This is a genomic window from Paraburkholderia bengalensis (assembly GCF_037126505.1).
In the GTDB taxonomy this organism is placed as follows: Bacteria; Pseudomonadota; Gammaproteobacteria; order Burkholderiales; family Burkholderiaceae; genus Paraburkholderia; species Paraburkholderia bengalensis.
In genome coordinates, this window is record NZ_JACFYJ010000004.1 from 115,344 (window position 1) to 212,485 (window position 97,142).

The following is a 97,142-nucleotide window of genomic DNA, read 5'->3' on the forward strand; positions in this document are numbered from 1 at the left end:
ATTGGCGCTCGTGACGCAGACCATCGTCGAAAGGCAGTTCGAGCGCGGCCTGCACCGCATCGACGATCTTGAGCGGCGAGAACAGACCGCGCGCGTTCTTCGATGTTTCGGCGCGCGCGGCTTCGATGGCGGCCCGGCTGGCCATGCGGTCCGCGAGTCCGTCCGCCTCGCGAGTGCGGCGCACGGGCGCCTTCGCATCGAGCAATGCCTGGACGCAGGCAAGGCCCTCGTTCAGCACGTCATCCGTTTCGCCCACTCGATCGACGAGGCCGAGCGCTAGCGCCTCCCGCGCTCCCACGTGACGGCCGCTCAACATCAGGTCGAGCGCTGCCTTTGCGCCGATGAGACGCGGCGCGCGCTGTGTGCCGCCTGCCCCCGGCAGCAAGCCGAGCGTGACTTCCGGCAAGCCGAGCTTCGCGTTGGCGACAGCGACGCGATAGTGCGCGGCCAGTGCGATCTCGAGCCCGCCGCCCAGCGCCGCGCCATGAATGGCCGTCACAACCGGCTTGCGACACGCTTCAATCCTGTTGCAGACGGCGGGCAGCGACGGCGGCAACGGCGGCTTGCCGAACTCCTTGATATCCGCGCCGCCGATGAAGTTGCGTCCGGCGCCGATCAGCAACACCGCGTCGACGGAAGCGTCCTGTTCGGCGGCTTCGATAGCGTCGCTCAGTGCGCATCGCACCGCTACGCCCAGCGCGTTGACGGGAGGATTGTCGACAGTGACGACAAGAATGCGATTGTGCAGCTCACGCCTGACCGCGTGGCCTGTCGGGCCGGAAGTCATATCCCGCGTCTCCATGTACTTTGTGTTGACTGATTGTTAAATGCGCAGCACGCATTGACAATCCAACTGACAGTTGACGAACTGTTAACTGAAAATTGACACTGGACGCGAGGTATGACGGGGCGGGATGAACCGCCTGTCGATGCGAATGCCGGTCTAGCTCCAGGTTTGGGCGAGCGACAGGATTTCCGCCCGCAGATAGTCGATCAGCGCCTGCGTCGCGGGCGACGGATAGCGATTGGGCAGCGTCACGATATATAGGGTGTTCTGCATCCCCGCCACACGGAATTGCGGCAGGACTCGCTGCAGTTCGCAGCTGGTCGGCGCATGCGGCACATAGGCCGGCAACAGTCCGATGCCCATGCCCCGGCACACGGCTTCCGTCAGAAACGGATAGTCCGATGACTGCAGCGCAGGCTGCATCGTGACCACGTGGACGTCCGTCTCGTCCTCACGGTGCGTGAGCGTCATCGTGACGCGACGGCCAGGATAGGCCGACGCGACCAGCGTCTGCTTTTCGAGGTCGCTCGGGCATTCAATCGGACCGTGCGTGTCGACATAGTCAGCTGACGCGACCAGGTTCCAGTCGATCGTGCAGATATTGCGCGCCACGTAATCGAGCGGGGGCGTCGCCGTGATCCGGATAGCGACGTCGACTTCGGCTGCGATCAGGTCTTCGATCCGGTTGTTGAACGTCACCGTGAGCGTGATGCCGGGATGCGTGCGCGCGAACTCCAGCAGCTTGCCGCCGAGAAACATCCTGCCGAAGCCCGTAGGCACGCTGATGCGAACGCGGCCGCTCAAGGTCTGCCCGAGGCTGTCGATCGAGGCCTGCGCCGTGCTCAGGTCTTCGAGCATGCGCTGCCCGCATTCGTACAGCGTGTGGCCGGCTTGCGTCAGTTCGAAACTGCGCGTCGAGCGGCGCAGCAGTTGCGCACCGGTTTCGCGTTCCAGCGCCTTGAGCCGCTGACTGATATTCGCGCGCGTCATGCCGAGTTTGCGCGCGGCGGCACTGAGGCTACGCGACTCGACAATTTCGACAAACAGGACGATCAGGTTCAGGTCCATGATTTGATGGTGCGATTGATTGCCTGTCGATCAGGTGCGGCCGCTTGCGCCTTTTCGGCACGCGGCACCAGTTTAAGGCAGCGTTCGGCTAGCCAGACCCTCATGTGCTCGTCCAGACGGTTGCAAGAGACTTGTCCGTTCGCTGATCAGAATCAGTGTCAGGGATTGGCCGTGCCTGTGTGAAAGCGCACTCATTGCTCAAACTGAGTCGACGCATTGAGGCCGCGTGACTCATGGTCCGTGGACTTGATGCCCGGCCCCAACGGGTCGCCTCGGCCGAAGCTCTACCGCAGTCTAAACCGGCGTGCTCGCGGCTTATCGGCTCAACGCAGCCTGAGCCCGTTGCAGCCACTCGCTATTGTGTTCGCGAGCATGGCGCGGCCAATGCTTCGCGTCGTGCACGATCTCAGCATAGAGTTCGCGCGCACGCTGGCGGTCGGCGTCGTCGGGCTGCGCCGCGAGCCAGTCAGCGTATAGGCAACGGGGGGCGGCGTCGCTTGCGCTTGCGAGCGCCACCTCGAACGCGGCGCGTGTACCTGTCGCACCGATCGCCGACAGGACGCGCGCATTGAGCAAGGACGGCTCCGGCCGCTGGCGGGCGAGAGGATCGACCGCGAACAGTTTTTCCAGCGTGTCCCGCGAAGCCGCAGCATCACCGTTGGCAAACTGCGCACGCGCCAAGCCTTGAAGTAAAGCGGGATCGGATGAGAACGGCCCGCTGGCTGCCGCCTGGTAGTGCTCGAGGGCTTCGGAAGCACTTCCCGCATCGAGCAGCGCTGCGCCTAGCCGCATGCGATGCGCGACGGTCGGCGCACGATCGAAATCTGTCCGTGCCTCGCGCACCGCCCGGTTAGGATCGACAAGCTGCGAGATGGCTTTCGTCGCCGCCATCGCGCCACGCGACTGCCGCAGGGCGGGCAAGTAAACAACGAAGAAGTACACCAGACTGCCCAAGCCTGGGAACAGAAACAGGATCAGCAGCCAGTACATGTTCTGCTGGTTTCGCACGGCATGCACCGCGAAGAACACGGCGATGATGACGTAAAGGCTGATTCCGAATATGCGCATTTACGAGGAGGTCAGTTGAGGTGCGTCGCCAGCGGCACGTGAGCGAAGCGACAGAACGCTATTGTGGCAGAAACGCCGCGCCGCACCTGTTGGCCAACTGGAACCCGCATGCCGGAGCATATAGCCCCCGCACCGTCCTCGTTCCAAACCATCGCACCATCTTCGGGCAAGGAAATTCCCCAATTGCGCGCGCAATTTTTTTCCACTTGCGCCGCATTTTTTTGATTGTGCATTATGCGTTGTGCACAGCACAAACGCAGATCACGTACCGATGGGGATGTCCATGAGTCTCTCTGCCTTTGCCACTGCGCCAGCAGCAGGCGCAAAAGATACGACGCTCGCGTCGGGTATGGACCGCCTGAAGGTCCAGCAGCTTAGCCATGCATTTCGGACTGCAGATGGTGTCGACGTGCCGATCTTCGAGCGCCTCGACTTCAGCGTGAAAAGCGGTGAGATCGTGTCGATCGTCGGTCGCAGCGGCGCCGGCAAGAGCACTCTCTTCAATCTCGTTTCAGGGTTGATCCAGCCGCAATCGGGCCATGTCAGCGTGGGCGCGCGCGAGGATGGCAGCGCGGGCCGCATCGCCTACATGCTGCAAAAGGATCTGCTGATGCCGTGGCGCACGGTGTTGCAAAACGCGGTACTCGGCATCGAACTGTATCGCAAGGTCAAAGCGGCTGATTACGAACGCGCGCGTCAGATGCTGTCGCGTTACGGTCTGGGCGCCGTGGCCGACGCTTACCCGCATTCGCTTTCCGGCGGCATGCGCCAGCGCGTGGCGCTGACGCGCACGCTGCTCGTCGACCCCACCCTGGTGCTGCTGGACGAGCCGTTTTCAGCGCTCGACTATGAAACCCGGCTGGCACTCGAAGACGATGTGATGGCACTGCGTGAGCAAAGCGGCACGAGCGTCGTGCTGGTCACGCACGATATCGAAGAAGCCATCGCCGTAAGCGACCGCGTGATCCTTCTCGGCGGCCGCCCCGCGCGCATCGAAGACGACATCGACGTGCGCCTCACCACGCACGGACCGCGCACCGCGGTATCGGCGCGCGAAGCGCCTGAATTCCGCACCTTCCATTCGCGCGTCTGGAACGGACTGCGCAGCCATACCATCCAGCACTCGGGAGCCACGGCATGAGCGACGTCGCAATGTCATCCGAAGCACCCGTGCGCCGGCGCACGAAGCAACGCCAGGCGGCGAAGCTCGGCACCACGGGCGCTGTTGCGCTCATCGTCGTTGCGCTCATCGCGCTGTGGCAGGTAGCCGTCTCCGCTGGCTGGATCAACGGCAAGCTGCTGGGCTCACCAGCGGGCATCTGGCTCGCAGCGCAGCAAGGTCTGAACGGCGGCACGCTGATGAGCGACACGCTCGTCACGCTCTACGAAACCGTACTCGGTCTCGTGGTAGGCAGCGGACTCGGCATCGCGCTAGGTTTGCTGCTGTGGTTCGTACCGCGCGTCTCGGGTGTCGCCGAGGGCCTGTCGGTCATTCTGAACAGTATCCCGAAGATCGCGCTCGGACCGCTCATCGTCATCTGGTTCGGCTCCGACATGACGTCGAAAGTCTGGCTCGCCGGCATTTCCACGTTTGCGGTGGCGATGATCTCTTCGTGCGCCGCCGCGCGCGAAGTCGACAAGGACCTGCTCAACCTGTTCCGCTCATTCAACGCGAAGCCTTCGATGATCTTCACCAAGCTCATCCTGCCAGGCGCCATGCCGTGGGTGTTTTCCACGCTGCGCGTGAACATCGGCTTCGCGCTGATCGGCGCGGTGGTGGGCGAGTACATCGCTTCGCAGGCGGGGTTGGGACACGAAGTGTTCGTCGCGGGGTCGCTGTTCGATCTGAACACCGTGTGGCTCGGCATCATCGTGCTCACGCTAATGGCGACGCTCTTGAGCTGGATCGTTCAATTCACGGAAGCAAAGGTCATTTCATGGAAGGCAAAACGATGAAACGGATGAACGCACGTATGGGCGCGATCGCGGCGGCTGCCGTGATTACGGGGTTCGCGGCGCAGTTGCCCGCGCAAGCGGCCGAGCCGGTGACCGTGTATCAGGCATTCCAGTCGATTCAGTATCTGCCCCTCTACGTGGCTATCGACAAGGGTATCTTCGCGAAGAACGGGCTCGACGTGACGAAGGTCACGGCGGGCAGCGGTGCGGCGGGCGTGGCGGCCGTGATCGGCGGCCATGCGGACTTCTCGCTGCAAGATCCGATGACGGCCGTGCTCGCGAACCTGAAGGGCGCGAGCGTCATCAGCGTGGCAAATGTGGTGGCGGGCGTGCCCGTATGGGTGATCGCGCCGCCGGATGCGGGCGTGCACCAGCCCGGCGACATGTCGAGCAAGAGCGTGGCGGTCGCGCTGCCGCCGTCCACCAGCACGTATCTGCTGCAACGCCTCATCAAGGACCAGAAGATCGAGAAGGTGTCGCTCAACACCGTGCAGCTCGGCACGGAACTCGCACCCGTCACCGCGGGACGCAGCCAGGCGGCGGCCGTCTACGAGCCGCAGGCCGATACGGCTATCGCGCAGGGCTACAAGATCGTCTATGGCTTTCCGAAAGCCTATCCGGGCGGCTACGCATTCTCGACCATCGACACGCTCGCATCGACCATCAAGGACAAGCCGAAGATGGTGGCCGCATTCGTGAAGTCGATCGGCGAGGCCGAGGCGCTCATTCACCAGTCGCCGCAGACGGCCAAGGACGTCGCCAAGAGCGAATTCCCGTCGCTCGACCCGAAAATCGTGGAAGCGGCCGTTGGACGCCTGATCGACCAGAACATCTACGCGCCGACGCCCGATATCTCCGAGCAGGCTTTCCGCAACGCGCTGGATCTGCAGGAGTCGATCGGCAATATCAAGCCGGGTGCGGTCACTTATGCAGGGTCGGTCGACAATTCGTTCGCGGCTACGCTGGCAAAATAAGGCACTTGCAGTCATAGCCGGCAATCGACTCACGCGTTCGTGCGCGAACGCTTCCAATGGAACTTCAACATGACCGAAGCCTCGACGTCGTTCGTGACGGAACTGATCGCGCAACGCGGCAATGTCGCTGCGAGCCGCGCCCGCCTGGACGCGGCCATCGCGCGTGCCGACGTGCTCGAACCCACGCTGCGCGCCTTCACGTACCGCCCCGAATCGTACGTCGAGCCGGATGCGTGCGCGCCGCTCGCGGGCCTGCCCGTTGGTGTGAAGGATCTGATCGACACCGTCGATATGCCGACCGCGTACGGCTCGCCGATCTATCGCGACCATCGCCCGCAGGCGGATGCCGCCATCGTGACGAAGCTGCGCGAATATGGCGCGCTCGTATTCGGCAAGACCGTCACGACGGAATTCGCGTGGCGCCAGCCCGGCCCGACCGTCAATCCGTGGCGCCACACGCACACCCCTGGCGGCTCGTCGAGCGGCTCTGCGGCGGCCGTGGGCGCCGGCATCGTGCCGCTCGCGCTCGGCACGCAAACGGTCGGGTCTGTGATCCGTCCGGCCGCCTATTGCGGCGCGGTCGGCTACAAGCCGAGCTACGGCAGCATTGCGCGCGACGGCGTGCATCCCCTCGCCGCATCGCTCGACCATATCGGCTTTTTCGCGCAGTCGGTGGAAACGGCCGCGCTCGCGCACGCGCTGTTCGTCGCCGGGCGTCCTGACACGATCGAAAGCGCCGCTAACTGGCAAGCATGGTTCGCGCCGCTCGCCGCGCCGCCCCGTCTGGGTATCGTGCGCACGCCCTTCGATGCGCGCCTGCAGGACGCGCAGCACGCTAACTTCGAAGCAGCACTTGCGCAGTTGCGCGCAGCAGGCGCTGAGGCGGTCGAAATCGGATTCGGCGCGGATCTCGCGCAGATCGTCGATGCGCTGCAGGTGGTCCTGCGCGTGGAGGCGTGGCACGCAATCGGCCCGGTGTCGGAGTATCACCGCGCGCAACTCAGCCATCACATGCAGGCGCTGATCGATGAAGGCGCGGCAATATCCGAAGCGCGCTACCGCGATGCGCTGGAGTTGCAGTCCGCATTGCGTGCGCAGTCGGCGCGCTGCTCGCGCTGCTCGCGCTCGTCGCGTGCCGGCGACGGGCGCGGCACCCGAAGGTCTCGACGACACGGGCGACCCGGTCTTTTGCGCGCCGTGGAGCCTGCTCGGCGTGCCTGCGGTGACGGTGCCGTCGGGCTGGACCGCACAGGGCTTGCCGCTCGGGTTCCAGATCGTCGGCGCATACGGCGACGATCTCGCGACGCTGCGCACGGCGGCGTGGGTGGAAGGCGCGATCGGCGCGCGGCGCGACCTCGCGCCTGACGCACGCGGCGAATCGGCCGCCTGATCGGTTCGCACAGACGCGCAACAACGGGCACCGACAGACCAGATCAATAGCAGGAGACGCCATGGGCAAGCCGTATCGCACGATTCAGGAGTATGTATTGGGCACGCTGCGCGCGGAGATCCTGCAAGGTGTTTATGCGGCGGGCACGCGGCTGCGCCAGGAGGAAGTCGCGAAGCGGCTCGGTGTGAGCACGACGCCCGTGCGCGAGGCATTTCGCGATCTGCGCGCGGAAGGGCTCGTCGCGATCGATCCCAACAAGGGCGTCGAAGTGCGCGGCCTGACCGCAGACGACGTCAGTGAGATCTACGAATTACGCATGATGCTGGAACCGATGCTTGCGGAGCGCGCGTGTCTGAACGCGAGCGTCGAGCAACTCGACGCCGCGAATGCGTGCCACGCGGCGATGAGCGCGGCCGCGCCTACTTCGGAACATTGGACGCTGCTCAACGAAGAGTTCCACCAGGCGCTCATGCAAAGCGAAGCCAGCACGCGGCTGTTCGAGGTCGTGCGCGGATTGTCGCTGCTCGCAAGGCCCTATGTCTCGCTGTCCATGTACGTGAAGCCAGATATCATGGCGAGCAACAACGAAGAGCATGCGCAGTTGCTGGGGGCGTGGCGCGCTCGCGACACGGTCGCAGTGCGCGAGCAGACGCGCGTGCATCTGCTCAATACGCGCGATGCAATCGTCGCATGCGTCGACCAGTCGGCGCGCGCGCTGGCCGCATGATCCGCGGCCTTTCACTGCGTGAGCGCTACATCCCGATACGCCAATCACGACCCGAATGTCAGACTCCCTGCTGGAACTGTCCGCCGTCGAGGCGCGACGCCTGATCGGCGCGGGCGAGCTGTCGCCAGTCGACCTGCTCGACGCGTGTCTGGCACGCATCGAAGCCATCGAGCCGTCCGTCAACGCACTTGCCGCCACCGCGTTCGAAAGGGCGCGCGACGAGGCGCGGCGCGCGCAGGAGGCCGTCGCGCGCCGTGAACCGCTCGGCCTGCTGCACGGCTTGCCCATCGGTGTGAAGGATCTCGAAGAGACGGCCGGCCTGTTGACCACCTATGGCTCGCCGCTCTATCGGGACCATGTGCCCGCCGCGGACAACACGTTCGTCGCTCGTCTGCGTACGGCAGGCGCGATCGTCACGGCGAAAACGAACACCCCGGAAATGGGCGCGGGCGCCAACACGCGCAACGTGGTGTGGGGCGCGACGGGCAACCCGTTCGAGCCGCGTCTGAATGCAGGCGGTTCGTCGGGCGGCTCGGCGGTGGCACTCGCCACGGGCATGCTTCCGCTCGCGACGGGTTCGGACCTCGGCGGTTCGCTGCGAATTCCCGCCGCGCTTTGCGGCGTAGTGGGCTTTCGGGCGTCGCCCGGTCTGGTGCCATCGGCGCATCGGCTGCTGGGCTGGGCGCCGAACTGGGTCAGCGGGCCGATGGGACGCAGTGTCGCCGACGTGCGCCTGCAACTGGCCGCCGTCGCGGGACACTCGCCAGACGATCCGCTCGGCTATCCCTCCACGCTGGAACCGCACGCCGCTGCGCGCCTCGATCACAACATTCTCCGTATCGGCTATACAGAAGATTTTGGTGTCTGCGCGGTCGATGCGTCGATTCGCGCAACGTTTCGCGCGAAGCTCGCGCGCATCGCGACGCAGGTGCGCGTGTGCGAACCCATCGATCCCGCCGAACTCGACATGGGCGATGCGCACCGCGTGTTCGACGTGGTGCGCGCACAGGAATTCGTCGCAAGTCTGCGTGAGACTTATGAGCGCGATCCGTCTCTGCTTGGGCCGAACACGCGCACGAATTACGAGATGGGCAGTGCACTCAAGCTCGCCGACGTCGCACGCGCCGACACACAGCGTACCGCGCTATACCGGCGCTTCCAGAGGCTGTTCGCACGCTACGACGTGATCGTTTCGCCCGTTTCGCCCGTCACGCCGTTCGCATGGACCACGCCGCACTGCGCGCAGATCGATGGCGTTGAGCTGGAGAACTACTACCGCTGGGTCGCACTCACTTATGTTGTCACGCTGCTCACTAATCCGTCGCTGTCGTTGCCATGCGGCATCGATCACATGGGCATGCCGTTCGGTTTGCAGATGATCGGTCCGATGCGTGGAGAAGCGCGCCTTCTCGATGTCGCGCAAACGCTCGAAGCCGCGTTCGCACGCGACGACGCGCTCGCGCGGCCCGTACCCGATCTGCAGAAGCTGCGCGACGCGCGTGAGGACGTGCAGGCGGACCTGCGCGCCATCGTCACGCATCCGCCGGGTTGGCGGATCGACGGTTGATTCTCGCGGTTACTGTCTTCGTTTTCCTATAACAAGGTCAATGGCTGGTCATCCACGGCCGGCCGCGACCGTTGCTCTGCCCCGGACGGCCTGCCGGGGCCGACACGCCGTAGCCCTCACGCGCCGAGACACGCGCCGTACCGCGTTCCGATCTCGACCAGCTTTGAGACGTCGGGCGGCATCGCGGTAACTTCACGATCGATCGTTGTGAACAGGTTCGCCGCCTGGCTGGTGTGACTGGTAATGGACAGCATCTCGACACCGCCGGGGCCGCAGCGGAAGCTGTGAATCGTGCCGGCCGGGACATGAACGAACGACCCGGCGGTCGCGATGGAGCGGGTGCCGTCGTAAGTCATTTCGACGCTGCCGTTGATCACGTAGAAAGATTCGTCCCAGTCATGGCTGTGGGGTGGCGGGCCGCTGCCTTCCGGGCCGCGTTGCAGGAAGACCTCGTAGCCTTGCGTAGCGGCATGGCTGGCGAGGACCGTGATTTTCTCGCCGAGAACGTTCAGCGCACGCGCGTAGGTTTCTGGCGTCACGAACAAGGGCCGGGGGTTCATGTCGGTCTCCTCGATGATCATCGAAAACTGTGGGGCTCGCGGCCGGCCGCGAGGCTAAGGAGGGCGGCTGGCGCAGCAGCCACCGAAAATTGGCGATCATTCCGCCGGTGCCGGCGTTCGGTCGAATTCCAATACCCAGTGTAGTGGATCGGCATTGTGCGAGGCGCCTGATTGGCTACATCTCGTGCATTGCCTCGCGGTGAGGCGGGAAGTGTCTGCCTCACAGCCGATCGTCTGGCGCTTGCCGTCTGACGGACATAGCCAACGAGAGAATAAGGCGTCGCGCATTGGATGGCCGCTCGTGTTGAAACATAGCGATCAAGCGTTCGATTGTCCCTGACCGACCCTCAACCGCCAGATGAATACGCGAGGCCTTCGACCGTCTTGGTTCAGACAGCGGCCGTTTAAAGCGCGCAATCGTACTCAGTCGCCGGCCCCAGCACGCGTTGCCAAATACTCCACCATGCGCTGAGCCGCCGGCTGTAGAGACTCGAAGTCCTTGTAGCAGACGATAAAACGACGTTGCGCCCACTCATCTGTCAATGGTATGACCCGCACACCCAGCACTGAGCTGTAGGTTGTTGATACTTCAATGGGAACGACGCTTATCCCGAGCCCCGCCGCGACGACTCGGAACGTCGCGTCGAAACTCGACACGATCACACGATAGGAAAGGGTCCGACCGGCCGCAGCCGCTGCGCGTTTGAGCATCGTATGAACAGCGGTGGCGGGCGGCAGTCCGACGTGTTTGTAGTCGAGTGTCTGATCGAACCTCACACTCTCGAACCGGGCTAGTGGATGATCGCGATGGACAGCCAGCCCCAGTTGATCGTTGCGATATGAGCGCGTCTCCAGCCCTTGCACATCGATGTTGTCCCAACAGACGCCGACCATCGCCGCGCCTTCCCGCAGTTGCCGGACAAGGTCGGCGGACAGGCGCTCTTCGACGTCGACGTTGATGTTCGCGTTTGCCGGTTCGCGCATGAAGGACGCAATATCGTCCAACAGCGCCTCCGCAATGGCCGAAGCCGACGCACAGATGCTGACACGCCCTTTGAGGCCGGCGCCAAACGATGTCACGTCGTTTGCAATGCGATCCATCGTGAACAGCACGTTCCGGGCGTGTTCGAGAAGGGCAATCCCGGCCGGCGTCGGTTCGACGCCGCGACGAGAACGCGAAAGCACGGGAACGCCCAGATCCGACTCCAGTTGCGCGATTCGCTTGCTGATGGCGGACGGCTCAATGTGCGCCTCTTGCGCAGCTCGCGCGATATTACGCTGATCGCAAACGGCGACGAACAGCCGCAGCGTCTTTATGTCGATCTCGCGCACCGCGGTCACCTCCCTTCCCGTATTCGTGGACCCGTGACAGCAACACGGGAACGCCTTCAGAGACATTCCGTTTCGGAACGATTTCGCTTCCAAACGATCGCTTTACGAATTTTCGGGAATCTCTAAAGTATTGTCAAAGACCGGCGAGCACATCCGTTTGCAGGGTATGAAGGCATGCTTCGCGGGCGACCGCTTTTGCTGCGGCGACTTCCATGACACGCGCGGTCTCGCGCTCGCCAATGTCCATGCCGCGCTCGAAACCGGCGTCGCGCGTTTCGATGCAACGCTCGCCGGCATCGGCGGCTGTCCGCATGCGCCCGGCGCAAGCGGCAATGCATCCAGCGAAGACCTGGCCTTCATGCTCGCCGACATGGGCATCGAGACCGACATCGACATTCCCGCCTTGCTGACACTGCGCGCAAAGGTCGCGCGATGGCTCGCCGGCGAAACCCTTCACGGCGCGTTGTGGCTCGCCGGACTGCCCAAAACCTTCGCGGCTTGCGCTGCGCTCAACACCTGAGGCCACACCGTGAACACTATGAGTACCCACGCAAGACTCCCGCTCGACGGCATTCGCGTCATCGAGTTCACGCACATGGTCATGGGACCGACGTGCGGCATGATCCTCGCCGATCTTGGCGCGGAGGTCATCAAGATCGAGCCGCCGGGCGGCGACAAGACCCGCAAGCTGCCGGGTCTCGGCATAGGCTTTTTCCGTTCGTTCAATCGGAACAAGAAGAGCGTCGTGCTCGACATCAATACGCCCGAAGGCAAGGAAGCCGCGATCGAACTGATCGGTACCTGCGACGTGTTGCTCGAAAACTTCCGCCCAGGGCTGATGAATAAGCTCGGTCTCGATTACGACACGCTCTCGAAGCGCCATCCGGCGCTCGTCTATGTTTCGCACAAGGGCTTCCTGCCGGGGCCATACGAGAAGCGCCTCGCGCTCGACGAAGTCGTGCAGATGATGGGCGGTCTCTCGTACATGACGGGACCGGTCGGCCGGCCGCTGCGCGCGGGGACGTCGGTGAACGACATCATGGGCGGCATGTTCGGCGCAATCGGCGTGCTTGCGGCCCTGCGTGAGCGCGACAACACCGGCCTTGGTCAGGAAGTGCAGAGCGCCCTCTTCGAGAACTGCGTGTTTCTCTCTGCGCAGCACATGCAGCAGTACTCGATGACCGGCGAAGCGCCGCCGCCAATGCCCGCGCGCATGTCGGCGTGGAGCGTATACGACGTCTTCACGCTGGCCGAAGGCGAACAGTTGTTTATCGGGGCGGTCAGCGACAAGCAGTTCATCACCCTGTGCGACCTGCTTGAACGTCCCGACCTCGCGGCCGAACCAAAGTTCGCCAACAACGCATTGCGCGTGGCTGTGCGTCCCGAACTGCTCGAACGGCTGGGCGAGATCCTCAAGGAGCATCGCGCCGACGAACTTGCGCCGAAGCTGGAGGCGGCCGGCATTCCCTACGCGCCGATCGTGCGTCCCGAGCAACTGCTCGACGATCCGCATCTGAGGGCGAGCGGCGGTCTCGTGCAGATGGAGACGGATGATGGCGGCACGACCGACGTCGTGCTGCTGCCGATCACGATGGGCGGACGCCGCCCGGGCGTGCGCCAGGCGCTGGCGCGCGTCGGCGAGCACACGCAGGAAGTGCTCTCGCGTCTGAAGAGCCGGGTGAGCGCATGAGTCTTTTCAGCATCAGTGGCGAGAAGCCGCATCTGGCCGAATCCGCGTGGGTCGCGCCGCAGGCGATCGTGGTCGGCCGCGCAAAGCTTGCTGAGCGCGCGAGCGTGTGCTTCAACCCAGTCATTCGGGCGGGCAACGCACCCGTGGCGATCGGTGAGGGCAGCAACGTGCAGGAAGCGCGCGGGACCCTGCATGAAGCGGCAAAGGCACGCACGACGACCCACGATATTCGGCGGCACGGCAACATGGTGCCCGCCTCGTGTGCAGCAGAAAGTCGCGCGCAAGACCATCCGCGTTCGCACAACATCGATTTTCCCCGCGCACAACAGCCGCACATCTCACGATGGGCCGCGTCAGGTGTTGCGCGGCCCGCGGTCGATCACGCGAAGCGGCCTTCGAGTTCGCCCAGTTTTGCTTCGAGTTCCTCGACGCTCGCGTATCCCGAATGAAAGCCGAAGTACTGGCCTTGCGCTTCGAGCAGCATGGTCGGAAACGATGCAACGCCAAGCGCGCGGGCACGCGCGAAATCTCGTTGCGTCTCTTCCTTCGTTTCCGCCGCCGACCACGTGCGGTAGAACTCGTCGGCGCTCACCTGAACGCCGTTCGCGCCGAGCGCTTGCACAGCGATGTCCGCGAGAACGCGACCATCGGTCGTATCGCGGCCTTCCGCGTAGAAGCCGTGCTGGAGCGCGCGGAACACGGCAAGCAAGCCGTCGTCGCCGGCGATGCGGCGCGCCGCGACTACCGCGCGACACACCGGCTCGGTGTCGTAGACGAAACCTTCGCGCGCGAGGAAGGCTTCGCGGTCGAACGGCAACCCGCTCAGCGCCTCGACGCGTTGCCAGTGCGGCAGCCGGAAACGCTTGCCTGCTGCGTCGAGTACATCGGTCGCGCCAGCGCGGATCCCGCCGACGACGATCTCCAGTTTCAGATCCGGTACGCGCGCCGTGAGTGCCGACAGCTCCTTGCCAAATCCATAGCACCACGAGCACATCGGATCGCCAACATAAATCAGTTTCATTTTCGCCCAGCCTAACGTGAGATTGGTTCGGGTTGCATCAGTGCCGCATGGCGTCAAACCATGTAGCGGCTCGCAGCCAGCACGGCGACTATACGGTCCGCGCTCGGCTCGATAAATGCATCGGCCAGAACTTGTTTTGTTACATGGAGGAAAAACGGATCTCATTCAAGCGGCACCAGCCCACTCAGACGATATCGGAGGCCGCCTGACGCGCCGTGTCAGAAACCGCACCTGCCGCTGATTTTGCAACTGCGGACAGAAGTCATGTTCACCCCGTATACACGCGCACGCGATCCATCACGTCCGTGGGTACATCCACTTCGTGCACCTTGATGTGGCTGCCGGGAATACGCACACCAGCCTGTTCGAGACGTACAAGTGGGCCGATACGCGAATCGCGAATCGGTGCAGCAGCCGTTGGGCCTGAACACGAGAACAAAGAATCTGCCACCGGGACTGTGGCTCTCTTGCGCGTACTGCGGCGCATCGATCGACCCGTTGCCGCCCGTCATGCCCGCAGCAAGGACTCCATGAACTCGCTGGAATCGCCCCAAAGGGCGAGCGCCACAAGCCCGAATCTCAAAGGGCGTAAAGCGCGCGTCAGGCCGGCCTCACGTGGCGTGCGGTGCTCGCTGTGATTACCTCGCTGTTTGGCGCGCTTTACTCTGTGCGCATTGTCAAGCTGATGTACTTCGATTCACCGGCGGATACAGCGACGCTCGCGTCCGGCACGTTTAATCGTGCGCTGCTCGCGTTGAATGGCGTGGTCGTGCTGGTGCTCGGCATCGTGCCGGGTCCGCTGATGCGGGCCTGCCCGCAGGCGATCTCTCACACGCTGCCGCTCTGATGCCGGGAACAAGCTTTTTGATCGGTTGATCTGAGGCCGGCCGCACCGGTGTACCGTTACTGGACGCACTCGTTGCAAGTGACGACCAGGCGGGCGACGCGGCGTCAGCTATCCGCACGGGCCTGGCTCAATACGGTGGTGGTCGTCTGCCCGGAGATTCAGCGCCGTGAGCTACCCATAAATCGGAAGCAGCAGGAATAGCTTGATGACGATCGCGTTTGCGATATCGATAAAAAAGGCACCCACCATTGGTACGACCAGAAAGGCCAGATGGGATGGGCCAAATCGCTCCGTGATGGCCTGCATGTTGGCAATCGCCGTCGGCGTTGCGCCGAGGCCGAAACCGCAATGGCCAGCGGCCAGGACCGCTGCGTCATAGTTGCGGCCCATAACCCTGAAGGTCACGAACATCGCGTAGCCAGCCATCGCAATCGCCTGTATGGCGAGGATCACGAGCAACGGCAGCGCGAGCGAAGCCAGATCCCATAAGCGCAGGCTCATCAACGCGATCGCAAGAAAGAGGCTGAGGCTGACGTTACCCAGCATCGACACGGCCAGTTCTGAAACCGTGTACCAGCCGCGTATGGCGAGCGCGTTGCGCAACACGACCCCGACGAACAGTACCCACACGAAAGCGGGCAACTCGAACACCGTGCCGTTCGACCGGGAAGCAAGTGCAGAGCCGACCGCGAGGCAAACCGCAATCAGCGCGACGGTTTCGATGACGGCGTCTGCCGTGACCGTCCGGACCGCTTTGGGCTGCTCGAAACCGGTTGCGCCTGCCGCGATATCGGGCTCCGGTTTGGGGGCGAGGTGATGGCGTGTGATCAGAAACCGCGCGACCGGGCCGCCGATCAATCCGCCGAGTATCAGGCCGAAGGTCGCGCAAGCGATGGCGATTTCCGTCGCCGCCGCGAGCCCGTGCCGTTCTGCGAACACCTTGGCCCACGCTGCACCCGTGCCATGGCCGCCCGAGAGCGTCACCGATGCCCCGAGCAGGCCGAGAATGCGCTCCTGGCCCAACGCCCAGGCGAGGGCAATTCCGAGCGCATCCTGCATGACGAGCAAGCCGGCCACGACGCCGAGAAACACGACCAACGCCCGACCGCCGGATCTCAGAGCCGCCAGGTCGGCGTTCAGACCTATGGTCGCGAAGAAAGCGAACATCAGCGGGGCCTGCAGGGCGGTATCGAAGCGCACCTCGATGTGAAACAGGCTGCGTAACGCAAAGGCTAGCAACGCCACAAGCAAACCGCCTGCAACCGGCTCGGGGATGCTGTAGGTGCGCAGTACACGTACTCGCGCAAGGATCTGCCGTCCGAGCAGCAGTACGAGGGACGCGGCCATCAGCGTTTCCAGCACGTCGAGGCTCATGTTGTTGTTTCTCCGGCTTACGGTTCGACGATTGGGCTATGGCGCGAGGCGGGAGCGGAATGACCAGGGGCGAACCTGAGCAGCAGATACCCCGTGATGCCCGATAGCAACGAGCCAGCAATCACGCCCAGGCGGATCGGCGTGAAATATTCCGGTCCTTCGAACGCAAGGGAGCCGATGAACAGGCTCATGGTGAAACCAACGCCACACAACGCCGCAACACCCGCCATCTGCGCCCAGTTCGCGCCCGCAGGAAGTTTGGCCAGCCCGAGGCCGATCAGCACGGCACTCGCCCCGCACACGCCGATGCACTTCCCTGCAAAAAGGCCAGCGGCGATACCGAGCGGCAGCGGCTCTGCGAGAGCCGCGAGCGTTATGCCGGCGAACGAGACGCCTGCATTCGCGAAAGCAAAGATCGGCAGGACCCCGAACGCCACCCACGGATGGAGACCGTGTTCAAGCCGGTGCAGCGGTGCATGCCCTTCAGCATCCGTTGTCTTGAGCGGCACTGCAAAAGCGGTGGCAACACCTGCAAGCGTCGCGTGGACGCCGGACTTCAGTACGAACACCCACAGGATCACGCCGATAATCATGTAGGGTGCGATTCGCGTGACCTTGAAGAGATTCAGGCCGACCAGTAGCGCAATGGCAATGGCCGCGAAAATCAGCATCGAAAGCGAGAGGTCGGCCGTATAAAACAGCGCAATGATGACGATTGCGCCCAGATCGTCAGCAATCGCGACCGCGGTCAGGAATATCTTGAGCGACGCCGGAACCCGCTCCCCGAGCAACGACAGAACACCCAACGCAAATGCGATGTCGGTGGCCGTGGGAATGGCCCAGCCGTTCAACGCCACGCCGCTATCGCGGTTAATGATGAAAAAGACGAGTGCGGGCACTAGCATCCCGCCTGCTCCCGCAACGACAGGCAGCACAACTTGCGCGGGCGTGGAGAGCTCGCCTTCGACCACTTCCCGCTTGACCTCCAGGCCGACGACAAGAAAGAAGATCGCCATCAGGCCGTCGTTGATCCACAGCACAAGCGGCTTCGCGAGGGCGAACGATCCGAAGCGAATCTCCACGGGAATCCTCAACAGTTCGTCGTAAGCGACGCGAAGCGGTGTATTGCTGAAAATCAACGCGAGCGCGGCCGTTGCCGCAAGCAGCAGGCCACCCGCCGATTCCAGCCTGAGGAAGTCCGAAATGCTATCGGTGGTCTTACGAATCGCGTTGCCGATCATAATGCCCACTCCGCTGATGGCGCATGCGCTCACGAAGAACCCGCGAATCCACTGGGCAGCGTGCGGAGGTTCTCCCGTGGATCGCAGTCGTTGAATCACACTGTCAAAGTCGGCATCTGACGAGAGTGCAATGCCAGGCCGAAAACCCGACACGACGTTTTCATGCGGCCGGGCAGGAGCAATAAGGCCCTGTTCCTACGCTTCATTCAGGCGAACGCTGCCTGATACCGAAAAGTGCCCATTCACTCAGGCCGAAATCTAACAACTGTGAGTTCTAAAATAGATAATCAGCTGCACGATCCGGAACGAGAAGAACAGGTAACCGATGCTTAGTGCGGCTTGCAGCGCGTAGTGCCATCGCAATCTCGCCAGCTTGCGCAGCCCGTCCAGGAAGTTGAGCGCCACCAGCAAGCATCCCGTTCCCGCCACGACATAGCCTGCGATCAGAGGATTTGATAAGCCAGGCATGTCGATGGTATCGAAGCGTTTCACCGTTTCGAAGCCTGCCGCAACGAGGATGGTGGCAATCACGAGATTTCTGACGTGTTCGAACGCCACCTTCAAGCCGCCGCGGTCGAACAGTGGCTGCATGACAAAAGTCGATACGATTCGCATCGAATCACTCCTATGCCTGTGGGTCGCCAACCCGCTTGCGCGGATAAACGACCGCTGGACTTCGAAATCGCCCTCCCCGTCTGGACTGGTAGTGAGACCGTTTGAGTCGGTTTGCGCCGGCTCCCGTGCCAGCGCTCAAGCCGTTTGCGTTGTTCAACGCGGAGATCTTGTCCGCGCGCATGCTGCTCAATGAAGGGGAAGCGGGTCGCTCAGTGAACACAGGACACATAGCGCCTATTCACATCGTGGTCGATGCTTACACGTCCGGTTCCCATATCGATCACCCTATGGCGCCCATTGCCGGCAAACGTATGTGACCAATACTTGCTGCCGCCGCCCCAGCCATGCAGACCTCCGGGAAACCGGGAATCGTTGCTCGACGCAACGATCGCGTAGGCGGGCCCGTTAGCCGCGCCGTTACGACGATTTGCGTAGGCAAAAAGCGCGCTCAACTCCGCAATTGTCGGTAGCCGCATGTCGCGCTTCGAACAGTGATACAGGGCATCGTGGTAATCGTACTGCACTATCCGGGCTCCGTTGAAAGGATCGGCTTTCCTTGCGCGCAAGGACTTTTTTTCCCACGGATATGGGTTGGTAACAGGCTGGCTAAAGCATCTGTCGTTGGCGAACAGGGTTTCGCCTCCGCCGCCCGTCGGGTATTTACCTTTGGGGACGCAAATCTCCCCTGCTGTGCCTCGAAGGTCCGCTCGCGTCGTGGCTGAATTGGGATTCGCTCCCACCGCCGATAGGACAGGTAGCAATGCCCAAAGAGCCACAATTCCCTTGGACCAATGCGCGCTGGCGTAAGTCATGGCAGTTTATCGATCGTGAATGCGGCCTGGCTCATTGCAAGTCCCTCCCCGCCGGATGAGTCGGGCGTGAGGCGCGACCAGCGGCTCGTACCTCCGGTCAGTCGCCATCACGACCGTCGGCGAAATTCAGCAACCGATGGAGATAGCCATGGGATTGGAACGTGCGCCGGAATCGCCGATGATCGAGCGAAGGCGCCTGGCAACCCGAGAGTGAGATGAGTTCTTACTGCGTGCTCGTGCCGCTATGGGCGGCTGCAATCGCAGCGTCGCGCCTCTTCTTGGCTTCTGCCTTTTTGTGGTCAAAGACCTTCTTTGCAGCCGCGACCTCCCGGTTGTATTCGCGATTCGCTGCGGCCACTTGCTGGTGCATTCTGACGATCTCATCAGGGTGTTCAGACGCAGGCGCCGGGTTCGCTCCGGCATTTCCTTGGGCCCAAACCGCGGACGGAGACAACAGGGCGAAGGAAATGGCGATTACGGCGGCAATGGTGCATTTCATGGCGCAACCTCCATGGTATGTGTGGGTTGGTTTGCCGGTGGAGAATTTTTAGCCTATACACGTTGAGCGGAATCTTGTAGTGGACTTTGGTCCAATGACTGCACGCGTGGGTAACGGATCGTCTGAGCTTTGAACAGGCTCAGTTGGTGCGCGCAGGCGTTTCAGCGAACCCGATTCGTTTCGACTCTCGAAACAAACACGCGGTTTTGTCGCGAGATATCGAGTACCATGCGCGTCGTCTCGCTCGTCTGCAGTTCATCGATCACCGAAACGGAGACAACGGCGGGCTTGGAAGCACCAAGTGCGGAAGCGGAATGAAAGGTGTCGTCATCGACCAGAAATTTAAACGCCTCATGCATCGCTAAAAGCTTCGCCTTCGCAATACAGGACGTCGTCCACGACGCCCCCGCAGCACCCGCGGCACCCGCCGGCATTAAGCGACGGCGCCGAGGCAGATAACATCCGACGCGCGATAGTCCGCCTTCTCGCGAACCGCAAGGATTCGAAAGTGCGACTTGGCGCGCCAGGTCGAACTGCCGATTACTCTTTTCGGGCGGCGCTCGATCGGGCAGGTCATCGACTATGTGATTCCCGGGATCGTCCTCTCGCACTGTATTACTTGGCTCAGATATCAATGAGCGTGATCGGGTGTTGCAACGGACCACGTCGGGCAACGCTGGTGTGAACAACACGATCATGCACGTCGCTAAGGACGACCTTCCGTCCGGCGGTATCGGTCTGAGCCGAATGGGCGCCTGTCATGGAATCGAGGAATTCCGCGCAATGAGCCACGCCAAAGGCGTGTTCATTAGGGGCGCTGGAACATGGCGCGGTTGCTCCATGCGCCGTTCGGAAAGCTGGCCGCCTTCGCGCTCACGCTGACACTGGGAAGGCCGGGTTTTCTTTGGTGGCGGAAAGCGGAGTGAGGGACTCGAGCGCCGGATTGTCAAAAGCCGATGAGAAAGCAGAGACGTTGCACTATCAACGAAACTCGTATCGGTCTGGCGCACGCAAATGAGCGCTTACAAAAGAGCAGCTGGTCTGCGTTTCAGATGGAAAAGCTAAAGGCCACTGACAGACAAGTACGTGAGCGCGCTGTTCAGGGGCGCTTGTAAAATCCAATCCCATCGCATTCAGTTCGCGTCGATATCAGCCTGCATAGTCACTGAGCAGATAGCGCTTCACGTTCGTACTGGCATGCGCTCAGTGCGCCGCCGCGCGCACGCGCGCAGACGTCGACGCGAGATCGCGCCACGCAGGCTGTCCCGGCGCATCACGCGCGCGGATATAGCCCGCCAGTTCGGCAAGCTGCTGATCGTCGAAACTATGCTTGAAGCAAGGCATGTAGCCCAGCCCTTCCCTGGCGTGCTGGTCGATGCCGTGCATCATCACGCGCGGCAGGTTCTCAGGGCTGGCCTGGCTCACGCTGGTATTCCGGCCCATCAGCGGCCGCACGCCGAAATGGCCCACGCCGCCGGATTCGCCGTGACAGACCGCACAGGCAGCTTCGAACATGCGCTGACCGTTCCTGGAACCGGCCGACGTCAACGCATCGGCGTTCGATGCCGCGCGATTCCATGTTGATCGGCTGTTCGCTCGCGCTGTCCTATCCAAAGCTCCTAGTCAATCGTTGACCGGATGGCATTTCCGCAGACGCGTCGTCATTGGCCCGGTGGGAGAACCGCCCCGAGTTGTATCATCAGTCCGAGCATGTCCATGATGATGCGGGTTTCCTTAATCCTGCCGTCCTGAATGCGGTCGATGACCATGCCCCACACCCTTACCAACTGCCCCGTAGCAGGCACACCGAGGAACGCTCCCCGGTGAGTGCCCGTCCACTCGAAGCGGGTCAGCACGCGATCACCCTCGGTGAGCTGTTCCTCGATGTGCCAGTGCATATCCGGGAACGCGGCCCGCATTCCCCTGACGACATTCTTGAGACCTTGCAGACCGGGGCCTTGGCCGGGGAACGGGACGTGCTCGACCATGTCATCCCAGACAAGCCGGTCGGCGGCATCGATCCGCCCCTGGTTCAGGACCTCCTCAACGAACTCGCGAACATCGCCGCTGATCTCGTGCATGGAATGATGACCTCCTGCCTGTCGATGGGATAAACGGACCGAGCCTGGCCGGTCCCGGTGGGCTGCAGTGTTGAGGCCTCTGAATACGGCGTACCTGCGGCGAATCCAATTTTAGTGGGCTCGACTGGAAGCCGCGCGGGATAGCACGTCGAACTGCGCGCGCATGCGGTTCTCGGACGCGGGTATTCGCGCCAGGAATCCGGCCAGTCTATCGCTTACGGTCCGCAACCGGGCCAACGCGACGCTATTCGTTTGCAGGTTCGTGATCTCATTGAGCCGCGGTCCAGCTAATTCCGTTTCTCCGCAGATGGTGCAGGAAACAGCATTAGCTGGATAGGAGCCCGTTAGCTGGGCAGATAATTAAACGCACACATCAAAGCGGCTTTCTTCACATCCGATAGGGTCGTTCGGCGTCTTCGCCGAAAAGAAATAGACGGGTAAAGTCTCTCGTCCGACGCAATCGGGCGTCGCCCAATGCAACGCACGCCAGACGACTCTCATTTCGTCGAGAAATCGCACTATCATCCGTTGTTGACGTGCCGGACAGCCCGATGCCCGCGACACGCTGATGCCATGGGTAATTTGTTTTCGGTGAGCAAGCTTTCGCAAAGCGCAGGGAGGATTCGGCCATGGTCCGCCTCGTGATGATATTGCTCGGTGTCGACTATCTCCGCACACGTTGGCGCGAACTGCTGGCGATAGGGTTGCTTAGCATCGCGCTGGGTGTGACGATCTTCTGCGATGCGCTCGACGGCGCGCTCTGGTTTCCCATCATTCCGTTTGCAGCGCTGCTGATGCTCGAAGGCCTCGCCACGCTCGCCGTCGCATGGACGGGCATGGGCGGCCAACGTACGCTGCGATATGTGAAGGGCGTGACCTTCATTGTGTCCGCTGGGCTCGTACTGATGGGGGGCGAGCACGGCAATTTCATCCTGTCGATGATATTCGGCACACTGTTTCTTGCGGACGGCATGCTCCAGTCGATTGCCGCAGGACTCGTGCGCTACCGAACGTGGAAGATTGCTATCGGAGGCGGCGCACTGGAGATCGCCATTGCAATCTTTTTCTATCAGCCCTACCCCGATCACTACGCGGGAACCATCGCATACTGTGTCGCATTCGGATTGCTGTTCGGCGGCTGGAACATGACCCTGCTCGCGGTGCGCGTGCGGCGCATGGCGACTAACCCCGCGGTAGCCGACGAAAAGCGGACCAAACACAAGGTCGAGACGGAGACGACTGTCGCGACGGCGACGACAAAAGAGACCACGCCAGACCGACTGAGCCTGCCAACGTCGAATTCATTCGACGGCCCCCCGGGACCGCTCGAACACGCTTTGACAATACACGTGTGGACCCCGGTCGGTTCAGCGAAAACACAGGCGCGGCGACAGCCTATCATTGACCGTTATATTGCCGCAGTCGACAAAAACGGCGCCATCTCAACGGGCCATGCCGCGCTCGAATCGAGCGAGGGCATTTATATCAGCCTGTACCCTGCCGTTGAAATCGAGCGGTCACCCGAGGAGTTCTCGCGCATTCTGCGTGCAACGCGCGACAACGACGTGCCCGGCTTGTTCCAGCCGGACTACGCGACGGAATCGAAAGCATGGTGTCCGTCCACGCGGCAAGTGCGCATACGCAACTATGATCCCGAGCGCCTGGAACGCTTTTGGGCCGAATACCGCCGCACCACCACCTATAACCTGACGTACCGCAATTGCTCGAGCACCGTCGCGAAGGCACTCGAGGCCGCGATCGAGGGAGCATCAACTCGCGCCTGGGGGACGAAGGGAGGCTGGAAGCCGTTGCTGCGCATCGCCGCGACCCCCGAACTGTGGGTGGCGGCACAAGTAAGAAAGCGCGCGGCGACGATGGCATGGACGCCTGGGCTGACGCTGGACTATGCGCGTGCGCTTAGCATGCTGGCGGACCCGCGGCCTTCCGGATGGATAAAGATGGCGCGTAGTGCGTTGAGCACCATGCACGAGTCGCGCAAGCGCTGGCGTGCCGAGAAAGCGGTTGCGCGCAACATCGACGACAAAGGCGCGATGCCGGTTCAGGCAACGGAGTGTGCAGATAGTGGCGCGCCGCATCAATCAACCATTGTTCCGCGGCAGCCTTCCCGGTCTCCTTCAACGCAAGGGAAGAATGATTGCGCGCCTCGCGCCTGACTGTGCACTCAATCTCGAGCGAAGTAGAAGCGCGCCGCGCCCGGCACCAACCTGCCTGCGCTGCATGGCTACTGGCCACGCAGAAGCGCCGCATTTTCTCGGCCTGGTCAACGCCCGCACGCAACCCTTTCACCAAGCAGAACGGAACAGGCCAAGTGCATTGACATAACCGCTGTTAAACCGAATGAGGACTCTGAAACTGAGCGTGGGAGGTCGACTAAAAACGCTGCTGCATGCCAACCATCACGCCCACCTGACTCTTACCCATCCCGACGGTACCTCCCGCCGATACCGGGACCGCCGACAACGGACTATTGATCATGTAACCTGCAGATGAATAGACTGTGGTTCGCTTCGAAAGGAGATAGCTCACGCGTCCAACGAAGAGTGTCGCGTCCGAACGCGTGCGCAATATATACCGGACCGCTTGCGCATCAACTGCGAATGCGGGTGTCAGAAAATAGGTACCCCCCGCGAAGAAGAGGTCTGATTGGCTATGAGTCGTGCTGGATGTATTTCTCCTGATCCATCCTGCTCCCAACTTCAGGTTTCCAAATTTTGCGTAGCCGTCCAGAATCGTCCGCGTGTCCGTGTCAGCACTGTTTGATAACGGCGCTGATGCGCCCTTACCTCCGCGCATGACATCATAGGACGCCGTGACACCGAATGCCTCGGACGCGTAGGCGAGCATAACTGTGTACTGCCGACACGCGACGAAATCACCGGGAACCTGGCCCGCACAATTAGTCGCAGATGGGCCGGCCGGCCCGGCGGCGTCTCGACCGAAACTGTATGTCGCCCCGACAGTGATGCCTCGCCATTTCCCCATATATCCCACTGCGTTGTCACTACGCGCATTTGGCAGATAGGTGTCAAAGACCGCCAGGGAGTGATTCGATGGTCCGATGACGTCGGCGTCCGCAAGCGCGTACAACGTCATGTTCATCTGTCTGCCCAATGTCAAGCTTCCGAACGGGCTATCAATTCCCACGTTTGCGGCTCGCCCAAATATCCTTCCGCCATACCCAAGCGCGCCGTTATTCACCGCAAACCCATTTTCGAGGACGAAGAACGCTTTATAGCCGCCGCCCAGATCTTCCACACCGCGCAATCCAAAGCGGGACGGTAGTTTCCCTGACAGGCTCGGCATCCCGATGACTGATCCACCCGCAGCTGTGGCGTTGTTGTAGTACTGCACGCCCGTATCGACTATTCCGTACAACGTCACATTACTTTGGGCACACGCATTGCCGGCAACCATCGCAGATAGCGACATCAAACCCAAAGTCCATCTGGTCTTCATCGAAAAAGTCTCCTATTTGTACAGATGTACTAATTAATAGTTATTTTTTTGAATCCGAGACGAACCCGTCTTACTGAGCGTCTTCTGCCATTTTCGTCTTGTCGCGTGGCCGTTGTTGGCTCGGAATTCCCATCACGATATCGGCCGCCCCATCCCCCTGGCCATCACAGCCGCGTTTGTGTTCGCACTGTGATGCGCGGCATCGCTGAAGCGTCGAAGACTGCCTCATCGACTGACGCTCGCGCACAATGCTGGGAACCGAGTTACCTCGAAATGTTTCGTCTCCGATTTTATTTTTCATGCTTGCGCTATGCCCTCGCGAGCATGGTTGCTTACTACAGATCCAGTACGAGCAACCCGGATCTGGAACGTGAGATGCAAACTGCCATGCAGTCGCCTCTTGCCTGTTCCTGAGAGGTAAGGAAACAATCGTGATGCTCGGGCGTCCCATCAAGTACCCTGGCGACACAGGTCCCGCACACACCCTGTTCGCACGAGGTCTCGACCTCGACTCCTTCTTCCCGCAGCACATCCACGATTGTTTTGTTCGCCGGAATCGTGACAGTTTTTCCAGAACGGGCGAGCTTCAACTCAAAGGACGTTTGCTCGCCTTGACCAACTGGCTCCGCGCCCGCGAAATACTCAAGGTGAACAGCTTCGTCTGGCCACCCGCAACGGGCCGCGACAGCGCGGACAGTGTCCATGAAGGGCTTTGGACCGCACAGATACAAGTGACTGCCGTCGTACCGATCGTCAAGTGCGCTTTCGAGGGCCTCTTCGACGTCATCGCGCTCCAACCCGCACAGGAGCTTGCAGGAATCCCCAAATGGGCCACCTTCAATTTCTTCCCTGAACGCAGCGTGATGCTTTGATCGTGTGAAATACAGCAGCTCGAATTGTTGCCGCTTCCCGGCGAGTTCTCGCGCCATACTTATAATTGGCGTGATTCCGATACCGCCAGCTACGAGGAGGGTATGACCAGCATCCGCCTTCATTTCAAAGTGATTGCGCGGCGGAGATATACGAAGTTCACTGCCGACTTCGAGCGCTTCATGAACGTACTTTGAACCGCCGCGTGACTGTGGCTCCAGCTTGACCGCAATCTGGTACGCGGATCTGTCGCCCTGAGGACCGCACAACGAATATTGCCTCGTGATCCCCTGCCCGAGGTGCAGATCGATGTGTGATCCAGGCTTCCAGCCAGGCAGACTAGATCCGTCGTTGGCTTCCAGCTTCAACAACCGGATGTCTTGAGCAATGGTATCGGCAACTGCAACGCGAACAGGGATAGTATTCATGGCCAAAAAGAAACCTCGGTAAATCGAAACGACAAGATCGGCGTCAAAAGCTCTATAGCAAGTCGGCACCGTGTTGAAGCAGAAGAATCCAATTCGAATCTCGTTCCGTGCAACAAGCGGAGCCGACCTGCTCGTAAGTCCATCTGACGCAACTACATTGGCTTTAGCGCGCACCGCATCGTCGCTATTGCGGACGGAATAGATCCGGACTTTGCGTGAAGCGAGCGCAATAGGCTTCCTTCGAGTCGCCGTTTTCGATTTGACCCGTTACAACGACCATATCGCGGAAGTCATTGTCGGCATCTGTACGAACCACGCCGCGCGGATCACCGCCTTCCGCAACAACCCGCGCGGCTTCGTCAAGCATCCGGCGCGCACGGACGATCGCGATATCCGAAGACGACAAGTGTTCGTCCGTCTGCTGATGAATCGTGCCTTGCGACTGGGTGATAGCAATGTCGTGTACAGAGAAGCACTCGCCCAGCCCCAGATACGCCTTTCCCTTCATCGAGTCGCGATCCTGGGAGTAAAGGTCCTCCCATTTGCGCCGCATCCGGTCGCCCTCTTCCTTTTCCGACTGATACTGGGCTTCGAGCGACGCCTTGTTCAGCTTTCCGCTTCGATGAAAGATAAATTCCCACCGCCAGTGATGCTGGTCGTCGATCGGGACATCCCACAGCATCGTCAGCCCGCCCTCGCCCAGGTATCCTTCAAACCCTCCGACTGCGCACGCGTTGGGCATGACAAAGTTCGTGATTCGAATGGATGAGCGTTCCGTTCCGTCAATCTTGCGCAACGTGTACAGTCGGACACCGAATCGGGTGTCCTCGACAGCCAGTTCAGGGCGGGACTGATTCGAGAACACGCCCCAACGCGCTTTCATGTCCTCGTTCGACAGTTCGAGCTGGTGGAGGTAGGACGTGTGAACCGGATCGATGTTGCCCTCGCTCGCCTGCAACCAGTTGCAGTCACCGAACCATCGCGTCGTGTAGCAATGCTCTGCGCCGCCTGCAAGCGCGGGGTAATTCGGAAAAAGCGGTGGCTCGCCCGGACCCATATATGCCCAGAACGCGCCCGCTGCCTCATGAAGCGGATACGACTTCACGCGCACCCGGTCCTTCGCGGTTGCAGAAGCTTCGGCAGGCTGACTGAGGCAACGACCCTCGACGTCGAAGAGCCATCCGTGATACGGGCAACGGATTCCACCGTCCTCGACACGCCCGAGCGCCAGATCAGTACATCGATGCGCGCACTTTCGGTCGATAAGACCGACCCGATCCTTGTCATCGCGAAACAGCACAAGGTCTTCGCCCAGAATCCGGATCGGCTGCGGCGCAGCCCCCGGCGGCAACGAGTCAATAAGCGCGACGGGTTGCCAGTAACGTCGCATCAGTTCGCCCGTGGGCGTTCCCGCGTCAGTCTGAGTCAGGTATTGATAGCGGTCGGCACCGCGCGAGTTCGGCTTGAACACCACGGGCTGCGTGGGAGCGTTCATGAAGTCTCCTGTGATTAAATTTCGCTACGCATCACCCTCGCTTTCAGACTGCGGGCAGTGACACGCACCTAATCCGGGGGGTGGGAAGTCACTCGGTGTTGAGTCGACCAGGACGCTCCCCTTTAAGAGTTACTTTATGCTAATATCTTCATGTGAGAAATATCCGTTAATGCATATCTGATATGCAGTTGGTGGGAGTTCTGAGCTATGGAAATCAAACAGTTGCAGCATTTCTCGCGGATCGCTGAGATCGGCAATCTGACCCGCGCTGCGAGCGTGCTGGGCGTGACACAGGCGGCCCTTAGCCGGCAGGTGGCTCAACTCGAGGCTGAACTTGGAACTGAGTTGTTCCGAAGGAACGGTCGTGGGCTTGTATTAACTGATGCAGGCAGGCGTCTGCTCGACCAGGTACCAATGGTCCTCCGCCAGATTGCGATTGCCGAACGGGCCGTGAAGGGCACAAGCGGCCCCGTTCAAGGCACGTTCGTTCTCGGATTGGCACCGTCTCTTGCGAGAACCGTTGTCGTTCCATTGATCCAGGCGTTTCGTGAACAGCTACCCGAAGTGACGCTACGAACGGTGGACGGTACGTCAGCAAATCTTGGAGAGCTGGTGGGTGCTGGAAAACTCGATTGCGCGGTGATCTACAACCCGATTGCGAGTGACACGGTTGATTTACGCCCGCTCACAAGTGAGAACCTCTATCTTGTCTCGGGGCCGCAAGCCGCCCGGGAAGGTCGTGTACCGCCCAGCTCAGTGCGTCTTGAGGCAATCCCGGAACTTCCACTGGTCATTGCTGGAAAGACTAACGTCGTACATGGTGCGCTGGCTGCCGCCCTCGCCGAACGTGGGTTGACCGCTCAGGTGGTACACGAAATCGAGAACCTAACAGCAATTCTGGATCTGATCCGCCACGGGTACGGCTACTCTGTTATACCGCTCAGCGGCGTGCAACCATGCATCGGAGACCCCGAGCTGCGGTTGCATCGCATCAGCAGTCCATCCATCGAGGTTCGCCTTTCAATAGCCACACCCATTCGTACGGGCAACGATACGCTGATTTCAGAAAGTACCTCGCTGTTGCGAGAAGTCGTACTCAAGGAACTGCAGAGGTATCAGGTCGAAGTAGAAGCGTCGATAGATGAACGATCTGCTGCCTCGACGGGTTCCCGGAAAACAGCAAAAACGGGACGAGGTGTGCGCCGGTAGACTCGTCGATGATAACGTCCGGCCGGATGGTCGCGCCCGAAAAAGGCGACACTGTCGACTCGCCTTTTTCTCGTGGTCAGATCAACTGGCTCTCAAGTTCATGGAGTAGCCCATAGCACGGCATCACGCTCGCCAGGCTCGCATTCGGTTCGCGCAGTTCCCGGATAGCTGCAATAAACTCCTGGTCTTGCGCAGCGATTCCACTCAGCAGATCATCATCGAGTTCAATTCTGGCACCGCACCCGTCGACCAGGCTATCGTAGCGCGCCACGTACGTTTCCCCGTCTCCAATGTAACGGAAAGTCGATCCGAACGGACCTTGATTATTGAAGCTGAGGGACAGCGTGCACAGCGCCCCTGACGCGGTCCTCATCTGTATTGACATATCGAGCGCGACACCCAGTTCGGAGTGGACAGGTCCTTGTAGTGCATGAGCGACCTGTACTTTTTCGCCAGTCTGATATTGAAACAAGTCAACGGTATGTGCCGCGTGATGCCACAGAAGATGGTCCGTCCAACTGCGTTGTTGGCCCAGTGCGTTCGTATTGCTACGTCGCAAGAAGTGCGTTTGTACGTCCAGTTGACGCAACACGAACGCACCTCGACCAATCCTCTCGTGCAGCCATCTATGCCCTGAATTGAATCGTCGTGTGTGTGCACACATCGCTACCTTTCCAGAGCGCTGCTGACTTCGTACGACCGCTTCCGCCCCCAACAGCGAATCAGCGAGCGGAATCTCTACCAGAACATGCCTTCCAGATTCGAGACACAGCACCGCTTGGTCCGAATGCAGAGGGGTGGGCGTACAGAGAATGACTGCTTCGAGTTGCCGGAGCGACAGCATTTCCGGGAGATCCGAACAAACGTGTCCGATACCATAACGATTCGCCAGATCCTCGACCCGGGAAGCTTCCTTTCCCGCAATCGAAATCACTTCGACGTTCTCCAGCATGGATAGCGCCTCCAGATGCTGGATACCTATCGCACCGGCACCCATGAGCCCAATTCGCAATGGCGTAGTCACGCATTCTCCATTACCAGCATGCCGTATGCGGTGTTGGACGCTGGCACATGATAGAAGCGATGAATACGACGGACCGACGAATCCAGCGCCCCACGCATGATCAGCCACATAATAATTTCCAACCCTTCCGAGCCCGCCTCGCGCAATAGCTCCATGTGACTGATCCTCGAAAGTGATTGCGGATCGCTTTCCATTTTGTCGAGCCACATCTTGTCGTAATCTGCATTAATCAGACCCGCCCTCTCTCCTTGCAATTGATGTGACATCCCCCCCTGTTCCGAAGATGGCGACCTTCAGATCGGGCTCGTACGCATCAATGGCTCGCCGCAAGGCCTGCCCAAGACGAAGACATCGCAGCGCTGTGGGCTGAGGATACTGAATCACGTTGACGCACAATGGAATGATTCTGCATGGCCAAGCCTCGGGTTGACCAAACAGAAGCGAGAGAGGTACGGTTAGCCCGTGATCCACCGTCATCTCACTGACCATCGCAATATCAAACTCATCCTTCAACACAAGCGATTCGGCAAGATGCCACGCGAGTGCCGGATCGCCCTGGCAGACTGGCACCGGCCGTGGCCCATATCCCTCGTCATGCGGGCTGAACCGCTCACCCATGCCGATCGCGAAAGTCGGGGTCATGTCCGGAGCGAACCTCGATGCATGGTCGTTGTACACGACGATCGCAACATCCGGCTTCATCTTTTCGATCCATTTACGAGCTGGCTGCACTCCTTCGAAGAGCGGGCGCCAGTAGGGATCGTCGACCTTGCCGTGATCAATCGCAGCGCCGATGGACGGCACATGTGACGTCCCGACGCCGCCGATTATCCTAGCCATTACATTGCTCCTTTACGCTCCGGTTACCGGAAATTGGCCGACCGCCCGACACCATCATCGTGCGGAATTCGTCCACACTCATCGGTTTGGCAGACATGGCAGCGCCAACGTGCTGCATCGTCAGACCATCAAATATGGCCAGCTTGAATGTGTAGTAGATGTTGCCTCCGAGTCTCAACATCTCCAGCCAATCGCGAGCAGCAACGGCATTGCGTTGCTCCACGCTCAAATCGAAACCGCAGAGGTACGCATCAGGGTTTTGACGAAAGGACTCGCGGTTGGCGGCAAGGTCCAATGACTTGCAAAACATGTTTAGTGCAAAACCCTTCTGGCACCGCTCCCCATCAAACACGTAGGTGCCAGGAATATCGTCGTAATCGCGCTCGCGAATCGATTGCATCAGTCGCTCCAATAGAGGCGCATGGGGTTGTCGACGAGCAACTTGCGCTGAAGCTCGCTTGTCGGTGCGATCTGGGAAATGAAGTCGACCAGCACGCCGTCGTCCGGCATGTGATCCTTAAGGTTAGGATGTGGCCAGTCCGTCCCCCACAACACGCGATCGGGGAATGTTTCAACAAGACGTTTCGCGAACGGCACGACGTCCCGATACGGATTCGCCTGCCCTTTGACAGCCCGGGGCCCGGAAACGCTCAAGCGCTCCGGACAGCTCACCTTAGACCAGACGTTCTCGTGCTCACGCATGAACCGAACAAACAGTTCGAACTCTTTTCCATCGACGGGTTTCGTGACATCCGGGCGTCCCATGTGGTCGACCACTACAGTCGTCGGCAGACCGCTAAAGAAGCTCCATAGCTCGGGAAGATCGACGGACTCAAAGTACACAACGATATGCCAGCCTAACCCGGCCACTCGCCGGGCGATTTCCTGTAGTTCGTCTTTAGGCGTGAAATCAACAAGTCGCCGGACGAAATTGAATCTCACCCCGCGTATGCCGGCAGCATGCAGATCCTGCAACTCGTCATCCGAGATGCTCCGTCGCACTGATGCGACTCCGCGTGCGCGTCCCTTCGAACTCAGGCAGGCATCAACCAAGGCGCGATTGTCCGTTCCGTGACACGTAGCCTGGACGATGATGGTCCGCGCGAAACCTAGCCGGTCACGCAGCGCGAACAACTGCTCCTTGCTTGCGTCACAGGGCGTGTACTTGCGCTCGGGCGCATAAGGAAACGTGTCACCGGGTCCAAAGACATGGCAGTGAGCATCGATCGCGCCATCAGGGAGCTGGAAGACGGGCACGGAAGGCTCCGGGCACCAGTCCAGCCAACCCGGACTCTTCTGGTATTCCATTTATGTATTCTCCGAATTGCGACTTCACGGGAATGAACCCTCGTACCGCAGTGGTCTCGTTTCGAGACAAACCGTCAATCGTCAACGTAAGTCAGGCCGGCTTCAGCTAAGGCTTCGCGCATGTTGTACATGTCCAACCCCAACATGCCGGAGGCAAGCTTTCTTCGCTTCTCCTCCTCATTCGCCACCCGTGCCGCTGCTCGGTCGGCCGTCTCGTGGACCACGCTTGCGGGCACTACCACCACGCCGTCATCGTCCCCAAGCACGACATCACCCGGATTGACCAACGCTCCCGCACAGACGATTGGTACGTTCACGGAACCCACGGTCGCCTTGATGGTGCCTTTGGCGCTAACAGCGCGAGAAAATACGGGGAACTTCATCGCCGTCAGATCGAAAATATCTCGACAACCACCTTCGATAACCAGACCAACCGCGCCTCGTGCTCTGAAGCTGGTGGCGAGCAGATCGCCGAAGAAGCCATCTGTACAGTCCGCCGTTACAGTCGCGACCACGATGTCGCCCGGGCGAATCTGTTCTGCCGCAACGTGCAACATCCAGTTGTCGCCAGGATGCAGCAGCACCGTGACCGCTGTTCCGCAGACGTGCGCGCCGTCATAGATCGGACGCATGTAATTTTTCATCAGGCCGGTTCGACCCATGGCCTCATGCACAGTGGCCACACCGAATTCAGACAGACGCCGAACAGCGGATTCCTCGGCGCGAGCAATGTTTCGTTTAACCACGCCGATCTGACCTACTACCGGGTTGGTGCTCATAAGTTCAACTCCCTTTTCGCTTCAGTGCAGCGTCAAGCCTGGGATAAACGCGCCGCGCGTTGCGCTCGTAAATCTTGGTGCGGTCTTCGTTCGACAGCGTCTCTGCCGCGTCGATGTAACGACGCGTATCGTCAAAGTGAAAGCCCGTTTCCGGATCTACACCTCGAACAGCACCAATCATTTCGCTTGCGAACAGGATGTTCTCAACGGGAATGACGTCGGTCAGGAGGTTGATTCCAGGTTGGTGATAGACACACGTATCAAAGAAAATATTGTTAAGCAGATGATCCTTAAGCGGAGGGAGCTTCAGCGCTTGCGCCAAACCGCGAAACCTGCCCCAGTGGTACGGCACGGCACCTCCACCGTGCGGAATGACAAACCGCAATGTCGGAAAGTCCTGAAACAACTTTGAAGTGAGGCATTGCATGAATGCCGTTGTGTCTGCATTCAGGTAGTGAGCACCCGTTGTATGGAAACAGGCATTACAACTGGTAGAGACATGCACCATTGCCGGTATGTCGTACTCAACCATTTTTTCGTACAACGGGTACCAGTGACGATCCGACAAAGGAGGAGACGTCCAATGTCCCCCGGAAGGATCAGGATTCAGATTGACTGCGACAAATCCATAGTCGCTTACACACCGCTCCAGTTCCGGAATACATGTCGCTGGGTCGACACCGGGCGATTGCGGGAGCATTGCTGCGCCGATGAAGTTGTCGGGAAACAACTGCGACACGCGATAACACAACTCGTTACAGATCGACGCCCACGTCGAACTGGTCTCGACGTTGCCAATGTGATGCGCCATGAAACTCGCACGCGGGGAGAAGATCGTTAAGTCGATTCCGCGCTCCAGCATCTTCTTCAACTGGTTTCCGGAAATCGACTCGCGCAACTCATCGTCACTGATTTTCAGCTCATTGACGTGCGGGGCCTGAGCGGGGTCAGTCAGACCCGCGATTTGCCGCCCCCTCCACAACTCCAGGGCTTTCGGTGCGGTCGTATAGTGTCCGTGGCAGTCAATAATCATCGCGCCCCCGCTAGTTCGAATGCTTTTTCCTTGACCATCACCTCGCCACGCATGATCAGTCGCGCCGTCCTCAGTAACGCAGCACGTTTAACGACGTGTGGATTTGTGGCATCGACTTCCAGTTCAACACTGAACTCCCCGGATGGATGTTCGATCGATACCCGCTTGACAACGCCACTTGATGTAGAGGCAAGGTCGTGCGCGACACTGCCATCAAGTACACAGGCAGTAGCGACAGTAACGGCCGCTAGCACACCGATAGCGTCATGGCAGACATGAGGAATAAAGCAGCGCGTCGATAATGCTCCGCCTGCGACAGGTCGCGAAACGAGGCAGATCTTTGGGTAGTTCTTTGACGATGTGTCGCCAAGACCCATTGCTTCACTGCACCTACGTCGTAACGCTTCGAGCTCAGCCTTAAGCTCGATATCGGCATTGAGATCTGCAACCGACTCACGCCCGGTTCGGCCCAGCGCCTCTGCCGGCACCAGCACCATCGGCATTCCGTTATCGATGCAGGTCACGTCGAGCGTGCGTCCGTCGCCTAGATCAATGCGATCCCGGACCCGACCCGTGGGCAACATCGCCGAGCAGACGGAGCCGGCCGTATCGAGGAAATTGATAGTCACCGGCGCCGCAGTTCCAGGGACACCGTCGATTCGCGCAGAACCGTCGTATTCAGGCCGTCCGTCCGGCGTGTCAACGGTGATGTCACAGGACATTCCAGTGTTCAGCGTCAGAACGCGCGCGGTCGTCTGCCTTCCTCGAGGTGCGAGCAATCCCACCTCAAGGGCAAACGGAACGACTGCGGCAAGCATGTTCCCGCAATTCGGGGTTGTATCGACCGTGTCCGCGTCTGGCTGCAACTGTGCGAATAGAAACTCAAGATCGATATCGGGGCGAGATCCCCGCCGGACGATGCCGACCTTGCTGGTCAACGGATGAGCGCCGCCGAGTCCATCGATTTGCCTCGGGTCGGGCGATCCCATGATGTCGAGCAGCACGCGGTCCCGAGTGGATAGGTCGGTTGGCAGATCCTCCGCCCGGAAAAAGGGGCCTCGTGAGGTACCGCCGCGCATAAACAGGCAGGGAATGGGGCGTTGCATGTGTCTCCCGGGGGGTCGTGTCATCTTCGATACCCGTATTCTTTTACACTATCTGATAGTAGACAATGTCATTTCGTGTATATTAGATATGTCGACATTGCATTTCAGGAGGCGGCCGTGGAACTGCGTCAACTTGAATATTTCGTCCACGTTGCCGAACTGGGCAGCTTCACGAGGGCAGCAAACCTTCTCTCGATTGCGCAACCCGTCTTGAGCCGGCAGGTGCGTGCGCTTGAGTTGGAGTTTCGGCAGGTGCTTTTAGAGAGGAATGGCCGCGGAGTCACGCTTACTGAACCTGGAAGGCGGCTGCTTGAACATAGCCGGAGCATCCTTTCGCAGGTCCAGCGCGTTCATTCAGATATGGAGGACGAACGCGGAGAAGCGACGGGGAGGCTCGTGGTCGCCTTGCCGCCGAGCGTAAGTTCGGTAATGACTGCGCCTTTAGTTCGACGATTTCGCGAACGTTTTCCGAAAGCGACGCTTTGCATCCTCGAGGGCCTCTCGGCCTACGCGTTGGAATGGTTGACCATGGGGCGCGCGGACTGCGCTATTGTCTACACAAATTCGACTTCCCCGAGCGTCGAGCTGTCCCCGGTATTGAGTGAGCAGTTGTACCTGGTCTCGTCCCGCTCGGCGCCTCTCTCATCAGAAGATTTGCTGGCGGGGAAACCCGTCAGCCTTGCGGAAGTGGCTCAAAAGCAGCTTGTCATGCCGAGCCGTCCACATTCGATTCGACTTCTGCTGGAGGCTGCAATGGCTCAGGCATCGTTAAAGCCCTGCATTGCGTTGGAGATCGAAAGCATTCCCGCCATTCTCAATCTCGTGCATGACGAAGAGCTTCATGCAGTGCTTTCGCTGAAGGCCGTGCACTCAGATGGGCAACAACAAGAGTTCCTTGTGCGCCCTATCGAAGATCCTCCGCTTCACACAACGCTATGGATTGCGACGTCAGCGCAGCGCCCGCGAGGGCCGCTGCTGGAACTGGCCATACCGGTTTTTCGTCAGCTGTTATGTGACCTGTGGCAGACACCGCTTTGACGTCGGTCGACGTCTGGAGGTTCTGGCGAGCACGCCGCCTGGAACACCACCGCCACCTGCCAGTGGTCGACAGGATAGGTCGCAACATACCCGCTTGTTTCGCAATCCGGAGGTCCCGCAAACCCGCAGGCGAGATATGTGAGACCGGGAGGAACCTCGTGTTTGAGCATGTGTTTAACATACTCCAGGAGAGGTTTGAGCTCCTTTCCGTACGAGTAAGTGAGGTGGAAATAGATGTCACAGACACCGGAGGACAACAGCTTGTCGAAATGCTTCTTGATATTAGTCCGGTCAAGCCCGGGGCAGACGAGCGCCTCATAGATGGCTATTTACTGACCAGATACCCGGATAACGGCGCCCCGACCGCCGGGATTGCCGTTTGCAGTTGCTCCACCGAGCGCCTGGTCAGCCACATCCCACTTGGCCACTGCGAGCGAAGCTCCCAGCACCTATCGCACAGGAGTGCGCCGCGGCACAAGCAATGCTCATCAACGGAAACTTGCTAATGAAGGAGGCACCGATGCCGACACGCTGTCTCATACCCGAATTGCGCGACGTGCGCGCACCCGCCGAAGCAAAGCGGCCGATGCGGGCGCGCCTTTATGTCGCCTTGAAGGCAGTCACCTGTTTGCTACTGATAGCAGGCGCAACCACGGCGCACGCCGACGATGTGAAGGACCCCAGCGATTTCCTTGGTTCTGCCATTGAGGATGGCCGCGCCGAAATCCAGTCGTGCCAGCTCGCGCTGCGCAAATCGTCGGACGCATCGGTGCAGGCGTTTGCCAAACGCATGATTGCCGACCATCAGTCACTCGATGCCCAGATCGAAAGCCTCGCAAAGCGCAAGGGCTACACCTTGCCTAGCGGGATTTCAATAAGTCAAGAGGCAACTCAGGCTGCGCTCGAGCCGCTGACCGGGCACGCGTTTGACAAGGTTTTTATGGAGCATAACGTCTCGGACCACAAGGATGACGTCAAGCAGTTCAGCGATGAGGCCCAACATGCAAGCGACCCTGATGTACGGGCACTGGCCGCCGGTGCGAGGCCCGTACTACAAGAGCATTTGAAGTTAGCAGAAGAGACGCGGGCGAAGATTAACAGGTAGGGAGCGCTATTCGACGCGACGCCGCGTCGAAATTGCCGACGCCGTGGAAATCACCAGATCGGCGAAGCGCCGCTCGTCGCGGTCGGCATGCCATCGTGATCTGGCCACAGCGATATTCACCGCGCCTATCCCTCGCCCGTGCGCATTGGTGATCGCCGCCGCCGTCGAAATATCGCTGACGAAGTACTCGTCTTCAGTATGCGCGTACCCCTGCTTTCGGATCTGCGCGATGCGGTCTTTGATCTTGCGCGGCTGATACACGGTCGACGACGTATAAGGCACGAGATTCGTACGCGACAGGATGTCGTCGACTTCTCCGTCCGGTAGCGTCGCCAGGATTGCGAGCCCCGGTGCAGTGCAGTATGCGGGCAGACGCGATCCGGTAATCACATGGGCGTTGAAAACATTGCGGCTCACGATTCGCAGCACGAACACGATGTCCGTGTCGTCGAGCACGGTAAGATTGGTGGCCTCCTCCGTCTCCGAGCCGAGTTGCTGAAGATAAGGCGTCGCACGACTCACGAGCTCGTTGGACGTCAGGTAGTGGTAAGTAAAGTCCAGCAACTTGGGCGACAGTTCGTACTTGCGGCTGTCGGCATCCTTGAAAAGATAGCCGAGCGCCGCGAGCGTGAACGTGAAGCGCTGCGTCGCGCTCAGGTCGAAACCCGTGAGCGACGCGATCTCGGACAGCGACAACTGACGCTTGCTGCCGTCGAAGGCGGTGAGCACCTTCATCGCCTTTTCGACGGACTGCACGTACAGCGCAGAGGCAGTCGGATCCGCCGCCTCGGCCTGCGGCTTCGTCGCTGGGTTCTTGCGCTTGCGCGGAACTTTCGGCGCGTCGGTCATCACATGTTCATCTTCGCTATTGTTGGCGAATTATCGCATGACCATAAAGCAGTATCGGATTGCGATATCACGCCCGAGCTTTGTTCATCCGATCCCAGGCGTCGTCCACGTTGCGCGGCAGCAAATGCTTCTTGATGCGCTCGCTCGCCGTCAGCTCAAAGCTTTTCACCGCACGGTAATAGCGCGGCAACTGAAAACTGGCGAGCCGCTCGCGCGCCCACGCGTGCATGGTTTCCCAGTCCACCGGGGCGTCCTTGAATTGCACGTTGAGCAGAATATCCTGCTCGCCGATCGCCGATGCCACACCGATGGCCGCGCTGGCATGAATCGCCGGATGCTCCGCGAAAATGCGCTCGATCTCCCACGCCGATACGTTTTCGCCACGCACCCGCATGCTGTCCGTCTGCCGGCCGATAAAGAAGAAATCGCCGTCGGCATCGCGTCGCGCGCGGTCGCCCGTGTGCAGCCTGCCGTTGCGCAACGCGGCTCGGGTCGCGTCCGGATTCTTCAGGTAGGCCGGCAAGAACGTGCCCTCCACCTTGCTCGACAACACGATCTCGCCCGCCTCGCCGTCCTTCACGGGCTCGCCTTCCTCGTCGAGCAGTTCGATCTCGATCCACGGCAGCGCGCGGCCGATTGACCCTGGCTTCCCCGTCGCATTCGCGGTCGCGAAGCTCGAACACTCGGTCATGCCATAGCATTCCCGCAGGCTCACGTTGAGCCGCCCCTGCACTGCCGTCCACGCAGACGCGCTCACGCCCGCGCCCCACGCGACGCGCAGCGTGTGCGTTTCAGGCTGCGCGTCGGGCGGCAGTTGCATCAGGATATCGAGCACTCCGCCCAGGTAATGCAGCTGCGTCGCGCGGGCGCGCTGGATCTGCGGCCAGAACTGCGAGGCCGAGAAGCGCGGCACTGCGTGCAAGGTCACAGCTTCGAGGAACGGAAGCAGCAGCATCTGCGCACCGCCGATATGACACAGCGGCTCCCACAGAAACAGCCTGTCGCCTTCGTGCACATCGGCCACGCACAGCGCGGCTTCGCCCGCGATGCGCATCATCCGGTGCGTGAAGACAACACCTTTCGGCGCGCCCGTCGTGCCCGACGTATAGATGATGCACAGCGGATCATGCACGCCGATATCCGGGCTCGTGAATGACGCATGCGGTTCCTGCGCATCGAGCGCGGGGATGCGCACGCGCCGCGTCGCAGCGCAGTCGATCGTCGCGATCACGGCCTCGAATTCGTCATCGATGATGAGCAGCTTCGGCTCCGAGTGCAGCAGCAGATACTCGAGGCCCGCTGCGCGCAGTTTCGTGTTCACCGGCACCCAGACAAGCCCGCTCAGCATGAGCGCGTAGATCAGATGAACGTGCTCTGCGCTGTTGCCGAGCATCACGGCGACACGGTCGCCCCGCACGAGCCCTTCCTCTGCGAACCACCGCTGCAACTGCGCGACGCGCCGCGCGATGTCATGGCAGGTGATCCTCTCATCGTCAAAGTGCGCGATGGTGCGCGACGGTGCACGACGCAATCCCGCCGCGAGCAGTGGCACGCAGTCCAGATCGTCGTCTGCGTGGCGGTGAGCGAAGTATTCCGGATAAAGATGCATACCTGTATCGATTGAAAAGCCCAGGATTCAGCGCGCGCGGCGCTTGAGCCAGGAAGACACCGCCACGACGAGCGCGATCAGAATGATCAGCGTGGTCGACACGGCGGCGAGGGTCGGCGTGATCGCGAGCTGGATGTCGTCCCACATCTGCTTCGGCAGCGTCGAATTGATGCCGCCACTCACGAAGATCGCGATCGTCAGATCGTCGAAAGAAACGAGAAACGCGAACAGGAACGCCGCCGTGACGCTTGGCATGAGCAGCGGCAGCACGACCGACGTAATGCGCCGCAACGCAGACGCGCCCATCACGCGGGCCGCATCGTCCAGACGCCAGTCGAAGCGCTGAAAGCCTGCCGCGAGCGTAACGACCACATAAGGAATCGCCAGCACCGTATGCCCGAAGATAAGGCCAAGATTCGTGCCCGTGAGTCCCAGACGGCCGAGCAGATATAGCAGACCCACTGCGACGACGATGCGCGGCACGATCAACGGCGCAACCAGCAGCGCGAAAACCGGCTTGCTCGTACGGCGCGGCATGCGAGTCATCGCGAGCGTCGCGCCGAAGCCGAGCAGCAGCGACAGCAGCGCCGTGCCCAGACCGACTTCGAACGAGCGAATGATCGCGCTACGCCATACGGGCGAGTCCATGAAGGTGCCGAACCAGCGCGTGCTGATGAACTTCGGCGGAAACGCGATGTAGTCGCTCGACGTGAACGCATACGGAATCACCGACAGCACCGGCACCACGAGCAGCGCCATGACGACGCACGTATAGAGTCCGAGCGGGCTCGCGGCGCGAGCCGCCGTGTCTGCAAGCGCGTTGCGGCGCATCATGAACGGCGCGAAGACGCGGCCCGCCGTCATCAGCAGTGCGAGCCTGAATCCCTGCGAGCGCGAGCCGCGCGACCGCTCCGTCACTTCGCCCGTCAGCGACGTGAGTCCGACCATGCGGTCATAGACGAAGAAGATGATAATCGAGCAGACCAGCAGGACTGTGGACAGCGCGCCGGCGAACCGCATGTCGAAGAGTTCGAGGACGGACGAGATCACGAGCTGCGCGATCATGGTTTCCTTCGGCGAGCCGAGAAGCGCCGGCACGATGAAGAAGCCGAGGCTCGAAATGAACACGAGCAGCCCCGCCGCCGCCACGCCCGGCGAAGAGAGCGGCAGAAACACCGTGAAGAAGCTCATGCTGCGTTGTGCGCCGAGCGTCTCAGCCACCTGCGCGAGCTGGTCGTCGATACCGCGCATCACGGGAAGCATCGTCATGACGGCGAGCGGCAGCATCGAATGCACCATGCCGATCAGCACCCCCGTCAGCGACGGTATCGTACCGCTCGTCTCGTGCACGAAACCGAGCGAGAGCGCGATCGTGGAGAGCACGCCCGTCTTGGAGAGCAGCAGCATCCACGCGTACGTCTTGACGAGATAGCTGGTCCAGAACGGCAACATGATCCACAGCAGCCGGCGCTCGCGCACACGCTCCGACAGCCGGCTCAGCATGTATGCAACGGGATAGCCCAGCAGGATGGACAGTGCCGCCGTCAGGAACGAGATGGCGAAGGTGATCCACAGCACCTTCGCATAAACAGGTGTGCGCGCGATGCGCTCAAACTGCGCGAAGCCAATCTGACCGTCGGCGCTGACGAGACCGCCTTGCAGTATCTCGCCGACGGGCACGACGAAAAACACCAGCAGAAACAGCAACGTCGGCACGATCGGCAGAAACCACATGCAGCGCGCGAGCATGACAGACCAGCCGCGCCGCGACGCCTCATTTTCGCGCAACGCATGAAGAGCGATGGTCATGGCGGCTCCTCAGGCGTGCAGCAACGTCGTTCGGTGCGGATCCCAGGTGAGCCCCACCTTGTCGCCGATGCGCGGTGCCACGCTGCGCTCGCAGCGTACGGTCAGCTCGCTGCCGTCGCTCATCGAAAGCGACACGCGCGTATCGCTGCCAAAGAACACGACATCCGCGATGATGCCAGCCACGAAACCGCTGTGCGGTTCGACGAGACGCGGCGCTTCGGGACGCAGAAGCAGCGTGTGACGCGTGGCGGGCGCGCCCGATGCGCCGAGCGGCAAAGGAATGCGGCCGCCGGCGGCGAGCAGGACCGGCACGCCGGCGGCGCCGCGCGCAGCATCAAGTTCGCCTTCGAGCAGATTCGAATGACCGATGAAGCCCGCCGCAAAGCGGGTGGCGGGACGATCGTATAGATCCGCGGGCGTGCCCACCTGCTCGATGCGCGCCTGGTTCATCAGGCAGATACGGTCCGAAAGCGTGAGCGCTTCGTCCTTCGTGCGTCACGTAGACGAACGTCGCGCCGAGTTCCTTGTGCAGGCATCGAATCTCGGTCTGCATGTGTTCGCGCAGTTTCTTGTCGAGCGCGCCGAGCGGCTCGTCGAGCAGAATCACGGAAGGCCGGTACGCGAAGCAGCGCGCGAGCGCGATGCGCTGCTGCTGCCCGCCCGACAACTCCTTCGGAAAGCGCTTTGCGAACTCGGTCATGCGCACCATCGCGAGCGCGTCGTCCACCGCGGCACGCACTTCGTCGCGCGATTTGCGGCGCATGCGCAGGCCGTATGCGACGTTGTCCCACACGCTCATGTGCGGAAAGAGCGCATAGCTCTGAAAGACCATGCCGATGCCGCGCTTGCCCGGTTCGACATGCGTGACGTCGCGCCCGTCGATCTCGATGCGCCCCGCGCTCGGCGCGACGAGGCCGGAAATCATCTGCAACAGGGTCGTCTTGCCCGAACCCGAGGGACCGAGCAGCGTCAGGAATTCGCCCGCTTGCACGGCGAGGTCCGTCGGTTCCAGCGCAACCGAAGCGCCATAGCGCTTCGCGACGCCGATCGCCTCGAGTTTCGAACTCATCGTCCGCTCCTTACGAAATGATCCACGAATTGAACCGCTCGGTGACCTTCTGGCGGTTCTCTTCCCACCATTGCGGGCTCGGCAGCTTCATGTCCTTGATGTTGTCCGGGGCGGTTGGCAGGAGCGTCGCGCGCTCCTTGCTGATCGTTTCGAAGGACTTCTTGTTGGTCGGGCCGTAGGCGAGCGTGCGTGTGAGCGAAGCCTGACGCTTCGCGTCGGCGCAAAAGCGCACGAACTGCCTCGCGGCATCGGCGTGCGGCGTGCCTTTCGGAATGCCCCAGCCTTCGATCGAATACAGGCCCTGACTCCACACGATCGTCACCGGCGCGCCGCTGTCCTTTGCGGCCTGCGCGCGGCCGTTCCAGGTCGAGATCATGTCGACGTCGCCGCTCTGGATCGCCTGCATCGCCTGCGCGCCAGAGGACCACCAGATGTTGATGTACGGCTTGATCCTGTCGAGACTCCTGAATGCGCGGTCCACGTCGAGCGGATAGAGCTTGTCGAGCGGAACGCCGTCGGCGAGCAGCGCCTGTTCCAGCGTGTCGAGCGGACTGCGGCGCAGGCAGCGGCGGCCGGGGAATTTCTTCACGTCCCAGAAGTCCGCCCACGACTTTGGGCCGTTGTCCTTGAACTTGTCCGCGCGATACGCGAGCACGGTCGAATACACGTCGACACCAAGCCAGTTGGGCGTGATCGCCTCGGGCATGATGTCCGGATAGTCGCTCGCTTTCAGGCCGATGGGCTCGAGCAGGCCTTTCGCTTCGAGATACGGAATATCCGCTGATAGCGTCAGCGTGGTGACATCCCACACATAGTTCTTCGTTTGCACCATCGCCGCGAATTGGGCGACCGGCTGCGATTCGCGCGCGACGCTGACGACCTTGATGCCCGTCGCTTTCTCGAACGGGTCATAGAAGGCTTCGCGATACGCGGTCGTGTACGGGCCGCCCGGGTCCGAGACGACGATCTGCCTGGTTTGAGCGCGTGCGGCGAGCGGCATCATGCCAGCCACGGCGAGCGCGCTCGCGCCGTGCAGAATGCGGCGGCGCGTCGGATTGAAGTCTTCTGTCATGGTTCAGGTCTCTCGCACTAGGGTTGAGAAGGAACTGCCCGGCTTGCGCCCGCTTTATTTGGCGCGTTTTTTGAAAAACTCTTCCATCATGCGAGCGGGCTCGCCCGAGTCGTACGCCTCGCGCTGGATACGCTCCCCCGCCTCGATACAGTCGACGAAACCCGGTTCGGTCATCTCGCGGAAACGCTGTTTGTCGAGACGCATCGCGACGGGCGGCTTGGCGGAGAGCTCCGTTGCAATTTCGAGCGCTTTCTCGAAGACCTTGCCTTCGTCGACGATGTGATGAATCAGCCCGATGCGATAGCACTCGTCGGCGTCCATCAGACGGCCGGTGAGCGTGAGCTCGATGGTGCGCGACATGCCGAGCATCGAATTCATGATCCACGGCCCGGTCGTGCTCGCGATGCCCGCATTGATCTCCGGCTGGCCCATGCGCACGCCCGGGTGGCCCACGCGGATATCGCCGAGCAAGGCGACCTGAAACGCCGAACCTGCAGCGGTACCGTTGAGCGCCATCACCAGCGGCTTGGACAGGCCGCGCAGCGCCGCGTAATAGCGCTGCCACTCCTTGACCCACGCTACGGCGCGTTCGCCGTCGAAGTTGTGCGCCTCGGCCAGATCCTGCCCCGCCGAGAACGCGCGATTGCCCGCGCCCGTCATGATGATCGCGGCGACATCGTCGTCGGCATTGAAGCCCTCGAGCGCCGCAATGATCGATTCGCGCATCGGCGTAGTCCAGGCGTTCAGCCGTTCGGGACGATTCAGCGTGATGACCGCGACGCGGCCGTGTTTCAAAAACAGAACGTCGTCACTCATTGTCTATCGCATCGTAATAGTTGGTGGTGAATCGCAATATAGAATCATCAAAAATGAGGCGCAAGCGGGTTTACGCGGAATGAGGGTGACTCGGCGAAAAAAAGCGCGCGCGAGGCGTAGGTGGCGCGCACTCGAGGAAATATCGAAGGCTTCGCGTAGTTTTAGCGCTGGGTTTCCCTGGCCGCCGGTGATTGGTACCGGAGACTGCATCGCGAGCGACGGACGGTAGGGTCGCGGCGCACTTGACGGTTAGTTGCACACTAATGTAGTGAACACGGCCGGGAGCCCGTGTATGAGCCGCGGGTCTTTGGGGACCCTTGTCCGCAGTTCTTCAAGCGGTCGGCTGACGGCCACAATCGATGTGCAGGACTTGTCGGACGCGCCGTCCATTTTCGGTCCGGCCCATCGATTAACGGATCTCCCAATCGACTGTGCGACACGCTCGCCCCACAGCTCAGGGTCGGTCAACCGCGATAGCGTCCGCGTCTAGCGGTTCAATAACCGCGTGAACGATCGACGATGTTCCACAGCGGTTCGCCGCGCAGCAATCGCGCGAAATTTGCAAACCAGAGTTCGAGGACCCGCAGGTTGTAATCGGGCGAATCGCACGAAATGTGCGGCGTGACGACGAGTCTCGGCACGTCCCACGCCACGTGGTCCGCCGGCAACGGTTCAGGATCGAATACGTCGAGCAGCGCGCCACCGCACTCTCCTGAACGCAATCGCTCGAACAACGCGGCATGGTCGATCAGCGCTGCGCGCGAAAGATTGACAACACCCGCACCCAGCCGCATGCGGGCGAGGCGCGCGGCGGAAAGCAGATGGCGTGTCTCGGCCGTGAGCGGCGCCGTGATAACGACGAAGTCAGCCTGAGGCAGCCAGTCGTCGAGTGCGGCGATCGTTGCGAGTACATCGACTGTTTCCACCGCCTGCGCCGGCGCCGCGCCGCTCCGGTTCAATGCGACTACTCGCAAGCCGAGCGCACGTGCCGCGCGGCTCGCCGCCATGCCCAGATCGCCGAAACCGATTATCAGCGCCGTCTTGCCGCGAATCGGCGTGGTGAGCCGCGCGTCCCAACGATGTTCCCGCTGTGCCTGTGCCATGGCCGGCATTTGCGCATTCAGCATCAGCAACACCATATGCGTGTATTCGGCCGCCTTGTCGCTATGAATGCCGCTACTGTTCGTCAGGATCAGGTCGGGGCGCAGACGATCGAGCGGCATCAACTGATCGACGCCGGCACCTGTCGTGTGAATCCAGCGCAGACCTGGCGCGTCGTTCACCACCTCATGCGGAAATCTCGATGCCAGCAGGAAGTCGACGTCGTCGAGCGGACGCGCGAACCGCTCTCCGTCCCAGCCGAACGTCACGTCGATGTGCCGTGCCAGATCGGGATGCCGCGCGCTGGCGACCTGCCATACGGCTTCGTGAAGATGAAAGGCCGGCGACTGTTGCCGCCGGCTTTCGAGGTGCAGCCGGTATCGGCGGGCAGGTTCGGTCATCCGGGGCGACATCCTTACAGGGGGAGCGCAACTAGCGTGTCGTAGCGGCACGAATCCGTGACGACCGTGCGCTCACGCAGCAACGCGCGGCCGCCTTCGACGACGATCTGATCGATATAACGTCCGACGCTGAACACAACCATGCCGCCTTCATAGCCCGTTCGCACGACCATATAGCTGGTTTCGCAGCCGATCAGCCCGTCTTCGATGCTGACGACTTCCGTCGGTCCAAGTACATGACGGTAGACATGCGGTTCGAACACGTTAACTGACTGGATCGAACTGACGCGATCCAGCAGCATGCCGCGCGTGTTGCAGAACCAGATGCCGAAGTCGCGACCCGCTTCGAAATCGGTGCGAGTGAGAATGCGGTAAGTGCCATCTTCGGTGAAGAACTCCGGCCAGCGGTCCAAGTCGCCATTGTCGATTGAACTGCAATAGCGGGCCATCAGGCGCGCGATACTCGCGCCCGTCTGGGTGCTGACCTCCAGGTCAGGGTATCGCGTCGTGCTAGACATCCATCAGTTCTCTATAGAATTTCCAGAAGCCGCGCACCGAGGTTTCGGTTGCGCGGGTCGCCATCGGGCCGATGCCCTTGCCACCCATCTCGATCACGGCGACGTCGTCAAGATCCCCGCGAATCCCCTTTTCGACGAACGCGCCTATCGTGCCGTCTTCCATCGACACAAAACCCGCCGGCCCGACGAGATTGCTCTGCTTGCGCCGGATGAGCGTCTGCTCCGGTGTGTCTTGCTCGAAGCCGAGCACGGTCCAGATCAGTTCACATCGATCCACACCGAGCGGCACCACCTGCCGAACGCCGATGGAGTTCATGATCTGATGCAGCACGAAACCCGGAAAAATGCTCTGGATCGCATTGGTGATCTGATCGGGATACTCCATCCACTGATCGATCAGCGAAGGATCCTTCAGGCCGAAATCGTCCCGCATTGCGCGAATCACCCCGGAGTCGTATGCCTGATCGCCAATGTCGGTGTAGCGCTTCGTAAAGGTGATGTGATGCCGGCTGTCTTCATCCTGCAACGTACCGCCTTCCGCCGACAGCCGGTTGATCTTGAACGTCGAGAAAAACGCATGTAGCAGGCTCGGGTGATAATTGTCCCGGCTATTCTCGACGTAAAGCTTCCAGTTGTTGTGCATCACCTGACTATAGCGGCCAAGTATCTTTACCTGTCCATATAGCGTGCGCTCCATGTGCCGCACCATTGTCGGTCCGAGATAGTCCCTCAGTGCCGGGGCTTCTTCGGAAAACGACCCGAACACGAGGCCGCGGATGGTCTCCACGCGCAGCTTCGTCAGACGGAACTTCGATTTATCGAAATCATCCGGCATGCCGCCTTTGCCCTGCACGCCCTTCTCGAATGCGACGCTCGTCAGTTCGCCGTCGAAGTTATAGACCCAGTTGTGATAAGGGCAAACGAAGTTCGGACGCTTGCGGTGCCCCTGCGCTTCGTAGCAAAGCACCGAGCCCTTGTGCACGCACTTGTTCACGAGCGCACCAATGGCGCCGTCCTGCTGACGCACGACAATTACCGACGTATGCCCGACCTTGGTCGTGATGTAATCACCCGGGTTTGGAATCTCGATGTCGAGGCAGAGGAAACTCCATGTGCGCCCGCGAAACACGGCATGCTGCTCGCGCTCGTAGGTGGCGGCATCGGAGAACACACGTAGCGGAACACGTGTAATGCCCTCTTCCGGCCAGCGGATCCGGCTAGTGGGAAATCCAATAGTCGCGACCGCACCCCCGAATTTTTCCGTCATATTGCTGCTCCGTTGCTGAAGGCCCGTACTCCACGGCGGCGGCTGTGGCCACTGGCCAATCCACGATATCCGCTCATTTGACTGCTTCCGAGTCGAGATAGGGTTTCTGATAGAAGAGATCCGCAGGAAGTTCGCCCTTCAGCGTTCCGGCGGCCCTGAAGACTTCGAATGTGCGCTTCAGTGTGTCGATGTCGCCCGATTTGAACGAGACCGTATTCATGGTCGTCCAGTGGTCGCCGTAGAAACGCGCGCCCTCGTCGCTCATGTTGCCGGCCTTCTTGAGTATCGCCACGACAGCGTCGGGATTGGCCGCGCCGAAGGCCAGCGCCTGGCGCATCGCCGCGAGCACCTTCACCGCATCGGCGGGGTTGTCCTTAAGCCACTCGCTGCGCATCACGGCGACACCGATATAGGGCGGTGTGCTCGCTTTCGTCATCTGTTTCCATTGATCGGACAAAGTCGTGATGACGCGGACTTTCTGCGCACTGTCCGGCACTTGCGCCACCGTGGTGGGACGCATCACGGCTGCGTCGACGTTCTTCTGGACGAGGAACTGCGCAAGACGCGGTTCGTCGCCGGCAACCAGGCGATAGTCGGCAAGCTTGAGCCCGTAATTTCCGTCCAGCACGGCAGTGCCGACGCCAGTGGTCGCACTGCCGATTGGCGACATGCCGACTTTCTTGCCGCGCAGTTCACCCGCGGAATGGATCGGCGAATCCGCGAGCACGACGATTTCCGCATCGACAATCTGGGTAGCAGCCACCATCCTGACCGGCACACCCTGCTGGCTCAGGCTGAATGCTCCCGCGAGGCTGGTGCCGAATGCCAGATCGATTGCGTTCGATGCCAGCGCGGTAGTCGGTCCGTTCACGTCAGGAAAGTGGAGAAACTGCACCTGCAGACCCTGTTTCTCAAAGAACTTCTGCGCTTCGAGCACGGCACCGAAACCGAGACTGGTGCCACTGGTCCAGTAGCCCACGCGCAGCGGCGCCGCATACGCACTGGTAAGGCACGCGCCAGCTATTGCGAATGCGCATGCTGCCTTTAGAACGGAACGAAATGATTTCATGGTGCTTTGCCCGAAGTAGCGACGTCGCCGGTCTTCCCAGCATCATCTTTGAAGGATTACTAAATGTCCTATCAAAACATAAAGCACGGTGCAACCATTTATCGAGAGATCCGCCTGAAGCAAAGGCGGAATCTCCGTCTTACTTGCCTATCGCAACCAGCGGTGCGCGCTCGAAGTCCTGCTTCATGCTGCGCAGCACACGCTCCATTGTCATGTCGCGAAACTTCTCGATGTGCCGGCGCGCAATGCGCGCGCCCGACTTGCCGTCCCCTGCCGACAGCACCTCGACCAGCTGGCGGTGATCGTCGGCGATTTCCGGGCTGTCGTCTTCGTCGCTGAAACCGAGCGCCACCAGCCGTGCCATTTCGTCGAACAGCACCGAGATGCTCCGCACCAGACGGTCATTGCCCGATGCCATTGCGATCACCAGATGAAACTCCCGGTTCGCATCGAGGAAAAACCCGATCCGGTTGCCGTGATTCTTCGACGCGGTATTGCCGCGCGCGGCGCGATCGATCCGCATCAGCGCCTTTGCGTCCACCTTGCCGGCCGCGAGCCGCGCGGCCTCGGGTTCGAGAATGAGCCGCAGCGCGAACACCTCCTCGACATCCTTCAGCGTGACCGGCACCACGACGTAGCCGTGTCGCGGCACCGAACGCACCAGCCCTTCATGCGTGAGACGCGCAAGCGCCAGCCGGCAGGTCGACTTGCCGACGCCATATTGCTCCATCAGCGCAGCCTCGGTCAGCATGCTGCCTGGTTTCAGCGAGCAGGACAGTATCGCCTGCCGCATGGCCAGATAAGTCGACTCTCCCAGCAACTTGCCCTCGGCCGTGGCTTTGCCCCCAGAAACTACTTTTCCTACCATATTGCCCCCGTGCGCTCTATCCATAAATGGCCTGTGTATTATGCTTACATCATTCTGTAGGCACCTCACCAACCTCAAATCATTCTAGGAGATGCATATCTGGAAGTAAACTGAACACAAAATAAGCACGCCGTGTCGCACTGTTTATCAGCCAGCAGTGCCGCTCCATCGGCGTACGGTGCGTGAGTCGATATCGAACAGATCAAGCACGCGCCCGAGCGTATGGTCGACCATCTGCTCGAGCGTTTCCGGCAGCGCATAGAACGCTGGCACTGGCGGATACACGATCGCACCGGCGTCCGTGGCAGCCGCGAGACTGCGTATATGACCCGCATGCAACGGTGTCTCGCGCACCATCAGCACGAGACGGCGACGCTCTTTGAGCATCACGTCCGCCGCTCGCGACAGCAGCGAGCTGGTGCAACCGGTGGCCACTTCCGATAGCGTCTTGATCGAACACGGCGCAACGATCATGCCGTCGACCGGAAACGAGCCGCTCGAGATTGCCGCACCGATATCGGTGTTCGGATAGTTGACGTCCGCGAGCGCCTGCAGATCGGCAAGCCGCATCTGCAACTCCTGCGCAAGCGTCACCTGCGCCGAACGGCTGACCACCAGGTGCGACTCCACCTCCAGCTCGCGTAACAGACGGAGCAAACGCACCCCGTAGATCGCGCCCGAAGCGCCGCTGATACCGACCACGATGCGGCGCCGTGCTGCGGATTGGGCTCTCATGCAACATCTCCTTTATCCACCAGATGCGGCCATTGCCCGCGCAAACGCGTCTTCATGGCTTTTGACCCGCTATGATCTTCTTTGCCGTTTCGTACGGCCCCGTGGCGAATACATCGGGCGGAAGCGCGCCTTTGATCGAGCCGCTCGCAGCGAAGATCTGCTGCTCGCGCTTGAGCGTGTCGATATCGACCGGTTCGAAGGAAATGCTGTTCAGCTCGGCCCAATGCGCGGCATAGATCTGCGCGTCGCTTGCGGGCAGATTCGCAACTTTCTGCAGGATCGCCGCGACCTGATCCGGGTGCGCGTTGCCCCAGGCGATTGCGTTGTGAATCGCGACGATCAGCTTCGCGACCGATTGCGGATCGCGCTGAATCAATTCCGTGCGTGCCGCAGCCACGCCCAGATAGGGCATCGCATCGGATTTCGTCAGCTTGTGCCATTCTTCCACCAGCGTACCGAGACGCCGCGTCTTCACCTCCGTCAATTGTGCGACCGTGACGGAGCGCAACGCCGCGGCGTCGACCTGATGCTGCACGAGAAACTGCGCGAGGCGCGCCTCGTTGCCCGGCACCAGCGAATAATCGCGGGCGTTCAAGCCGTAATTCGCATTGAGTACCGCGGCCGTCATCAATGCGACCGAGCTTCCCGACGGCGACATGCCGATCTTCTTGCCGCGCAGTTGCGCGATCGACTGGATCTGCGAATCGGCGGGCGTGACAAATGTGACATCGGCCGGTGCCGTTGCTCCGAAGATCTTGATCGGCACGCCCGTCGCCGCGATGCTGAACGCACTCGCGCCCGCCACACTGAAACTCACGTCGATCACGTTGGCGGCAAGTCCGCTCGCCGGTGCGTTGACCTCGGCGAAGTGCACGAAACGCGCGTCGTCGATACCGGCTTTCTTCAGGAAATCGCCGGTTTCCAGCACGGCGCCGAGGCCGAGGCTCACGCCGCTCGTCCAGTAGCCGATGCGCAGCGGCGCGGCCTGCGCGGAGAGTGCGAGCAGGAACATCACGGCGGCAAACAGCACACGCCTTGCAAGCAGATAAGGTTGCATCAGGTCAGCTCATTGATGGGTGGGTGGAGCGCTGCCGGCCCGCGCAGCGCACTGAACGACATTGCGGCAATCAGCGCCGCGTCGGCGGTACGGCGTCGAAGCGCGAACCGCGCACACACAGCTTGCCTTCCGCGGTTTTCCACAACTGCTTGCGTTCATGCAGTTCGCCGAGCGCGCGAGCCAGCGTGCGGAAGTCGTATTTCGACAGCCGTTCGGCGAGTTCCGTGTAGTAAAGCGGTGTTTCGCCGATGAGCGCGAGCGCTTCGGCTGCGGCCACCTCCACCTGTTCCGGCTCCGACACGTGCACCCTATCCGCCTTCCCGCCGATGTAGTCCGCGATCTTCGCTGTGTCCGCGTACGCGTACGAGATGCGCTCGTAGCGCTCGTGCGGAATGCCTTCCGAGATCGTTGCGTCCACACCGACCTTGGCGCCCGTCGGCACCATGCCAGGCGGCATCACGGGCAGGCTCGGGTCGAGCGGTTTCGCGCGCGCGCCGGGAATCACGATCAGGTCACGGTCACCCTGCACGCGCGTCGCGATCGCCCATTCCACCTGCTCGCCATTGAACACGTCGATGTCGTCATCGACCACCACCACGTGCTTCAGATCCATCACCGACAGCGCCGCCAGCAGCGCGTTCTTGCCTTCGCCCGCCTGTTTCCTGATCGAAATGACCGCATGCCAGAACGCGCGGCCGCCCAACGTCACGTTGATGTCTTTCACCTGCACGCCGGCCGTGCGCAGCGCGCTGCGGATCGCCTGATAGCGCGTCGGTGCCGCGAGCCACGTGTTTTCCCACGGCATGTGCAGTGAGTAATACATCGCGTCCCGCCGATGCATGATCGCCTTGATGCGCACATCCGGATTCCAGTGCAGCCCGCCCATCAACGCCGTGAATTCGCCGAAACGGCCTTCCGGTTGCGTCCAGCCCGTCGGCAGGATTTCCGCTTCGATCACGATTTCCGAGTCGGCGATATAGGGCAGATCGACAGTCTCGCAAGGCGCCAGTTCGACCGGCACGCCTCGAATGCCACCCGCGATCGCCATTTCATCTACGCCGATCGGTGCGCGATAGCCGGCGCCCATGATTTCCATCGGGTGGTTGCCAATCGAAATGGAGATGGGGCACGGACGTCCCTGTTCGTAGGCACGCTGCGCGAACATGCGCATATTGTTCGGCGTTACGATGTCGATGCCGCTCAGCGCCTTTTCCTTGACCATGAAGCGGTAGATGCCGCTGTTCAACCCGTACTCCGGATCGCGCGAGATCACGATACCTGCGGTGATCATCGGGCCGCCGTCAAAAATCGAAGACATCGGAATGGGCAGGCGGAACAGATCGACATCGTCGCCTTTGTAGATCACTTCTTTCGTCGCCGACGTGGCGACATATTTAGGCGGAATCGGGTTCTGGATGCCATGCGCCAGCATCTTTTCGATTTCGGAGTAGCTGTCGCAACCCATTGCCATCATCGCGCGCTGCTGCGTGCGGATGATGCCCGACAGCAGCGGCATATCGTAGCCGATCACGTTATGAAACAGGAGCGCCTTGTCGCTCTGGTCGACGAGCGTTCCCACGTGGCGAATATCGACGGGCTGCCGGATATCGACCAGTTGCTGTGCCCCGCGCAGGCGTTCCAGGAACTCGCGAAAGTTCTCGTTCATACTGAACTCCAAGGTGTTGAATGTCGTATCGGTTTCACTTACGCGGTCTCGCTATCCTGCAGCGACGCACGCGCTATGGCTTTCAATGCGGCGCGATCGATCTTGTTCGTGGACGCAAGCGGCAATGCATCGACGAACCACACGCGCCGCGGGTGCTGGTATGCGGGCGCATGCGTCAGCGCGTATTGTTTGGCTTCCTCTTCCGTTAGCGACGCGCCTGCGCGCCGCACCACGAACGCCACCGGCTTGGTTCCCTTGATGTCGTCGGCGACCGGAATCACGCAAGCCTGGACGATGTCCGGGTGCGTCTCCAGCATTTGCTCGACTTCACCGGGAAAGATGTTTTCGCCGCCCGACACGAACATGTCGTCCGCACGGCCGACGAATGTATAGAAGCCCTGCTCGTCGCGGTGAAATACGTCACCCGTTATGTAGAAGCCGTCTCCTGTCACCGGAAGCGGCAGGTCGGGCCGGTTGTGGTATCCGAGCATGACGGCCGGGCTTTTAACGGCCAACACGCCGGTTGCAACACCCGTCGGCGGTGCGTCGAGCAACTTGACGCTGACTTCCTGATGGGGAAATCCGACCGACAGTAACGGCGGTTCGATCCGTTGCGGATGTGGTCCGAACACGATCGGCCCGCCCTCGGTCGTGCCATAGACGTTAGTGAGCTTCGCATTCGGCAATACCTCGCCGATCTGCGCAAGCAGACTCTCGCCAACGGGCGCCGAGCCCATCCGGATGAAGCGCACCGATGAAAGATCCGTGCGCGCAAGCAACTCCCTTTCGCGCAACATCATCGCGATCATTGGCGGGACAGAGGTGAGCCACGTGACCCGATAACGCTCGATTGCCGTGATGTACATGCGCGCGGTAAATTGCGGAAGCAGTACGACGGTACCGTGCCCGTACAACGACATCAGCACGAGCGTCAGCGCGTTCATGTGATACATCGGCGCGGCCACCAGAAAGCGATGCGCCGCAGGCGGCTGCGCGCGCGCTCGCGTACGCGCCACCCACAGATGGCTGCCGTGCGAGAGCATCACGCCCTTCGGCTTGCCGGTCGAGCCGGACGTATAGAGAAACATCGCCGGCATATCCCGGGTCGGCACGAAAGTCTCGAACGGGCCAGGTTCGACAAACGAAGCGAAACTCGCCTCGCCTGTCGAATCGAAGACGACTGTTGGCAGATCGTCCGGGCAATCGGCAAGTCGCGCGGCATCGCAAAACACGAGACGTGCACCGCTATCTCGGATCACAAAAGTGGAGAGCGCGGGCGGGAACCTGAAGTTGACGGGCACGGCGACCATTCCCGCGCGCATGATGCCGAGCAGCGCCGCGATATATTCGGCGCGATTCGCCGCAAGAATGGCGACGCGCTCGCCAACTTTCAGACCGCGCCGTACCAGTGCACGCGCGACGCCGTCAGCCAGCGCGTCCAGTTCCCCGTAGGTCATGCGCATGTCGTGCCAGGCGCAACCTGTTTCATCCGGTTCCCCAAGCGCGATCACCGCAAGCTTGCACGGATCGCCGTCGGCGTCGATCAGATCGCCGAGATTCTCAGGCGTGGGCATGTTCAACTGCTCCGATAAATTCAATGACAGTATTGAGTTCGCCTAACAGCACGACGACGGACGACGCGCCGCTCTGCGCATGAGCCGGCGCCATCAGCCGCACGACGCTCTCGTCGGTGCGGGACGAGAGCGCCTCCAGACGCGCGCGCATCGCCGCAAGATCGCTTACCTCGACGACGACGGCACCAAAATAGCTGTCGCGCCCTGCTGCGTGACATACGAGGTCCCCATAGCGCGCGCGATACGCCGCGCCATCGATGAAGTCCAGATCGACATCACCCAACGCAATGCGCGAATGCCGGGCGGACGGCGATGTGAAATCCGACACGCCAGCAATCAGCGCATAGCGGCGCGCTTCGAGCTGCGGATCGTCGCTCACGATCACACATTCCTTCAGGCGTTGCGCGCCGTTCGGATGCTTCGCCCATTCGGCACGGAAGACCCATTCCGGCGTGAGGTGCTCACAGAAATAGACGCGCCCGGCGGACAGTTCTTCGGCTGCAAGCCGGGTTGTCCGGAAACGGGCGATTTGCTCGACACCCTCAATGTCCACGGGCCGCGTGAACGAGTGCGGTTCACCGGCACGCACGCCGGCGTCGATCAACCGCGCATAGGTTTCCTGCGCGTCGTCCGTCTTCAACACGAGACCGTCCATACCCAGACGGCTTTCGAGAATCTCGCGCCGCAACGTGGTAGCGCCGGGGGGCAGGCCGACCAGTTCGAGATAATGTCCATCGAACATCATCAGGTGATTGACTGAGCCAAGCGAGTGATAGCCGCGCGGGGTCAGCGTGAAACCGAGCGCTTCGAAACACGACGCCGCAGCGTCGGTTTCGAACATCGCATTCACGACGACATGGTCGAGCGTCGATGTCGCCGTGTTCATCATGCCTTCGGCGCGGGTGCGGGCGCGGTCGAATAGACGCCCCGGCCGCTTGCGAGCAACGCGCCGGACTGGTCGTAGATGTGTGCCTCCGCAACCGAAATCGCGCTGCCGGACTTCACGACCTTGCCGCGCGCGATGAGGTCGCCGGGCATCGCCGCGCGGTGATAGTCGACGCGCAGATCGATCGTCGGTACGCCGCGGCCGGTTTTCGATACCAGCGCCCAGTCGGCCGTGAGGTCGACCAGCGCGGCAAGAATGCCGCCGTGCGTATAGCCGCGTTCCGGGTTTACGACCCACTCTTCGCGCCATGTCGCAGCAATTTCGATCGAGTCTTCGCCGACTTCGAGCACACGCAGACCGAGCCACTGATGGTAAGGACCGCGCATGAGCATCGCCTGGACCTGCTCGGCGGTAAGTTGCTGGTTATCAGCCATTCGGGTCTCCGTACATTTATGGGGTAACGACAATCTTGCCGAGCACTTCCCGATCGCGAATCATGCGCAAGCCCTCCGCGGCCTGTTCGAGCGGCAGCACCTTGTCGATCTGCACCGCGATCTTCCTGGTACGGATCAATTCCATCAGTGCGGAGAGGTTGTCGTCATAGAAACTGTTGGAGCCGATCACGCGAATCTCGAAGCTCCAGATGTAGCGCAGATCTTCCTTCGGATCGTGGCCCGCCGTGGCACCACAGACGAGCAGACTGCCGCCGCGTTTGATGCACTTGAGCGACGGCACCCACGTATCGCCGCCGGTGAAATTGATCACGACGTCCGCACCGCCTTCATAGCTGCGGCGTTGCGGCTTGCCGTACTTCTCGATGACCCACTTCGAGAAATCGGTGTCGCGGTAGTTGATGACGTGATCGGCGCCCATCGCCTTGAGCCGTTCCGCCTTGTCCTCGCTGCCGGCGGCCGCGATCACTTCGGCGCCGAGCATTTTGGCAAGCGTCACGCAGCCGGTTCCGACACCACCGCTCGCACCGAGAATGACTACCCGATCGCCCGGCTTGATGGTGTTGTGCGTGACGAGCATCCGGTGCGCTGTACCGTAGGCGACCGGCAGCGACGCCGCTTCTTCGAACGTCACACCTTCGGGCATTGCGATCAACTGGTCAGCGTTGACGAGGCAGTATTGCGCCATGCCGCCGTCGAGCATTTCGCCCATCAGACCTTTCGTCTTGTTGAGCGGATTGACGAGCACGCGTGCGCCAACCGTCCAGCTTTCGACGTTGTCTCCTATCTCCGTGATCTCGCCCGCCATATCCAGACCGATGACCACAGGCAGCGGCACCTTGATGCCCGGCATACCCTTCACCGTAAAGACGTCGTGATAGTTGAAAGACGACGCGCGCACGCGGATGACCACGTGACCCGGCACGGCCTTCGGCATCGGCATCTCGCGGACATGGAGTTTGTCGACATCACCATGCTCGGAGAGAATCAAAGCCTTCATCGTACTACTCATATGTACTCCTATTTATAGAAAGCAAACGCTATATTCTTCGTGAATGTTCGACTATTTCAGCCACTTCGGATCGCGGCACGGCAGTAGCGCGCCGCGATCCCATTCTCTATGCCCGCTTCTTCCAGCGGAATACGTGGTTTTCAAGCGGCTTTAGAATGCCGTACTCGAGCACCACCATCAGCACGACCATGGTGAGTGTCCATGCGAACACCTGATCGGTCTGAACAAGATCTGCCGCCTGACGCAGCCGGTAGCCGACGCCGTTCGACGATCCGATCGTCTCCGCCACCAGCGACACCCGCCAGCCGAAACCGAACGCGAGGCGCGCACCGGAGAAGAAATACGGCAGCACGGTGGGCAGATAGATCTTGGTCATCACCTTGCTGCGCGACATCTGGAAGCTGCGGGCAAGCTCCACGTATTCGGCATTGACGCTTTGCGCGCCCTGCCACACGTTAGTGAGAATCAGCGGCATTGCTTCCATGAACACGACGAAGATGGTCGTGCCGTTCGAGATGCCGAACCAGATCAACGCAAAGATGGCCCAGATCGCGGCGGACACCGTATTGACCACTGACAGTACTGGCTCACAGAAACTGCCGAGCCGGCGGTTCGCGCCGAGCAGGATGCCGAGCGGCGTGCCGACCAGCGCGGCCAGCAGGAATCCCGCGACGACGCGGTACAGCGTAATGCCGAGATCTTCGGTAAAGGTACCGGTGGCGACCAGGTCAAGCAGCGCGTTCCACGTTTTCCCCGGACCGGGCAGGATGAAGGCCGGCACGCGTTGGGCCGCCACCCACCACAGGATCAGGAAGACAGCGAGCAGTGAAAGACGCTGACCGGCGACTCTCGCGAAACGCGTCAATCGGCCAAACCGTGCGGGAAAAACAGAGCTGGCGGTCGAAACAGAAGACATCGCTACGTCCTTAAATGAGGGCGCGCACGCGCCGCACCGTTTCCGCCACTTCGGCGGCGAGCGGATCGCGAGGTCGCGGCAAGTCGATCATCAGCGCATCGCGCACGCGGCCCGGCCGCGGACGCAGCACCACCACCTTATCTGCGAGCACGATGGCTTCTTCCACGTCGTGCGTGACGAATACGACGGTCATCTTCAACTGCGCGCGGATTCGCAGCAGTTCCGCGTGCATCTGCGAGCGCATCTGCGGATCGAGCTTGGAAAACGGTTCGTCCATCAACAGGATGTACGGCTTCACGACGAGGCTGCGCGCGAGCGCCACCCGGCTGCGCATGCCGCCCGAGAGTTCGTGCGGGTAAGCGTGCTCGAATCCTTCGAGGCCGGTCATCTTCAGCGCGGCCAGCGCGCGTTCGCGCCGCCGTTCGGCATTGAGCGAACCCGCTTCGAGACCGAACTCCGCGTTCGCCACGATCGTGCGCCAAGGTAGCAGACGGTCTTCCTGAAACATGTAGCTGACCACGCGGGTATCGTGCGTCGGCTCGCCGGCCACTCCGTCGATCCGCACGTCGCCGCGATCCGCCCGCACCAACCCTGCGATGATGTTGAGTAACGTGCTCTTGCCACATCCGGACGCACCGACGATCGCCAGCACCGAACCCGAAGGCGCTGTCAGACTGATGTCCTCGAGCACCGCCTGCTTACCGAAGTGCTTCGAAACGTGCGCCACCTCCACCGCGTTGCGTGTCGTGGCTGCCTTCTCGAACATGGCCTGGGTAGTCACTGCGTTCATCGTGCGCCTCGCAGCGGAGCGATCGGTGCGCCTGCATGCGTGTCGCGCAGGCTCGCCATGACCTTTTCCATCGTCATGTCGCGGAACGTCGCCACATGGCGGTGCGCGATCTGCTCAGCGCGCTTGCCGTCGCCGCTCGCGAGCGCGCTGATCATCGCGGTGTGGTCATGGCGGATCTCCGGCTTCGTGTTCTGCACACCGAAGCCGAGCGACACGAGACGCGCCATATCGTTGAGCAGGCCGCCCAGCATGCGAACCAGCCGGCCGTTGCCCGAACATTCGGCGATCGCCATGTGGAAAGCGGCATTCGCGTCCATGAAGATGCCTATCCGGCTGCCAATGCCAAGCGACGTATCGTCGTTGCGGCACGCACGCTCCAGCCGGTTCAACAGCTCGATGTCCGCCTTGCCCGCAGCGAGGCGCGCCGATAGCGGCTCAAGCTCAAGGCGAAGCGCAAACACTTCTTCGACGTCCTTCAACGTAATCGGCGTCACGACATAACCCTGACGCGGCACGATTCGCACAAAACCTTCCTGCGCGAGACGCTGCAGCGCCACCCTGCAGGTCGCCTTACCGATGCCGTAGCGAGCGGTCAGCGCGCTTTCCGTCAGCGTGGCGGCCGGTTCGATTACGCAGGACAGAATGTCCTGACGGATCGCCGAACACGCCCGCTCACTGAGCAGTTTTGCTTCGTTCGAACAGTCGATCAATTCCACCGTCGGAGCTGCAGGATCTTTCACGACACCTCTCCTTCGTCTCGTAGGCTGCTCACGGGTACGCATGTGGGCAGGTGCTGAGTTAACTTAGAACAGCCATTAAAAAAAATGCACGTAAAAAAAACGCGACTCCTGAGCTGTTCAGCGATATGTCATGCCGCTCCCTGACTTCTCTCTCATGACCTATCCGCATGCCGCTCACTGCGCCATCGCGCCGTCAGAACGAATGCAGTATCCCGAGCTGCGCGCCCGTCACGCCTTCACCGCGCGTCGGCGTGTTCGGTGTGATGGGCCCATTGGCGATCAGCGCATAGGTCGCGCCGTGGCGGTTCACGAGCCGTTCAAACGTTCCATAGACCAGCGTCCGCTTGCTTAAACTGTAGAACGCACCAACGCTCACTTCTCCGGCATTGTTATCCTGGCCTGAGCTATCCTGCGCGTAGCCGACGCCGGCAGCGAGCCGTAGCGCCGGTGTGACGTTATAGGCCGTCGACAGCGAATAGACGCTGTGATATTTGCCTTGCACATTGGTTGAGATATTCGAGCCGAGGTTGTTGCCGCGGTAATAGCCGAAGTAGCCGGTCACGCTGCCGAACTGATAACTGCCGCCGGCGAACGTCGTCTTCGTATTGACTTTTCCGTTCGCGCCGTTCTGCTCCGCGTGGCTGACGCCGAGGTACAGCGGGCCGCGCTGATAATCGATCGAGCCGACGTACGCATTCAGCGCGTCATGCGGTGACGTCTGACCGCCCAGGCTCGCACCCGCGGAGAACGTGAACCCGGCGATGTTCGGCGACCAGTACGTGATCATGTTGTCGTAGCGGAACACGAACGTCGAAGCGTTGTGAAGAAACGAGCCGTAGGTACCGCCGGAGAACGCGTCAAACTTGCTGTGCATCAGCAGCAGGACGGAGTTCTGACGACCGAAACGGAACTCGCCATACGGCGTGCCGAGACCGACCCACGCACTGCGGCTGAAGGCGAGCGTCGAATCCGTTGCTGCGCCCGAGTTCGTGAGGATGCCGTTCTCGAGATCGAAGGTCGCACGCAAGCCGCCGCCGAGATCTTCGCTTCCTCTGATCCCTACACGGCTTGCCGCCAGACCGCCACTCTGCATCGCGGTCTGCGCGCCCTTGCCGCCTGCGTTCGTATAACCCAGATACGTATCGAGAATGCCGTACAGCGTGACCTCGCCCCGGGCTGGCGTCACTGTCACGGTGCCGAGTGCAACGAGTGCTGCAGAACAAGCCAAAGCCATCTTGCGCATTTCAGATTCCCGTCTCGTCAAATGGTTAATGTCGGATTACTAAGCATCTCAGTGTGAACCGCTCTCTCGATTCGTGTCCCGAACGACATGTGCATGAAAAACGCGATCGTGAGATGCTCACGAATGATCGGTAAGCGATCGACAATCGACTTTAGGACGACAAAAAAGAGATGCACAAGAAATATTTCTGGACATCTCAAGCGTGAGGTACTTACGGTGCGCGATTTTATGGGCGGGACGGCAGAAGCACGTCAACTGGAAAAATGATTGTCAAACGCAGGATTTGCATCGCTCTGGCACAACTGCCGCGTTCGCCTCGCGCAATCTCCATTGTTTCAGCGGGCGCATGTAGAGAGTCAGCCGTGGTGAGAGTTTCAGATTGAAGGCTTTGAACCGCAAATTGCTGACCACATTGGTCGGCGGCCACGTCCACACGCCGTGCGGGTATCGCGCCCCGCCGCAAAGCCGATCGAGGCGTTCCTCGCTACCTATCCAAATCTCACGAATCGGGCCGGTGCGCTTGTCGCCAGTCAGCCTCCCACGCTGCACACGTGAGACGGTGCGGCGGACATTGTCCTCGTACCGTAGGAGCGTAAGCATGTTCCACCCGACATCGACGGCAACGCCAGGACTTTCCGCACGCCGCGCATCGCGTGCCCAGTCGACGCGAACAGCGCTACGAGGCTGTGCGCGTCGCTGTGGCTGCATGAGGCCAACAACACCGCCCGCCTGACTGGCGCGGGACTGCATCCAATCAGGGGTCCCATGTTTAGTTCGATTGAGACTTGGTCAGCGGCCGACATGTTGACTTTTCGAACGCCCCCGTGAATCACCCGACACCGTCTCCCACTTAAATTAGCGGGTAAGGTGCGACATGAAGGATGAGGCTCGAAGGACTGAGCGCAGTGCATGCTCGTTTCGCCATTGTCCGACGGCGCGATAGCGTTGCGCGGTAGCGGACCAGCCGTGCGACCGGCGGTAGCCTAGGAACGCGTGAATTGCTGGCACTGTTTACCGGGGGCCGCTCAATGTATGAGACTGTAAATTGCTGTGAATAGATAATCGGAAATTTCAATTCCGCTTCACATGCACACGGATAGCAGCACAAAATTTGCCGCTATCTTCCGGGGGCTGTGCGAACCGGCCCGCTTTGGGGCTCTCGAAAGCGCATTGCATCGACAGCCGGATGCACGCGCGGTGTTCAACCTGCTGACGCAACGGTGAGACAGCACCAGCAGGCCTTTGTCAAACCCGATCGTTCAGAACAGGTGACGGAATGACACGAGAACGGCAGTCTGGTTCATGCTGGACGAGGGGGCGTCGGTCCCGACCAGGACGGCCTGACCGAGGGGAGCAGCGAAATCCGGTGTGTGCGATGCTCGCTGATAGGCCACCTGCATATAGACATCGGTACGTTTGGTCAAATTGTAGTCGACCATTCCGCCGAAATTGCCCCAGTGTGGCCGGGCCTGTCCCGCGTTGCTGTCATATTTGGCCATCGTGTACGTGTACATCAGGCCACCGTAGAACGAGGGAGTGAACTGGTACTTGGCGTTCACCTCAAAGTTATTAAAGTGCAGCGAATTGGCGGCGTTGGCAAGATTACCGAAGTACTCGCTTCCTGTTGTATTCGTTAGATTCGTATGCGTATAGACAAACCCGACAGTCGCCGCAGACGTCAATGCATAGTTAATGCCACCGCCGAAGATCTGGTTTCGCTCAGCCAAAAAGTCGGTGTCGGCAGCCGATACGGCACCACCGGCATTGGTCGTTGCGTTTCCGTTGACCTGTAGGTATGCGCCTGCAACCGTAACAGCGCCGTTCACGTACTGCCCTGCAAAACCGTAAAGACGATTATTTGCAAATGCACCGGCAGCATTGCTGAAGGCGTACATACCTTCCAATGTAAAGCCCGCATATTTGTTACTTACAAACTTGACCGCGTTGCTGACACGGATCGAATTGTCGGTATTGTCATTGTCGTACACGTGGGAGAGCAAGCTGCCAGCCCAGTTTCCGTTTGCAGTCAGAGGGCCGAGCATGTCCACCAGCGGGTCATACTGACGACCGAACGTCAAGGTGCCGAAACTATCAGATTGGAGACCGATGTACGCCTGACGCCCAAAGATCCGGCCACCATTGTTCAGGTTACCGGAATTTAGATTAAATCCATTTTCGATCTGGAAGATGGTCTTCAGACCGCCGCCAAGATCCTCGACTCCTTTCAATCCCCATCGATCGCCAGAGTCCTGCCCCGAAGTCGTCTGAATGTTGCTTTTGCCCTTAACGTTGCTCGTATACTGCAAGCCCTCGTCAATCGCGCCATAGAGCGTCACCGTATTTTGAGCAAATGCGTGTAACGGGGCAGCGACCACACCAGTGGCTGCCAACAAAACCAACATACTTTTTGTCTTCAACTTCATTATTCAAATTTCCCTTTTAAGAGTTTGACTTGGATGAGGTCTCCCCGGGGTTACCGTCGACACCGGAGACATCGAGAGACTAAGTTGGACGAAATAACAGACCGGTGAAAAACAGTTTTTACACAAATGCGTTGCTTCTCACCCACACCCCGACTATTCAAAATTCGTCAGCCAAGAAAGATACATTCTGTATTACTAATTATTCTAAACAAACCGTAGATCCCTCTACGGTTTGATCGATCAGGCGCTGGCGATCAGCCCGCCGTCCACCCGCACCACTGATCCCGTAACATAGGAAGCGGCTTCGCTTGCCAGAAAGGCCGCTGCCTGAGCATATTCCTCCGGCCGACCGTAGCGGCCAAGGGGGATGGAGCCGGTGCTTTCAGCCGAGACCTCTTCAACTGTTCGCCCTTCCCGTTTGGCCTTCGCTTCGTCAAGAAAGCGGATACGATCAGTGCCGATTCGACCCGGTACGATGATGTTCGCTGTGATGCCGTCACGACCGATTTCTCTAGCCAGCGACTTCGACCAACCAACCAGAGACATGCGCAGTGCGTTCGAAATCGCGAGCCCCGGGATTGGTGCGACTACACCCGACGATGCGCTCGTCACTATACGCCCCCATTTCTTTGCCTTCATACCGGGTAGCACACGGTCTGTGATACCGATGACCGACAAGACCATTGAGTGAAAGTGCTTTCCCCAAAGCTCCGCGGGTTGGCCTGACGCCGGCGTCGGCGGCGGACCGCCCGTGTTGTTAACGAGTATGTCCACGCTGCCGAACCGCGCCTCGATCGCATCCACGCGGGCATCGATGACGGAAAGATCACCGAGGTCCCATTCGAGGGACAGTTCTTCTCCACCTTTTGAACGGACGCCATCCGCAACGGCCTTTAGCGCTGTAGCATTGATATCCGCAAGGACGACTTTCGCGCCCTCGCGCGCAAGCGCGAGGGCAATGGCGCCACCAAGGCCGCCGCCTGCACCAGTGACAAGCGCAACCTTGCCTGCAATTCCCAAATCCATGTCGTATCCATCCTGTCCGGCAATACTGCCGGCTTGGTTTGATGTTCGGCCGACGGCCGGTCGTGTAAAAACAAGATATTTCCAATTATTTGACGCGCGCCAGCAATTTCACGAAGCGCCAATGGTCACGGTGCCTGCGTGAGTTCCGGAGACTATGTTTAGCGGTAGGTTTTCCCGCTGGTGGATGTCGCCTCTATAGTGCGTGACAGAAAAATCAATGAATCGACGCACTCGCGGGGTCATGTATCGATGACCTGAGTACAACATCCAGACCGTACGTGTGCCGTTTTCAAGTTCGAAATCTTCAAGAAGCGGCACAAGCGTGCCGTCACGAAGCTCTGTCGAGACAAGTGAAGCCGGCAGTCGGGCAATGCCGAGACCGGCTTTCACCGCACGGATCACAGTCAACTGATCGGACGAACTAAACACTCGACGCAAGAGTATGCGTTGGATGCCGTAATCGTCACTGAAATCCCATGTGCGCAAGGATGGCTCAGAGGCTGTGAGAACGTCATGATCGGTGAGATCTGACGGCTGGGAAGGTGTCTGTTTCTGACCAAGATAGATGGGTGACGCCACGATCACGTCCCGTACCACGGTCAATGGACGACACACCAGCGAAGAATCTCGTAATCTGCGTTCCGCGACGAAGCATAAGTCGTAGGTACCCACCACCAGATCCTGCGTCGACGCGAAAACCGTAATCTCAAAGTCAACACGAGGCTCGCTCTTCCGAAACTCAGCAATCAGCCCGCAAAGATCAGCAGCCGCGAACGATTCATGCGCCGCAATCCTTAGAGAGCCGCCTGCATCACGTGCAGAGGAGCATACATTCGCTTCCAGGGTATCCAGGTGCCGCAACAGTTCCCGGCAGCCCTGCCAATACTCTTGTCCGGCCTCGGTAAGGGCAACGCTGCGCGTGGTCCGATTGAGCAGCCGCAGATTTAGATGTGTCTCCAGCGTTGCGACACCGCGAGTCACCATCGCGGTTGAGACTCGCAACTCTTTTGCGGCAACGGTGAAGCTCAGCGACTCGGCTACCTTGGCGAACATCCGCATGGCGGAGAGTTGGTTCATATCCTTGCGACCTAAGAAGAGCGGCTAACTAACCAGCCATCCAGCCACCATCGACCATCAGATTGATACCTGTCACAAAACTGGCGAGAGGGCTCGCAAGAAACAGCGCCGCCCCGGCGACGTCCTCCGGTCTCCCAAGACGAGGCCATGGCGTGCGCTGATGAGAATATTCAAGGGCGCGAGGATCGTTTGCCGCACCGGGCTTACCGGTGATTATTTTCCCGGGCGCAACCGCATTGCAGACGATCAGATCGGGTGCATGATCGACAGCCACCTGCCGGGTGAGCTGCACCGTTCCACCCTTGGTGACGCCATACGGGAAATCACCCGGAGAAGCCACCATGCCATGTTGCGAGGAGATGTTAACGATGCGGCCGCGAACTTCATCGACGGGCTCCTGGCCAAGCATCTGCTGAACAGCGCGCTTGCAACCGTGAAACATGCCGGTGAGATTCACACGTAGCACCTGGTCCCATTGCGACTCGCTCGTCTGAACCAGGTTGGTGCTCGTATACGTTGCGGCGTTATTCACCATCACGTCGAGTCGCCCGAACCGCTCAACAGCGCCTACGATCAGCCGGTCGACCTGTTCCCAGCTGGATACATCGGTAGCAACACTCATGGCAGTTCCACCGAAGGTTTCAATCACTACCTGAGTTGTTTCGCCCCCTTCTATCGGCTCATCCCGCAAATCCGCAAGGACAACGCGAGCGCCCTCCTGGGCGTATCGAACAGCTATTGCGCGACCCAGCCCAGAACTCGCACCGGTAACAACGGCGACTTTTCCTTCAAGCAAACTCATGATCGAATGCCCCTAAAATTGTCCCTGTCGGTGCAACCGATGCCAGGCGACCGTCCTCGTAAATTGGCTGGCCTCGCAGAAACACCGCAGTGAGTTTCCCCGGCACCCGCATGCCGTCGAAGGGCGTATACCCCGCCTTCGATAGCTGGTCGCCATGTCTGATGCATGTATCAAGATTTGGGTTAACTACCAGAATGTCAGCGTCTTTTCCGGGAGAAAGCGCGCCCTTGCGGTCCCCAATCCGGAACCGCTGCGCGGGATTGGTCGAACACATGCGGACCAGCGCGGGCAGGTCGATGTCGCCCGTACCGACGAAGTGCAACATCGAGGCCAACAAGGTCTGCACGCCAGGCATGCCACCCGGTATCGCCGCAAACGTGCCGTACTCGGCAGTCTTTTCTTCCCGGGAATGAGGGGCGTGATCCGTCGCGACAATGTCAATCAGCCCCTCGCGCAAGGCCTCACGCAGCACGTCACGGTCTTCGACCGATCGCATCGGAGGTGACGCCTTGATATCAGCACCGAGTTGGTAATAGTCCTGTGCGCTGAACAGAAGGCATTGCGGCGTCGTCTCGATGCTGACATCGGCAAGGTCGCGCATGCGGCGATACGTTGCTATTCCGAGCGCTGAGTTGGTCTGTCGGATATGGATACGGGTCATCGCCTCCGCTGCCGAAAGAATGGCCTTGGCAATTCCACTGGCTTCGGCCAGGGGCGGCCGACTAGCCGCGAACTCGTCTACTCCGCCCTGAACAACGGACTCCAACAACGATTGATCACCCGGTGACACACACGCAAGAATGTCCAACGGCTTTATCCGCTTTAGTGCATGCAACAGCGAAGACTGCGTGTCATGCAAATAGGCCGCTGGCACGTCAGCGGTAAACACCTCTACGGATACCGGGTTCAGCGATCGAAGGGCATGCAACTGATCGGTATCGCGACGCAATGCAACCTGAAGTCCGACATCGACGTATAACCGTCCCTTCGCCAAGCTTTGCTTCTCTGTGTACGAATCGACAGTGTCGGTCCACGGCTCATCGGTAGGCATATCGAGCAACGTAGTCACGCCGCCCGCCGCAGCCGCACGCGTACCAGATTCAAAGTCTTCCTTGTGGGTTAGCCCGGGTTCGCGCAAATGCACATGTGCGTCGACGAGACCAGGCAGTAGATAACAGCCGTCGACTCGCCATTCTGCTTTTGCGCCTACTGGAGTCTGCGGACTCAACAGCGCAGCTACCCGGCCACCACTTACGCACAGATCCGCACGCAAGAAACCGTTTGCCCCTACGATCGTGCCGCCTCGCAGTACCAGATCAAACACCATGCGCCTCCGTCAGGTGACTCATCACACCGAGTCCGGGCAGACGCCCTTCTTCGTGGGTCACCACCTCAAGCAACGCCGCCCTACCGTCGCGAACAGTAGCGACACAACGCTGCAACGCCTCTCGCAGGTGCTCGGGGTCAATCACGCATTCACCATGGCCCCCAAGCGCTTTCGCGATCGGTGCATATTCGCCGGATACACGATTTGCCTGATACTTCCTGGTCGCTATGGGCATACTCGCGGCATAGCCACCAAGCACGTGATTACGCAACACAATGACGAGGACCGGTAGCTGACAGCGAACGGCTGTCTCAAAGTCAATGCCAACCATACCGAACGCTGACTCCCCCATCACAGTCGCGACGACCGCGTCAGGGCGGGCGAGCTTGGCACCCATTGCGAAGCCAAGACTGCTGCCGAGCTGAGTCGTCTTGCCCCAGCCGAGATATCCATGAGGCTCGGTCACGTCGTAGAACGGAATAAACTGGTCGCGCGGATTGCCGGCATCGTGGGTCACGATGGCTTTTTCCCGGTCCAGCACTTCCATAATCTCTCGCACAACGCGGTAGGGTGAGATTGGACTACCATCCGCTTTCATGAACGGCATCCATCGGTCCATAAATACACGCCGACAGTCAGCGATCTCCTGTGCGAGTTCAACAGCACGTCCGGCACGTCGTGCCATCGCGGTTGCATCGTCACGAACACGGGCGAGCATCTGGCGCAATACAGACCGGCAGTCGCCGACCACACCAAGCGCAACCGGATAATCTTTCCCCAGGTCGTTTGGATCTATGCTGACCTGCAGAACGCGCTTACCTACAGGCACCGGACGGATGTAGTACGAACGCGTAAGGCTGCTACCTAACGCCAGGATGACGTCTGCCCGTTCGATAAAGCGATCTACGGTTGCCGGACGCGCGCGCCCCGCCGTGCCGAGTGCCAAGGGATGTCTCTCTGACATCGCACTCTTGGCATTCGGGGTGGTCATTACAGGCACGTTGACAAGTTCCGCGAACTCGACCAGTTCCTTGGTTGCCCGCGCGCTTAGAACACCTTGTCCAGCAAGGATCACCGGGTTCCGCGCTCCAAGCAAAGCTTCTACGATCTCATCGATTTCCGCCGCATCGGCCTGTGGACGCGCACGACGGGCCTGATGGAAGCTTGGAAACTCCAGATCGCACGGTTGCTCGAGCAAGTCCACAGGCAACTCAAGCAACACCGGCGCGGGCGGACCATTACGCACACGGGAGATTGCGCTGTACAAGAGTTGCGGCAGATCCTCAATGCGGCTTACCGATTCGCACCATTTTGTGATGTGTCTGAAATTCCGACAGGCCTCGAAGTTGGGAGCGACGGCTTCCGAACCACGCGGATAGCCGGTCGGCAAGAAAAGAACCGGCGCCCGGTCATTCCATGCCTGAGCCACGCCGGCAAACGCGCTTTCCGCCCCGGGACCATACTGAACGGTCACGACAGAAAGGTCGTCGCTCAGCGTGGTACGCGCGTGCCCTTCCGCGATATTGACCGCAACTCGCGGCGTGCGGGCAATCACCGGTGGGATGTCCAGTTCCGCTGCCGCATCAAACAACCCGCTGCTCGGGAAGCCGATGATGTGCTTCATCCCTTGCTGCTTAAGGATCGTCGCAACGATTTTCGCACCCGTCATTGCTCACCCCGTCGCGTCGACCAGAATACTGACGAAGTCACAATCAGGCTCCCTTCTTGAACTGCTTGTGATTGGCGAGCCAATGGCGCGCGATGTCCTCCCGTCGCATGAAAGCAGCCTTCCCATTCGAGCGGCTGACGTGCTCGATCACTTCGCGCAAACCAGAGGCGCGGTTTGGCTGTCCACTCCAGCGTGCATGCGCTGCGATGGTCAGCATCTTGCCGCCCGTCTCGTCCGCTTCATCAATCAGATAGTCAATGGCTGAGCGACAGTCTTCCGCGAAATCTCGCGGGTTGCCATAGCCTGGCGCGATGAGGTAGCGGCTATCGTTCAAAGTCTTCGAGTAAGGGACAACGAGCAGGTCGCCGCCGTCGTGCTTGACGAAGTAGGGAATGTCGTCATTACAAGGATCGGAGTAGTAGAGGAACCCCCCCCGACTCGATGATAAGTTCACGCGTATTCACACTCGGAAACGAACGGCAATTCCAACCCGCCGGGTGCACGCCCAGAACTTCCCGATACAAGTCGATTGCCTCTTGCAATTGCCTGCGTTCCTCCTCACGGCTCATGCCAGGGTAGTCCGTCCAACGCAATCCGTGGCCGAGTAGATCGTGCCCACGGTCCTTCATCCAGGCAGCCACGTCAGGGTTCTTCTGCAGTGCTACAGCGCAGGCCGAAACAGTGACCGGAACGTTATAGCGGTCGAACAGCCTGGCGAGTCTCCACACCCCTGCGCGGCTCCCATACTCAAAATGGGTCTCGGTGCCGAGGTCTCGCAAATCGGGACTTGTAGCGAGGTTATATTCGCCCCAGTTGTCGTTGCGACCATCTTCAAGCCACGAGTATTCAGATCCTTCCTCGTATATCAGCACGAGGTTGATTGCAACTTTCGCCCCGCCAGGCCAGATAACGTACGGCGGAGTCCGGCCATAGCCAATGAAATCCCTTGCTGGGCCTTGCGTCTGAATGTCAGTCATAGTGATAGGTTTCGCGTTCAGGAACGACTGGCGACTAGCCAATCCATGTAGTCGTGGAAGGCTTCCCGACCGTCTCGTGGCCGCCAGCCCGTATCGCGTTCGAGTCGCGAAATGTCATAGGCGCCCCACATCCCGGTGGCCAGGGCTGGGTCCTGGATGACATTTGCACTTGTCTCGTGCGTAACCTCGAAGCGAAGGTCGGGAACTCGCTGTAGGGCCCAGCCAATGATGTCGCCGATACTCGTTGTCTCGCCGCTAGCCACGTTGTAGTGCCGATAGCGCAGCTTGTCCGCTTCCGTGAGGGCAAGAATCGCCTTCGCCGCGTCCACAGAATGCAGATAGTCACCGACCGGTTTCAAGCTGTTAGGTCGAATGACCTCACCATCCAGCGCCATCTGGGCTACCCTGTTTGGCACGTGGCGGAAGTTTCTACTCTCAGTGGCACGATCCATCGGGCCGTAAATCGACGACAACCGCACAGACGCGGCCGAGAGTCCGAAGAGCTCCGCGTAGCGGTTTACGATCATCTCCGAGGCGAACTTTGAAATACCATAGAGCGTGAGAGGTGCGACGTATCCGTCCTCTGGGAGCGGTTCCGGTGCCCAGTCGGGCCCATGGTGCCGGTAGACCGAACCCGAGCTGATGTAGATGAAGCGTCTGATAGCCGGGTTTTGCCGTGCCCATTCCAGCAACTGCACGGTGCCCATAAGGTTGACGTCCACGATCTTGACGGGCGTTAGCGCCTCAGGCGGCACCCGCGCAGCCTCTTCCGCGCTGCCCCGGGAGATCGGCGTCACTGTAGCGCCATGCACAATGGCCGATATCTCATGACGCTTAAGTTCGGCAGCCCAACCGGACGGAGCGCGTACATCGCCCTCCACAACGGTAAGTCGCTCCCGCACAGGCGCAAACCAGGCTTGCGCCGTCGCGTCCAGCCCCGCACGATCAAGAATCACGGCTCGTCGATCAGGGTGTCGCTCAAGCCACTCGCGAGCCACCACGCTCATGACGAAGCCGGTCCCCCCTGTTATCAATAAGTTCATCTAAATTCCTGAAAAATTGAGTTACATCACCGACACCTGGTTCTGAGCTAGCGCGCCGTATACCCGCCGTCTACCAGTAAATCTGTGGCGGTGATGAAGGACGCATCCTCACTGAGTAAAAATGCAGCGCTGGCTCCAATCTCTTCCGGTTGACCAATTCGCCCGAGGATGTGAGCTGGACCGAGCATCGCGTCCGCCTCATCGAGAGAAGACCACGATTGCAACAGACGCCCGGTCCGCACCGCGCCTGGAGAAAGACTATTTACACGGATACCGTCAGATGCATGGTCGACAGCCATCAGGCGCGCGAGATGAATCAACCCCGCCTTCGCCGCGCAATAGGCGACTGATCGTGCCGCCGCGACGTGTCCCAACTGGGAAGCAACCAGGACGATAGAACCACCACCCGTTTCGCGCATGAGGGGAACGACAAATCGACTCATAAGGAAAGCACCGGTAAGGGAGACGTCGACTTCCTGATGCCAATGCGCAGGGTCAAGATCCTCCACTGATCCGTCATGCCAGGGTGCGGCCGCATTGTGAACGTAACCGTCGAGCCGACCGAACTGCGAACGCGCCCGTTCAACAGCGGCACGCGCTGACTCCAGGCTGGTTACGTCGCACTGCACGGCAAGCGCGGCAGAACCGAGCTGCCTTGCCGTACTGCTTGCGGCGTCTAAATCGATATCCGTGCATAAGACGAAGGCCCCATCAGCGATACATCGCGTTGCTATCGCAACGCCAATATCGCTTGCAGCCCCGCTAATCATCACTACCTTGCCTTCTAGGCGCTTACCGGGTGTTGTCATGATTCAAGCACGGACGGCAACGAGGTCTGACGCGCGAAAGGACGTTCTGCAGCGATGAAACGGCCCCGTCCCGGTTTCGATGTCACCTCACCTTCATTCCAGATGACATCGCCGCGCGAAATAGTGGTCACGGGCCAGCCATGCACAATCATGTCTTCATAAGGTGTGTGGTCGGTGGCGTGATGCAGGATGCTATTCCTGATAGTGACCTCGCGCTTGGGGTCCCAGATTGCAAAATCTGCATCGGAGCCGATCGCAATAATCCCCTTCTTTGGAAACAGGCCGTATAGCCTCGCCGGGGTCGTTGCCGTCACTTCCGCGAATTGCGTGAGCGACATACGTCCGCCGTTCACCCCCGCTGAGAACAGTAGCGGCAGGCGTGTTTCGATACCCGGCACACCGTTGGGAATGCGCGTGTACGGAGTATCCGGTCCACCAGCAATCTTGTCCCGGTAATGCCAAGGGGAGTGGTCGGACGAGAACACTTCAAGCGTGCCGTCAAGGAGGCCACGCCAGATTTCAGCCTGGTTTTCCCGTGGCCTTGGAGGCGGGGTACATACGCACATCGCACCAGACAGATCGGGGGTGTCAATATCTTCGGCAGCAAGAAAGAGGTATTGCGGACAGGTTTCTGCGTAGACCGGCAGGCCGCGCGCCTTGGCACGCCGGATCTCCTCCGCTGCGCTGGCGGCTGACACGTGACAGATAAGGATCGGTGTCTCGATTACCTCGGCCAGACTGATCGCACGGAAGGTTGCTTCACGGTCACCTATTGTCGGATGTGATACCACGTGATAACGCAGATGGGTCTTGCGTGCTTTCAGGAAGTGGTCCGTCAGCCAACGGATACATGCGTCATTCTCCGCATGCACCATCGCCATAGCCCCTTCCCGTCTTGCAACGTTCAATACCTCGAGGACTTCGTAATCGTCAAGCTTAAGCCCCTCGTAGGTCAGGTAAATCTTCACCGAAGTGCACCCCTCGGCGATCAACCTTGGGATCTCTTCCTCGAGCGTTCGCTGCGTCGGATCTCCGACAATCAGATGGAACGTGTAATCGATGTGCGCCTTCGGAAGTGCACGTTGATGGTAGTCCGCGACAACCTCAGACAACGATTGTCCACGCATCTGCATGGCAAACGGAATAATTGTCGTTGTTCCACCGCATAACGCGGACAGCGTGCCGCTCTGGAAATCATCAGCAGTGGACTTTCCCTCCCATGGCTGCTGATCCATGTGACAGTGAGCATCTACCCCGCCAGGCAGCACAATACGCCCGGCGGCAGAGATCTCGTCGCGCCCTGCAGGCAAATTGGCGCCAAGCGCGGCAATCCGTTCGTCGCGCACGCCGATGTCAATCTGAGATGGGCCCTCAGGCAAAACGACCGTACCGCCACGAATAACGAGGTCAAAGGGGCGATTTTCGTCGCTCATCCGAGCGCACCTCCCGAGTTGCTTTGCTGGAAAACCGGGCGCATCGTCCGGAGTTCCTCAAGACTGATATGACAGGCAATTTCATGTGTCGCAGAAGCCTGACGGACCGGTGGGGAAACGGTGTCGCAAATTTCACCAATCTTGCGATGACAACGCGAGGAGAAACGGCAACCCTGTGGCACGTTTATCGGACTGGGCGTCTCACCGCTCAGCCGGATCCGTTCCTGCTGCTTCACCGAAGCATCTGGACTGTGCACAGCTGAAAGGAGTGCCTCGGTGTAAGGGTGATACGGAGGAGCAAAGATTTCTTCAGCAAGCCCTTTCTCCATGATGCGACCGAGGTACATCACGACGATGCGGTCCGCAATGTGACGCACCAGCGCCAGATCGTGACTGATAAAGACCAGCGTGTTTTCCTGCTCTTTCTGGATTGATAGCAGCAGTGTGATCACGGCAGCCTGCACAGACACGTCCAGGGCCGAGACGGGTTCGTCTGCGACGATAAGCGACGGATTGGTCGCGAACGCACGAGCGATGGCGATACGCTGCTTTTGTCCACCGGATAGCTGCGAAGGACGACGCTGCGCCAGTTCGGCTGGTAGTCGTACGAGCTTGAGCAACTCTTGCAGGCGCTGCTCAATCGCCGCCTTGTCTTTGTAACCGCCGAATTTGCGCAATGCACGACGGATTGGTGTGGCGACAGAATGTGATGGATTGAGCGTGCTATCAGGATTCTGGAACACCATCTGAATCGACTTCAGCATGTCGTGAGCGCGTTTCTTCGCAGGTACTTGCGCCAGCTCGACGCCTGAGTACTGAATTGAGCCCGGCGTAGCGCCTTCCAGGCCAACAAGCATGCGCGCGAGACTGGACTTGCCGCATCCCGATTCCCCAACCAGACCAAGTATCTCGCCCTTGCCTACCTCAAACGATACAGATTCGTTAGCCTGGACAGTCCGACGTCCACCATTCAGGAGGTACTGCTTGGACACATCCTTCACTGTCAACGCCGTGGCATGTTCGATAGAGTCAGTTGCCCCGGCATTCAAGGCCACAGTTTCGCGCGTCAGCTCTTTCCATCGGATGCATCTGACCAGATGCTCACCAGCTTCGGCAGCGACAAGCTTGATTGGGTCCACGCCGCAGGTTTCCTGCTTGAAATGACTGCAACGCGGTCCAAACCAGCAACCCTGAGGACGTTCCTTCGGAGACGGCAGATGGCCCGGAATCGGCGATAGCGCTCGCGCGCCTTTTGCGCTCCCTATACCAGGGATACAGCCGAGAAGACCTTGCGAGTAAGGATGGCGAGGTTCGCGAAACAGCGTCTGCGTGCCCGCCTCTTCAATCATCTCGCCCGAATACATGATTCCAACCCGATCGCATGCGCTGGCGATGAGCCCGAGATTGTGAGAGATGTAGAGAAGGCTCGTCCCGTACTGCTTTCGAAGGTCTGCAATCAGGTCAAGAATCGCAGCCTCCACGGTCACGTCCAGACCGGTCGTGGGCTCGTCAAGCAGTAACAGCGCAGGACGGGCAAGCAAGGCCATCGCAATAACGATGCGTTGCTGTTGGCCACCTGACAGTTGATGAGGGAAACGCTTGAGCATCGCCAGCGGGTCCGGTAGACGCACATCCTCAAGCATGCTCGCGCACATGTCACGTGCTTCAGCGCGACTGGCGCCAAGATGGCGAATTGGAACTTCCGCCAGCTGGGCTCCGATCGTCTTGACCGGATTAAGCGCGCTCATCGGCTCCTGATACACCATCGCTACGCGACGGCCACGAATCGTGCGCAATTTTTCCGGGCTCGCGCCAACGATTTCTTCTCCCTCGAAACGGATGCTCCCGCCTGTCACCCGCCCGTTAGCACCCAGATATCCCACGACTGCCATGGCAGTGGTTGTCTTGCCGCAGCCTGATTCGCCCACCAGCCCGTAGCTCTCGCCTGGGGCGATGGTCAGCGACACATTGGGTACGGCAACGACTGATTCATACCGCCCACGGTATTCGATGCGGAGATCACGAATCTCCAGCAGAGCCTTATTAGCAGACGGCGACACATTGCGATTTCCGCGCAGGCCGGCATCAATGATTGCATTCATGGCTTCCATGCCTCCCGCAACCCGTCGGCCAACAAGTTGAATCCAAGGACGAGACTAACGATCGCGACCGACGGCGCAATCGACATCAGCGGCCAGACGTTAATCACCGTCGTCGTTTCCCGGACCATACCTCCCCAGTCCGGATTCGGTGGCGGAAGACCCAGCCCCAGAAATCCAAGTACACCAATCGTGATAATTGTGTAACCAATACGTAGGCACGCATCGACGAATAATGGACCACGACAGTTGGGAAGCAGCTCGCAAACGATGATATAAAAAGTACTTTCTGCACGTAGACGCGCCGCCGCCACGTATTCCTGCTGCTTGAGATCGAGCACGAGGCCGCGCACGATGCGCCCGATACCAGGTGCCGAAGCGATGGTTGTGGCAATAACAATATTGCTTATTGACGCCCCAACATTCGCAATCAGAATCACATAGAGAATGAGCACCGGAAATGCGAGCACCAGGTCCGAGAACCGGTCAACAATCGTTTCAATCCAACCGCCGAAGTAGCCGGCGAGCATGCCAAGGATGATGCCGGCAACCATGGCAACCGCCACAGACAGCGGGGCTACGAGCAGGACGGTCCTTGCACCAAATATCAGGCGCGAAAGAATGTCTCGTCCGAGAATATCCGTTCCCAGCCAGTGGGCTGCTGACGGCGTTGGGTCCGCCATAGCCATAGCGTCCTGCGCAGTAGGTGACGGCAACGATAAGACAGGTGCGAGCACGGCCAGGACCACCCAGAAAACGATCAGAAACAGTCCGATTACGGCCGTGGGAGAACTGAAGATACGTGTCCACGCCCGCCTCGGAGCACGCGCCGTTCGCACCGCCAGGGGCACAACACCGGGATCAATGGAAGACATGTAATTACCTCACACGAATGCGTGGATTAAGCAGCATGTAGCCAAGGTCGCCAAGAAACTGCGTGAGCACTGCGACGAATACAGTTACAAGAGTGGCAGCCTCAAGCGTTGCAATGTCACCAAACATGCTTGCATCCAGCAGCATCCGGCCAAAGCCTGGATAGGCAAAGACCATCTCTGTCACCACCACGCCGCCGATCAGAAAGTTGATTTGCAGCAACAGCACGGTGAACGGCGCGATCATCGCGTTCCTCAACGCGTGTCCAAGGATTACCTGCCTCGGGCTCAATCCTTTGAGGATTGCAGTACGGATGTACGGCTTCTCCATGACGCCGATCATTGAAACGCGAATCATCCGGGCCACATAGCCGAAGTCGTACAGCACGAGCACGGCGACCGGCAACACCAGTTGTGACGCGACAGACCAATGCCCTCCTTCACTTCCATCGAGCGGACTTGTTCCGGGGAGGACCGGCCAGAGAATCACGAACAGCGTCACAAGGAACACGCCAGAGGCAAACTCCGGAATCGAAGTAAACGTGATGCAGATAACCGAGAGAACCCGATCCAGCGCGCCCCCCTCCTTCAGTCCGGAAAGAATCCCGAACAACATGGAGAGCGGCACAATCAATGCAAAGGCAATTCCGGCCAATACCGCCGTGTGTCCGAGGCGCTTCCACATCACATCGTTGACCGGCACCTTGTAGAGGGTCGAGTATCCGAAGTTCCCAAAATATTGCGAGCCTCGCGGATCACTAAATCCAAGCCCATTACCCGGATCTTCGAGCGGGTCTGGTTTGGCACCAACGAGCACGCCAAGCCAGTTTCCATAGCGAACCATCAGAGGCTCGTCGGCATGCATCCGCTTTGACAGCAAGTCCACCTGCTGCTGTGTCGCATAGGGCCCGAGGGTTCGGCGTGCGACACTTCCCGGCGTGAACTCCGAGACCGCGAATACGACGAAAGACGCGCATAACATCGTAAGTATCATCAACGTAATGCGCTTGGCGAGAAATGAAGCCATCGGAACAAGACTCTCTGTTAGACCTTGCAGCAGCACCCGGTACACCGCGCCCCGGAAGGCGCCCCTTAAACTCACGCGCTTACTGCATACTGATTGGCAAAGATGTACTGCGACGGATGAACCGAGAAGCCTTTGACCTTCTTGTCCATGACTGTCGAGAAAGCACGCCAGAACGGTTGCACAATCGGGCCGTCTTCCTGCATGATTTTTTCGATCTTTTCCATCACGAGACTACGTTTCTTCGGGTCCAGGATGCCGTCTGCCTGATCGAGCAATGCATCGAACTCCGGGTTTGAGTAGCCTGACTCGTTCCATGCAGCATTTGATCGATACGCGAGAGCAAGCGTCATCACTCCTAGCGGGCGGTGGCCCCAACCAGTCAGACTGAACGGCACCTTCGTCCACACCTCCCAGTACTGCGCGCTCGGCAATGGCTTGATATTCACTCTTACGCCGATGTCCTTGAACTGTTCCGCCAAGGCCTGAACGGTATTCAGCTCCCAGATGGGATCAGGACGCGTCACCATGTCGATTTCGAAGCCGTTCGGGTAACCGGCTTCGGCCAGCAGTTTCTTTGCCTGTGCAACGTCGCGCCCATACTTGGGCAACGGGAAGTATTCGGGATGCACTGGGGCGACGTGATGGTCTTCGGCGGACGTACCTGCGCCGAGCAGTGAAGTCGCAATGATTTTCTGATGATCAATCGCAAGCTTCATTGCCTTGCGCACTCGTTTGTCTCCGAGGATCTTGTGATCGACGCGCATCCGGGCGACGCCAGTCTGCGACGTCAGTACGCTATAGGGCTGCACGTGCGGTAGCCGCTTCATTGCGTTTACCTGGACTGCGTCAGCCTCGGACAGCCCATCAACCTGACGCGATGCCATCGCCGAGATCCCCGCGCCAGCGCTATCGCCCAAATCGACAAACTCAAACGTATCGAGGTAGGGCCCTGTGCCCCAGTAATCCTTGCGCGCTTTGTACATCGCGCCCTTGCCTACCGTGTACGATGTGAGTTCGAACGGTCCCGTGCCGTTAAACCCGGCGCCAAACATTCCCTTGTCCGCCGGATCCGTGATGAACATCGCGTAATGGAACAGATGTTCCGGGACGGCGATCTGCGGCGCAAAGCAATTCAGCCTGACCGTCAGGTCGTCTACCTTTTCAATCGCATGATCTGACCAGAGGCGGCTGGCCTTCTTCGGCTTTCCGTTCGCGTCTTTCTGACCGGAGTCATATTCCTGGACAAGATACCCCGTGAACAATCCAAGCTGCGACGAACCAACCGCTGGATCACAGACACGCTTCAGATTCCATACGACATCGTCTGCGTTCAGTGCTCGACCGTTGTGCCATTTCACACCCTTGCGGATGTGCAACGTCCAGGTCTTCAGATCGTCGCTGGCCTCCCATTTTTCGAGCAGATAAGGGTGGGTGATATTTGCGCCATCAGTAAATGTAAGGAACTCGCAAACCTGCCGAATCACGTTTGATTTTTCAGCAAAGTCAGCTTGATGCGGGCTCTTGATCTCCATGCATCGCATGCCGATACGCAGGTGTCCGCCTTTTGGCAACGCATCTGCGGCCTTCGCCTCGTCAATGAAAGGGTTTTTTTCACCGCTGAGCTTATACGCCGTGACTGCCGACAATCCGAGCAGTGTGGCCGTGCGTAGAAAATGACGGCGCGAAATGGTCCCGCGTTTCAGGTCTTCGACGAGAACAGGAATATATGGGTGCTGAGCGGGCTTGGAATCCTTGGACACTGCGTTTTCTCCGGGAATGGGGGCGGCGGGCAATGAACAACTGACGCAAGGTTACGGCGATTCGATTCGTTGCAAAAAACACAATGCGACATTTCAGGTACAAAACGCGACATGCGCGATTTTGCACAGCGGCTGTCAAGAACCGACCAGGTGGAGCGGTTCAATTTACCGCTGACCGTCGAGTTAACCCGCCTTGACGCACCTCTCTTGGAGTATTCCCGTATTGGGCGCGATACATGCGTCCGAATCGCGACACGGACATGTAGCCACAGATTTGCGCGACGTCCGCAATCGACAGGTCGGTTTGCAAAATCAGATCGTGAGCGCGGGCCATACGTAGACCCGCGTAGAAGGCAGAAGGCGTTTTTCCCAGATGCGTGACAAACAACCGCTCGATCTGCCGGGTCGACAGCTGCACCCGTCGGGCGAGAACCTGGAGATCAACGGGGTTGCGGATGCTGGATTCCATCACCTTCACTATCTCCAGCAACTTTGGATTACGGATGCCAAATCTGGTTTGCGCTGGCAGGCGCTGCGCCGAGTTTTGCTGACGTATCTCAGGATGGTTGAACTGGTCTGAAATGGCATCTGCGATATCCCGCCCTTTGCTGGCGGCAATCACATACAACATCATGTCAAGTGTCACCGTCCCGCCCGACGAGGTAATAAATGGGCCATCCACAGCGAAGATGGCGTTTGATGCGACACTTTGTGGAAACTCCTCCTGGAAAGCAGCGAGCAACTCCCAATGGACCGCGCATCGACGCCCTTCGAGCAACCCCGCCTTTGCAATCAGGAACTGGCCCGCGCATATCCCTCCGAGCACACATCCAAGGCCGTGCAATGACCTCAGCCATCTGAACACAGCAGGCTTATACGCTTTGATGTGGTTCAGCCCAGCACAGAGAATCACCAGATCGCACGCGGGCATATCGGCTATCGAATAATCGATGGGAATCGGAACGCCCGCGCTTGAATGAACCGGCGCACCGTCTGTTGACACAAAAATCCATTTGTAAAGACTGCGTCCGGCGATACGATTCGCCTGCCTGAGCGGATCCAGGGCCGCGCCGAAGGTCATCATAGGGAAATCTGGGACGAGGAAAAAACCAACGCGTAATGGCTCGCTCGCCGCCGCAATCATTTCAAGAGCATTTTCTGAATCTTGTCGCATCGTAAGGTGCCTTTAAGGATTCCAGCGATGGCAGCTAACTTGCCTCTTGACATGCAGGGCTGTCAATGTGTCTATTTAAAAGCGGGTGGCATCGAGAGCCTTACGTATGCACAACCATGGACGGATGAAAGACTCGCGTGGTGGCGGGCTGCGTTTGGTGTGACCCGGTCCGGTCCGCAAAGGGGGCGACTTCTTGTCGCCGATTGCAAGCGAATGAAAGCTGTGTTCCGTAGAGCCGCGTGCGTCCCATACTGCCAAAGGCGTCGTTGAGCGTGCCGCTGTAGCATGGGATCGAAAACGTGCTTGCGCACTTCGGTTGCAGCGGTCTGCCCAGCCTCGTCGAACACACGATCGCGTTAGCTTCTCACTGCCTATATCCGTGAACTGGGGTCACGCAACCGGCAGCTGGGCGAACGTATTGCCCAACCAGAGGAGCAGTTCCGCTAGCGCGGAGCCAACGTTTCGCCCCGAGCTTGGGCGGCGCGCGGCAATCGGAAGAAGTCGTCCTCCTAATTCCCGAAACGCCCGCGCTGGCCGCAGCGCAACGCGCCCATCGGTGACCGCCCTGAGTGTGCCAGGGGCAGGTGTTCCCGATAGCATCGAGACGGCTCCGAAAAAGCTTGGCGCAATAAACGCAACGTCGGAATCTGCTGTCCGCGTGAGAGCCGTGTGGCGGCGACCTCACCCTGAAGCACCACATAAAAACTGGACCTCGTTTCGTCTTCCCGGGCAACGATGTCCCCCGCGACAATGCTGAATTCCGTCAGCTGTTCGCGCAGCCACTGCCTTCCGGCCTGCCGGCCGATGATGCCGATGCTCCAACGCCGGCCGGCGACAGCAGTCTTGTCTGGTCCGACGCACGCTTGTTGGGCGTTGTACATCCTGCCATGGGAAAGTTGCAAAAGAAGCATCGAATTGTCTGCGACCAAGTACGACCGCTTTTCGTTAATTGCCATTCCGTGTGCGATCAACGAAATCATTGCGCAAGCGGCAACATACGACCCGATGGAGTCTGCCCTCGTCGCTCCATAGCAGACGATTGGACTTCCGGGTAGCGGCCACTCGGCCTTCACGAAAGTTTTGCGTGTGTTCGATTCGAGACTCCGGTCCACGTTTTTTGTCTATCCTCTGGGTAACGAACAGCACCGGGGTGCGCCAATCCTCGAACCCTCGCCCATCGATGCAATGGACAAGCGCGTATCAACAGGAGGTCGAAATGGAGCAGGTTTTGCGTGCGGCAGTCGTACAAACGGGATCGGCCATGTTCGATGTCGAACGAACGCTGGCCAAGGTCGAACAGAACGTCGTCGCGGCGTCGAAACAGGATTCGCAGTTGATTGTGTTCCCCGAGGCCTTCGTGTCCGCTTACCCCAAGGGACTTCAATTCGGGGCTTCCGTCGGCGCCAGGACGCCTGAAGGCAGAGAGGAATATCGCCGGTATTTTGAAAGTGCCATCGAGGTGCCGTCCGTCTGGAGCGATCGACTCGGCCAGATCGCAGGCGATCTCAAGCAATACCTGGTCGTCGGCGTGATCGAGCGCGATGGGGGCACGCTTTACTGTACCGTGCTCTTCCTCGCGCCCGATGGCGGGCTGCTGGGCAAGCACCGCAAGCTGATGCCCACGGCGGCCGAGCGGTTGATCTGGGGATTTGGCGACGGATCGACGCTTCCCGTATTCGATACGCCCTTCGGTCGTCTGGGTGCAGTGATCTGCTGGGAAAATTACATGCCGCTCCTACGCATGGCGATGTACGCAAAGGGCATCCAGATTTATTGCGCGCCCACAGCGGACAGCCGGCCGACCTGGGTGGCTTCCATGCAACACATTGCGATGGAAGGCCGCTGCTTCGTGCTCTCTGCGTGCCAGCATCTGCGACGCAGCGACGCCCCGCAAAATTATGCAGCCGTCCAGGGAAACGATCCCAATGCCGTTCTGATGCGTGGCGGCAGTTGCATCGTGGGCCCGCTTGGAGAAGTGCTTGCCGGGCCTGTGCTTGATGAAGATGCCCTGCTCGTCCACGAGCTGGATTTCGGTGACCTCTCAAGAGGGAAGTACGACTTCGACGTCGTCGGGCATTATGCACGGCCAGATATATTCCGCCTGCATGTGAATGAGGCGCCGACTCCACCCGTCATCTTTGAGCAGAACCGTTGACTGGTTGCTCGTTACGCCGCAGACCTTCTTCTGGCTGATTTGCCCCGATCATTTCCGGAAGATAAGCGAGCCCGTATCCAGCGAGAGCTGCCCGCAAGATCATCGGACTCACATTGAACACGCATTGTCCTTTCACCTGTAACGACAACGCGTGCCCATCTTTTCGGAATTCCCATGGCATCACTCCGCCATACGTGGGAAAGCGCAAATTGATGCAGTTGTGATGCGAGAGTTCTTTTGGCGTAGCCGGATGCGGATAAGAAGCGAAATAGCCGGGAGATCCCACGACCGACATCCGGCTATCCGGGCTGATACGCACGGCAACCATGTCTTTGGCGAGATGTTCTCCAAGACGAACGCCCGCGTCGTACCGCTCTGCGACTATATCGATCACACGGTGCTCGACATTCACTTCGACGCTGATGTCGGGATAGTCGCGCACGAAACCTTCAAGCTTGGGCCAGATGATGGTTTCGGCAGCGTGAAGCGGCGCCGAGATCCGGATGGTTCCCGCAGGTTTATCGCGCAGAACGGACAGCGCTGCTATCTCCGCTTCAATGCTCTGAAAGCTCGGGCCAATCCGGCCAAGAAGACGTTCGCCCGCCGCCGTCGGAGCAACGCTTCGGGTCGTACGCGTCAAAAGACGAAGGCCGAGACGTGTCTCCAACTCGCGGACGGTTTGACTAGGCGCAGACTGAGACACGCCTAGTTGCGCTGCGGCTTTGGTAAAGCTGCCTTCACGCGCAACAATGAGAAAGGCGAAGATTTCATTGAAGTTTTCACGCATGGCACTTCGCGTCACGACACCCGGCGGGCTCATCATGCAATTTTAGCGATTGACCATCTTTTGACCTTGAGCCGAGTACCGGTCACCCTGAACGGTCACACTCGACACGGCAGTGTCGATATCGCGCAGATCGTCGGCGCTCAGCACGATGTCGGCAGCACCATTATTTTCCCCGATGCGATGGACTTTCGTGGTCCCGGGAATGGGAACGATCCAGCGACGTTGTGCGAGAAGCCAGGACAACGCGATTTGGGCTGGTGTAACGTGTTTGCGCGCTGCGATTGGGGTCAACATGTCGACCAATACGCGATTCGCCTTGCGCGCTTCGGGTGCAAAGCGCGGCACGGTATTGCGGAAATCACTCGCATCGAACCGAGTGCATTCATCGATAGCCCCTGTCAAAAATCCTTTGCCCAGCGGACTGAAGGGAACGAAGCCGATTCCAAGCTCTTCCAGCGTCGGCAGGATTTACTGTTCCGGCTCACGCCACCACAGCGAATACTCGCTCTGTAGTGCGGCAACCGGCTGCACAGCGTGGGCGCGACGAATCGCTGGCGCGCCGGCTTCGGACATTCCGAAATGCTTGACCTTCCCCTCACGAATCAAATCGCCTACGGTGCCGGCGACGTCTTCGACAGGTACCTGTGGGTCCACGCGGTGCTGATAACACAGATCGATCCGATCGGTCTTCAGACGCGCGAGGGCCGCGTCTGCGACTTCACGAATGCGCTCCGGACGGCTATCCATTCCAGCCTTCGGATTGCCCTCGCGGAAGCCGAACTTCGTCGCGATCACGACTTGATCGCGAAACGGCGCCACGGCCTCACCCAGTATCTCTTCGTTAAGGAACGGACCATAAGCCTCCGCGCTATCGAAAAAGGTGACCCCTTGCTCGAACGCCGAGCGGATCAGTTTGACCGATTCAGCGCGTTCGGTGGGCGGCCCATAGGCGAAGCTCAGTCCCATGCAGCCAAAGCCAATGGTTGAGACTTCCAGGCCGCTCGTTCCAAGTTTCCGTGTTTGCATTATCAACCTCAGGGCTCAAGGTACTCCGCAAACGGCCGCATAAACGGCCGGCTATGAGGAACCAAACTGTACCCGCCCGGCAGTATGCTGATTAGACCTATGTCTTGAAGGAAAACGAGAAGGTCCCAGGTTCACCACATTGCGATCGGTAATTTCATTAGCGTGACCACTTCCACCATATTGATGTAACGCGCCGTCGGAATCATGCTCGCAGCAACGCAGGCAGTAATCTAGGGCCGTTCGTATCGGATTCGTTCGCAGGCAACGCCGATCGCTTCACCATTTTTCACGTCTCCCCACATTCGGCGAGTCTCTCATCTCAACAAAGGTGCTGCAGATACGAACGGCGAGGCATCGATAGCTGTAGGTACAATCCGCCCATGTCGGGAGCGAGGCGAGTCGACAACAGAACGGCAACATCAGTTTTATTCGCATCCGCAAACCGTTCTGCCTTGTCGAGATAAGTTTCCATGGTTTCTACTGCTTGCACGCCTTGCGCGATAGCCTGGGCATACATCGGAATCTCCAGCAATATGTGTTTTCGTCAAGTCATGCTTTGATACGACACCGCGAAGAACTTCTCATACAATACAGCGACCCAACCCCACGTGAGCGAACGCGTTGGACCGACTAGAAGCCATGGAAATGCTGCTGACCGCCGTGGACAGGGGAAGCCTGTCGGCGGCAGCACGCGAACTGAAGATCCCTGTCAGCACGCTCACCCGCAAGGTAGCCGACCTCGAGGAGCTGCTGGGAACGCGGTTGCTGATACGAACCACGCGAAAACTGACATTGACCGACGCTGGTATGTCCTACGTCGCCGCGGCCCGGCGCATTCTCGACCTCGTGCGTGAACAGGAGCACGAGGCCACCGGCGAATTCGCGACCGCGAAAGGCGAACTGGTCGTGACTGCACCCATGCAGCTGGGCCGCCTGCATGTTTTGCCCGTCATCAATCAGTTCCTGGCGCAGTATCCGGACATCACCGTGCGGCTCCTTCTCTCCGATCGAAACATCGACCTCATCGATTCGCACGCCGATCTCGCGTTGCGGATCGGAGAACTCGCGGACAGCAGCATGATCGCCACGCGCATCGGTTCGTTGCGCCCGATCGTCTGCGCAAGTCCGGCCTTTCTTGCCAACCATCCGCCGCCGCGCGAACCCGACGATCTCATCAAATATTCGTGCGTCGTCTTCAATAGCCCCTATCTGTCGCCGTGGCGCTTCCGCCTGCCCACGACGAGCAAGATCTATGTGCTCGGCGTGAAACCCCGGCTCGAAGTCACGACACCCGACGCTGCCGTCAGCGCCGCGGTGGACAACGCCGGCATCACCTACGTCTTCGAGCACGATGCCGACGAAGCGCTCCGCAACGGGCAACTGGAGGTACTCCTGCCACAGTTCGAGATCGAACCGGTGCCCGTACATCTGGTTCACGTGTCCCGAAATCTGATGGCCATCAAACTGCGGCACTTCATCGACTTTGCGGCGCCCAAGCTCAGACAATCGCTCTCCCGATTCGGCAAACAGAAGCGGCACTAGCGCTTTTCGCTTCCATTCAGGCTCACGACTCCCCGCTCTTATCGCCGAGTACCCGATCGTTCCGGTTCTCGATGACGTCCTGGGTCGCCTTCGTTGCGCCCGGACCGGCAGCAAACCGCACGTCGCGATACGTCAACGCCTGCCCTTCCGTCGTGCGGACTTCCACGGCCCGCACAGGAGTCCCGCTCGCATGGTCCACCAAGGTGATTGGCGGCTTGCCATCCGGCCTTAACCACCTGTCTCCCCATTGCATGAGCGCGACCAGCACCGGGTATAAATCGGCCCCTTTCGAGGTCAACCGGTAACCGAACGTGTTCGCGCGTTCTGCGATCGGGAAGCGCTCGAGAATATCCAGCTCGATCAAACGTTCCAGCCGCGCCGCAAGGACATTGCGGGCAATACCGAGCCCGCTCTGGAATTCGTCGAAGCGCCTGCTGCCTTGCGTGCACTCGCGAACGATCAGTAGCGTCCACCACTCGCCCACCTCGTCCAGGGCGCGAGCGATCGAACAGTCCATTCCATCGAAGCGTTTTCTATACATGATGGAACGTATCCTAGCTCAGGTTTCGTCATGCAACTTAACCGGATGGTGGGGAACAGCTTCCCGGTTTCGGCCAGTAGTGTGACGCAACGGTGTTGCCTATAGTTGCGTCACGAAACTTAGCCGGCAGTCGTTCACGGGGAAGTTTCCCGGGATCGCGGCCAGATTCTGGACTATGCGGCTTTCTTCATACGAGAAAGCAACGATTGATCATCTGACGGGCGAGCCGGGTCACAACCCTCTGTTGTACAGCCTGTTTTCATACTTAGGAATGCCATGAATACTGAAGTTGATCAGACTGAGGCGAGAGTGGCGACGTCGGCCAACCCGGCCCCGTCCGGCTCCCTTCGATGGGTCGTCAAAGGTGTCGCAGCCGCTGTGATCCTCGCGATCTCGGCGACAGCGGCTCACATGCACTGGCCGAGTGCAGCGCCCGTTGCCTCGCCGCCGCCTCCATCGGTTGCCATTAGCGCGCCGTTGCAGCGTGATATCGAGGGCCGGCTCGGCTTTCTCGGTCAGTTCTCGGCCGTGAATCGCGTCGACTTGCGCGCGCAGGTGGGCGGCACGCTCGTGCAGATCAATTTCAAGGACGGCGACATCGTGCACAAAGGCGACGTGCTGTTCGAGGTCGATCCAGAACCGTATCAGATCAAGCTGAGCCAGGCCACGGCTGGACTCGAATCCGCGAACGCCCGGCTAGCACTCGCCACCCGCGAGCTTGCCCGCGCGCAGGAACTGCAGCGTTCGGAGGCGGGAACGGTCGAGAACGTCGACCAGAAAGTCGCCGAACAACGTGTGGCTCAAGCGGCCGTCGACAACGCCAATGCGCTCGTTCGTGACGCCCGGTTCGACCTTGACCGCTGCAAGATCACGGCGCCGTTTACCGGCCGCATCGGTACACACCTCGTCTCGACGGGCAATCTGATATCCGGCAGCCGCGCCGGCAGCGGCCCCACGACGCTGCTGGCGACCCTTGTGTCGCTGGACCCTATCTACCTGGATTTCGACATCAGCGAAAACGACTACGCCGCGTTCCAGCACGCTCGTGAAGACCGGAAAGGACCGCTCGTAGATGCAGTGAACATTTCACCGACTGGCGACAATGGATATACCCGCACCGGCACGCTCAACTTTATCGACAACACGCTCGACCGTTCGAGCGGAACCATTCATGCGCGCGCGACTATTCCAAATAGCGACCTGTCGTTGACGCCGGGCGGCTTCGCACGCCTGCGGCTGGCGATGACGGCACCGCAGGCGGCATTGCTCGTCCCCGATGCGGCCGTGCTGCAGGACCAGACCGATCACATGGTGTACGTCGTCGGAGCGGACAACGTAGCGATGCCCAGAAAGGTCGAGATCGGCGATCTTCGAGGCGGCCTGCGCGTCATTCGATCCGGACTTGCGCCGACCGAGCGGATCGTGATCGACGGCATTCCGTCCGTGCGCCCAGGTTCGAAGATTTCGCCACATGCGGGAGCGATCGAGTTCTCGGCGGAGCACGGCGGCCAAGGAGCCGAATCATGAAACTGACTCACTTCTTTATCGAGCACCCGCGTTTTGCGGCGGTGCTCAACATATTCGCGGTGTTGATCGGTCTGGCAACCATGGTGAAACTGCCTGTCGCTCAATATCCGAACATCGTTCCAACGACCATTCAGATCACGACTTCGTACCCCGGTGCATCGGCCGACACGATTGCACGCACGGTCGCCACGCCGCTCGAGCAGTCCGTCAACGGCGTCGAGAACATGGACTACCTCTCGAGCCAATCGACCAGCAACGGTCAGTTGACGATCACCGTGATTTTCAAGGTCGGCACGGACGCGAATACAGCGCTTCTGCTCACACGCAGCCGCGTGGAAGACACGCTGTCTCGCCTGCCCGCTGAAGTGCAATTGCAGGGCGTTCAGGTGAAAAAGACGATCCAGGCGCTGTTGCTCGGGGTGCATGTCTATTCGCCCGACGGCTCGCGCAGTCCCGAATATCTGTCGAACTACATGCTCAAGGTGCGCGATCAGATTGCGCGCTTGCCTGGCGTGTCGGACTTCCAGTTGTTCGGCGAGCGGCAGTACGCGATGCGCATCTGGATCGATCCGGATAAGGCGGCTTCGTACCACATTAGCGCCAATGAAATACTCGCAGCGCTTCGCGCGCAGAATGCCGCTGTGTCGGCAGGCGTGCTCAATCAGCCGCCTGTGTCGAACAACGGTACGGGTGCCTACCAGATCAACATCGACGCGCTTGGCCGCCTGACGACGCCCGAACAGTTTGGCGACGTCGTCGTCAAATCCGATACCCAGGGGCGCGTGACACGCATTCGCGATATCGGTCGTGTCGAGCTCGGCTCGGTGGATTACGGCTCCAAGGCTTACGCCGACAGGTACGCCGCCACGCCGTGGTTCGTCATCGCGACACCCGATGCGAACGTCGTGCAGGTCGAGCATGACGTATGGGCCAAAATGGATGAGCTGAAGAAGAGCTTCCCGCCCGGCGTCGACTACATCAAGATCTACGATCCGACCACGTTTGTTTCCCAGTCGATCGAGGAAGTCGCGAAAACCATCGGCATCGCTATTCTGCTGGTGGTCGGCGTCGTGTATCTGTTCCTGCAGAACTGGCGCGCCACGATCATCCCGGTTGTCGCGATTCCGGTCTCGCTGGTCGGCACGTTCACCATCCTTTCCCTGTTCGGCGCATCCATCAATAACCTTTCGCTGTTCGGACTGGTCCTGGCCGTCGGGATTGTCGTGGACGATGCCATCGTCGTGGTCGAGAACGTCGAACGCAACATGGCGCTCGGCATGTCGCCGAAAGAAGCCGCGCGTCGAACCATGAACGAGGTATCGACGGCCATTATCGCCATCGCGCTCACGCTGTGCGCAGTGTTCGGTCCCACTGCATTGATGTCGGGCATCTCGGGGCTGTTCTTCAAGCAGTTCGCAATTACGATCGCAGCGTCCACCGTCATCTCGTGCTTCGTCTCGCTTACGCTAAGCCCGGCGCTGTGCGCGGTGCTTCTCAAGCCGCACGACATGGAGAAGCCGCACGGCGGTTCCACCGCGCTGGGCCGCCTCCATCACGCGATTTTCGGCCGCTTCAATACGTCGTTCGAATGGCTGTCGTCCCGCTACGGAAAGATGACGGGCCGCGCCGTACGTGCGACCACCGTCATGCTGATCGTCTATGCCGGTCTGATCGGTGCGACCGCGTTGCAGATGTCGAAGATGCCCACCGGTTTCATTCCGGAACAGGACATCGGCTATCAGGCTGTGATCGCGTTCCTGCCTCCCGGCGCCAGTCTCGAACGCACCGACAAGGTGATTCGCGAGATCAACGACATCGTGCTCGATACGCCGGGTCTCAAAGGCGTCACGCACACGTCGCCCGTCTCTGGCCTCGACGTCACGACGGGCACGATTGCGCCCAACGTCGGGACCCTTTTCTACGGTCTGCCTTCGCTCTATGGCAAGCATGTTCCCGGCGTCAATGCGGCGTCGATGCTGGTCGAACTGCGCAAGCGCGTCGCGGGCGTCAAGGACGCCGTAGTCGTCGTGATCAATCCGCCGCCCGTGCAGGGTCTGGGCGCGGCGGGCGGCTTCAAGCTGATGCTGGAAGACCGCGGCGGACTCGGCCCGCAGGCACTCGCCGACGCATCGCGAGCACTGGTGGCTGCCGCCAACAAGGACAAGGTATTCGGCGGCGTGTTTACGCTGTACAACGCGGGTGCGCCGTCTGTCTATGCGGACATCGACCGCCTCAAGGCAGAAAAGATCGGTCTCACGCCAACCGACGTGTTTTCCACCATGGACCTCTACCTTGGCTCGCAATACGTGAATGACTTCAACTTCATGGGCCGTACGTATCAGGTACGCGTTCAGGGCGACGAAGCATTCCGCCGGACACCCGAAGACATCGGACGGCTCAAGGTGCGCAACTCGACCGGCGACATGGTGCCGATCAGCAGCGTGGCGACGTTCAGGAGCACGACGCAGCCGTATCGCGTGCCGCGCTACAACATGTATCCCGCAGCGGAAATCATGGGTGCAGCGGGCCCTGGATACTCGTCCGGCGATGCCATTCAACACATGGAACAGCTCGCCGCGCAGGTGCTTCCGAACGGCATCACGTACGAATGGACCGATCTTGCTCACCAGCAGAAAGAGCAGACCATGTCGCCGCTCGTGATCTTCGCTGCATCGGCACTGTTCGTGTTCCTCGTGCTGGCCGCGCAGTACGAAAGCTGGAAGACGCCGCTCGCAATCGTGCTGATCGTGCCGATGTGTCTGTTGGCAGCGGCAATCGGTCTGAATATGCGCGGCATGCCGATCGACATTCTTGCGCAAATCGGCTTTGTGGTGCTCGTTGGACTGGCCGCCAAGAACGCCATTCTCATCGTCGAGTTCGCTAGACAACGTCAGGACGAAGACGGCGTCAATGCTGAGGACGCCGCCACTCATGCAGCACACGTGCGCCTGCGCCCGATCCTGACGTCCTTCGCCTTTATCGCAGGCGTGGTACCACTCGCCATTGCCAGCGGCGCCGGCTCGGAAATGCGGCAATCGCTCGGCACGACGGTGTTCTTCGGCATGCTCGGCGTGACGCTCTTCGGGCTCGCATTCACTCCGGCGTTTTACGCCTTCGTTCGCAAGCTCGGCATCAAGCGCGCGCCTGCCTTGCGGAAACTCGGTAGTGGAGAAATGAAATGAACGGCTTGGTATCCAGAACTTCGAAAGCGATCATCGGTAGTCTGATCGTCAGCGCGATGCTTGCGGGTTGCGCCGTCGGGCCGGATTATGTTGCGCCTCACACGGAGATGGCGCCGTTTCACAACGCGAAGGTCGTCGCGGACCGGCAGACGTCATTGCCGGCGCCGAACCTCGATAGCTGGTGGACGGGCTTCAACGATCCCGAGCTGGTCAAGGTGGTGCAACGTGCGCTCGATCAAAACCTCAGCCTGCAGGCTGCGATTGCACGCGTCGCCCAGTCGCGCGCCGCGGCCCAGGCGGCTGGCGCGCGCCTGCTTCCGACCGTCGACGCGAATGCATCGTACACGGCAGTACACCAAAGCACGCAGAGCCCGCTTGGCACGATTGCGAGCGCGTTTCCCAACTACAGCCGCGACCAGAAGGAGTATGTCGCTGGAGCAACGGCAAGCTGGGAAATCGACCTGGCGGGCGGGCTGCGGCGCGCCCACGCGGCAGCCACCGACGAAGAGCAAGCCGCTGAGGCCGCTCAACTCGGCACGCGCGTGACCGTCGCTGCCGACGCCGCCGATGCCTACCTGCAAATCAGAGGGCTGCAGGCGCAGCTGGCCGTCACCGAGGATCAGGTAAATACCGATGCGCGTCTGCTGGAACTCGTGAAGGCGCGCAAGCAGGCCGGTGCATCCGACGAACGCGAGGTGGCGCAGGCCGAAGCGCTGTTGCGTCAGGCACGCGCGGCCGTTCCGGGCTTGCGCGTATCGCTCGAAGCGCAGTTGAACCGGCTCGACGTGCTGATGGGCGCACAACCGGGCACCTACGCGGCTGAACTCGGCACCAACGCGGGCGTTATACCGGAGGTGCCCGCCATCGGCAGCGCGGATCAGCCGGTCGACGTGCTGCGGCGTCGCCCTGACATGATCGCCGCCGAACGCCATCTCGCGGCTTCCAACGAAGCGATCGGCGTGGCAATCGCCGATTACTACCCGAAGATTTCGCTGTCCGGCGCACTGGGATTCGACAGCATCTCAGCCAGCCACTTCCTGAGCGCGAAGTCGTTTCAGCCGATCGGCACGGGTGCGCTGCAATGGCGCCTGTTCGATTTCGGCAAGGTCGACGCCGAAGTCAGGAACGCGCGCGGCGCGTACGCAGAGGCATTGGCGCAATATCGCGAAGCTGCCCTCAAGGCAACCGAAGACGTAGAAGACGCGTTGATGACGCTGTCGCAAACGGAGATTCGCGCGCACGAAATTCAGCAGGAAGTCGCCGCGTTGACGAAGGCGCGAGACCTTTCGGAGAAGGCGTATCGCGCGGGTTCGATCACGCTTACCGATGTGCTCGACGCGGACCGGCAACTGCTCGATGCACGTGACGATCTCGATGCCACGAAGGCAGATGCTGCCCGCGCCGCAGTGAGAACGTTCCGCTCGCTCGGCGGCGGATGGGATGCCCCGCATCAGCAGCTCGCGCAAACGAAGTAACGCCGGCGCACGACTTAACCGGTTTATGGGGAACAGCTTCCTGCTTTCGGCCCGTAGTGCGATGCCGGTGGCTTCCCTATAGTTTCGTCACGCCACTAATTTGCAATCTTTCTGGAGAAGTCGACATGGATCACCGCCTTCTAACACTCTCACTGGGTATGTTCGCGCTAGGCACCGACAGCTTTGTCTTCGCGGGCATCCTGCCCGAAATCGCGCATTCGTTTGGCGTCAGCATCGGTGCTGCTGGCCAGCTCATCAGCGTGTATGCGCTGAGCTACGCGTTGCTAGGCCCGACCATCGCGGCGCTGGCTGCGAACGTGCCGCGCAAGCGTCTGCTGCTGAGCGGCATCGGCTTGTTTGTGATTGCCAATCTCGGCACCATCGCGGCGCCGAATATCGGCATCGCACTGGCCACGCGCGCTTTCGCGGGTCTTGGCGCGGCCATGTTCTCGCCCACGGCTAGCGGAACGGGCGCGTCGCTCGTACCGCCGGAGCGACGTGGCTACGCGCTGTCCATCATCGTCGCCGGATTGACGACGGCTACCGCGCTGGGTTCGCCCATCGGCGCCGTGATCGGCGGGCTCGCAAGCTGGCACTGGACGCTCGTGCTCGTTGCCGCACTTGGTACCGCCGCGTTTGCGGGCATTCTCGCGTTCATGCCTGATGTGCCGTTGCTGCCCGCCATCTCGCTGCGTGAACGCCTGTCGCCCCTAAACGATTCGCGCGTCGGACTCACGCTCGCGACGACGGTGCTTGCGCAGATCGGCACGTTCATCATCTTCAGCTACTTCTCCGTCGTGTTCGATCGCGCAATCGGTCACAGCGCGCCGATGCTGGGCGTATTGCTTGTTCTCTGGGGACTGGGGGGAACGTTTTCGAATCTGCTGACAGGACGGATTCTCGACAAGATCGGTTCGCACAAGGTCGTGCTGATCAAACTCGCCATCGTCGCGATCGTCATCCTCACGATGCCGATAACGGGTGCACACCTCTGGAGTGCAGCCATCGCCGTAACGATCTGGGGAGCCTGTGCGTGGGGCGTGCTGGTGCCGCAGCAGTTCCGTCTCGCGAGCCTGAATCCGCCGATGACGGCTGTGCTGGTCGGTCTCAACACGTCGGCGACTTACGTGGGCGTGTCGATTGCCGGTGCGCTCGGCGCGGCGGTGATTCCTGTTATCGGCAGCCATAACCTGGGCTACCTCTCCGCCATCCCTGTCGTTATCGCGATCGTCGTCTCCGGGCTCGCGACGCGCCGCATCGCAGCGTTTGCAACAACCGCAAAAGGCGCTGTAGCTGCTTGAGTCCCAACCCCTCTACGAGGAAAACAGCAATGTCTAATGCAAGAACATTTCGTCAGTTACACGACAATTCGATCCCGCTGCGCTTGCCGAATGTATGGGATGCGGGCAGCGCACGTCTCGTCGAGGCGCTGGGTGCATCCGCAATCGCGACGACAAGCGCAGGTTTCGCGTGGGCACTGGGCTATTCCGACGGGCGCCTGCTACCGTTCGATGAGGCCGTGGCCTGCGTTCGCCGTATCGTCCGCGTGCTGAATGTGCCTTTATCGGTCGATATCGAAAATGGCTATTCCGACGACCCAGAGACCGTTGCCGACCATGTGATGCAACTGGTGGATCTCGGCATCGCGGGCATCAATATCGAAGACGGCCCGGACCCGTCATCGCTTCTCGCTTCGAAGATCGCGGCAATCAGGGATGCGCTCGCGAAGTCGGGTTCGGATCTCTTCGTCAACGCGCGCTCCGACGTCTTTCTTGCAAGCCTCGCCGAGAAATCGAAGCAGGCCGAAGAGTCGATTGCTCGCGGCAAGCTGTATGCATCGGCCGGTGCGGATGGGCTTTTCCTTCCGGCGCTAGTGCAGCCATCCGATATTGAAACGATTGCCGGTGCAACCCGACTGCCTCTTAACGTCATGGCCGTACCTGGGCTCGCCGACGCAGCGACGCTCGGAAAGCTGGGCGTGCGCCGGTTGAGCGCGGGCAGTGGCATCTCGCAGGTCGTGCTCGGCAAGGCGAAGGCTCTCGCTCAGGACTTTCTGAACGACGGCCGTTCAGAAACGCTCGCTAGCAACTCGTTGCCGTACTCCGAAATCCAGAACCTTTTCGCCGGACTGACCAAGCGATGAGCGAAAGACGTATCGCGAAGATTCGATCCGACGTCCGTTTGAAGATCCTCCACTACTGAACACATAAGGGAAGTTTCATGAACCTCAAAGGCAAGCGCGCGCTCGTCACCGGCGCAAGTCGCGGCATTGGCGCCGCAATCGCAAAGGCATTGGCCGCTGCCGGCGCAGATGTGGCAATCACCTATGAAAAATCGGCGGAAGAGGCCGCGCGCGTCGTCAAGGCGATCGAAGCGGAAGGCCGGCGCGGCGTCGCAATCCAGGCGGATAGCGCAAACGCATCGGCCGTGCAGGCATCCGTACAGAAGACGGCCGAAGCATTGGGAGGGCTCGATATCCTCGTGAACAACGCCGGAATTCTCCGCATGAGCGACGTCAAGGATATGTCCATCGAAGACATCGACGCGACCCTCAACGTCAATGTGCGTGCACCGATTGTGGCTGCCCAAGCCGCCATCCCGCACCTCGGGGCGGGAGGACGGATTATTTCGATCGGCAGTTACTTTGCCGATCGGGTTCCGGCCTCGATGCTTGGCGTCTACGCTGGCTCCAAGTCCGCTCTCGTTGCGTTCACACAGGGACTCGCGAGAGAACTCGGCTCGCGAGGCATTACCGCAAACGTCGTCCAGCCCGGGTCCATCAACACGGACATGAACCCGGCCGATGGTCCGTTCTCGTCGACGTTGAAATCACTTACGGCCACAGGTGACTACGGCACAGGCGAAGACATTGCACGAGCGGTGGTATTCCTCGCGAGCGCTCATGCAGGCTACGTCACGGGCACCACGCTGACCGTTGACGGTGGAGCGAATGCTTAAGGGTTGATACAGATGTCCGGGGAGCGTGCACCCCGGATCCGATCTGACGGTTGCATCGAACTATTGCATCCACCGGTTGAATCCGCCGCGACTAAGCGGTCATTCGCACGCGAATCTTGAGCGGCTGCTTATGGCCCGACACTTGCCCGTCGTCCCACAAGCGTGCGCTACAGGGCCGCGCGCCGCGCGTCAGACTGTCGCCAACCAAGCCCTGAGGAAAACGGCAAGATGACCACTCCGTCTTTCACGCGGCACAACTTTCGATTCGTCGGCGTGATGGTTCTGACATGTAGACGATCTCTAGCCTCGTGCGGACCGTCATGCCAAGCCATTTCCCGAACATGGATTGCAGCGTGCGGGTAAATAGCGGGCAAAAATCAACCATCTCGCTCTGCGATGAGCCATTGAGCCCCGGCCCGCATAGCTTTCCGAGATCCTGAGTTGGCTCTGAACAACAACCATGCAGCGAACGCATGTTATGCAGCCGGCGCCATCATTGCAGTGTCTTCTCTCTTTTCGCCGCCGTACCTTCCCCAGTCCTCCATCATCAGGCGCCGACGCTCGAGCTGGTCGCGACGTCGGTAGGCCGCCACTGTCTGCGATGCGACGACATCAGCCAGGGCTTCCTCCGCGAGCGAATCGGGATAGTCCGTACATTCGGCAAACCAGTCGCGGAACGTCGACCGGAAAACGTGTACCGCGATTCCGTGTCGCGCCATACGTTTTAGAAGCGTCAGCATCGCCATGTTCGACAACGGACGCCCTTCCTCGCAGCCCGGGAATAGATAGCCGTATGTCGCCTTGAGCAATGCGCTGCGCACGATCTCGACGGCGCGGTCACAAAGCGGTATGCGAAGCGGCCGACCGCTCTTGGTACGGTCACCAGGGGTTGACCACGTGCGGGCGGCGAGGTCAAACTCCCCCGGCCGCGCAAAACGCACGTCGTTCGTGCGGGTCGCCGTGAGGATCAGCAGATGCAACACCCGTGCAGCACGCCGCGGACGTTGTTCAAGCTCGTCGATAAACGTAGGCAAGTCCTCCCAAGGTAGTGTCGGGTGATGGTTCACCTGCGAACGCTTCTTCTCATGCAGACGCTTAAATTTTCGATGTTCTGCCCCTTGATACAGATGCATGGCTCAGGTTATTGATCGCTTCGTCACCTGCAACACTCACACACGCGCCAGACGGCGCGCTCTGATGGACCCGAAATTCTCGAACTTCACGTGAAGCAGAGTCGAACGGCGATTCTATATTTTCATTCGACGGCGGCGAATCGGCGCTTGGTTCCCGTTGGGAGGTCAGCAGACGGACCCGTTGCGGTCGTTGAATGCAGCGTCATTTCAACGCTGATTCCAGTTTGATAGCGACCATTCGCCCAATGACGGTGTCTTTCACAAGAAAAGTGGCCCTGACCCACGAGTCAAAAGTCCGGCAGAAAGGACTCTCCAGCGGTTCCAGACGCGCCTAAAGGTGGGCATCGGACGAGGATAGGCCTACAATCCGATTGCTGAACGTCGTGGCCGCGGGTCATCAACGTCGGGATTTTCTTTCGCCGCACTTTGATGACCAGCGATCTTTTCGAGTCTCTCCA

General features: G+C 60.1%; 84 protein-coding genes and 7 pseudogenes (1 of these 91 only partly in view). 22 read left to right on the forward strand and 69 right to left on the reverse strand.

The genetic code is table 11. The annotated features are described in order from the left end of the window. The 3 genes from H3V53_RS04185 to H3V53_RS04195 form a co-directional block, all read right to left on the reverse strand. Positions 1 to 787, reverse strand: the beginning of a protein-coding gene (locus H3V53_RS04185) for a 3-hydroxyacyl-CoA dehydrogenase NAD-binding domain-containing protein (RefSeq protein WP_336596854.1). Its footprint begins 1,334 nt before the window's first position; the window shows 787 of its 2,121 coding nt (coding positions 1-787); it begins with the start codon at positions 785 to 787; its stop codon lies beyond the left edge, outside the window. Positions 788 to 943: 156 nt separating this feature from the next. After that, a complete protein-coding gene (locus tag H3V53_RS04190) occupies positions 944 to 1,855 on the reverse strand; it encodes a LysR family transcriptional regulator (protein ID WP_336596855.1) in 912 nt (303 codons plus the stop codon). Positions 1,856 to 2,170: 315 nt separating this feature from the next. Beyond that, positions 2,171 to 2,923: a tetratricopeptide repeat protein gene (locus H3V53_RS04195; protein ID WP_336596856.1), complete on the reverse strand. Its 753-nt coding sequence runs from the start codon at positions 2,921 to 2,923 to the stop codon at positions 2,171 to 2,173. A 283-nt stretch (positions 2,924 to 3,206) separates the two neighbouring features. Here H3V53_RS04195 and H3V53_RS04200 point away from each other — a divergent pair, with 283 nt between their 5' ends. The 6 genes from H3V53_RS04200 (at position 3,207) to H3V53_RS04225 (ending at position 9,537) form a co-directional block, all read left to right on the forward strand. Next, positions 3,207 to 4,064 (forward strand): ABC transporter ATP-binding protein, encoded by an 858-nt coding sequence (locus H3V53_RS04200; RefSeq protein ID WP_336596857.1) that lies wholly within the window; start codon positions 3,207 to 3,209, stop codon positions 4,062 to 4,064. Continuing rightward, on the forward strand, positions 4,061 to 4,879 hold the full coding sequence (locus H3V53_RS04205) for an ABC transporter permease (RefSeq protein ID WP_336596858.1): 819 nt from the start codon (positions 4,061 to 4,063) through the stop codon (positions 4,877 to 4,879). Before H3V53_RS04200 ends, H3V53_RS04205 begins: the two co-directional genes overlap by 4 nt. 5 nt (positions 4,880 to 4,884) lie before the next feature. Beyond that, entirely contained in the window at positions 4,885 to 5,853 is a 969-nt protein-coding gene (locus H3V53_RS04210) for an ABC transporter substrate-binding protein (protein WP_336596859.1), read from the forward strand. A 69-nt stretch (positions 5,854 to 5,922) separates the two neighbouring features. Further along, positions 5,923 to 7,218, forward strand: coding sequence for an amidase (locus H3V53_RS04215; protein ID WP_336596860.1), 1,296 nt, complete (start codon positions 5,923 to 5,925; stop codon positions 7,216 to 7,218). Between the two features lie 86 nt (positions 7,219 to 7,304). Continuing rightward, positions 7,305 to 7,970, forward strand: coding sequence for a GntR family transcriptional regulator (locus tag H3V53_RS04220; protein ID WP_336596861.1), 666 nt, complete (start codon positions 7,305 to 7,307; stop codon positions 7,968 to 7,970). 55 nt (positions 7,971 to 8,025) lie between these two features. Next, the gene (locus H3V53_RS04225) at positions 8,026 to 9,537 is read left to right on the forward strand and encodes an amidase (protein ID WP_336596862.1); all 1,512 of its coding nucleotides are present in this window, start codon (positions 8,026 to 8,028) and stop codon (positions 9,535 to 9,537) included. Between the two features lie 116 nt (positions 9,538 to 9,653). Here the strand turns inward: H3V53_RS04225 and H3V53_RS04230 are convergent, their stop codons facing one another. Both H3V53_RS04230 and H3V53_RS04235 read right to left on the reverse strand, forming a co-directional pair. Next, complete coding sequence (locus tag H3V53_RS04230) at positions 9,654 to 10,097, reverse strand: cupin domain-containing protein (protein ID WP_054920163.1); 444 nt, start codon at positions 10,095 to 10,097, stop codon at positions 9,654 to 9,656. A gap of 423 nt (positions 10,098 to 10,520) precedes the next feature. Continuing rightward, a complete protein-coding gene (locus tag H3V53_RS04235) occupies positions 10,521 to 11,429 on the reverse strand; it encodes a LysR family transcriptional regulator (protein ID WP_336596863.1) in 909 nt (302 codons plus the stop codon). A gap of 181 nt (positions 11,430 to 11,610) precedes the next feature. Between H3V53_RS04235 and H3V53_RS04240 the strand changes: the two are divergent. The 3 genes and pseudogenes from H3V53_RS04240 to H3V53_RS04250 form a co-directional block, all read left to right on the forward strand. Then, positions 11,611 to 11,949 (forward strand): annotated as a pseudogene (locus H3V53_RS04240) (hydroxymethylglutaryl-CoA lyase); the annotation flags it as partial. Positions 11,950 to 11,967: 18 nt separating this feature from the next. Further along, complete coding sequence (locus H3V53_RS04245; RefSeq protein WP_336596937.1) at positions 11,968 to 13,119, forward strand: CaiB/BaiF CoA transferase family protein; 1,152 nt, start codon at positions 11,968 to 11,970, stop codon at positions 13,117 to 13,119. Next, a complete protein-coding gene (locus H3V53_RS04250; RefSeq protein ID WP_336596864.1) occupies positions 13,116 to 13,568 on the forward strand; it encodes a hypothetical protein in 453 nt (150 codons plus the stop codon). Before H3V53_RS04245 ends, H3V53_RS04250 begins: the two co-directional genes overlap by 4 nt. On the opposite strand, the gene H3V53_RS04255 is transcribed toward H3V53_RS04250, so the two are convergent. Beyond that, entirely contained in the window at positions 13,499 to 14,140 is a 642-nt protein-coding gene (locus tag H3V53_RS04255; RefSeq protein ID WP_336596865.1) for a DsbA family protein, read from the reverse strand. The genes H3V53_RS04250 and H3V53_RS04255 overlap by 70 nt on opposite strands. Positions 14,141 to 14,744: 604 nt before the next feature. Here H3V53_RS04255 and H3V53_RS04260 point away from each other — a divergent pair. Continuing rightward, a pseudogene (locus H3V53_RS04260) lies at positions 14,745 to 14,987 on the forward strand (NADH:ubiquinone oxidoreductase subunit N); the annotation flags it as partial. Between the two features lie 171 nt (positions 14,988 to 15,158). Here the strand turns inward: H3V53_RS04260 and gltS are convergent. From gltS to H3V53_RS04300, 8 genes and pseudogenes are all read right to left on the reverse strand, one after another. Beyond that, positions 15,159 to 16,361 (reverse strand): sodium/glutamate symporter, encoded by a 1,203-nt coding sequence (gene gltS, locus H3V53_RS04265; protein WP_336596866.1) that lies wholly within the window; start codon positions 16,359 to 16,361, stop codon positions 15,159 to 15,161. 17 nt (positions 16,362 to 16,378) lie between these two features. After that, complete coding sequence (gene nhaA / locus H3V53_RS04270; RefSeq protein WP_336596867.1) at positions 16,379 to 17,602, reverse strand: Na+/H+ antiporter NhaA; 1,224 nt, start codon at positions 17,600 to 17,602, stop codon at positions 16,379 to 16,381. Between the two features lie 258 nt (positions 17,603 to 17,860). Beyond that, positions 17,861 to 18,217, reverse strand: a complete 357-nt coding sequence (locus H3V53_RS04275) for a hypothetical protein (RefSeq protein ID WP_063787614.1) — start codon at positions 18,215 to 18,217, stop codon at positions 17,861 to 17,863. 209 nt (positions 18,218 to 18,426) lie between these two features. Next, the gene (locus tag H3V53_RS04280) at positions 18,427 to 19,029 is read right to left on the reverse strand and encodes an Lcl C-terminal domain-containing protein (protein ID WP_336596868.1); all 603 of its coding nucleotides are present in this window, start codon (positions 19,027 to 19,029) and stop codon (positions 18,427 to 18,429) included. A 223-nt stretch (positions 19,030 to 19,252) separates the two neighbouring features. Beyond that, entirely contained in the window at positions 19,253 to 19,528 is a 276-nt protein-coding gene (locus H3V53_RS04285) for a hypothetical protein (RefSeq protein ID WP_336596869.1), read from the reverse strand. 161 nt (positions 19,529 to 19,689) lie between these two features. Next, the gene (locus H3V53_RS04290; RefSeq protein ID WP_336596870.1) at positions 19,690 to 19,962 is read right to left on the reverse strand and encodes a hypothetical protein; all 273 of its coding nucleotides are present in this window, start codon (positions 19,960 to 19,962) and stop codon (positions 19,690 to 19,692) included. Positions 19,963 to 20,731: 769 nt separating this feature from the next. After that, positions 20,732 to 21,100, reverse strand: a pseudogene (locus H3V53_RS04295) (c-type cytochrome); the annotation flags it as partial. An 89-nt stretch (positions 21,101 to 21,189) separates the two neighbouring features. Then, the gene (locus H3V53_RS04300; RefSeq protein ID WP_336596871.1) at positions 21,190 to 21,609 is read right to left on the reverse strand and encodes an ester cyclase; all 420 of its coding nucleotides are present in this window, start codon (positions 21,607 to 21,609) and stop codon (positions 21,190 to 21,192) included. 629 nt (positions 21,610 to 22,238) lie between these two features. Between H3V53_RS04300 and H3V53_RS04305 the strand changes: the two genes are divergently transcribed. Beyond that, positions 22,239 to 23,783, forward strand: coding sequence for an HdeD family acid-resistance protein (locus tag H3V53_RS04305; RefSeq protein ID WP_336596872.1), 1,545 nt, complete (start codon positions 22,239 to 22,241; stop codon positions 23,781 to 23,783). A 217-nt stretch (positions 23,784 to 24,000) separates the two neighbouring features. Here the strand turns inward: H3V53_RS04305 and H3V53_RS04310 are convergent, their stop codons facing one another. The 3 genes from H3V53_RS04310 to H3V53_RS04320 all read right to left on the reverse strand — a co-directional run bounded on the left by H3V53_RS04310 (position 24,001) and on the right by H3V53_RS04320 (position 27,879). Next, a complete protein-coding gene (locus H3V53_RS04310; RefSeq protein ID WP_336596873.1) occupies positions 24,001 to 25,086 on the reverse strand; it encodes a porin in 1,086 nt (361 codons plus the stop codon). Positions 25,087 to 25,421: 335 nt separating this feature from the next. After that, the gene (locus tag H3V53_RS04315) at positions 25,422 to 26,384 is read right to left on the reverse strand and encodes a PDR/VanB family oxidoreductase (protein ID WP_336596874.1); all 963 of its coding nucleotides are present in this window, start codon (positions 26,382 to 26,384) and stop codon (positions 25,422 to 25,424) included. A gap of 184 nt (positions 26,385 to 26,568) precedes the next feature. Further along, positions 26,569 to 27,879, reverse strand: coding sequence for a Rieske 2Fe-2S domain-containing protein (locus tag H3V53_RS04320; RefSeq protein ID WP_336596875.1), 1,311 nt, complete (start codon positions 27,877 to 27,879; stop codon positions 26,569 to 26,571). 207 nt (positions 27,880 to 28,086) lie between these two features. Here H3V53_RS04320 and H3V53_RS04325 point away from each other — a divergent pair, with 207 nt between their 5' ends. Beyond that, the gene (locus H3V53_RS04325) at positions 28,087 to 29,088 is read left to right on the forward strand and encodes a LysR family transcriptional regulator (RefSeq protein ID WP_336596876.1); all 1,002 of its coding nucleotides are present in this window, start codon (positions 28,087 to 28,089) and stop codon (positions 29,086 to 29,088) included. A 76-nt stretch (positions 29,089 to 29,164) separates the two neighbouring features. Here the strand turns inward: H3V53_RS04325 and H3V53_RS04330 are convergent, their stop codons facing one another. The 7 genes and pseudogenes from H3V53_RS04330 to H3V53_RS04360 all read right to left on the reverse strand — a co-directional run bounded on the left by H3V53_RS04330 (position 29,165) and on the right by H3V53_RS04360 (position 35,178). Continuing rightward, positions 29,165 to 30,112 carry a Gfo/Idh/MocA family oxidoreductase gene (locus H3V53_RS04330; protein WP_336596877.1) on the reverse strand — a complete coding sequence of 316 codons (948 nt, stop codon included), beginning with the start codon at positions 30,110 to 30,112 and terminating at the stop codon, positions 29,165 to 29,167. Next, positions 30,109 to 30,952 (reverse strand): annotated as a pseudogene (locus tag H3V53_RS04335) (class III extradiol dioxygenase subunit beta). The gene H3V53_RS04330 and the pseudogene H3V53_RS04335 overlap by 4 nt, the downstream one beginning before the upstream one ends. Continuing rightward, positions 30,945 to 31,352 (reverse strand): protocatechuate 4,5-dioxygenase subunit alpha, encoded by a 408-nt coding sequence (ligA, locus tag H3V53_RS04340; RefSeq protein WP_336596878.1) that lies wholly within the window; start codon positions 31,350 to 31,352, stop codon positions 30,945 to 30,947. The pseudogene H3V53_RS04335 and the gene ligA overlap by 8 nt, the downstream one beginning before the upstream one ends. Continuing rightward, positions 31,352 to 32,260, reverse strand: a complete 909-nt coding sequence (locus H3V53_RS04345; protein WP_336596879.1) for an amidohydrolase family protein — start codon at positions 32,258 to 32,260, stop codon at positions 31,352 to 31,354. The genes ligA and H3V53_RS04345 overlap by 1 nt, the downstream gene beginning before the upstream one ends. A gap of 74 nt (positions 32,261 to 32,334) precedes the next feature. After that, on the reverse strand, positions 32,335 to 33,039 hold the full coding sequence (locus H3V53_RS04350; RefSeq protein WP_336596880.1) for a 4-carboxy-4-hydroxy-2-oxoadipate aldolase/oxaloacetate decarboxylase: 705 nt from the start codon (positions 33,037 to 33,039) through the stop codon (positions 32,335 to 32,337). A gap of 4 nt (positions 33,040 to 33,043) precedes the next feature. Next, complete coding sequence (locus H3V53_RS04355; RefSeq protein WP_336596881.1) at positions 33,044 to 34,072, reverse strand: amidohydrolase family protein; 1,029 nt, start codon at positions 34,070 to 34,072, stop codon at positions 33,044 to 33,046. Next, complete coding sequence (locus H3V53_RS04360; protein ID WP_336596882.1) at positions 34,069 to 35,178, reverse strand: 4-oxalomesaconate tautomerase; 1,110 nt, start codon at positions 35,176 to 35,178, stop codon at positions 34,069 to 34,071. The genes H3V53_RS04355 and H3V53_RS04360 overlap by 4 nt, the downstream gene beginning before the upstream one ends. 117 nt (positions 35,179 to 35,295) lie before the next feature. Between H3V53_RS04360 and H3V53_RS04365 the strand changes: the two genes are divergently transcribed. Then, positions 35,296 to 36,216, forward strand: a complete 921-nt coding sequence (locus tag H3V53_RS04365; protein WP_336596883.1) for a LysR family transcriptional regulator — start codon at positions 35,296 to 35,298, stop codon at positions 36,214 to 36,216. A 481-nt stretch (positions 36,217 to 36,697) separates the two neighbouring features. Then, positions 36,698 to 37,321, forward strand: coding sequence for a DUF4142 domain-containing protein (locus H3V53_RS04370; RefSeq protein ID WP_336596884.1), 624 nt, complete (start codon positions 36,698 to 36,700; stop codon positions 37,319 to 37,321). 6 nt (positions 37,322 to 37,327) lie between these two features. On the opposite strand, the gene H3V53_RS04375 is transcribed toward H3V53_RS04370, so the two are convergent. From H3V53_RS04375 to H3V53_RS04560, 40 genes and pseudogenes are all read right to left on the reverse strand, one after another. Next, positions 37,328 to 38,170 (reverse strand): IclR family transcriptional regulator, encoded by an 843-nt coding sequence (locus tag H3V53_RS04375; RefSeq protein ID WP_336596885.1) that lies wholly within the window; start codon positions 38,168 to 38,170, stop codon positions 37,328 to 37,330. A gap of 67 nt (positions 38,171 to 38,237) precedes the next feature. Further along, on the reverse strand, positions 38,238 to 39,779 hold the full coding sequence (locus H3V53_RS04380) for an AMP-binding protein (RefSeq protein WP_336596886.1): 1,542 nt from the start codon (positions 39,777 to 39,779) through the stop codon (positions 38,238 to 38,240). Positions 39,780 to 39,806: 27 nt separating this feature from the next. Further along, complete coding sequence (locus H3V53_RS04385; RefSeq protein ID WP_336596887.1) at positions 39,807 to 41,588, reverse strand: ABC transporter permease subunit; 1,782 nt, start codon at positions 41,586 to 41,588, stop codon at positions 39,807 to 39,809. Between the two features lie 9 nt (positions 41,589 to 41,597). Next, a pseudogene (locus H3V53_RS04390) lies at positions 41,598 to 42,657 on the reverse strand (ABC transporter ATP-binding protein). A 10-nt stretch (positions 42,658 to 42,667) separates the two neighbouring features. Then, the gene (locus H3V53_RS04395) at positions 42,668 to 43,729 is read right to left on the reverse strand and encodes an ABC transporter substrate-binding protein (RefSeq protein WP_336596888.1); all 1,062 of its coding nucleotides are present in this window, start codon (positions 43,727 to 43,729) and stop codon (positions 42,668 to 42,670) included. Positions 43,730 to 43,783: 54 nt separating this feature from the next. Further along, positions 43,784 to 44,545, reverse strand: a complete 762-nt coding sequence (locus H3V53_RS04400) for an enoyl-CoA hydratase/isomerase family protein (RefSeq protein ID WP_336596889.1) — start codon at positions 44,543 to 44,545, stop codon at positions 43,784 to 43,786. Between the two features lie 494 nt (positions 44,546 to 45,039). Continuing rightward, a complete protein-coding gene (locus H3V53_RS04405; RefSeq protein WP_336596890.1) occupies positions 45,040 to 46,047 on the reverse strand; it encodes a D-2-hydroxyacid dehydrogenase in 1,008 nt (335 codons plus the stop codon). Positions 46,048 to 46,061: 14 nt separating this feature from the next. Further along, positions 46,062 to 46,565: an aromatic-ring-hydroxylating dioxygenase subunit beta gene (locus tag H3V53_RS04410; protein WP_336596891.1), complete on the reverse strand. Its 504-nt coding sequence runs from the start codon at positions 46,563 to 46,565 to the stop codon at positions 46,062 to 46,064. Further along, positions 46,558 to 47,832 carry an aromatic ring-hydroxylating dioxygenase subunit alpha gene (locus tag H3V53_RS04415; RefSeq protein ID WP_336596892.1) on the reverse strand — a complete coding sequence of 425 codons (1,275 nt, stop codon included), beginning with the start codon at positions 47,830 to 47,832 and terminating at the stop codon, positions 46,558 to 46,560. Before H3V53_RS04415 ends, H3V53_RS04410 begins: the two co-directional genes overlap by 8 nt. 73 nt (positions 47,833 to 47,905) lie before the next feature. Further along, positions 47,906 to 48,901: an ABC transporter substrate-binding protein gene (locus tag H3V53_RS04420; protein ID WP_336596893.1), complete on the reverse strand. Its 996-nt coding sequence runs from the start codon at positions 48,899 to 48,901 to the stop codon at positions 47,906 to 47,908. Positions 48,902 to 49,040: 139 nt separating this feature from the next. Further along, on the reverse strand, positions 49,041 to 49,769 hold the full coding sequence (locus H3V53_RS04425) for a GntR family transcriptional regulator (protein ID WP_419539415.1): 729 nt from the start codon (positions 49,767 to 49,769) through the stop codon (positions 49,041 to 49,043). A gap of 147 nt (positions 49,770 to 49,916) precedes the next feature. Beyond that, positions 49,917 to 50,504, reverse strand: coding sequence for a UbiX family flavin prenyltransferase (locus H3V53_RS04430; protein WP_336596895.1), 588 nt, complete (start codon positions 50,502 to 50,504; stop codon positions 49,917 to 49,919). A gap of 52 nt (positions 50,505 to 50,556) precedes the next feature. Next, on the reverse strand, positions 50,557 to 51,561 hold the full coding sequence (locus tag H3V53_RS04435) for an ABC transporter substrate-binding protein (RefSeq protein ID WP_336596896.1): 1,005 nt from the start codon (positions 51,559 to 51,561) through the stop codon (positions 50,557 to 50,559). Positions 51,562 to 51,631: 70 nt separating this feature from the next. Further along, positions 51,632 to 53,227: a UbiD family decarboxylase gene (locus H3V53_RS04440; RefSeq protein ID WP_336596897.1), complete on the reverse strand. Its 1,596-nt coding sequence runs from the start codon at positions 53,225 to 53,227 to the stop codon at positions 51,632 to 51,634. Between the two features lie 38 nt (positions 53,228 to 53,265). Further along, the gene (locus H3V53_RS04445; protein WP_336596898.1) at positions 53,266 to 54,801 is read right to left on the reverse strand and encodes a class I adenylate-forming enzyme family protein; all 1,536 of its coding nucleotides are present in this window, start codon (positions 54,799 to 54,801) and stop codon (positions 53,266 to 53,268) included. Further along, positions 54,788 to 55,690 carry a VOC family protein gene (locus tag H3V53_RS04450; protein WP_336596899.1) on the reverse strand — a complete coding sequence of 301 codons (903 nt, stop codon included), beginning with the start codon at positions 55,688 to 55,690 and terminating at the stop codon, positions 54,788 to 54,790. Before H3V53_RS04450 ends, H3V53_RS04445 begins: the two co-directional genes overlap by 14 nt. After that, positions 55,687 to 56,121 (reverse strand): PaaI family thioesterase, encoded by a 435-nt coding sequence (locus H3V53_RS04455; RefSeq protein WP_336596900.1) that lies wholly within the window; start codon positions 56,119 to 56,121, stop codon positions 55,687 to 55,689. Before H3V53_RS04455 ends, H3V53_RS04450 begins: the two co-directional genes overlap by 4 nt. A gap of 16 nt (positions 56,122 to 56,137) precedes the next feature. Continuing rightward, entirely contained in the window at positions 56,138 to 57,151 is a 1,014-nt protein-coding gene (locus H3V53_RS04460; protein WP_054920062.1) for a zinc-binding dehydrogenase, read from the reverse strand. A gap of 106 nt (positions 57,152 to 57,257) precedes the next feature. Next, complete coding sequence (locus tag H3V53_RS04465) at positions 57,258 to 58,067, reverse strand: ABC transporter permease (protein ID WP_336596901.1); 810 nt, start codon at positions 58,065 to 58,067, stop codon at positions 57,258 to 57,260. Positions 58,068 to 58,077: 10 nt separating this feature from the next. Continuing rightward, positions 58,078 to 58,857 carry an ABC transporter ATP-binding protein gene (locus H3V53_RS04470; RefSeq protein WP_336596902.1) on the reverse strand — a complete coding sequence of 260 codons (780 nt, stop codon included), beginning with the start codon at positions 58,855 to 58,857 and terminating at the stop codon, positions 58,078 to 58,080. After that, a complete protein-coding gene (locus H3V53_RS04475; protein WP_336596903.1) occupies positions 58,854 to 59,597 on the reverse strand; it encodes a GntR family transcriptional regulator in 744 nt (247 codons plus the stop codon). Before H3V53_RS04475 ends, H3V53_RS04470 begins: the two co-directional genes overlap by 4 nt. Positions 59,598 to 59,790: 193 nt before the next feature. Further along, entirely contained in the window at positions 59,791 to 60,840 is a 1,050-nt protein-coding gene (locus tag H3V53_RS04480) for a porin (protein ID WP_336596904.1), read from the reverse strand. Between the two features lie 1,259 nt (positions 60,841 to 62,099). Continuing rightward, a complete protein-coding gene (locus tag H3V53_RS04485) occupies positions 62,100 to 63,263 on the reverse strand; it encodes a porin (protein ID WP_336596905.1) in 1,164 nt (387 codons plus the stop codon). 240 nt (positions 63,264 to 63,503) lie between these two features. Further along, on the reverse strand, positions 63,504 to 64,289 hold the full coding sequence (locus tag H3V53_RS04490; protein ID WP_336596906.1) for an SDR family oxidoreductase: 786 nt from the start codon (positions 64,287 to 64,289) through the stop codon (positions 63,504 to 63,506). Positions 64,290 to 64,397: 108 nt separating this feature from the next. Beyond that, positions 64,398 to 65,366, reverse strand: a complete 969-nt coding sequence (locus tag H3V53_RS04495) for a LysR family transcriptional regulator (protein WP_336596907.1) — start codon at positions 65,364 to 65,366, stop codon at positions 64,398 to 64,400. Positions 65,367 to 65,394: 28 nt separating this feature from the next. Next, on the reverse strand, positions 65,395 to 66,168 hold the full coding sequence (locus H3V53_RS04500; protein ID WP_336596908.1) for an SDR family NAD(P)-dependent oxidoreductase: 774 nt from the start codon (positions 66,166 to 66,168) through the stop codon (positions 65,395 to 65,397). Beyond that, the gene (locus tag H3V53_RS04505) at positions 66,155 to 67,495 is read right to left on the reverse strand and encodes a dihydroorotase (RefSeq protein WP_336596909.1); all 1,341 of its coding nucleotides are present in this window, start codon (positions 67,493 to 67,495) and stop codon (positions 66,155 to 66,157) included. Before H3V53_RS04505 ends, H3V53_RS04500 begins: the two co-directional genes overlap by 14 nt. After that, the gene (locus H3V53_RS04510) at positions 67,485 to 69,164 is read right to left on the reverse strand and encodes a thiamine pyrophosphate-requiring protein (RefSeq protein WP_336596910.1); all 1,680 of its coding nucleotides are present in this window, start codon (positions 69,162 to 69,164) and stop codon (positions 67,485 to 67,487) included. The genes H3V53_RS04505 and H3V53_RS04510 overlap by 11 nt, the downstream gene beginning before the upstream one ends. Positions 69,165 to 69,207: 43 nt before the next feature. Beyond that, on the reverse strand, positions 69,208 to 69,618 hold the full coding sequence (locus H3V53_RS04515) for a polysaccharide deacetylase family protein (protein ID WP_336596911.1): 411 nt from the start codon (positions 69,616 to 69,618) through the stop codon (positions 69,208 to 69,210). Next, positions 69,566 to 70,141 (reverse strand): polysaccharide deacetylase family protein, encoded by a 576-nt coding sequence (locus tag H3V53_RS43565; RefSeq protein ID WP_419539416.1) that lies wholly within the window; start codon positions 70,139 to 70,141, stop codon positions 69,566 to 69,568. The genes H3V53_RS04515 and H3V53_RS43565 overlap by 53 nt, the downstream gene beginning before the upstream one ends. Positions 70,142 to 70,158: 17 nt before the next feature. Then, positions 70,159 to 71,184 (reverse strand): NAD-dependent epimerase/dehydratase family protein, encoded by a 1,026-nt coding sequence (locus H3V53_RS04520; RefSeq protein WP_336596912.1) that lies wholly within the window; start codon positions 71,182 to 71,184, stop codon positions 70,159 to 70,161. Between the two features lie 47 nt (positions 71,185 to 71,231). Further along, positions 71,232 to 71,993 (reverse strand): SDR family NAD(P)-dependent oxidoreductase, encoded by a 762-nt coding sequence (locus H3V53_RS04525; protein ID WP_336596913.1) that lies wholly within the window; start codon positions 71,991 to 71,993, stop codon positions 71,232 to 71,234. Then, complete coding sequence (gene hydA, locus H3V53_RS04530) at positions 71,990 to 73,426, reverse strand: dihydropyrimidinase (protein WP_336596914.1); 1,437 nt, start codon at positions 73,424 to 73,426, stop codon at positions 71,990 to 71,992. The genes H3V53_RS04525 and hydA overlap by 4 nt, the downstream gene beginning before the upstream one ends. After that, entirely contained in the window at positions 73,423 to 75,537 is a 2,115-nt protein-coding gene (locus H3V53_RS04535) for an ABC transporter ATP-binding protein (protein WP_336596915.1), read from the reverse strand. Before H3V53_RS04535 ends, hydA begins: the two co-directional genes overlap by 4 nt. Then, positions 75,525 to 76,208, reverse strand: coding sequence for an ABC transporter permease (locus tag H3V53_RS04540; protein WP_336596916.1), 684 nt, complete (start codon positions 76,206 to 76,208; stop codon positions 75,525 to 75,527). Before H3V53_RS04540 ends, H3V53_RS04535 begins: the two co-directional genes overlap by 13 nt. Positions 76,209 to 76,223: 15 nt before the next feature. Continuing rightward, positions 76,224 to 76,400 (reverse strand): annotated as a pseudogene (locus H3V53_RS43570) (hypothetical protein); the annotation flags it as partial. A 4-nt stretch (positions 76,401 to 76,404) separates the two neighbouring features. Next, complete coding sequence (locus H3V53_RS04545; RefSeq protein WP_054920043.1) at positions 76,405 to 77,424, reverse strand: ABC transporter permease subunit; 1,020 nt, start codon at positions 77,422 to 77,424, stop codon at positions 76,405 to 76,407. A gap of 71 nt (positions 77,425 to 77,495) precedes the next feature. Beyond that, a complete protein-coding gene (locus tag H3V53_RS04550) occupies positions 77,496 to 79,184 on the reverse strand; it encodes an ABC transporter substrate-binding protein (protein WP_336596917.1) in 1,689 nt (562 codons plus the stop codon). Between the two features lie 160 nt (positions 79,185 to 79,344). Continuing rightward, on the reverse strand, positions 79,345 to 80,358 hold the full coding sequence (locus tag H3V53_RS04555; RefSeq protein ID WP_336596918.1) for a GlxA family transcriptional regulator: 1,014 nt from the start codon (positions 80,356 to 80,358) through the stop codon (positions 79,345 to 79,347). A 509-nt stretch (positions 80,359 to 80,867) separates the two neighbouring features. After that, positions 80,868 to 81,314, reverse strand: a complete 447-nt coding sequence (locus H3V53_RS04560; RefSeq protein WP_336596919.1) for a cyclic nucleotide-binding domain-containing protein — start codon at positions 81,312 to 81,314, stop codon at positions 80,868 to 80,870. Positions 81,315 to 81,574: 260 nt separating this feature from the next. On the opposite strand from H3V53_RS04560, the gene H3V53_RS04565 reads away from it, so the two are divergent. After that, a complete protein-coding gene (locus H3V53_RS04565) occupies positions 81,575 to 82,513 on the forward strand; it encodes a nitrilase-related carbon-nitrogen hydrolase (protein ID WP_336596920.1) in 939 nt (312 codons plus the stop codon). Here H3V53_RS04565 and H3V53_RS04570 read toward each other — a convergent pair. The 3 genes and pseudogenes from H3V53_RS04570 to H3V53_RS04580 form a co-directional block, all read right to left on the reverse strand. After that, positions 82,491 to 83,300, reverse strand: a complete 810-nt coding sequence (locus tag H3V53_RS04570) for a LysR family transcriptional regulator (protein ID WP_336596921.1) — start codon at positions 83,298 to 83,300, stop codon at positions 82,491 to 82,493. The genes H3V53_RS04565 and H3V53_RS04570 overlap by 23 nt on opposite strands. Before the next feature lie 42 nt (positions 83,301 to 83,342). Further along, positions 83,343 to 84,326, reverse strand: a pseudogene (locus tag H3V53_RS04575) (aldo/keto reductase). A gap of 319 nt (positions 84,327 to 84,645) precedes the next feature. Then, a complete protein-coding gene (locus H3V53_RS04580; RefSeq protein ID WP_336596922.1) occupies positions 84,646 to 84,843 on the reverse strand; it encodes a DUF1993 family protein in 198 nt (65 codons plus the stop codon). A 122-nt stretch (positions 84,844 to 84,965) separates the two neighbouring features. Between H3V53_RS04580 and H3V53_RS04585 the strand changes: the two genes are divergently transcribed. Next, on the forward strand, positions 84,966 to 85,868 hold the full coding sequence (locus H3V53_RS04585; protein ID WP_336596923.1) for a LysR family transcriptional regulator: 903 nt from the start codon (positions 84,966 to 84,968) through the stop codon (positions 85,866 to 85,868). A 22-nt stretch (positions 85,869 to 85,890) separates the two neighbouring features. On the opposite strand, the gene H3V53_RS04590 is transcribed toward H3V53_RS04585, so the two are convergent. Further along, positions 85,891 to 86,409: a winged helix-turn-helix transcriptional regulator gene (locus H3V53_RS04590; protein ID WP_054921714.1), complete on the reverse strand. Its 519-nt coding sequence runs from the start codon at positions 86,407 to 86,409 to the stop codon at positions 85,891 to 85,893. Between the two features lie 276 nt (positions 86,410 to 86,685). Here H3V53_RS04590 and H3V53_RS04595 point away from each other — a divergent pair, with 276 nt between their 5' ends. The 6 genes from H3V53_RS04595 (at position 86,686) to H3V53_RS04620 (ending at position 95,551) form a co-directional block, all read left to right on the forward strand. Continuing rightward, complete coding sequence (locus H3V53_RS04595; RefSeq protein WP_336596924.1) at positions 86,686 to 87,936, forward strand: efflux RND transporter periplasmic adaptor subunit; 1,251 nt, start codon at positions 86,686 to 86,688, stop codon at positions 87,934 to 87,936. Then, a complete protein-coding gene (locus tag H3V53_RS04600; RefSeq protein ID WP_336596925.1) occupies positions 87,933 to 91,118 on the forward strand; it encodes an efflux RND transporter permease subunit in 3,186 nt (1,061 codons plus the stop codon). Before H3V53_RS04595 ends, H3V53_RS04600 begins: the two co-directional genes overlap by 4 nt. Next, positions 91,115 to 92,593, forward strand: a complete 1,479-nt coding sequence (locus H3V53_RS04605) for an efflux transporter outer membrane subunit (RefSeq protein ID WP_336596926.1) — start codon at positions 91,115 to 91,117, stop codon at positions 92,591 to 92,593. The genes H3V53_RS04600 and H3V53_RS04605 overlap by 4 nt, the downstream gene beginning before the upstream one ends. Before the next feature lie 125 nt (positions 92,594 to 92,718). After that, positions 92,719 to 93,894, forward strand: coding sequence for an MFS transporter (locus H3V53_RS04610; protein WP_336596927.1), 1,176 nt, complete (start codon positions 92,719 to 92,721; stop codon positions 93,892 to 93,894). Positions 93,895 to 93,923: 29 nt separating this feature from the next. Continuing rightward, positions 93,924 to 94,736 (forward strand): isocitrate lyase/PEP mutase family protein, encoded by an 813-nt coding sequence (locus tag H3V53_RS04615; RefSeq protein WP_336596928.1) that lies wholly within the window; start codon positions 93,924 to 93,926, stop codon positions 94,734 to 94,736. Between the two features lie 77 nt (positions 94,737 to 94,813). Further along, positions 94,814 to 95,551, forward strand: a complete 738-nt coding sequence (locus H3V53_RS04620) for an SDR family oxidoreductase (RefSeq protein ID WP_336596929.1) — start codon at positions 94,814 to 94,816, stop codon at positions 95,549 to 95,551. A 476-nt stretch (positions 95,552 to 96,027) separates the two neighbouring features. Here the strand turns inward: H3V53_RS04620 and H3V53_RS04625 are convergent, their stop codons facing one another. Further along, positions 96,028 to 96,684 carry a tyrosine-type recombinase/integrase gene (locus H3V53_RS04625; protein ID WP_336596930.1) on the reverse strand — a complete coding sequence of 219 codons (657 nt, stop codon included), beginning with the start codon at positions 96,682 to 96,684 and terminating at the stop codon, positions 96,028 to 96,030. Positions 96,685 to 97,142 lie beyond the last annotated feature (458 nt).

Coding starts and splice junctions, on each gene's coding strand:
- H3V53_RS04420 (WP_336596893.1), bottom strand. CDS start 48,901: ATGAAATCATTTCGTTCCGTTCTAAAGGCAGCATGCGCATTCGCAATA.
- H3V53_RS04605 (WP_336596926.1), top strand. CDS start 91,115: ATGAACGGCTTGGTATCCAGAACTTCGAAAGCGATCATCGGTAGTCTG.
- H3V53_RS04620 (WP_336596929.1), top strand. CDS start 94,814: ATGAACCTCAAAGGCAAGCGCGCGCTCGTCACCGGCGCAAGTCGCGGC.
- H3V53_RS04320 (WP_336596875.1), bottom strand. CDS start 27,879: ATGAACGCTCCCACGCAGCCCGTGGTGTTCAAGCCGAACTCGCGCGGT.
- H3V53_RS04600 (WP_336596925.1), top strand. CDS start 87,933: ATGAAACTGACTCACTTCTTTATCGAGCACCCGCGTTTTGCGGCGGTG.
- H3V53_RS04430 (WP_336596895.1), bottom strand. CDS start 50,504: ATGAGAGCCCAATCCGCAGCACGGCGCCGCATCGTGGTCGGTATCAGC.
- H3V53_RS04395 (WP_336596888.1), bottom strand. CDS start 43,729: ATGACAGAAGACTTCAATCCGACGCGCCGCCGCATTCTGCACGGCGCG.
- H3V53_RS04615 (WP_336596928.1), top strand. CDS start 93,924: ATGTCTAATGCAAGAACATTTCGTCAGTTACACGACAATTCGATCCCG.
- H3V53_RS04455 (WP_336596900.1), bottom strand. CDS start 56,121: ATGGCTGATAACCAGCAACTTACCGCCGAGCAGGTCCAGGCGATGCTC.
- H3V53_RS04580 (WP_336596922.1), bottom strand. CDS start 84,843: ATGTATGCCCAGGCTATCGCGCAAGGCGTGCAAGCAGTAGAAACCATG.
- H3V53_RS04460 (WP_054920062.1), bottom strand. CDS start 57,151: ATGAGTAGTACGATGAAGGCTTTGATTCTCTCCGAGCATGGTGATGTC.
- H3V53_RS04490 (WP_336596906.1), bottom strand. CDS start 64,289: ATGGATTTGGGAATTGCAGGCAAGGTTGCGCTTGTCACTGGTGCAGGC.
- H3V53_RS04590 (WP_054921714.1), bottom strand. CDS start 86,409: ATGTATAGAAAACGCTTCGATGGAATGGACTGTTCGATCGCTCGCGCC.
- H3V53_RS04450 (WP_336596899.1), bottom strand. CDS start 55,690: ATGATGAACACGGCGACATCGACGCTCGACCATGTCGTCGTGAATGCG.
- H3V53_RS04540 (WP_336596916.1), bottom strand. CDS start 76,208: ATGGCGGACCCAACGCCGTCAGCAGCCCACTGGCTGGGAACGGATATT.
- H3V53_RS04570 (WP_336596921.1), bottom strand. CDS start 83,300: ATGCGTGAAAACTTCAATGAAATCTTCGCCTTTCTCATTGTTGCGCGT.
- H3V53_RS04300 (WP_336596871.1), bottom strand. CDS start 21,609: ATGCACGAGATCAGCGGCGATGTTCGCGAGTTCGTTGAGGAGGTCCTG.
- H3V53_RS04485 (WP_336596905.1), bottom strand. CDS start 63,263: ATGAAGTTGAAGACAAAAAGTATGTTGGTTTTGTTGGCAGCCACTGGT.
- hydA (WP_336596914.1), bottom strand. CDS start 73,426: ATGAGCGACGAAAATCGCCCCTTTGACCTCGTTATTCGTGGCGGTACG.
- H3V53_RS04285 (WP_336596869.1), bottom strand. CDS start 19,528: ATGAAATGCACCATTGCCGCCGTAATCGCCATTTCCTTCGCCCTGTTG.
- H3V53_RS04225 (WP_336596862.1), top strand. CDS start 8,026: ATGTCAGACTCCCTGCTGGAACTGTCCGCCGTCGAGGCGCGACGCCTG.
- H3V53_RS04210 (WP_336596859.1), top strand. CDS start 4,885: ATGAACGCACGTATGGGCGCGATCGCGGCGGCTGCCGTGATTACGGGG.
- H3V53_RS04380 (WP_336596886.1), bottom strand. CDS start 39,779: ATGCATCTTTATCCGGAATACTTCGCTCACCGCCACGCAGACGACGAT.
- H3V53_RS04535 (WP_336596915.1), bottom strand. CDS start 75,537: ATGGAAGCCATGAATGCAATCATTGATGCCGGCCTGCGCGGAAATCGC.
- H3V53_RS04400 (WP_336596889.1), bottom strand. CDS start 44,545: ATGAGTGACGACGTTCTGTTTTTGAAACACGGCCGCGTCGCGGTCATC.
- H3V53_RS04345 (WP_336596879.1), bottom strand. CDS start 32,260: ATGGAATACCAGAAGAGTCCGGGTTGGCTGGACTGGTGCCCGGAGCCT.
- H3V53_RS04470 (WP_336596902.1), bottom strand. CDS start 58,857: ATGAACGCAGTGACTACCCAGGCCATGTTCGAGAAGGCAGCCACGACA.
- H3V53_RS04610 (WP_336596927.1), top strand. CDS start 92,719: ATGGATCACCGCCTTCTAACACTCTCACTGGGTATGTTCGCGCTAGGC.
- H3V53_RS04385 (WP_336596887.1), bottom strand. CDS start 41,588: ATGACCATCGCTCTTCATGCGTTGCGCGAAAATGAGGCGTCGCGGCGC.
- H3V53_RS04350 (WP_336596880.1), bottom strand. CDS start 33,039: ATGAGCACCAACCCGGTAGTAGGTCAGATCGGCGTGGTTAAACGAAAC.
- H3V53_RS04290 (WP_336596870.1), bottom strand. CDS start 19,962: ATGCCGGCGGGTGCCGCGGGTGCTGCGGGGGCGTCGTGGACGACGTCC.
- H3V53_RS04255 (WP_336596865.1), bottom strand. CDS start 14,140: ATGAAACTGATTTATGTTGGCGATCCGATGTGCTCGTGGTGCTATGGA.
- H3V53_RS04565 (WP_336596920.1), top strand. CDS start 81,575: ATGGAGCAGGTTTTGCGTGCGGCAGTCGTACAAACGGGATCGGCCATG.
- H3V53_RS04585 (WP_336596923.1), top strand. CDS start 84,966: ATGGAAATGCTGCTGACCGCCGTGGACAGGGGAAGCCTGTCGGCGGCA.
- H3V53_RS04315 (WP_336596874.1), bottom strand. CDS start 26,384: ATGAATACTATCCCTGTTCGCGTTGCAGTTGCCGATACCATTGCTCAA.
- H3V53_RS04465 (WP_336596901.1), bottom strand. CDS start 58,067: ATGTCTTCTGTTTCGACCGCCAGCTCTGTTTTTCCCGCACGGTTTGGC.
- H3V53_RS04405 (WP_336596890.1), bottom strand. CDS start 46,047: ATGACCGAACCTGCCCGCCGATACCGGCTGCACCTCGAAAGCCGGCGG.
- H3V53_RS04510 (WP_336596910.1), bottom strand. CDS start 69,164: ATGACGGGTGCGAAAATCGTTGCGACGATCCTTAAGCAGCAAGGGATG.
- H3V53_RS04555 (WP_336596918.1), bottom strand. CDS start 80,358: ATGCGACAAGATTCAGAAAATGCTCTTGAAATGATTGCGGCGGCGAGC.
- H3V53_RS04425 (WP_419539415.1), bottom strand. CDS start 49,769: ATGGTAGGAAAAGTAGTTTCTGGGGGCAAAGCCACGGCCGAGGGCAAG.
- H3V53_RS04520 (WP_336596912.1), bottom strand. CDS start 71,184: ATGAACTTATTGATAACAGGGGGGACCGGCTTCGTCATGAGCGTGGTG.
- H3V53_RS04625 (WP_336596930.1), bottom strand. CDS start 96,684: ATGCATCTGTATCAAGGGGCAGAACATCGAAAATTTAAGCGTCTGCAT.
- H3V53_RS04190 (WP_336596855.1), bottom strand. CDS start 1,855: ATGGACCTGAACCTGATCGTCCTGTTTGTCGAAATTGTCGAGTCGCGT.
- ligA (WP_336596878.1), bottom strand. CDS start 31,352: ATGCAATCGATTCGCGAGCGCGATTACGACGATATTCCTGGCACCTAC.
- H3V53_RS04525 (WP_336596913.1), bottom strand. CDS start 71,993: ATGACAACACCCGGTAAGCGCCTAGAAGGCAAGGTAGTGATGATTAGC.
- H3V53_RS04445 (WP_336596898.1), bottom strand. CDS start 54,801: ATGCCCACGCCTGAGAATCTCGGCGATCTGATCGACGCCGACGGCGAT.
- H3V53_RS04250 (WP_336596864.1), top strand. CDS start 13,116: ATGAGTCTTTTCAGCATCAGTGGCGAGAAGCCGCATCTGGCCGAATCC.
- H3V53_RS04215 (WP_336596860.1), top strand. CDS start 5,923: ATGACCGAAGCCTCGACGTCGTTCGTGACGGAACTGATCGCGCAACGC.
- H3V53_RS04195 (WP_336596856.1), bottom strand. CDS start 2,923: ATGCGCATATTCGGAATCAGCCTTTACGTCATCATCGCCGTGTTCTTC.
- H3V53_RS04325 (WP_336596876.1), top strand. CDS start 28,087: ATGGAAATCAAACAGTTGCAGCATTTCTCGCGGATCGCTGAGATCGGC.
- gltS (WP_336596866.1), bottom strand. CDS start 16,361: ATGAGCCTCGACGTGCTGGAAACGCTGATGGCCGCGTCCCTCGTACTG.
- H3V53_RS04595 (WP_336596924.1), top strand. CDS start 86,686: ATGAATACTGAAGTTGATCAGACTGAGGCGAGAGTGGCGACGTCGGCC.
- H3V53_RS04355 (WP_336596881.1), bottom strand. CDS start 34,072: ATGATTATTGACTGCCACGGACACTATACGACCGCACCGAAAGCCCTG.
- H3V53_RS04410 (WP_336596891.1), bottom strand. CDS start 46,565: ATGTCTAGCACGACGCGATACCCTGACCTGGAGGTCAGCACCCAGACG.
- H3V53_RS04205 (WP_336596858.1), top strand. CDS start 4,061: ATGAGCGACGTCGCAATGTCATCCGAAGCACCCGTGCGCCGGCGCACG.
- H3V53_RS04305 (WP_336596872.1), top strand. CDS start 22,239: ATGGTCCGCCTCGTGATGATATTGCTCGGTGTCGACTATCTCCGCACA.
- H3V53_RS04505 (WP_336596909.1), bottom strand. CDS start 67,495: ATGGTGTTTGATCTGGTACTGCGAGGCGGCACGATCGTAGGGGCAAAC.
- H3V53_RS04495 (WP_336596907.1), bottom strand. CDS start 65,366: ATGAACCAACTCTCCGCCATGCGGATGTTCGCCAAGGTAGCCGAGTCG.
- H3V53_RS04375 (WP_336596885.1), bottom strand. CDS start 38,170: ATGACCGACGCGCCGAAAGTTCCGCGCAAGCGCAAGAACCCAGCGACG.
- H3V53_RS04280 (WP_336596868.1), bottom strand. CDS start 19,029: ATGACTTACGCCAGCGCGCATTGGTCCAAGGGAATTGTGGCTCTTTGG.
- H3V53_RS04440 (WP_336596897.1), bottom strand. CDS start 53,227: ATGAACGAGAACTTTCGCGAGTTCCTGGAACGCCTGCGCGGGGCACAG.
- H3V53_RS43565 (WP_419539416.1), bottom strand. CDS start 70,141: ATGACTGACATTCAGACGCAAGGCCCAGCAAGGGATTTCATTGGCTAT.
- H3V53_RS04560 (WP_336596919.1), bottom strand. CDS start 81,314: ATGGCAATTAACGAAAAGCGGTCGTACTTGGTCGCAGACAATTCGATG.
- H3V53_RS04230 (WP_054920163.1), bottom strand. CDS start 10,097: ATGAACCCCCGGCCCTTGTTCGTGACGCCAGAAACCTACGCGCGTGCG.
- H3V53_RS04480 (WP_336596904.1), bottom strand. CDS start 60,840: ATGCGCAAGATGGCTTTGGCTTGTTCTGCAGCACTCGTTGCACTCGGC.
- H3V53_RS04245 (WP_336596937.1), top strand. CDS start 11,968: ATGAGTACCCACGCAAGACTCCCGCTCGACGGCATTCGCGTCATCGAG.
- H3V53_RS04275 (WP_063787614.1), bottom strand. CDS start 18,217: ATGCGAATCGTATCGACTTTTGTCATGCAGCCACTGTTCGACCGCGGC.
- H3V53_RS04500 (WP_336596908.1), bottom strand. CDS start 66,168: ATGAGTTTGCTTGAAGGAAAAGTCGCCGTTGTTACCGGTGCGAGTTCT.
- H3V53_RS04220 (WP_336596861.1), top strand. CDS start 7,305: ATGGGCAAGCCGTATCGCACGATTCAGGAGTATGTATTGGGCACGCTG.
- H3V53_RS04435 (WP_336596896.1), bottom strand. CDS start 51,561: ATGCAACCTTATCTGCTTGCAAGGCGTGTGCTGTTTGCCGCCGTGATG.
- H3V53_RS04370 (WP_336596884.1), top strand. CDS start 36,698: ATGCTCATCAACGGAAACTTGCTAATGAAGGAGGCACCGATGCCGACA.
- nhaA (WP_336596867.1), bottom strand. CDS start 17,602: ATGATCGGCAACGCGATTCGTAAGACCACCGATAGCATTTCGGACTTC.
- H3V53_RS04310 (WP_336596873.1), bottom strand. CDS start 25,086: ATGAAGACCAGATGGACTTTGGGTTTGATGTCGCTATCTGCGATGGTT.
- H3V53_RS04545 (WP_054920043.1), bottom strand. CDS start 77,424: ATGGCTTCATTTCTCGCCAAGCGCATTACGTTGATGATACTTACGATG.
- H3V53_RS04360 (WP_336596882.1), bottom strand. CDS start 35,178: ATGCAACGCCCCATTCCCTGCCTGTTTATGCGCGGCGGTACCTCACGA.
- H3V53_RS04200 (WP_336596857.1), top strand. CDS start 3,207: ATGAGTCTCTCTGCCTTTGCCACTGCGCCAGCAGCAGGCGCAAAAGAT.
- H3V53_RS04415 (WP_336596892.1), bottom strand. CDS start 47,832: ATGACGGAAAAATTCGGGGGTGCGGTCGCGACTATTGGATTTCCCACT.